Source organism: Microbulbifer mixtoriginis (SeqCode), from assembly GCF_052468275.1.
Genome location: NZ_CP174341.1, coordinates 2,187,197 through 2,302,539 on the forward strand (window position 1 = coordinate 2,187,197; position 115,343 = coordinate 2,302,539).

Here is a 115,343-nt window from a genome sequence, read left to right on the forward strand (position 1 = left end):
CAAGGATTTTAAAGCGCTGGATTGGTCCGATTCTATTATTTTCGACTCTAGGGCTAGTCATTTGTGCCTTCCTGATCGCAGCAATTACCTATTATGGAATTGGCCATCCGGCGGGATTTCCCTGGATAGCGGCATTGTTGACTGGTGCTATTCTGGCGGCTACCGATCCTGTAGCGGTAGTGAATAAGTTGCGACAAGAAAAAACTGGGGAAGATTTACTTTCTCTTATTGAAGGGGAAAGCTTATTTAATGATGCCGCAGCAGTAGTCCTTTATTCTCTGGTCCTAGGGCTGGCCACTTACTCAATTGTACAGGGGACAGGTGTAAGCGCTGAGGCTCCATCGCTGAGTGTTAGTTCAGTAACGCTGTATTTCTGCATGATATTCTTTGGTGGCGTTGCTGTAGGCTTGATCTTGGGGTTGCTGACAACACTGGTTATTTTGTTCCTACGAACACCAAGTGCAGCATTAATGACTCTAGTGATTGTGGCTTTTGGTAGCTTTTACCTTGCGGAAAGCATTTTGCATGTATCTGGTATTATTTCTGTTATGACCTGTGCCATAGTGGCTAGAGCCTGCTTGCGAAAACAAAGGAAAACCTATCTGGTAGATGCAGAAACCACTTGGGAGTGGTTGGGGCTTCTCTTTACTTCAATTATCTTTGTGATCATGGGGTTGGTCATTACTTTCGAAATGTTTACCCATCAATGGTTGGCGATGTTAATTGCCACGGCCGCAGCACTGGGCGCTCGGGCCCTGTCGGTGGTGCTGGTAGCACCATTAACGCGCTTCGTAGGTCCGCCAATTCCAAAGTCTTGGCGACTGCTGATGAGTTGGGGAGGGTTGCGTGGAGTGATTGCTGTAGCCCTGGTACTTTCTCTTCCCGTTGAATTGCCCTACTGGTGGACTATCCAATCTATGGTTTTTGGTGTAGTACTTTTTTCCTTGCTAGTGCAAGGAACTACCAGCGGGCGTTTAATCAGAAAGCTGGATATCTAAAGCTTAACTACTGGATGTTTTCTGTCCGATTTTCAGGCAGGAGTAATCTGGGAAAAAGTTTGAGAGATATTGATGATATTTCTGCTTAATTGTGTCGTGATTTGAGGTTTATCATTTGCTGTTGTGCTTTTCTATTTATGTTATGGCGGCTTTTAGTAAGAGTCTGCTTCAGGCAGGGATGATTTGAATGAGATAAACTGGTCGGCTGTAGTTTTCGGAGATTCAAGCATTGGTAAATGCCCAATGTCTTTGATCAGCTGTAGTTGGGAGTTAATAATTTCTCTTGATAGGATTGTGCCTGCGCTAGGATGAAGTATCCTATCCTTATCGCCCCAGGTAATTAAAGTAGGCTTGGAAAAGCCCTTTAATCTTCCCTCTAGTGGAGATGAAAATTTGATACTTCCATCTTTTATCTGATGAATGTCTTTAAATATCTTTTGGTACAGTGAAAAGTTATTTTCAGCTATTTTTGATAGCTCTGATATTGCAAAGCCTGGTATAAAAGGTCTTTTGTGGAAAACATTATCTAATAGCGATTCATACTCCTCTCTGTTCTTGGACAGAATAACAGGTAATTCATCGCGTAAAATTTGCTCAAACATTGGACTGCTGGGTGAACTTTCCACTCCAAGAGGGTTTAAAAGCCATAAGCTATTTATCTTTTCTGGAAACTCTACAGCATAGTTTCCAGCTATGTATCCACCCATTGAATTGCCCGCAAGGTGAAAGTGCTCTAAACCCATTGCATTCACAAAGCTGTTCAGGCGTTGAGTTTGGGGTAGGACATCATAGTTTAAATCTGGATCTTTAAAGCTCTCTCCAAATCCAGGTAAATCGGGAGCAATGATCTGAAAGTGTGGGGTTAAATATCTGGCTAAGCGAACCCAGTTATCTTTGTCAGCCCCGAAACCATGTAAGAGAACGAGCGGTGTGCCTGACCCACCCTGCAAGTAACTAATTTCCCCCTCTTCAATTTCAATTTTTTTGAGCTTTAGGCCCGATATTTTTCTTTCAGCAAAAGTTCCAAGCGTGAAAAGTGTATGGGTAATGGAAGTTAAATTCATTGTATTGGTTGTAGTGATTATAATTACTTAACTGAAAAATCGATGTTGCTCAGTAGGATATTGATCATTCATTGACCAGCCCATTTGATTGATATCCACATTGGTTAGAAATTTTGAGTCAACGATTTAGTTGTTTGAAGTTTGTATAATCCTTCAATACTAACAGGGCTGTAAAGGCTATCAAATTGGAATGTATGATATGGACCTATTTTGGCACATAATATTTCCTCAAGAGAAGATGTTGAATTTCTGCTAACTTGCAGAGAAAGGATGCCGGGTTCACTAGATATGTTATGAGCATATTGCTAGGTTGCCAATGCCAGCCAGTGTTGTTTTTCGTGTCTAAAGTATTTAATTGCCAATCACTATTTTTTAGATCAACATAATTGGATTGTCTAATGCTATCCATAACGCCACTGAGAGCAAGCTCAAAGAAAATAGCATTCCCTGTACTCTTTGGCTTCTATCATTAGTAGCGAATTTTGCGAGTGCACTTCCGAATACAATCCAGCAGAGGTGTGTTGATAGATTAAGGATAGTCATTAGTGCGATTAGTAATAGGATGGTTGTGGTGGGTTCGTGCTGAAGGTTGGGCGCAAAGATAGAAAACATGGTAAATGTTATAATCCAGCCTTTAACGTTTAGAATTTGAATCAACATTCCATTCCATATTGAAATCTTCGGCGCTTCACCCTGGCTCAGTGGTGACTTAGGTTTGGCGAAATGATAAGCGAGATAGATTAAATAGATAACACCGCCAGCCTGAAGTACTCTTAAGGCAACAGGGTAGTTGGTTAACCAAGTCATTAAGCCAAAGCCAACTAAGAACCCTTTCACAATAAAAATAAAATCTATTCCGGCCATTAGTGGCAATGACCTGCGGATACCCAAGCTTGCACCGGCTGCAGCGAAGGTGATATTGGCAGGACCAGGGCTAAAGATGAGCGGAAACATAACAGCCATCCACGCGAGAACAAATTTCATACTCATAAGACGTACCTATGCCAAACATTCAGAAGTTACCAGTTGAGGGTTGTGGAAACAGCTTTACTGGCGGTGAGGGATGAGTCTATAGAGAGAAGCTATTACTATCTTGTATAAAATTGCGCTATATCGATTTTAGATAACGCCCAGGAGTAATACCAAAAGTCTTTTTGAAGTTTCTACTCATATGGCTTTGATCAAAGAAACCACACTCGGATGCTACTGTGGCAGCATTTAGTCCTTGTTGTAGCAAAAGGCGGGCCTGATGAATTTTGTAAAGGACCAAAAATTGATGGGGAGCTATACCATAGTGCTTGCTAAAGCAGCGGATTAATTGGTATTGGCTCATTTCCGTGAGCTGACATAGTTGCTCAAGCGTTACGTTGTATTGCCAGTGATCACACAAATAGTTGCGGATTTTTATTGCGGCTGAGATATCTTTTGTATTTCGAGGGCTGAGGTTCTGGTCGCCATGATTGGCGAATAGCTTGGTAAGCGCCAACGTTAAAAGGCTATCTACGGCAAGCGGTAAGTGAGTACCATTCAGGCTACAGTGAAGTTGAAAGAGTAGCTTGAAAAGCTCAGGATCATGAATAATAGGGCCCTTAAGGAAAGGCATCGGAGTTTTACCAGGGCTACTATGTTGCCGCAATATTTGTGTAACCAGCTTTGTATCAAAATAAAACATCCGGTAATGCCAGCCTTGCTCGCTACCGCTGTAACCTGTATGTATTTCACCGGGGTTAATGGCGACAATGTTCCCCTGGGGGATGATATTACTTTGCCCGCGATAATCTAATTTCTCCGCGCCTGCCTGGATAATGCCAATGGCTAATTCATCGTGCCAATGTTTATTAAAGGCAAAACTGCGAAAGTGTGCATGAAATAGTTCTATGCCACTGTGTTTTGGGCTACGCCAAATCGCCGAAAATTCCTTTTGCATCTATAGGTCTAATTCATCAGTTCTTATTTATCAATACAGCTGTTTCAGCAGCGAGCATTACAAGATACAAAAAGAGGAAGAGCTGGGCAAAGAATCTTTTCAGTAGAGGGGAAAGTGGGAGGTAAGGCCGTGGAGTTATCCACGGCCAAGAGCAATAGTTATTGCCAGTTGAGGATCACTTTGCCGGACTCACCAGAGCCCATGGTGTCGAAGCCTTTCTGGAAATCGTCGATAGGGAACTGGTGGGTAATAATCGGGGTCAGGTCCAGACCGGATTGAATCAGGCTGGCCATCTTGTACCAGGTCTCGAACATTTCGCGGCCGTAGATCCCTTTTATGATCAAACCTTTGAAGATGACCTGGCTCCAGTCAATAGCCATTTCGCCGGCGGGAATACCGAGCATGGCGATCTTGCCACCGTGGTTCATTGCCTCGAGCATATCGCGGAAGGCAACGGGAACCCCGGACATTTCCAAGCCCACATCGAAGCCTTCGCTCATGCCCAATTCTGTCATCACATCTTTAAGGTTTTCCTTGGAGACATTCACGGCACGGGTGGCCCCCATCTTGCGGGCCAGATCCAGGCGATATTCGTTGATATCAGTGATGACCACATGGCGTGCGCCAACATGTTTGGCGACTGCTGCGGCCATAATGCCGATAGGACCGGCGCCGGTGATCAATACATCTTCGCCCACCAGATCGAAAGAGAGGGCGGTGTGTACGGCGTTACCGAGGGGGTCAAAAATGGAGGCCAGCTCATCAGAAATATTGTCTGGAATTTTAAAAGCGTTTAATGCCGGAATAACCAAGTATTCGGCAAAAGCGCCCTGGCGGTCTACACCAACACCGTAAGTGTTGCGGCAAAGGTGGCGGCGGCCTGCGCGGCAGTTGCGACAGTGGCCACAGGTGATATGCCCTTCGCCGGAAACGCGGTCGCCCACTTCAAAACCGGCAACTTCCTGACCCATACCAACGACTTCACCCACATATTCGTGTCCCACTACCATGGGCACTGGGATGGTCTTTTGCGACCACTCATCCCAGTTATAAATATGCATGTCGGTGCCGCAGATGGCGGTTTTGTGAATTTTGATCAGCAGGTCGTTATGGCCCGGCTCGGGGATTTCCACATCGGTAAGCCAAATACCCACTTCAGACTTCAGTTTAGAAAGTGCTTTCATTGTCATTAAAACTACAAAAAGAAAGGCGCAGCACCATCTGGCAATAGGATTGATCCGTTGTTAGACAGCGCGGCGATTATTTGGGAATTAAATAATTTTCAGCTCGCGGCCCACTTCAATGAAGGCATCAATGCACTGATCGAGCTGCTCGTGAGTGTGTGCCGCAGACATCTGGGTGCGAATACGGGCTTGGCCTTTAGGTACTACAGGGTAGAAGAAGCCCACTACATAAATGCCGCGCTCCAGCATCTTGTCTGCCATTTTCTGAGCCAGAGCGGCATCGCCGATCATGACCGGAATAATTGGATGGTCGGCACCGGCCAGGGTGAAGCCAGCTTCGGACATGCGCTTGCGGAAATACGCAGAGTTTTCGCGTAACTGCTCCCGCAGTTCGCCACCTTCCATTAGCATATCGAGCACTTTCAGGGAGGCAGTGACAATAGCTGGGGCTACTGAGTTGGAGAACAGGTAGGGGCGAGAGCGCTGGCGCAGCAGATCGATAATTTCCTTGCGGCCAGAGGTGAAACCGCCGGAAGCACCGCCCAGGGCCTTGCCCAGAGTGCCAGTAATAATATCGATACGATTGATGACATCACAGTATTCGTGGGTGCCGCGGCCGTGTTCACCGAGGAAGCCTACCGCGTGGGAGTCGTCGACCATCACCAGGGCATTGTAGCGGTCAGCCAGATCGCAAATCGCTTTTAGGTCGGCGATCACACCATCCATGGAGAAGACACCATCGGTGGCGATCAGCTTGGTTTTGGCGCCTTCGGCGTCAGCTGCCTGTAGCTGTTTCTCCAACTCCGCCATATTGTTGTTGGCGTAGCGGTAGCGCTTGGCCTTACACAGACGAACGCCGTCAATAATTGAAGCGTGGTTCAGGGCATCGGAGATTATTGCATCCTCTGGACCCAGCAGGGTTTCGAAAAGGCCACCATTGGCATCAAAACAGGAGGTGTAGAGGATGGTGTCTTCGGTGTGTAGGAATTCTGACAGGCGCGATTCCAGTGCCTTGTGGATGTCCTGGGTACCACAGATAAAGCGCACTGAGGCCATACCGAAACCGTACTGGTCCAGGCCTTCTTTGGCGGCTTTGATCAGGTCCGGGTGATCGGCCAGGCCCAGGTAGTTATTGGCACAGAAGTTCAGTACCTGGGTGTCGTTGTTCACCTGTATCTCGGCGGCCTGCTGGGAGGTAATGATCCGCTCCCGCTTATAGAGGCCGTCGGCTTCGATTTGTTTTAGCTCGTTGCGCAGGTGCTCAAAGAATTGTTCTGGCTTGGACATGATATTGTTTTTAGCTCCTGTCGGGTGCTCGTGGCACTAGGTATCTGGCGCGAATCAAAATGGCGCCACTGGATTCTCGTTTATCCCGCCAGCTCGCAGGCCTTGTGGGCAGTGATTGGCTGCTCGCTGGCACGGCAGCTGGTGGCGAATTTTAAAGCTTCTTCCGCGGTGTCGAACAGTAGTTGCCACAACAATTGCCGATCGGCCCGTCTCACGGCTCTTACCGCGGTGCGGCTGCGTTGGTTGGCAATTTGAATTTCTATAACGTCTTTACTGGATAACGGTGATTCGGACATGGTCCCTCCAAGGGTAAAACTTTGGAGGGCTGACGTGGAAGCGGCGAAAGGGTATTCGCTAATCCGGTTGGATTGCTCTTGTAGAGCCCCATCCTCCCCGCAGGCTTTGGTGTGCCAGCAGAGAGAGAACCACCTTGCCCCGGTCGGCAGGTTGGCGTTGGCGTCAGCCACTCTCGTGATGTGCGAGCAAAGATAGCGGGGAGGGGATTGGCAGTCAACTGCACCGCCCACGATTGCAGGCGGTGCAGAAGTTTATGCCGGCAGTTGCACAGATTTCAGTTCTATAAACTCGCCGAGGCCGGCCTCGCCAAATTCGCGCCCGTTGCCAGAGCGCTTGTAGCCGCCAAAGGGTGCGTCGTAATTAAACTCGCCGCCATTGACGAAACATAGGCCTGCCTCGATGCGGCGCACCAGAGGCATGGCGCTCTCTGCATCCTTTGCCCAAACACCGCTGGATAAGCCGTATTCGGTGTCATTGGCGATGGTAATTGCCTCATCCATATCCTTGTAAGGGATCAGGCAGGTCACAGGGCCAAAGATCTCTTCGCGGGCGATGCTCATATCGTTGTGTACATCGGCAAATACTGTGGGCTTCACATAAAAGCCCTTCTCCAGCCCAGAGGGCACCTCGGCGCCGCCAGTGACCAGGCGTGCACCCTCGTCGATACCCTTCTGGATATAGCCGCGCACTATCTCGCGCTGGCGCGCGGAAGAGAGTGGGCCCATAAAGGCATTTTCATTGGTGCCCATGGCGATGTCTTCGGCGACCTGGCGGGCGATTTCTACCGCTTCGTCATAGCGTTCGGCAGGTACCAGCATACGGGTGAGGGCGGTACAGGTTTGGCCACTGTTGATAAACACATCTTCGCAGCCCCAGCGTACGGCGGCTTCCAGATCTGCATCGGGGGTGATAATCAGAGGGGACTTACCACCTAATTCCTGGGTTACGCGCTTCACCGTGGGCGCAGCGGCCTTGGCCACTTCCACACCGGCGCGAGTGGAACCGGTGAAGGAGACCATATCGATACCGGGATGGGCAGAGAGCGCCGCACCCACTTCGGAGCCAGCACCGGGTACCAAGTTGAAGACGCCGGCGGGGACACCGGCCTCTTCAATAATTTCCGCCATCACAAAATCCTGCAGCGGCGTGATTTCAGCGGGTTTAGTGATCATGGTGCAGCCGGCGGCCAGGGCCGGAGCCACTTTGCCCACAAACTGGTGCAGAGGGTAGTTCCAGGGAGTGATAAAACCGCACACGCCCACGGGCTCGCGGAATAGAACGGAATGGCCGGCCTTCTCTGTTTTTTCCATTTCCGCGGTGCGCTCGGCGTAGTAGCGCATGGCATAGATAGGGCCATCCACATGCAACCAGCGGGTGATATGTTCGGGGCAGCCGAGTGTCTGGGACACGGCCTGAACCAGATCTTCCTTGCGTTTTTCCATACCGTCGGCAATGGCGTTGAGCAGTTCGCGGCGCATCTGTGCGGTGCTGTTGCGCCAGCTGTGGAAGGCTTGGCGCGCGGCTTCCACGGCGAGATCCACATCTTCGGCCGAGCCTTCGGCCACTTGGCAGATGAATTCTTCGGTGGCCGGGTTGATCACCGGGTGAGTCCCGGTACCCAGAGGCTCGCGCCATTCGCCGTTAATAAACAGCTTGCCCGTGGGCAGTTTGCTGAGATCTGTCATGTCACGCTTCCATTTGTTCTGCGCCTGAAGGCGCGCTGATTTCGATCAGGGTTGGGGTCTGGCGGCCCAGGGCATCGGCTACTGCTTGCGCCAATTGGCCGGGCTGGTCGATACGACAGCCCTCGGCACCAAAGGCCTTGGCCAGGGCAACAAAATCCGGGGTGCGCAGGTTTACACCTTCCTGCGGCACTTCCGCCGCATCCATAAAGTCGCGGATTTCTCCGTAGCCGGCGTTATTCCATACCAGGATAGGCAGAGGTAAACGTTGCTCAACAGCCACTGCCAATTCGCCCAGGGTAAACATCAGGCCGCCATCGCCGATCAGGGCGATTACATCCCGCTCGCTAGAGAGCTTGGCGCCAACTGCCGCAGGCAGGGCGAAGCCCAGGGTGCCATAACCGGTAGTACAGGTCACATGGCTACGCGGATGATATAGGGGCAGGGCGTGGTTAGTGTTATAGGCCAGCTGGGTGGAGTCTGTCACCAGGATACCGTTTTCCGGCAGGGCTTCGCGCAGGGCCTCAACCCAGGGGAAGCGTTGTTCTGAGCCATCCCACCATTCTTTGCGGCAGTCTTTCAGTAACTGGGAAACCTCTTTTTCAGAATGTTCGCCTGCTGTTGCATCGCGTTGGATCAGGGCGGCTTCCAATTGTTGCAGGCTCTCTTTGGCGTCAGCACAGATCGCCAGATCCGGTTGGGCGTTGCATACCAGCTGTGCAGCATCTATATCGATACGAATCAGTTTGCCGGAGAAGGCGTAATCGTCCCGCACCAGGTTGCGATCGGTTTCAGAGAGTTCGGTGCCCACGGCCAGAACCACATCCGCATTCTCCACGCGGTTGCGTACACAATCGAAACTCAGGTTGGCACCGCCACACAGTGGATGGCGTTCATCTACAACGCCCTTGGCTGCCAGAGACAGAAATACCGGGGCCGCAATTTTTTCAGCAATTTGGGTAGCCGCTTCGCCGGCGCTCTGGGCACCGCCGCCGAGGAGGATGACCGGGCGCTGGGCGGATTGCAGCCATTCGGCGGCCGTGGCGATAGCAGCGCTATTTGCCGCCGGGGCCATAGCGGCTGGTGCAGCTTTGTAGTCTTCCAGTTGGCCGGGCATGGGAGCCGGGAACAGGTCGATGGGGATTTCGATATGCACAGGCCCCGGGCGGCTGGACTGCAGCAGCTGGAATGCCCGTGCCATCACCTCTGGTAATTGCTCTGCCTGGCTGAGCGTGTGCTGCCAGATACAGAAGCCGCGGCTGGCATCACTCTGTTGCGGCAGTTCATGTAGGCGACCGCGGCCCATGCCCAGGTCTTCGCGGCGATTGATTGCGGAGATCACCAGCATGGGAATCGAATCGGAATAGGCTTGCGCCATGGCGGTGGCGGCGTTGGTGAGACCGGGGCCGGTGATCAGGAAGCAGACACCAATCTTGCCACTGGCACGGGCATAGCCATCCGCCATAAAGGCGGCACCCTGTTCGTGGCGCGGAGTGATATGCATCAGGTCACTGCCGGGCAGACCTCGGTACAGTTCGATGGTGTGGACACCGGGGATGCCGAAGACTTTTTCCACCTGGTAGTCGCGCAGCAGGCGCATGAGCACCTGGGCGCATGTGGGCGCAGAGGACATAGCCACCATTTTCCTTATTTGTGTAAAAATGCCGTGAGCCTAGCGGCCCACTAAAAAGCACGCAAGCGCCCGCAGAGTCTGCACCTGCGAGGGGAAATACGCAGGAAAATTGAGATTCGTCCCGTATCGCGACAGGAAACTTGGCCCCCGAGCCGTAAGATTCCTTGTGTAAAGGGAGTTGCGATACAAGAGGATTTGTCGCGTAGCTGGAATAAAAATCGCTTTGCTTCAGCTGGCTGGATATATTTTGAGCTTGAATAACTTAGGAAGTAGCACCATGGAAATCGATCAATGGCGTCGTGAATACCTGCTTGGCGGTTTGCGCCGTTCGGAGTTAAAAGCCACCCCGGTGGAGCAGTTTCGCGAATGGCTTGAGGAGGCTCTGGCGGCCAAACTTTCTGACCCTAGTGCCATGTGTCTGGCCACGGCCGATAGCAGCGGCCAGCCCTCCCAGCGCATTGTATTGCTAAAAGGTTTTGACGAGCGCGGCTTTGTTTTTTACACAAACCTGCAGAGTAAAAAAGCGCATGATATGGAGAAGAACCCGCAGGTATCCCTGCTGTTCCCCTGGCACAGCCTGGAGCGCCAGGTCATTGTTAGCGGCAATGTGGAGTCGGTGACGCGTGAGGATGCCGAGCAGTATTTCCAGTCCCGCCCACTGGAAAGCCAGCTGGCCTCCTGGGCCTCGCGCCAGAGCCAGCCACTGTCATCCCGTGAGGAACTGCAAAAACAGTTTGACCAAGAAAAGGCGCGCTTTGCAGATGGACAAGTGCCGCTGCCAGATTTTTGGGGCGGTTATCGGGTAGTGCCACACTCGGTGGAATTTTGGCAGGGTGGTGCCAATCGCCTGCACGACCGCTTTATTTATCGCGCCGATGATAGCGGTTTGTGGACGCTGGATCGTTTGTCTCCCTAATGGCTGCAGAATTTTAGCTAAAGTGTGGCGTGGAAAATTTGAGCGGGGTTATGACTCCGCTTTTTGCTTTGATTTTTATCATTTTACATTCAGGCAAAATAGAAAAGGGTAATGAATATTTGCCAAATTAAAAAAGCGTACCCATTAAAATGTCATTTTAAGGCTGCAGGTTAAATAGATGTTTTATTCTATAAATACTGCATTTATTAGTAGGGCGGGTCAGGCCTTTTTTTCGCCTTCGCGATTGAGAAAGTCCAAGCCTTTGATGAGGGCCTCAACCCGGCTTTCTACAAAACAATCCTCGTCCATCCAATCCCGGATATGTAATTTCTCCAACCTGTCCAGTGTTGGCTCATTGGGGCAGTACAGATAGACTTTGCAGCCTAAACTAATGGCATCACGCATGGTATTTTCCAGTGCCAATGCCGCTGTTGTATCAATCATGGGTACTGTACTTAAATCCATAATGATGACTTTAAATTTACCCACTGCGGCTTGCTGTCGGGTAATGGCCTTGGATACCCCAAACAACATTGGGCCCGATAAAAAGAAAAACAGGATCTGTCCTTTTGACTGCCGCAGCATCTCCCGTTCCCGCCGATTGAGAGGGTCGCCTTCCTCGATACCGGAAATCGCTTTAACACTTTTTTCCTGAATACGGCTGAGCCGCTCAATGGTGATGATATTAACAAGGAATACACCAATGGCCACGGCGTAAATCAGGCCCACAAACACGGTCATCAACAGAACGCTGTACATAATAAAGGTTGGGAATATTGCCACCTGGTGATGGTGAACGCGTCGGATATAACTCCAGTCGAGAATATTAATGCCGACGAACACCGCGATACCGGCTAATACCGCCATAGGAATCGGCTGCGTTAGGGGGGCAAACCAGAGCACCACCAGCAGTAGAATCAGCGCACGCACTATACCGGCCAGAGGAGAGCGCGCCCCTACCTGAATATTCACCACGGTCCCCATGGTGGAACCCGCGCCGGGCAGCCCGCCAAACAAACCGGATACGGTGTTGGCGATGCCCTGGCCGATCAATTCCCGGCTGGGGTTGTGCTCCCTGCGCGTCAGGCTGTCCGCTATCACCGCAGTTAACAGGGTATCGAGACAGCCCAGAGTGCCGAGCACCAACGCTTCAATCAGCATGGTGGACAACATATCAAAAGTGATGTCGGGTAAAACCAGGGAGGGCAAGCCACTGGGAATTTCGCCGATGCGCCGGATCTCTTCGTTGTCGAACAACACCATGGAAAGCAAGGTAATGGTGACTAGTGCCACCAGTTGGGGGGGAACCAGCTGTTTGAGTTTCTTTGGTAAAAAAAACAGCATTCCGAGGGTGAGCAAACCGAGGAAGAGTTCCCCATAGTGGGTATTTCTGACTAGCTCCGGCAATTCCTGTACGGTTTCCATCGGCCCGCCAGGGGGCGTGGGTTGGCCGAGTAACGGACCAATCTGCAAAATTACCAGAATAATACCCACCCCGGACATAAATCCTGAGACCACGCTGTAGGGCATCAAGACAATATATTTGCCAAGCTTTAACGCCCCCAAAGCAATTTGAAAAATGCCCGCCATGATGACCACGGTAAAGGCCATTGCCAGTCCCTGGTCTGGGTGCTCTGCCATCATGGTGGTGATCACCGCAGCCATTACTACTGTCATGGCACCGGTAGGCTCAGAGATTAAGGTTCGGGTACCCCCAAACAAGGAGGCAAATAGCCCGATCAGAATGGCCCCCCACAGCCCTGCACTGGCTCCTGCCCCGGAAGCAACCCCAAACGCCAGTGCCATGGGTAGCGAAACCACGGCTGTGGTAACTCCACCAAAGAGATCCCCTTTGAGGTTCACTCCTTCAAATCTACCCGTCAACAAGGCCGCGCCTCTTCGTGAGTTTCGAATGACTCTAAGGATATGGCAGTTATGTGGAACTGCCAGAAGGAGGGTTGTTCTACGGCCAGTCTATTTGTGTGGTTTTCAGCACTTGCCTTTCGTGTGCTTGCACTCTCTGGCTATTTTTGTGCAGGGACGCTTAGAATATCGCGCCAACCAGATTGCGGGAAATACCGTATAAAAACCCGTTGGTACGACTGTGCTTGATCAAGTTTTAAGAAAAATAGGTAGGGGGATTTATGGCCATTATTGGTATTGACCTGGGTACCACCAATAGCGCCTGTGGGGTTTTAACGGAAGATGGCGTGAAGCTGATTCCCAATCGCCTTGGAGAGGCCTTGACCCCATCGGTGGTCGGTCTGGATGACACTGGCAAGCTGGTAGTTGGAAAAACCGCAAAAGAGCGCCTCATCAATCACAGTGATACCACCGTTGCCGCCTTTAAGCGCCTGATGGGCACCGACCATAAAGTCAAACTGGGCCGCCAGCAATTTACCGCTACCGAACTCTCCGCCTTGGTACTGCGCTCTCTCAAAGAGGATGCAGAGGCTTTCCTGGGGGAAGAGGTCAGCGAGGCGGTAATCAGTGTGCCCGCCTACTTTAACGATAACCAGCGCCAGGCGACAAAATTGGCTGGAGAGCTGGCAGGCCTCAAGGTAGAGCGCCTGATCAACGAGCCTACCGCTGCGGCAATTGCCTACGGCCTGCACGATAAGCGGGAGGGGAATTTCCTGGTGCTAGACCTGGGCGGTGGTACCTTCGATGTCTCCATCCTGGAATTCTTCGATGGCATTATGGAAGTACATGCCAGTGCTGGGGATAACTACCTGGGCGGTGAGGATTTTGTTGAGGCAATGATCGACAGCGTTCTGGAAGAATTGCAGTTGAAAAAATCTTCCCTGAAACCGCGCGAACTGCAGAATCTATATATGCAGATGGAAACGGCCAAGCGCCGTATCAGCCAGCAGGCAGAGCAGTTACTTAAATTAAACCTCGGTGGACGTGAACTCGAATGGAAAGCGACTCCCGAGTGGTTTGAGAAACTCAGCACTCCGTTGCTGCTGCGAGCCAAGCGCCCGATTGAGCGCACCATGCGCGATGCCGATTTGCCACCCGCTAAAATTGACGAAGTGGTATTGGTGGGTGGCTCCACCCGCCTGGCCCTGTTCCGCTCTATGGTGGGGCGTATGTTTGGCCGCTTACCCTCCTGCCACCTGGACCCAGATACTGTTGTCGCCATGGGAGCGGCTATTCAAGCCGGTCTCAAGGAAAAAAACTCCGCGCTGGATGATATCGTCCTCACCGATGTATGCCCCTACACCCTGGGTACCGGCATAGTGAACGAAGACAGCCCGCAGCTGGGCAATTACTTCCTGCCGATTATTGAGCGCAACACCGTGGTACCTGTGAGTATCGTGCGCAGCGTCTGCACTGCCCGAGATGATCAGGAGGAGGTCTGTATCGATATTTACCAGGGGGAAAATCGCCTGGTAAAGAAAAATGTTTATCTGGGCGAACTCACGGTGCCGGTACCCAAGAAACCCCGGGGCGAGGAAGTGGTGGAAGTGCGCTATAGCTATGATATGAACGGTTTGCTGGAAGTGGATGTCACTGTCATTTCCACCGGTAAAACATTTAATAAGTTAGTGGAATTTACGCCGGGCGCCCTGAATGAACAGGATAAAGCCCAAGCGTTGGAAAAACTGGCCAAGCTCAAATTTCATCCCCGTGAAGATGAGGAAAACCGGGCGCTGCTCGCCCGTGGTGAACGCTTGTATGAAGCGAGCCTCGGCGAGCAGCGCGATTATATAGCTAAATTGCTCGCCAGCTTTGATCGGGTTTTGGATAAACAAAACCTGGTGGAGATTGGCAAGGCGCGTGCCGAACTCACTGAAATCTTCGATAAGCTCGACGGTGAGGACTGGATTTAATGAGTCCTTGGGAGATACTCGAGCTAGCGCCCTGTGATGATGCGCGAGCCATCAAGCGTGCCTATGCAAAAAAACTGAAGCTAACTCGCCCGGATGAAAAGCCCGAAGAGTTTCAGCAGTTACACAGCGCCTATAAATGGGCCCTGAAAGCCGCCGAGGAGCTTAAAGAAGAGAAAAAGGAAAGTGAGGAACCACAAAGTACTGAGGTGCTTGCGGAAGTTGCTAGTGCTGAGGGGGCTGCACTTTCCCCTGAGGCCGTGCAATTACAGGGACAGGCAGAGCCCCAGGTGCAACAAAATAGTGAGCCGAATCATCAAGACCACTCCCCAGTCTCATCAGAAGCTATTGAGCAAGCTCAATCAAAAGTCTCTCTTGACCTGAACCAAGTCCAGGACCAGGAAGCTGGGGGTGAGAGACAACAGGAGACCTCTACAGAGAAAAATGCTGAAGAGCAGCATTCTGAAGGTAAGAATGCACAAGAAGATAATGTGCAAGAAAATCCTATTGAAGAGGATGACACTGAACAAGACCCACAGCGAACATTGCGAATTGGCGAGTACCATCGGGTGTTGGAGCAAGTGGATAGGCTGCTGCAAGAACCCAGTAACTTCAATGTAAAAGAAAATTGGCGTTTTCTCACCGATACACCTTATATGCTCGATGAGGAATATAATTGGAATCTGGGCCTCTCAATCTTCGAACGTTTTGCCAGAATAAATTTGCAGGCCAGTGAAGCTACCTCAAAAGGTAAAAAACAAGCTCAGATTTCTAACAATATTCTTCAGTACTGCAATAGCTTGTTCGACTGGAATGGTAATGCCTCCTATTTATACGGCGCCTTGGAAGAGTCCCTTTGTGATTGCATTTTTAATTCGCTGCACAGCGAAGAAGTAACTGTAGACCCCGCCCAAGGGCTTAGAGGTGGGCGCAAGCTGATCCGGCAGAAAATCACCCAGCCGGAAGAAACCTATGATCAATACTACTTTGGCCACTTGCTGGCCCGGGGCGTTGCTGTCTTACTGGATTTATTGTTGTTGTACGTCGTGGTTGGCTTTATCGCCTCGATTGTGATGATGAAGGTATATGATATGCCAGAAGGCGCCGCCACAACCATGGCGCTGGGGATCTGTTGCCTGGCCTATCTACTGATGGCCTGGATTGCAGAGAGCTCCCGCTTTCAGGCGACGCCGGGTAAATATTTGATGGGCTACAAAGTCACCAACAAAAAATTTGAGCGAATAGGCTATGGCCACGGCCTTTGGCGCCTACTGAGCTTCACTCTCACCCTACCTCTGGGAAAGATCGGTTGGTTGATTAACTGCTTCTTAGGCGGAAACCTGATGCACGACCGCCTCAGCTCAAGCCATGTCATCAATATGCGTAAATCCCGCGAGGAGTATTTGCGTAGATTGCGGGGGGAGGAGTGATGCCAGTAGTCTCAAAAGAAAATGCTGCGCACTACTCCTGGGGAGAGGGCTGCGATGGCTGGCACTTGGTACGAACCGATTCTCTCAGTGTGATTCAGGAGAGAGTGCCTCCTGGTTGCTCAGAAGTTCGACACCTGCACCGGCAATCTGAGCAGTTTTTCTTTGTACTAAAGGGCACGGCCACGATTGAATGTGGTGGCGAAGAGCATACCCTCACTCCCGTCCAGGGTTTGCATATAGCCGCAGGAATTCCTCATCAGTTGTTCAATAAGGCTGATGTAGACTTGATTTTAACCGTTACCTCAACACCGCCTAGCCATGGGGATCGGGTGGAGTTGTAGAGCTAATGTATTAGTGCAATAAAAATTGGATTTGCTGCCTGTTTATTTTCAGATGGTTTTGTTTTTTTTAGAGGTGATATGACATTTAAAGCAGATGTTCTTGCGGCAGCCAAGATGAAGGCGGAAGAACTTGAAGATTGGAAGTTTGTATCTAAACGGTATCGATATCGCCCAACAAAATTTTGTGATCTATTAATAGCTCCTTTCTGGAATTTTAGTGGCTCTCCTGCTTGGGTAACAACCCAGCCTGATGCAGGTGTATACATCAAAGAGGTGGAAGATATTTTTTCTCAACTTTCAGGTCTTCCTCTGAGTCAAACTGCTACTTTTTCAAGAAGAATTAAAATATCTGACCTGAAGAAACCTTTTAGTCGAACAGTTTATGCCGATGATTTCGAAAGTCGGGAGGAGGCTGTGGCGCAAGTTATGCGTGATCTGGATAATATAATCGAGTTTGGGCGGGCGTACTTAAGAAAGCAATATTGTCTAGACAGTAAAGAATCGTTTTACCTAAGTGTCCCTGAAGAAACGTGTGGTATCTGGGCTACATACTATTGTATTGTGCGTGGATTGCTTGGAGATACGGATTATATAAAACGGGTGCTTCGCAAAGAAATTGATCCTGAGGGTTATCAAGAACTAGAGCTTATTGGCAAGGTTTTGGATTATTTTTCTTGAAAATTAGTTGTAAGGCTGGGGGAGTTCACTTTTGTGGTGGGTTGTTATTTTTTTGATATGTAATTTTTGGTGAGTTTTCTTTTCTAGGCTTTTTTTGTGCGGCTGTAGATAGCAGATTTTAGGTTTAATATGAATGTTTTGTTAATAATTGGGGCTGTTGCTATATTGGTTGCACTTTACCGTGCAGCAACCAGTAAGAATATACCACAAAGCCCGGCGGCATGTGGTATAGCATTCTTTACCATTACTGCCGGTTTGGCCTCTTGGTTGTATCTATTATCTGCTATTCCTTTCTATTCCCTGTACTTACAGGTGAGTATTATCTCATTACCCTTGATATTGTTATTGGGTGGTGTTTTGGCTGCGCGTACAAGTGAGGATACTGCCTCAATGAATGCCAAAATTGTATTGGCTGTTGCGGCGGCCCCCTATTTGCTGGTTACCTTTATTGCTTTTATGAATTCTTCTGGGTGGGCCATTGTTTATGCATTAATAGTATATATTCCCTGTATTATTGGTGGGCGATATATTGGCAGTAAATATTTGCAAGTAAAATGATGTAGAGATGGGTGGCCTTGTCGCTTCTATTGTGATGGCAGGCTGGTAAGCGTAGACACCTACGGTACTAGTAATCCGTTACCTGGCTTATCTATTGATGGCCTGGATCGCAGTGAACTCCCGTATTAAAGCTGCTCCCAAAAAATACCTGAAGGGTTATAAGGTGGCTAGCAAAAAATTGAGTGGATAAGCTGTGACCACGGCCTCAGGAAATTACTGAGCCTCACTCTCACCATACCTCTGGACAAAGCGGTTAGTTGGCTAAATTTTTAAGTGGAAGTTGTGATGTATAGCTGCTTAAGCTGAAGCAATACCATCAATTTACATAAATTCTTGAGGAGTGCTTGCTAGGATGGCGGGGGGAGGGAAAGATGTCTGTAGCCTTATAAGGAAATGCCGGACAATTCTGCTGGAGGAAGGGCTGCGATGGCTGGCATCTGGTAAAAATCGGTTCACTCTGTATGATTCAGGAGGGGGTGCCCCTTAGCTGTTCAGAAGTTCAACACCTGTACCGGTAATCTGAATAGTTTCTCTTTGTGATAGCTATTATAGAGTGTTCCCTCTTACACGGCCTGCGGCTGCACATAGCCAATAGGATTTATCATCAGTTACTCAATAAGGTTTCTATAGATTTGTCTTTCAATTTTATTTCGACGCCACCTAGCCATAAGGGTTGAGAAGCTTTTCAAAGCCAGTATCTCTTTGTGTAATGAAAATTCGAATTGACACCAACTATGTGATGAATAATTATAATTTTCATGTGGGTTTTTCATGGATCCTTTGGTTTATTTGTAAGTTTCCAGGTTTGGGAGTTCTAGTTGGTGAAATGAATTACGGTGCTACTTATGAAGTACCTGGTGGTAATCTCTAATTCATGTAAAATATACTTATCTTCTAATGATGTGTGTATCCTTGATTTTTCCATTACTCTGTCAGACTTTTTTAAATTTGGTTATCCCTAGTAAAAAATATGATCAACCGCGCCCTTCTTTGTTGTTGAGGAAGAGTTTATATTGGTGGTCCCTAATAGAGTGACGATGATTGATGTAGTTGCTCCTTTCTGCTGACAATGGTTGGTTGTTCATCAAGGTTTCTGGAGTTAGTACGCCTTGCATACTTTGCAGTTGTATGTGTAAGGTAATTATCAAAGGGTGAGAGAGTTTATGTCTTGTATGCGAAATTGTGTGGGTCAGCACTCTAGGTCTCTTGAGGGCAAGATGTTGACATTGACATTGACATTGACATTGACATTGACATTGCTATTGCCTGAGATCCTTTGATAACTTTGGTCGACAGTTTCAATTATCTATCTACTTTAGTGTTGGCCTTGTTGATGAAATCTTATCTTAAGGCTGCTCTCACTAAAAAGTTTAGGGGTCATGTGAGAACTTGAGAGAGAATTTTCTCAAAAATTTATAGGGGGTGGATAATTTTGTAGATTGAAGATCGCCATCTTTGGTATATTTTGATTTTAGTTTGTAGTTCTATTTTTATTGATTATATTTCTAGGGAGTTCTATTGTGATCGGGAAGTCATTGGGTGTGACCAGATATTTATTGATATTTTTTGTTTTTTTTAGTGGGAAATCTTTTTCTTATGGTGTGGATAATAGCCCTATAGAGTACCTTCGTACCTACAAGACATATGCTGTTGCTACGCTAACAAATGAGGGGCCCAATCCTAATGGGTGTACGGCGACTTATAAGGATTGGGGTGCTGGTAGATATATCGCTATAGAGTTCGGAACCGAAGAGGGTCGGGAGATGTATAGTGCCTTATTGGCGGCCTATTTGAGTGGGAATCAAGTCGCCTTTGGTGTTTACGGTGAAGGTCGCTGTAAAGTTTGGAATGGATCAAATACCATTCCTGTTGCTTACCGAATAGACATTCTTCGCAAATAATATATCGTGAATCCTGGCTTTAGCCATTTAATTCATCACGGAAAGCTTATGCCCCTCATCCAAAAAATTAAATTTTGTTGGTGTGAAGGTTATGTCTGGAGGTTTTCTTTTCTTTGTTAAGGTCATTGCGACTGCTAACTTGCATAAGTATTATGTTTTATTTGGGTGGAATGATGAGATATATTTTAGCCTTATTTTTTATTCTAGGTTCCGCTGGCTGATTGGCATCATGGTGAGCTGGAGTATGTTGGGGTGGCTTATGATGGGGAAACAGTAACCTTTTCCCAGGTTGGTATTTCGAGAAGTAATTGTACCTGTTACCCAGCATGGCCCACTAGGAATTGTCTAGATAGAACTCGTAAGACTTTTGAGCAGGAATATGCTTTTTTATTGTCTGCAAAAGCTCGGGGGGTAAGTGTTTCGGTAAATATTGATGAGACCTCCTGTAAAGTTATTGGTATGTATGAGAAGTAGATGGATAACAAGATAATTTCTTGATTATTATACATTGATAAATGTCAAGAGGGGCTGCGGGCTAATTGATAAACAGTTAGCCCGTTTTTTTTAAGAAGTTTGAAATATTTTGGGCCTGGAGTCGAGTTTTTATAGTTGAGTGGTGCTGCTTTAGGGTGGACTTATCCTTTACTATTGCTGTCCTGGGTCCCAGTTTTACTTTTATTCTATAAATTCGGATCTAGCTTAACATATCGAATTTTAATGTCGATATGGTCATCAGAGTGTTAGCCGCTAGCATCAAATTCAAGCTCTATTTTTTCCTACTATATAGGCCGCTAGTAGTATGGAGAATTTTTGATTATTCTCAATTGAATAGGTGTTTCCCTTAAAACCTATCATTGGAGTATTTTCGATGCCTGCCACCCTGAATCTGACGCTCTCGATTCTTATTCTTGTAATAAGTTTAGATTCTCACCCTTATATTAATGGAGGTTTTCTGTGAAAGCGATAGTGATTAGTAGTATATCTCCTAGAAACATTGTAAATCAGCTTTTTGTTTTCAAGCGAATCCATATTTTTTATAAAATATAACCCTTTCAGCTTAAAGGGAGGTATTTAAAGTTTTAATGTTATACATGTTCCTGTCAAACTTGGATTCCCGCAGTACTTTTTGGTGTATGTCAAGGAGGGGCGGTTGCGCTGATTGAGATTTTGCTTTTAGTGGACTCTGGATGCAAGTGTTGTAAGGCTTATTGCTTTTATGTGTTCTGTGTCACTGATAAGTTAAGGGGGTTTTTTGTGTTGGTTTTATTTCCGATCAAAGTTTATTTTGACGATGTGAATAAATTTTTAGCGTGTACCTTAAGGCTTGGTTGCTGCTGAGGGGTTTTATGTGGTCTTTTTTTATGGTGTGGGGTTGTAAAGGGTGGTAATGCTTTCCGTGAAATTAAAGTGCAACTTTAGGTTGTTTAATTTTGGTACTATTGTTTTGTTGTTTGTGTAAATTTAAGCTTATCTTTGAAGTGTGTTCATGTTTGTGTTGTTTTTTGCGGTTATATTAAAAATTGCCTTGTAAGTATGCAGTTGTAAATGTAGATTGCTGTCACCTTCCTTCTGGAAGTGTTGGAGTTGTTAAGTAAATAATTAATTTGGGGCTTGCCTTTCCTGGGATCTTTCTCTATGCGTCTCATTCTTGCTTTTCTGTGTTTGATTATTGGTGGGGTATTTCCTGTAGTTACAGTTGCCTCTACTGGCGTCATGGATAAGGGGTATAAAATCTATAGTGGTGACATTAATAAAGATGGTTTTAATGATCTTTATTTTGAGTACCACCGTCCCATTATTATGCTGCATGGTGAAGTGATTACCCCGGTAGCAATGCCTGAACTTCCAAGTTTTGTGATGTATGGAGCACTTATTGGGGGGGGGCATAATTACACCTCTCCAGTTGCCACCACATTGAGTGATTCTGCAGTTAACGCTTTAGAATTACTGGCCGGCAATATTTCCCTAACCGGCGATTTTAATGGTGATGGTGCATCTGACCTTTTGGTGCTCTCATCTACGCCGCTAATTTTGCATGCAAATGGCAATGGTCTTCCTAGCCTGGCTCAGTCTTTTCCCATTGGAAGCAACACTTCAGAGGTGGCTGTCATCCTATCTAGTGCCAATCCGAACTATGTCAGGATTGAAGATATTGATGGCGATGGACGTGATGATATTTTAGTTGAGGGTGCTATTGACGCTTCTTTACTAGCAAATAGCTCTGGTAAGTTTGATAGTTATGGTGCCCCCGTAGTAACCGGCAGCCCCAATATGGCTGGTGTGACAGGAGGGCAGTTCCGGGTTAATGAGTCTGGTGCAGTGACCTACTCAGTACCACTTGCTGTGGCAACTGGTACCGCCGGCGTTGCCCCGGAAATATCTCTCAATTATACAAGTAATGGTGGCAATGGTCTTTTAGGTAAGGGCTGGTCCATTGGTGGTTTATCAGGAATATCTCGCTGTCGTCAGACCCTGTCTATTGATGGAAGTATGGCCCCGATTAAATGGACAGAGTCTGACCGGTTTTGCTTGGATGGACAGCGACTATTAAAAACAAGTGGCTCACAGTATGGGGCGGTTGGCGCTACTTATAAGACTGAGATGGATTCCTTTGCCAAGGTTGTTTCCATTGGTGGTAGCCTTGGTAAACCAGATTATTTTAAGGTTGAGCGCAAGGATGGTTCGGTAAGTTATTATGGCAATAGAGGCGATGCAAAATTACTAGCCGGCGGTCATACATTAGTTTGGGCTCTGGGACGTTTTGAAGATAGTGTCGGTAACCCTATCGAGTTCCACTATGAAGGGGATGCGAGTTCAGGCCACCGTATCCAGGAAATTCGCTTTGCCTATGGTTCTGGCGGTTACGATGCTGAAATTGAATTTAAATATGATGGTCGTCCCGATTACTTGAAAAGTTATACGGCCGGCTACGAATTTAAGACAACGAAGCGTTTACAAAAAGTTGTTTCCAAATCCAATGGCTCTGTAATCCGCGAGTATACTCTTGGATACCAACCTGTCCTGCCTTTCGGCTCGGGTCAAAAGTATATGGACAGAACTTCACTTCTGTCCACCTTGCAAGAATGTGTTGGTTCCAGCTGTCTTCCTGCAATAAATTTCGAATGGCTGCAAGTTTCTTTGAAGCACAATGGTAGTGGCCATGAAACCATTGATTTTTCTCCGGCCTCTTCGCGATTCCTGGTTGACTATAAATATGCCGATATTAATGGTGACGGCAAACAAGATATCGTTTGGATTGAAGGGGATGCGGACGGGGATGACACCGATACACGGGTTAAATACGCTATTTCTAATGGTGTAAAATTCACCCTGCAAAAATTTGCGGGCACTCGATTTAACCACAAAAACAATCATGGTATTTACTTTACCGGCACTAATGTCGGTAAGGACTTTGCGATCCGAGTTCTCGATTATAATGCTGATGGTCGTCAGGATTTAGCAATTTTTAATGAGCGTGGAGCTTATAACTATACTGGTGGAAAATGGCATATATTTCCCAGCCGTTATATTAATGGCGCCTGGCGATTAGACTCAGAAGGGATTAGCACTGGGCTGGGTGATAAAGATGCGATCTTTGCCGATTTCAATGGTGATGGACTCGCGGATTATATTTCCGCTGCCACCGATGGCAAAGTCAAGGTTCGCCTATTGCAACCATATGGTGCCTCGGTATCTTCTGATCACTACTATAAATTTAGCAGTACAGAAAAAACCTATCCGCTTAATGTGAGCGGAGCTACTATTGGCGATCCGGATAAGCGAGTCCCGGATACTCTCGGCGACTTCAATGGCGATGGTTCTATTGACCTGCTGGTGGCAACCTACTCACAGAGGTATGGTTGTGTCACGACCGGTACTGGCGGTGGCAATGATCCCCCCAGGCACGAGCCATTCTTGCCAAGGCAATTGCTAGGCGGCCCAGACAGCTGTGGAGTAAATCAACAATGGCGCTTTTTGGGCACCTATTTCGATGGCTATCGAGTAGCTGTATTTGATAAGCAGACAGAATCTTTTAACTCTCTGGAGCTGTTATCCTCAAGTAACGATTCGAAAACGCCGATTGCAGTAGATATCAATAGTGATGGGCTTACTGATGTTGCTTATGTTACCGGCACTGATAGTCTGGTCATCAAGCTAAGTACCGGTAACGGCTTTACCAGCCTTGGTTTTTTTGCAGGCGGTGAAAAAGCAAATTTTGCCGATCTAAATAACGATGGTTATCCAGATCTGGTATGGCCGGACTTTAATACTGGCTATATCAAGGTGCGTTATTTCGATCAGAATAGTGGCACTTTTGTCAGCAACGCCATAAATTGGAAGTACATCGGCAAGGATAAAAAGGACTTCCCCTGGTTTGCCGATACCAATGGTGACGGTCAGGTTGATTATCATAAGTATGATCAGTCCAGCGGTAAGGTGTATACCTATATTGCCAATGACAATTATCCAGAGGAAAGAAATAAACCTCACAATGTTATTCATCGCATTGATAATGGCATTGGCAATATAACGGAAGTCACCTTTGAGAATATGGTGAATGACGGTGTTTACTCCCGTCTTGAAATGTCCACCAGCACCACGCAGAAATGTGTAACTCATATCGAGGATTTAGAGCGCCTGGATGCGCGATCCTCTGTGAATGTTAACCGCGAGACGATCTGCTACCCAGTGACGGTAGGCAATCCAGCCTCTCTTTACAGTGCCCTCAATGGCAGCTGGGTTTTGCCTTCAGGAAGCCACACATTAGGCAAAGACAAGCCAGTATTAGATATCCTCTCCCCCATGTTCCTGGTTTCCAAGGTGGAGAGTTCCGCGCCGGCTGCGGGTGTCAACCCGGGAGCGGTCAATCGATCTGCCACCAGCTCGGTGTCCTACCACTATCACCAGATGAAGTTACAGGCCGCCGGCCGCGGTATGTTAGGTTTCCAAAAGGTGAGCACCACCGATAACCAGACTGGCGTGGTGACAGAAACCACCTATCGCCAGGACTTCCCCTTTATCGGTATGCCGCTTTACACAGAAACCCGTACTTCCAAGGGGGCACTTCTGAATAGGGCATCCAACAGCTGGCGCCTGCAGGGGTGGGGTGGCAGTGGCACACCTTCTAGGCCGTACAAACCCTATATCTACAATGCGGTCGAAGAAACCTATGACTTAAAAGATAACGGCAATAGTGCTGGAGAGCTGCTGCAAACGGTTAGTACTACTAACAGCTATGATGGCTACGGTAACGCTCTCACTATTAACGTGGTGACAAAGGATGGAGCATCCGGCCAGCAGTTCGTCAAAAAAACCGAGAATGTGTATGGCAGTACTACCTGGGAAAAAGAGAAGGGCCGCCTGAGCCATACCAAGGTTACTAGCACCCGCCCAGGGATGCCCAGCCATGTGCGTGAATCGGCCTTTACCTACTACACCTCTGGAGCCCACAAAGGGCTGCTGAAAACCGAGATCATCGAACCGAATAAGTCGGAATTTAAGCAGGTCACCAGCTACGAGTACGACGGCTTCGGCAATGTCAGCAAGAAAGCACTCTCTGCCGCTGGCGAGACAAGCCGCAGCGCCAGAACGGTGTACGACCCCTCCGGTCGCTATGTCTCCGAGAGCTATAACGCCCTAGGGCACCTGACTGAGAAGGTCGTCTCCCGTAACCACTTTGGTTCCCCCCTGATAGTGGAGGGCCTGAATGGTCTGATCAGCTATGCCTCCTACGACGCCTTTGGCCGTGAAGGCTACAGCTGGAACAACGCCGGTGCGGATAAGAAGACTCTATATGAACGCTGTACCAGTGGCTGTCCCAGTGGCGCCAAGTACAGAGTGACCACCAGCAGCAGTACCGGCAGCTGGGGCAGGGAATACTTCGATGCCCTCGGCCGTTCCATGCGCACCGAAACCCAAGGGCTGCACAATAAAGTCTATGCAGATAAAGAGTACGATAACCTCGGCCGGGTGAAATTTGTCAGCGAGCCCTATTTCTCTGGGGACACTCGTATGTGGACCGAGACCCAGTACGATCTGCTCGGCCGTCCTATCCGGGTCATCGCCCCCGACAACTCGGACGCAACGATCACTTACGCCGGTCTGAAGACCATCACCACCAACGACAAGGGGCAGCCTAAGACCGAAGTCAAAAATGTCGCCGGTGAGTTGGTGGAAGTGATCGACGCAATGAATGGTCGCCTCACCTACGAGTATGATAGCCAGGGCAACCTGCACAAAGCGAAATCCTGGGGCAAGACCAATGCCTCCGGCAGCCATATTGATGAAGGCGACGGCCTCAGCTACCCCATCGTCGTCACCATCAACTACGACCATCTGGGTCGTAAGGAAAATATGGATGACCCCGATAAGGGCGCCTGGAGCTATGAATACACGGGCTATGGCGAGCTGAAAAAGCAGACCAATGCCAATGGTCACACCGTCGCCTTCACCTACGACAAGCTGGGTCGCAAGCTGACGCGTATGGAAAAAGCCGGAGGCAGCAGCCTCACCAGCAACGTAACCTGGCTCTACGATACCGCCCAAAATGGCCTCGGCCAGCTGGAAATGATCAGCGACAGCGTCACCGGCTACCAAGCCGTGTACCAGTACGACCAGCTGGGTCGCAACCATGCCCAAGCGGTAGACTTCGATGGAGCCGGCCCTCAGCCCGCCTACGTTACCACCACGCTATTTGATGATTACGGCCGGGTAGAGCGCAGTTACGACGCCCTCGACAGTCTGCTAAGCACCGGGCAATCAGGTGTGCGCAACTACTACAATGGCAATGGCTACCTGTACAAAGTGGTCGATCTTGCGACTGGAGACCTGATCCAGGAAGTCAAAGCCCAGACCGCCCGCGGCCAGCTGAAAGAGCAACTATTGGGGAACGGCGCCACCACCAGTTACAGCTACGAAGGGAGTACTGGTCGCCTGCTCAACCAGACCTCCAGCGTACTGGGCACCTTTGGTATCCAGAATATTACCTACCAATGGGATACCCTCGGCAACCTCAGTAGCCGCCACAACCAAAGTGGTAGCAAGAATCTGCGCGAGAGTTTCTGTTACGACAGCCTCAATCGCCTGATCAAAACCCATATCGGCAGCAGCAACTACAACTGCAGTAGTCTCAGTAGTGCCAACCAGGATGTGCGTTATAACGCCATCGGCAATATCACCTATAAAGCCGGGGTTGGATCCTATGTGTACGGCGAGAATGGAGCCGGTCCCCACGCAGTGACCACTGCCGGCGGCGTGCGCTACAACTACGACGCCAATGGCAATATGACCTCGGATGGCTTTAACGGTGGCCGCACTATTCGCTATACCACCTTCGATAAAGCCTCCTGGATCAAGAAAGGTAATCACACGACTGAATTCCTTTACGGGCCCAGCCACAGCCGCTATTACCGCAAGGACACCAACAGCAGCAATGGCGAAGTCACGGAAACCTGGTATATCGGCGGCATTGAGCGTATCCAGAAATCCAGCGCCCCCAACGAAATCGAATGGAAGCGTCAACTGGGCACCGCCGTATATACGGTCAAGACCGACCTGGCCTATGCCGTACAGTCCACCGACAAACTGTTCCTGTATAAGGACCACCTGGGCTCTATGGACCTGATTACCGACAAAGCCGGTAATGTCAAACAGGAAATGTCCTTTGACGCCTGGGGTCAGCGCAGAAATACGGCCAACTGGAATGCGCTCTCTCTCAGCGCGCTGTCCAACTTCGATCACAGCCGCACCACCCGTGGTTACACCGGCCACGAAATGCTGGATGAAGTGGGCCTGATCCATATGAATGGCCGCATCTACGACCCGCGCCTGGGGCGCTTTATGCAGGCGGATCCCTTTATCCAGGCTGCAGCGGATACGCAGATGTATAACCGCTACAGCTATGTGCGAAATAATCCGCTGAATGCAACGGATCCCAGTGGGTATTTCAGTCTCAAAGACGCCTTGAAAATAGTGGCCGTTGTTGCTTTATCCATCGTTACTTATGGAGCGGCAACAGCTTGGGCGGCTGGCGCATTAGTTGGCACTTCGATTGGGTGTTCTATAACAGCCTCCTCGTTTGTTATAGGTGCAGTTGGTGGCGCTGCTGCCGGATTTGCAGCTGGGGTCTCGGCAGCCGCGTTTAGTGGGGCGAGCCCCGCAGAGGCATTAAAAGCTGGGGTTAGTGGAGCATTTTATGGAGCTATTTCAGGTGGTATGTTCCGGGTTATTGGAGGCTCATCTTTAGGAGCAAGTGGAAAATTCCTTGCTCATGGAGTAATGGGTGGCGTAATGAGTGATTTACAGGGTGGAAAATTTGGGCATGGTTTTTTGAGTGCAGGTTTATCAAAGCTTGCGAATATAAATCGAATTATGCCTACGGATGGAAGTAATTTTGCAGATTCTGTAAGAGCTATAAGTGCAGCGGTTGTTGGTGGAACCATCTCTGCTGTGACTGGAGGGAAGTTTGCAAATGGGGCAATTACCGCTGGATTTGCTCAAATGTTTAACGGTAATACTACAATTAAGAGTGTAGATTTAGTTGCGGAAGATAAGATTCCTGCTAAATCGTTCGCTGCTCAATGTGAAGTTATCGATACAAAAGCTTGTAGTTATGAGCAATATAATCTTGAAGGTAAACCCGCAGGGGCCAAAATGGGAAGGAAGCATTGTTACTATCAATGCTCAGTTACCTATCAAAAAAATGATGGTTCTTGGACTGACCCTGTGGATATAGAAGTTTATGCCCCAGGAAAAAAAGGATATGGCACTTCGTATTCCTGGGATAACGAACAAGGCCCTTATGGGGCGACTCAAAAGCAGGATCCTAGGTTTCAAAATTACAGTATTCCCGTTTTGGTGCCAAACCCCTTCCCTGTTACTTCAGCTTTGAAGAATATGTATGAAGGTCTTCATAAACCAATTTTGGAAAAATACCGTGATGCCCAATAAGCTGATTTTTTCTTTCATGTTTCTTGCTATTTTGTGCTTTAGTCAAATCTCAGCAGCGGGTGGAGATGAAGGTGAGATCGCAAAATTTCTTTTTCGAAGTGGCGATTATTCAAGAGTTAATGATATTTTTTTGGCTTCAAAGAAAGGTGATCACGAAGCACAATATTTATTAGGGCAAGCTTTCTTTTGGGGTAGGGGGGTAGAGAGAGATTATATTCAATCTAAAAAATGGTATATAAGAAGTGCTGATGGTGGGTATTCAGAGGCGCAATATATAGTGGCTAATTACATGTTGGAGGGAGCATTTAGCTATGAGCAATCCCCTTCCTTATCTATTCAATATTTGGAAAAAGCAGCAATTAATAAGCACGCTAAGGCAATTTGTGCATTAGTAGACCTCCAGAAGGGAGGATACTCAAAATACATGACTTTAAACTGGATAGATATGGCTGAAAGTGTAGGGCTGTGTAATTAGCTAAGTAGTTTTTATGAGGGTGATTGATGGGTGGGGTTTTGGTGAGGCTGGGCGCCAGGGTTGGGTTTAAGGTTTCCTCAAGGGAAGCTTATTTGACTCAGAAGTTTGGCTTGAGAGGATCTAAAAAATAAAAAGGAGTTTGGGGTTGAGGGAGTTGTTTAAAATTTTGTGTTCGCATGTCAATATTTTACAGTATTTTCTCCAAGAAATAATCCTGGAGTTCTTATGAAATATTTCTCTTTTGTCTTTATTTTTATAGCTGCCCTCTTTTGCTTCTGCTACAACGACAATAGGTTATTTGGAAGTTGAAAAAATAGATTGCCATCTAAATGATACTAACTGTTACGTTTATGTAAATGAAAGTGTTGGCCCTGCAGAGTGTGATAAGGCTACTCTTCGCTGGAACAAGAATGATAATGTCAGCGGGAAGGAAGTGCTGTACCTGTTAACAGCCGCGCATTTTGCAGGTAAGAAAGTTCAGTTCAACCTTTTAGATAGCTGCTATGGCAGCTACCCCACTTTTGCTTGGCGCAATATTGGTAAGTAGCTGTTCTCAGGGGGAGAGCTTAGATGCTTTGCGGTGTAGGCATCTTGGAAGCCTCTGAATAATTCCCTTAATTACTCTGAAAATCCGTTGAGGGCCTCATCTGCTGCGTTGCAGCTCTTGTAAAGAGCTGGGTCGCGGTAAGCTGGGCCTAACATCTGTAGTCCTCAAGATCCGCAGAGATATTGCAGAGTTATTCATAGGCTCCTTAGACTTATGTCTCCTTGGATATTTTTATTAAAATTCAAAGCTACTTGATGCAAGGCGCACTTTTTACTGTCTACGTATATGGCAAAGGAGCCCGTGAGATTTAGTTACTATGATTGCACTGGCAGTGGCTCCAAAGTGTTGTTGTCTTCAGTTGTGCTTCCTGAATAGAATAAAAGTAATGATGCTATCGGGTTCTCTAATATATTTGTTAGGCTCAAGATATAATGGGACCTAATAATTCTGAGTTTGTTAACGGCTACGGTTTAGAGTTGGTAGAGTGGGGTGATTTATCTTTTGTGAGTTTCGCCCCCCCCTTTGCATATATAAACCAGCATTCAAAATAGAGGGTGATCGAATAGAATGCCGGTTTATTGCGCAGAAAGAATATATTGCTTTAAGTTCGGTCGGCTTTAATAAGAATTAAGGTAAATCGATAGCTATATATTTTCTATGGCATAACAGACAGGTTTCTTAAGTCTGCAACATTTTGATAGGTTGTACAGTTATCGCTACTCTTCAAAGTAACAGTTTGCTGAGTGGTGAGAGCACTTAAAAGTAAACTGAGGTATATTTTGCTTTCTTCTTCTTTCCCATCAAACGCAAAGCTATAGCTTGTGTTGGTTGAGCAGGAAACCTCCCCTGAAGGTATTCCCTGAACTTTAACAAAAATTTTACCTTGATACTGTGGGCCAGTATGAATTTGACTTAACTTTCCTGTAAAGACAAATTCGGCTAGGCATGAAGTGGGTAAGGCAATAAGCAGTATTGCTAATAGTTTTTTCATCTTGAAGGCTCGTGATCGTTGTCTGAGAGTGATTTTCTTCGCAATATAATCTTTAGGATTATACTACACTTACTACCTCAGTAAAATATTTATTTTTTATATGAATGTCTTCTAGGGCTGGATATCTCTTATTTTTTCCAGTCTTTACGTAATTTTTTAATTTAAAGGATAAGGTTAGGTAAGGGGCTGTGTTAAAGGGGCGGCTTTTGCGCGAGACATTGTTTTAATTTTAGCAACTTACTAGCCGCATTCAGAGCAAGGTGGTTAATAATTGACCTGGAAGCTCAGAGATAACAGCGTTGATTGCCCACGTGTACGATATTTGATAGGAATATTAAATTAGCAGGTTGCTGGCCAGCTGTTATGAATTACTAATTTTTCGAGGTGATAATGAACCTTTTAAAAGCTTAGGCTTTTTTATGATGCTCTTATCGGGTGATGTGCTGGCTCTAGGGGAGGCTAACGAATCCACAGTTCGCTATATAGAGGTGTTTTCGAGTGCCTCCTCAAGAGATGGCGAAGTGGTCGTGAAGTTGGACGCTGAAACTGAGAGTTGTCATCAGTATTGGATAAAGTCGAAAGAGAGTGTAGGCCAAAAAAACTCAGAGTCTTCCACCCTGGCGCCACTCCATGCCAAATCTACAGTGCGGATTGTTGGGGATGCTGACAGCCTTTGGAGTGGAAGCCGCGCCTTTAAGACCTGTGAGATTATTTCATTGCGTGTTCTGTAAAGGTTTTTGTAGTTTGAAAACTGGTGATGTCCTCTAGCTAGAGCAGCCCCACTTTTGCTTGGTACAACATTGGTAAGTAGCTGCTCTTAGGGGCGCGTTTGCCCGCTTTGCGATGTAAGTAGCTTGTATTAGGTGGCTGTATTTATTATGCGGCCTTTTAAAATGATTGTGTGATAGGTAGAGTAACTTCTAGTTTCTTGGCTCAAAACACTTTTTCAGTTCTCTTATCCCCCCTTATATTGGATTATCCCTACTCCACAAATAGTCCTTTTGCTGGTGCCCAATTGTGTAAATTCTTCCTCTGCCTTCAGTTGAGTCGTAATATCCTGACTTCGTGAGTACTTCTCATGAGGTGTCGCGATACAGTGAGAAGGTTAAGATTGGTAAAGAGAAATGGCGCTCTTCTTATATGTGAAACGAAGAATTCCTATTCGAATGTTACTTTGCCCTGTCTTACCCCATCTTGTCTCAAGGTTTGTACTTTTTGGTGTGTTTGTAATATAAGCTCCTTTAAGTTTGAATTCCGTTGGCTTTCTATGAATTTTATTGGACCTTTGTGTTTGATAAAAAAGAGGCATCTTATTAACATTTTATATCTTAAATCGGTGAGTATATGTTAAATCCATTATGGTTAAGATTTTTCCTTGCCAGTTTTATTTTTTTTCTGGTGGGGTGTTTGCTAATCAAGTAAATTTTAAAGGGGAGGTGCTAAGTGGTAGTGCAAAATTGCACCTTGAGGTATCTGGTCTAAACTTATCTAAACCTTTAATCCTTTTTCTGCATGGCGGTCGGGGGATGTAGAGCTTGGGTTAGTCCCATTTCAGGTAACTGTTGGGCGGGCGCTCGAAGAAAGGTATTTAGTGGCTTATCTTCATCAAAGAGAGGCCGGCAAGTCTCTTGAGGTGAGCGAAGACACATTAACGATAAAGAACAATATTCAAGATGTGCACAATGTGATTTCTTTTTTAAAAATGCACCATAAGAAAGATAAGGTTACCTTAGTTGGTCACTCTTGGGGCGGGGGGCTTGCAGCTCTCTATGCGAGTGAGCATCCTGAGACATTGGAGAGGTTGGTGTTTATCTCTTCCTTCCAGGATGCGCAGAAGCAGGCAGAAACCAGCTTAGAAGCAACTCTGAAATGGGTGGAAAGGGAAGGCAACCAATTAGCCATACAGGAGTTGAAGAAATATCAAGACTCTCCCTCTGAGCATTATTTGCTGCTATCCATGTGGGCGAGTCGAGCGAATGGTGGTATCGCAAAAGGGGTTGATATTCGAGGTTTTCTAGCAGCCGAAAAGATTAGTGAGAGATTTCCTGGGTGGCGGGAGCGGCGTGGAAGCTTAGCCGACAAGATGAACGATGAGCTTCAAGCGATGAGCGTTAATGGAGCTATCGATCATTTATAGATACCAGCGGTATTCGTTGTCGGTGAGAATGATTCCATTACCACGCCTTTACAGGTAAAGGCAGATTATAAAAGGTATAAAGGGAGTAAATGTTTCTCGGTACTAAAAGATAGCCATCACTTGCCTTTTATGGATGCAGCAGAAAGTCTGGAGAAGACTATGTTGGTCTTTTGGGAGGCCGAGGAGTGTATTAGTGACGCGTATGAGTAATGGATAGCAAGCCTGAGGAGTAGTTAGGGCCCTATAGCGTTTCTCTGCTAGAGGGCCGGCAGGTTCGGTTAAAACGAATACTTTCGTGGTAGCACTTTGCTTTTAAAAACCTGTTCTATCCCTTTATCGTAACCTGGATTAACTACGGTATCGTGGTTTTCACCCTTGATGACTCGCTTGCGTAGAGTCAAATTTTCATAATCTCGGGACTTGAGTCGCTGGGCTAGGTCCCTAAAATCTTGAACGCCGCAAACTTCCCCTTCTTCTAAGCAGATTTCCTCCCCACCAATAAACATATACACGCTTTTCGGTAAGTCAGTCTGGCGTTCGGCGTAAGCGAGTTCACTTTCTAGAATTTGCTTATCGGCCCACCAGATGCTGGGGCTGCCGATCACATAGCGGTCGAAGTTATCGGTGTGATTGAAGAGGGCGTGCAGGGCTAAGAGCCCGCCGAGGGAGTGGCCAGCCAGTGTTTCGTCACTTTCATCTCCCTTGAAAGAATTATTGATAAAAGGCTTGAGCTCGTTCTCCAAAAACGCCAGAAATTGGTTGGCGCCACCACCCAGAGTATTCCCCCTAATCTCTCCAGGTACTGGAGTAAAATCCGTTAACCGCAAGGTGAAGTTGGAACTGTCCAGGGGGTGTGAGATGCCCACCAAAATCACTGGTGGTAGCTTGGTATTGCCTTGCTCATCGGGTACCTGTTCGTGGATCAGGTTCGGTGCCACCATAGGGAAATTCATATACCCGTCGGTCATATAAATGACCGGATACCGGGTATTGTCTTCCGGGTTAAAGGAGAGCGGCAGTAGCACATCAATTACAAATCCACGCCCCAGTAAGTCGGAATGAAAGTTGTAAGAGAGAATGCCCTGGCGGGTAAATGTTGTGGGTTCGGCGGTGCCGGCTTGCACAAACTGAGTGGCCAGAACCATTAAGCCTGTAAACAATATTTTAATTATTTTCATCTTTATCCCTTAATGAGCCACGCTTTAGTGTGCTCAGCCGCGTCCTAAGGCGGTCAAGACTGACAAGCCTATCAGATCGGATACGAGACTAGCTACCTTGCGCTGTGCCAACAGTCGCAAAGATGAGTATATAAGTTGGAAAGGGAGTTGTGGGGCGCAGTTTGGCGGGTGGAGTGGCGCCAGGAATATTCCCCTGGCGCTTCCACATCCTGTGAGGGAGGATTTGGTTATCTAATAGCTGGAGCAAAGTGCCTGGGCCATACGCAGAGAACCCACCTCTCCGGAGCGGCCGGCGAGTTTTGGTGGGACTATAAAAGAGCGGATGTTGCCTTGGGATACCTGGGGGAAATAACCACCTGCCAGGTCGAGAAACTTGTGGCGAATGCGTGGGAACAGGTGTGTTTGTTCCATAACGCCGCCACCGAGAATAATTCGTTCCGGTGAGTAGCAGCTGGTCAGGTTTATACACATGGTGGCTAGGTATTCCGCCTGTAGATCCCAGGCTGGATGGTCACTGTCCATACTCTGGCCGCGCAGGCCCCAGCGGTCTTCAATAGCGGGGCCGCAGGCAAGGCCTTCCAGACAATTGCCATGGAATGGGCAGTGGCCTGGGTAGGGGTCTCTTCGTCGATCCTGCGGCATCAACATATGGCCGATTTCCGGGTGCATGGCGCCGTTTACCAGTTTGCTATCTACCATTACCCCGGCGCCGATACCGGTGCCGATGGTGACGTAGACAAAATTCTTTACACCTACAGCGGCGCCGCACAGGTGTTCTCCTAGCGCTGCGCCATTGACATCAGTGTCGAAAGCTACAGGAATAGAGAGTGCCCCCTGTAACTGACCGGCCAGGTTGGTATTGGACCATCCATTTTTAGGGGTGTTAGTGATAAACCCGTACTGGCTCGATTGCGGGTTCAAATCTACCGGACCGAAACTTGCGACACCCAGTGTGGAAATAGGGCCATGGCGTTGGGCGCCGGCCTGGAAAAATTCAATGACCTGACCGAGGGTTTCTTCCGGTGTGGTGGTTGGGAAGCTAGCCCTCTCCCAGACATCATCGGGATTTGCGGCAATTGCACAATTAAATTTTGTGCCGCCGGCTTCTATGCCTCCAAGCAAGGTATTTACTGCGTTGCCTTGCACTTCCATCCTAATTTGCTCCACTGGCTGGGTATTCTATTTAAAGAAATATTTGGTCGGTTAATTTTAACAGGCTACTCCACTGGAGGAGTGACTGCAGTAAGTTTCTCGTCAAAGAAAAAGGCCGGGTGCCAACGGGGAGGCTGGACACCCGGTGTTTGCAAGCGGCCCTAAGCGGGCTGCAAACGACTTACTGGAGTAGGGAGGACAACGATCAAAAAGCGTAATTGAAGCTGACACTGGTGGAGCGGCCGCTGATGGTCCTGCCGCGAACAATATCTCCAGCTTCTGCGTAAGACTCTTCAACCTCAGTTACAACAAACTCATCAGTAAGGTTGTTTACATTAAAGGAGACGGTGAGATCCTCAGTGACATAATAAGAGCCGAACAGATTTACCAACACATAACCATCTTGTTTCAGCTTGTTGGAATCTGAAACGTAGTACTCAGTGGAGCCCTGCAGGCTGGCGCCGAAGGTTAGGCTGTCACCAAAATTATACTGAGGGGTAATGGTGTAAATAATATCTGCCTGACGGCGGGGAGTATTGCCCACTACCGATGGGTTATTCGCATCTTTGCTGATTTCGGCATCCGTCCAGGTCAGGTTGCCGTTAACCGAGAAATCGCCATAAATATAGGAGCCTTCCAGCTCTATACCTTGTGCTTCATACTCGCGTACGAAAGTTAGGCCGCTGGTGATTTCCGCATTGGTCTCTTCGGTGATGGTATTGAAATAGGTGGCAAAAATATCAAAGTCACCAGCGCTAAACTTGTAACCGATCTCCAGCTGGTCAACAGAATCAAAGCCATCGGTGGTGTTGCTGAGGCTGCCATCACTATTTAAAGCGCCGCTAATTTGCAGTAGGCGATCGGCAATTGCGCGGCCCCCTTCACTGTAACGAGCAAAAACAGCCATGCTGTCATTGATTGCATAGTTGCCGCCAAGGGAGAAGGAGGTGTTATCTGCATCATAGTCGACTAGCTGAGTATTACCGCTAGCCAGAGTGATAATGCCACCGGTAAAACCAAAGGCATCTGATGCGCTCGCATCTTCCACATCGCTGATAATGCCATCTCCGTTGATATCGTAATCGGTATCGCCACCACAGCAACTGGAAACCAGAGAGCCCTTTGCATTGACTATATCGTGGCGTGCACTGACGTCGAAGGTGAAGTCCCCAACATCGAAAGACACGTTCATATAAGGAGCGTAGGTCTCGTATTCCAGATCCCAGGCATAGGACAGGAAGCTTGCCGACCAGAGGCCATCATCGACTAGTAGGTCCCCGTTGGCATTCGCTGTGATAGTTAGATTCTGGGAGTCACTGCCATCCACGCTTTGGATTAGGGCATTCCAACTATTCCAGCTGGTTTTAATATTTTGCTTGGAATAGTAAAAGCCTGCGGAAACAACAATATTGTCATTAATGAGCTTGTCGACTTTGAAATCGTTGACGATCAAGCCCAGGTCATGGATTTCTGTATCGAACAATAAGTTCAGATAGGCTAATTCATCGACTTCTTCGCCATTGGCGTAGGTCACAGTGGTTCCTGCACTACAGTCCACTGCAGAATCCTCTCCGCTAACGGCATTGGCACAGATCAGGTCTGCCATACCTTGTGCGGATTGTGGGCCGTAATTGCCAAAGGTGTCAGTAAATGGAGAGATAAAGCTACCGCTTATATCAGAAATTCTGAACTTGTCAGTAATGGTCCAGCCATTCTCAAATTCAAATTGACTCTCAAATCCATAGGCTTCTACCAGGGATTCAATACCGTCGCTGAGATCCCGATTTACCGGGTTGCCATAGGCATCGAAAGTGGAGATATTGCGGTAATTTTCGGAGTGCAGGGTCTGGCTGCTGGCATCGAAGTTGGCTACAGTGCCGAACTCTCCATTGCCTTTATAAGTTACCGGGCCGGGTAGGTAAGTAGTCACCCGATCGTCCAGGTGTTTGTAGTAAAGGCGCACATAACCGTTGTCAAAATCTTTGGTGAGATTGGCCTTTAATTGGCCACCGGAATCGCCATCAAAGCCGGTTTCACGAACACCTTCCCCCTCGCGCAGGAAGCCGCCTACATAAAACCGCAGGGTATCGCTGAGGTGGTGCCCGTAGCCGAAGTTCAGGCGGGTTTCATCGTAATCTGCACCAAAAGAGAGGCCTATATTCCCGCCTTCTTCTTCTCCAGTCTTGCTGATCATATTGATCACACCGCCGGGGGAGTTGCTGGCAAAGGTGGAAGCGGAGCCGCCGCGTACACTTTCAATGCGGGATAGGGAAGAATCGGTTCGAATAAAGTTGTCGGTATTGCCGAAATTGATATCGCCGTATTCGAGTACTGGCAGCCCATCCTCGTGGATCTGCATGTACTTGGAGCCACCAGTGGCAAGCGGAATTCCCCTTACAGTGATATTGGCATTGCCACCGCCACCAGAAGATTCCGCGCGTATACCTGGCAGGCTGCGAAAAACTTCTGCGGTTGAGCGGGGGGCGTAGTGAGACAATTCTTCGGTATCTAGGGCGCTGACGGAAATGCTGGATTCCATTTTCGTTACGGGGCGTGCCGTAGCGGTAATGATGACTTCCTCAATCTCCAGCTGCTCTTGGGCGGTTACCGCAGTGCTAACACTGGATGCCACCGCTATCGCCAGGGCGATTGAACTTGGTTTAAAACCTCTGACCCATTTGCAATCGGCTTGAAAGTCTTCTGCCTTCACGACGCTCTCCTCAATCATCACTTATGGTTATTAGTTTTTGCTGGCGGCCCACTTAGGTTGGGCTCTTCTTTTTTCTTGATTCGCATGGTGGGATGGCCATTCTTTATTTATTAAACCACTGTGATTTAATGTGGGCAATAGAATTATGTTATAAATTTGGAGTTTTATTTTAAATATGTAACTAAATCAATCAGTGAGATTTATTTTTCAGTGGAGGGAGCCCGGGTACTGCTTGGGTGCTGAAGAAAATTTGCTTGGATTGTGGGGGGGGCAAAGGGAAGGGTTTTTACTGGGATCTTGGGGATAAATATCTAAAGAAACTGCAATCAGTGGGAAGTTTTCAGCTATTGATTGCTTACAGGTTAGGTGAAGTCTTCGGCCCTGGTGGATATTTGGCATGCGGCACGGCACCGGTACTTTCGCAAGTGCCGTTGGCCATCTATCGTTACTCTGCCAATGTGAGTTGCCCATCCGCAAGGAGTTTGATCTTCTTGGGATCGCAAATCCCGCCGATAAAATTGCCTTGTGCATCGTTGCGGTTAAAGGCGAGCAGATACCAGTGTTGGTCTGGCCCCTGTATCACCCGACCGGAATATAGGCTGCCCTGCTCGTCAGCACTGAGGAATCCATCACCAATAACGGTGTATGGCCCATTTAGGGCATCGGAGACCAAATACTTGGTGCCGGTAAGTGGTTTTCCGCTCATAGAATGGCGGTGGGCTTGGCTGTGAAACTGAGTGGAGACAGAGCAGAAGAGATAGTAGCGGCCCTGGATTTTTTCAATCTGCGGGACTTCCATTTCTCCATACCAGCCCGGTGCCAGTATGGGTTCTCCAACTTTCCAGTGCAGGAGATCGGTGGAGCTGGCATAACCCACTGCGCCGCGCCCGTCGGGACTGCCTTGATTACAACGGGCAGTGACATACATATGATAAAGGGCTTGATCGGGATCTTTGACAATCCAAGGGTCGCGCCAGGAGGCATCATGCCAGTATTCCAGGTTTAGACCGTCATAAAACTTGGGGTCTAACTCCACCAGAGGATTTTCCGGACATTTTTGCCAGTTTAAAAGATCTTTGGAGGTAGCCAGGCAGACCCGCTGAATAAGCCCTTTTTCTGTGTGTTTGGTACCCGTGTAAAACATGTACCAGGTGTCGCCCTCTTTATGTACGCAGCCGGTCCAGGTTGTGTAGGAGTCTGCAGCCTCATCGATGTCACCCTCTTGATATTGGGAGGGTTTTATCGCGTCTTGCGTTGGGGTCCAATGAATCAGGTCGGTGGAAATGGCGTGACCGATCGAGACATGCCAATGACGTAGCTCTGGATCGCCGAGGGATTTATCCGCTTGTAGATAAAACATATGGTATTGATCGCCATCAACGGCGAACCAAAAATCCCAAACCCATTTGTCTTTTAGGTTAAATGCCATCTCGCTGGTCACCTCACTGTTATGATTATGTAAAACGAACCAATACGGTTTTAATGTCTAATTAGTTGAGCCTTGATTTTCCGCTATATTTCAGGTTAAACCGGAACCCGCTCAGGAACTCCACCCTTCAATAGCACGGTCTTATCTGGTGCAAAATTGGAGTAAAAGGGCAGGATGGCACCGCCAATCGCGATGGCATCAATACCGATCTTACCGCTCATTATCTGGGGCTTGAAAACTCCGGACGGGGCGGCTTGCTGCATTCGCCTGGAGATGATTTCCACCAGCTCCTCCAGCAGGAATCGCGGGAGGTGCGCATCGATAATAACGGCCTCAAGGTCCAGTACGCTGACTGCGGAGAGAATGGCGTAAACCAGGGCATCAGCGCAGTCGTCCAGCCATTCCTGTATGAGTGGGCGGGCCTGATCCATCACCGACAATAAATCAGCAGAGTCATTGATATTAATTTGGTTGGCGCGCAGGTGTCGGCGCAAGCCAAATAGTGAGGCTCGATTAAGTAAGGTCTCGAAGACCCCTTCGGGTTCTGGGGTGCTACTGAGCTTGGAGGCAGGGACTGGCATGGTGGCCAGGTTGCCTGAGTTGCCATGTACACCAGTCTCCAGGCTGCTATTAAGCACCAGGCCGCCGCCGATAAAAGTGCCAACGAAGATATAAAGAAAATCGGAAACTTCAGTGCCTTTACCGAATTGCAGCTCGGCGACTGCTGCAGCAGAGCAGTCATTTTCAAAGAAGACGGGTAGGTGGGTGCCTTTGGAAACCTCTTCTGCGAAGTTAATTTCTCGCCATTCGTTCGCCAGGGTATCGCTCATTTCCAATTCTTTTGTCCAGGCACCGATAAACCAGGGCATGGCGATACCAACGCCGACGAGCTTGGATTGGTCTTTTTTGACTAATTCTGCACTTAAATTTTCGATACCCGATTCTATATTTCTGAGAAGAAAGTCGGGCTCAGGGCATTCAAATTCCTGGCATATTTTCTTCAAAATATTGCCGCCAAAATCCATTAACAATAATTCAACATTACGCCGCCCGACTTTAATGCCTATGGAGTAAGCACCGGTGGGGTTGATGGTGTACATGATGGAGGGCTGGCCTTTGCCGCCAAGCCTGCGCCCCTCACGCATAACCATGCCAGTACTCTCCAATTCATCCACGATGCGTGTAACGGCCTGGGGGGTAAGGTTGGTGAGGCGCGCCAGGTCGGACTTGGACGCGGTACCTGTTTTCCTTAGCGCGGTTAGCAAAACCCGTTCGTTATAGCGACGCAGGCCGCTGGAATTACTTCCCTTACCCATCTCTGTGCCCCTTTTGTAGAAAACGCGTATCCGAGAGTTTGATCTGAGACTATTTGTGACAAATAGGTCCATATAGGATTTTATTGCGTTTACCTAGCGTAAGCAATGAAAGTGAGATAAACGGTTGTTTTCATAATTTATTGATTTTAAAGGATTTATTTATATTTTGGTGGTTTGCTTTACTTAATTAAACCACTGTGATTTAATTTTTTGCAAGTTCCGCAAACCATAAAAAATACGCAACTAGCGGTGAACGAGGAAGTTATGTCGGTCGATTTTGGTCTCCACCCCATCGATGCGATCATTTTGGTCGTCTATTTCGTTTTCACAATTGGCCTGGGGCTCTATCTCAGTCGTCGCCACGACACCGCTGAAGACTACTTCCTTGCTGGGCGAAAGATGGTTTGGCCGCTGATAGGGCTTTCCCTGTTCGCTTCCAATATCTCCAGCACCACTCTGATTGGTTTGGCAGGCGATGCCTATAGCACTGGCATAGCAGTCTTCAACTATGAGTGGATGGCTGCTGTCATCCTGGTTTTTTTCGCGATTTTTTATCTGCCGACAATACTTCGCTCCCGCATCTACACCATGCCCGAGATGCTGGAGCGGCGCTTTAATCGCACCGCCAGGACTTACTTTTCCGGTCTGACAATTTTCCTGAATATCGTGGTGGATACCGCCGGCAGCCTTTATGCCGGAGGCTTAGTGATGAAGCTGATTTTTCCTGAAATGCCGATGTCAGTGACCATTTCGATTTTGGCGGTGATCGCAGGTATTTACACGATTGCCGGCGGTTTGGCTGCGGTAATTTACACCGATACTATCCAGGCTCTATTGCTAATTTTTGGTTCAATTCTGATCAGTATCTTCGCTCTGGATCGCGCTGGTGGCTGGGAGAATGTGGTTTCCCAGGTATCCGCCCATCAATTGAGTTTGATCCGTCCAATCGGAGATTCCAGTGTGCCTTGGCTGGGGCTGGTCACTGGAGTGGCCCTACTGGGTTTCTATTTCTGGTGTACCAACCAATTCATGGTACAGCGGGTGCTGAGCGCCAAAGATATTAACCATGGGCGCTGGGGAGCGTTGTTTGCCGGCCTTCTGAAATTGCCGGTGCTGTTTATTATGGTCCTGCCCGGCACTATGGCGATTGTCCTATTCCCCGAGCTAGAACGGGCAGACATGGTTTATCCAACCTTGCTGTTTGAATTGTTACCTGTGGGCATTTTGGGATTGGTCTTGGCTGGTTTTGTTGCAGCCCTTATGTCTCAGATTGACTCCACGCTGAACTCTGCATCTACATTGGTGACGATGGATTTCGTGCGACAGCGTTTTCCCTCTTTGAACCAGCATCAGCTGATGCGCGTGGGGCAACTGGTCACCTTCATCTTTATGGTTCTGGCTGTGCTGTGGGCGCCGCAGATAGAGAATTTTGGTTCTCTGTTCCAATATCTGCAAAAAGTACTTTCCTATGCCGTACCCCCTGTTTTGGCTCTATTCCTAATTGGCTTTTTTTGGCAGGGAGCGACCTCCAAGGGCGCAATGACCACTTTGGTTTTGGGCACTGCCGGAGGAGTAACTCTATTCCTCGCTAATGAGGTGCTGGGTTGGACTAATTTACATTTCCTTTATATAGCGCCAATCCTCTTTGTTTTCTGCTCCATGGTGTTGGTGGCTTCCAGCTTGATAAGCCCGGCAAAGATTAGTGAGGAAGCCAGGCAGTTTGTTTGGTCTCGCAAAGACTTTGATACGGAAACCGAGGCGCTGCGCAGTGAGCCCCTTTGGCGCAATTATCGTGTACTTTCAGTATTACTGCTGATTACTACTGCCCTGGTGGTGGGCAGTTTCTGGTGATTGTTGAGTTTGTGTTCCAATGAATATAACCGATAAAAGCTATTCACTGATTTAAAAGAATCTCACACAGGATGGAGCCCCTAATAAGCAATTAAAGGAGGTGCGAAAAGAGAAAATACTCAGGTGGTAGAGGTAATGAGGTAACTAACAATGACGGACTGATAGCACAATTAATAAAAGGGTAATGCCATGAGGTATATCTTTACAGTGGTGATCGGGTTTTTTCTTTCTGCCCCAGTTTTAGCAACTACCAATATATTGGATCTCTATTTTAATACCGCAGATAAAGGCGGAACCTTACGATATGATGAAATATTCTCCTATGGTAAGAGTGGTAATGGCAGTGACTTTGACATGTGTGATAGCTATTCCACCAAGCGTGTGCCGGGAGATAAAATAGCTGCTATTACCAGTTATAGCGGAGATGAGCGTATCAAAGGCTTGAAGCTTGAATATCTATACGCTGATGATGACGAGGTGGGTAAAACGACTGGTTCAGGATTCCGCAAACTCCTTGGAGATATGGAATATATCCAGGGTTGGCGTTTTTATAAGAAACGCGATGGCAATATTTCTCGTATCCGTGTTTACTTAAAAGATATGTCAAATAACTCTACTAGAGAGATAACTTTTGGCAGTAGTAATGGTTGGCATAAGTGGCAAGAGTATCAGCTAAGTATTGGTACCCGTTCAGTTGTGGGTTTTGCTGGTACCGCAGGAGATAGCAAGATTTGGAGTATTTACCCTTGTGTGGCTGACCGTTTTGATCTGGTTGAGAGCGGGGTTGAAATACACTGGGATCAAATTGTAGAAACCCCTGAAAATACAAAAACCTTCTTTGGTGAGAGGCTGTTAGAGAATTTTTCTAGCGTAACTCAGAGTGATAGTACTGAAGTTTGGTATACGGATGGCAAGAGCGAAACTGATACCTGGACCAATACACTCGGCATCTCGGTGACTGCCGGCGTGAGCTTGACTGAGGCTTACAAGGTTGGAGTTCCGGGTACCGTTGAAAATAGTGGCTCGATCACGTTCAATTTTTCTGAAACTTTTTCAGCCTCAACTACGGTTGGAGAAACTTCGACGGTTAGTAATCAGAGAACCGTTAAGGAAGCGATGCCCGCGAGTGTACCCGCTTATAGCCTACTGGTGGCACGTATGATGGTAGAAAATAGCGAGGTTGAAATCCCTTATACCACTACTGTGACTAATCCCCATAACGGTGACGAATTCAATTTCACTGGTGTGATCAAAGGATCAAGTTATTCTAAATCTCGTAAACGCTGGGATGTGGTGGGTAAAGCTTTCCCAGACCGCTATGAAGTGTATGAAAGTTATTCTTGGGTTGTAGAGTATTATGGCCTGGAAAATGTCACGATAATCTCTGATCCCGTGATTTAAGCGCCGTAGGTTTATAATGAAGGTCAGAGTGGCCTGTATAAGATCCGCTTAAATATTATGCGGGTCTTATACATTGAATTTGGTGAAATACTTCTTTAAGAGTTGAGTGGATACATCCATGTATCCTTCCAGATAAAATATTGTTATTCCAAACATCGCTTGATGGCGCTTCAGTCCCTGATTATGACGGAATACAAGCGGATTCTATCTTCATAGCATCCATAGTAACTCAGATTTACTGGGGTCTTTGACATAAAAGCAGACAATAAAAAAGAGACTTTGGTGTCATAGATTTGAGATTCATCATTCACTAGTACAAATGTCCTAGTGTCAGAGCATGCCACTTCAGCACTGGTATTTTCAAATCCTTTTAATCGAACGTCTACTCCTTGGCTGTGAACTTTGAGATAGTCAATGCGCGCCTGTTCAGTCCAGGCGGCACTTGCTGAAAGTGATTGAAATAGAGCGATACCCAGAACGATTGATACAACTATTTTCATCCGTTACTCCCTGGCATGTGTATCGCCAACAAAAGGGGTTGGCAAATTCCTAGACATAACCAGTGAAATAATAGCAAAAACAGGGCGGCTTATTGCGTTGTGCTATCCGGTAGGTTTTTACGTCGCCAGGGCTATCTTGATGAAGTATATGCCCTGGCGTAGATTTATGAGCAGCTGGATATTACGTGCTTATTCTTCGTAAATGATTCTCTCGGTTTCCTTGATATGAAGCCGACGACGCTCTTGTTTTTCTCCTCGTATTCTGACTCGTTCACCAGATCTCATGCCCTTTTTTTTGATCTCCTTGGCATCTATAAAATAATACTGCCCTGTGTTTTCATCTTTGATGGAAAAGCGATGATCAATTTTTCCTGTTTTAAAATTTTCTGAAACCTCTTCTTCCAGTACTCCCGTTATAGTTTCCTGACCAGAGGCGGTGGGAATTAACAGTAAGGTCGAAATTATTGTGAGTAAGTATCTCATTGCTATTTCTCTCTTTAATTTGTATAGCTTACTGAAATGGTGGCGGTATTCATTTCATCACTTCTGGATTTAAACTCTATGGTGACTCCAGCAGCCGAATCCGTGAAGCTGCTGCCGGGCTCTTCAAGAGTGGCCACTTGGTTGGCGGTGTCATCTTTCAGATAATGTACAGTTACGGCCTTATCTTGCTGTGAACGAGGGTTTAGGATGGGGTGGGAAATATGATATTCCACGAAATAGTGATTTTCTCGATTGCTGCTACCGTTACTCTCCACCTTTATAATCTGTGGCATTGTTTTATTTAATTCGCCGGCGGTAAGTTCGATAGCCTGAATTTGAACCTCTGAAGCATTCCCCATACTTTTAGAAACAGATTTGGAATAGCCAGGGAAGCTGTTGTACCAACCCATAAAGTCCCTATGAGCGCTGCCAAATAAGCGTGACTGCCAGCTATTGCCCATGAAGGCTGCGGCAGCGCCATATTCACTTTCCCCTCGGTCGCTGGTATCCCCATCGTTGTTGTTATCATTGCCTGCATGGCCTAAACCAATGTTATGACCCAGTTCATGCCCCATAATTAGTTGATCGCTATCTGCAGTAACGATACTCCAGCGGCCATTGACCGCCGCGACCCCTGTACCAACTAACCCGGCATTGTAAGCGGCGGTTGGGAATATAAATACTCGATGGCGCCATGCGTTGAGGTCTACTGGGCGATTATTGGCATCGACAAAATTGCTTTCTACCCAGCGGCTTGCGTTATCTCTCCAAGTATAACCTCCATCGGAATATTGCCCATCCTGAGAGCTTGTGGCACGGTTCTGAGCATTTTGAACACTTAAAATCCCTCCGTTTTGATTGTCGGGGATGCTGTATATAAAGCAGTCAATAGAGCTTTCTTCTTTATTGTCCTCACCATAGCAATATTGTGCTAGAGAATTATTGCTGCTGAGATGGCGCTGGAACTTTAGCTGGCCCAGTGAGTTTTCTTTGTAAGTGTTATCGAGGGAGTCGGTAGCGTTGAATGTCATATCCGCAAGCTGGGAGATGCTGACATCATCCGTTACGGCGGCATCGGAAAAATTAACCAATATAAAAACGATACTATTTTGGGTGGCTTCAATCGTTTGGATCGCAAAAGTTATGTTTAGCTGATCTCCGTTACTGAGAGAAAAAACGATAGTATCTTCTACCGAGGCGCCGCTGTTTAAATCGTTGGCATTGTTGTTCAGTTGGTATTCCCAATTGCCGCTGTCATATAGTTTGAAGTCACCATACTTTCCGACATAAGTCCCAGACTGAAAGGTGGGGCTGGTACTATCGGTATCCTCTAATTGCAGTGTACCCTGGGCATATTCACTAGTTCCTATCACTAATGTACTTAGCGGAGTGCTAGGATTGAATCTGTAGTCGCCAGTATCGGTGTTGCCCGCATCATTATCATTGTTGTTATCGGCATCTGTGCCGGTGTTAGATCCGCCATTTGTTTCATTATTAGGCTGATTATTATCAGAATTATTACTGCCTCCAGAGCCTCCGCTACAAGCGGCCAGAATTACGGTTAATGTGAGAGCGCTAAACGTTTTAAGTGGACCAGGCATTGTTCCCCCAATTTATCTCTATAAGGTCATAGCCGGTGTTTAATGAGTTAAAAGATGGACTCCTATCAACTGGTACGGTTCCACCAATTGTGATTTAAAGAGTATTTTTTATTGATTTCGTCGCGGGAAGCTAAAAATTTTCACTTCTTATGTGCCTGTTTTGTGGTTTGGTGAGCACAGGAGGGTTCCAAGAGGAACACTTCTGATAGCCTGAAGTGAGAGACCTTTTGCACTGGGTGACAGAGCGTTTAGATATAGAGCGTTATGGCCCACCGATCACTTTGGTTGCTGTTCAGAATTGATGATGGTGGCCTCACTACTGATCTGTGAATTGGCCAGCTTTATTCGTCACTCGCTGGCCTGCACTAGCCGCTATCCACCATTTATCCCAACCATCTACGGCCTGTCCATCATGGAGACCACTCATCACTTGGGCTGGAGACAACAACTCGTGTTGCTAAATTGCTTCTATCAAGTTGGAGGTGATGATGAAAAGGAATACTTTTTGGCTGCTGTTGATGATGTCTCTGGTGGGTGAGCTCAATGCTCAGTCACTCTCTCAGCAGTGGGAGTTGGCAATGGCTGTTAGCGCTAAGAATCAATCGAAAAGTGCCCTCTTCGATTCTGGGTCAGGTTATGAGCGCCAAGTTAAATTACAAGGTGCGCTGCAGGTATCGGACTGGGAAGGACAGGTTTCCATGCTGCATGAGGCAGGTAGTGGCGCTGGTGAGGAATCAGAACTTGTTGTGGAGGAGTTATTTTGGCAGGGGGATAGGTTCGGGTGGGACCTGCTTGCAGGTAAGCGTCGCCTGGATTTTGGTGTTAGCTACGCTCACAGACCTTTGGATCTATTCCTGCCTATGGAGCGCAACCCGGTATCTCTGCGGGCTGATGAGGGCGTTGCCGTCGTATCAGCCAGCCGCTTCACAGCAAGTGGAGAGCTGAGCCTGATGTTGGTTGATGCTAATGCTAGTCAACTGATTAATGAAGAGCTTCCGAGAGGTTTGGCTGCACGTTGGTACCAGCTGAAAGGTGTGAGTGAATGGCAACTGCTCGGTTACCTGGATGATCAGCGTGGTTTGAATATCGGCGCCAGCTGGGTTACGACCTATGGGGAGTCTTGGGAGTTACATAGCGAAGGCCGTTACCAGCAGCGTTATCGTCAATGGCTAAAGCCTGGTTCTCCAAGAACTGGCACTTTACCCCGAGAGGGAGAACAGAGCGATGGCTGGCAGGCTCTGTTGGGCATGACCTGGACCCATAACGCAGGGCATACAATCATCGCTGAATACTGGTTTGATAGCAGGGCGTGGCATACTCGCGATTGGCAAAGGCTTGCAGACAATGCCAGCTGGTACAGTGAACAGGGGGAAGGATGGGATGCTAACAGATATGCTTCTGCTGCAGCTTTTTTAAGCGAAGCACGCAATCGCCATAGCCTGATGATGCACTGGAGCTTATCTAATCACAATTACAATCCCAAATTGGATATTTTATATTCCCCTGGCGATAGAGGCATGGTTTTGACTGCTGGTATTAACCATGAAATGAAGGGCGATTGGACTCTTGGCGCATCAATAAGGTATTTTGGCGGCGCTAAAAAATCATATTTTACACAATTGCCTAATGAAACCCTTGTTACTTTGACTGCGAACATGAAGATATAAAAGGAATCATGGTGAAGTTACTCAGTGAATATTTACGTATATTGATTCTTTGTATTGTTGTGGCTCTTATCACTAAACAAGTGTGGGGAGGGAGTTACTCTCTCAATTTTGGTATTTCTCTAACCTATGGCTTTGTTGCTTTTTCTACGCGCAAGCTTATGCTCCATCTAAAACCCAATTGGCCACATGTGCTCAAGTATGCAGTAACCATTTCGGCAACGACGGTGCTGGGTTCTATTAATGTTTGGTGGTGGGTCTCTGGCTTTGGAGTTTTTCCTGCGGTTAATGCCCTGATTTACTCACTAATTCTGGCTATCTTTTTGACGACTTTACTCTACCAGTTTTATCTTAATCGTGAGCAGTCCCACAAACTGGAGACTGAGCGCAAGGAAGCAGAGTTACTACAGGCCCAGCAACAAAAAACTCTGGTGCAAAGCCAGCTGAAAGTATTACAAAGTCAAATAGAACCTCACTTTCTGTTTAATACACTGGCCAATCTTAAGATGCTGATTAGGCACGATCCACAGAAGGCAGAGCTATTACTGGACAATTTTAGCGATCTCTTGCGCTTTAGTTTGAATAAATCGCGTTCTGACTATGTGTCCCTGAAAGATGAACTTCGCAGTCTTGAAAGCTATCTGGCTATTCAGCAAATCCGACTGGGTGAGCGCTTGCAGTATAGGGTCGAACTGGCAGAAACCGTTAACCCTTCAACGGAAGTTCCGCCCCTATTAATACAGCCATTGGTGGAAAATGCCATTTTCCATGGTATTGAACCTTCACAGAAAGGAGGGCTGGTCTGTCTCAGGGTGGCTACGAAAGCTAGTCAGTGGATCATAGAAGTGGAGGACAGTGGAATTGGGTTGCAGGCTGCAACCAATAAGTCAGCGTCAAACAAGCACAATGGTTTGGCTTTAAATAATATCAAAGAGCGTCTTGCCACTCTATACCAGGAAAAAGGCAAGCTGCAGATAAGTAGTAATCAACTGGGCGGGGTTACCGCTAGATTGGAGTTTCCATGCGCGCAATAATTGCCGATGATGAACCCTTGTTGCGTCATCATCTGGATAAAATGTTGGCTGATGTTTTTCCGGAACTGGTGGTAGTTGGTAAAGCAGCTGATGGTCAGGAGGCATTAACCCTTTGCCAGCAAGAACAGCCTGATGTCATTTTTCTCGATATCCGTATGCCGGGTTTGGACGGTATTGCGGTTGCTTCCGCGCTTAACAAGCTGGAAATCAAACCCGTAGTGGTCTTTATTACTGCCTATGATGAATATGCAGTAAATGCTTTTGAGCAGGAAGCCGTAGATTATTTGTTGAAGCCCATTGATGATGAGCGACTTCAGCTAGCTTGTGAACGTATCAAGAAGCGTCTGGAAAGTAGAGCGGAAGAGCAGGCGCAAGTGAGTTCGAATATTGCGGCTTTATTGCAGCAACTCAATGTCGGTAAGCCGGAATATCTACGCTGGATCAGGGCTAGTAAGGGAGAGGATGTACACCTAATCTCCTGTGATGAAATTTCGGCTTTTGTCGCTGAGGACAAGTACATCACTGTTTACTCAGACCAGGGCCAGCATATTATACGCACACCGCTTAAGGAATTGATGACGCAGTTGGAGCCTGATCTTTTTTGGCAGATACACCGATCAACGATTGTTTGTATTAAGCGAATCGATAAGATTAACCGAGGGCTGACGGGCTCAGCTACGGTAATTATGGATGATGGGCAAAAGTTTTCTGTGAGCCGTAGGGCCGCAGCAATGTTTAAATCTATGTGAATGTATTTTTTGTTTGTTACATAGAGAGAATAAATTTAAGGTGGTAAGGCGGATTAATTATAACCGGTTCACAGTAAGCGCCGGTTCTTTATTGTCCTTACTAAGAATGACATGGAGTCAGGATGCAAGATTATTACTCTTCCACAGAATTAAGAGATTTTGCCAGTGCTTTATTCCAGCGTGTGGGGCTCGCTAAGGACAGGGCCGACATAATCGCTAATGTATTCTTGCAGGCAGACTTGCTCGGTTTTACCACCCATGGCTTGCACCGGGTTGTGAGCAATTTAGAGTGGTTACAAAGTGGTGAGTCCAAGCTTAGTGGTGAACCCAAAGTGTTGTCCGATAGGAGAAACTGCTTTAACTGGGATGCACAATTTTTACCTGGTCCCTGGGTGCTTAGCAAAGCCATAGAACAGGCATTGTCACGAGTATCTGAACAGGGTGTCGTTACCGCTACTATTCGCCGCAGCCAGCATATTGCCTGCCTAGCTGCCTATTTACCTCAGGTAATCGAAGCGGGTTATGTGGCGATCCTAACCTGTTCAACTCCGGGAGAAAATACTGTATCGCCTCAAGGGGGAATTGATCCATTGTTCTCTGCGAATCCCCTGGCATTTGCGGCTCCGGCCGGAGATTACCCTCTGTTGTTTGATGTGAGTATGTCTATCACAGCAGGTGCCTATGTGTCACGTGCAAAGCGAGAGGGTAGGAAAATGCCTTCAGCTTGCCTTAAAGATCATAATGGCAAGATTTCCGATGATCCCTCGGCGTTCAAAAATGGTGGCAGTATTTTACCGATTGGTGGTGCTGATCACGGTTACAAGGGGGCGGCACTAAGTGCGATGTTGGAGGTGTTGTCGATGGCACTTGGAGGCTATGGCCGTGGTGATGATTCAGCCAAGCGCGATAAAGAGGCCAACTCGGTTTTCTTACAGATAATTGATCCCCAGGCTTTTGGGGCAAAAGCAGACTTTCTTCGTCAAACCATTGCTTTAAGTAACCTCTGGGAGCAAAACCGCAGTGATAGCGATGAGCCTGTAAGAGTCCCTGGCCAGCGTGCTTGGGCGAATCGAACACGGCAATTGCGTGATGGGGTAGAGTTATATCCCTCTATTATCAAGGATCTTCAGCCCTGGGCTGAAAAATTACAGGTTCCCCTTCCCTCTGTATTAACTAAGAGCTAATTTTTAATGACAAATTCATTCTCTTAGAGTGATCACCTTAGTTACAACAAAAGCATCAGCTCAACACTACATTAAAGACGAAACCCTTGGTGCGCCTGATAGTGTGTCGGTGGGGGCGTTAAGAGGATGTAATAAAAAAGAATGGCTCAAGGGCTGATATTTGTAAGGATGTTATGAGTGAGGATGGAAAGTTGAAGGTAAACATCTTGCATAACCACCCTAGTAAGCCTTATAGATAAAATACTGAACCACCTAAGTTGGTACATATTGCGGACCTCTCATTTGCTTTCTAGCTGTTGAGCTGCTAAGAGGTTATTTGCCTGATTCTTTGAGTTTTAGGGGCTTTGCATGAGGAATGTGTTGATTTTGGCTGTAGTTCTGTTGATTTTTCAAAAGTGGGATAAGATAGAGCTGTATTTCAATCCGCTTCCGGATTACGCCTCTCTGCGGCCGGGTAAGGTTATTCTTTACGCTACCGAATGGTGCGGCTACTGCCAGAAGTCACGTGAATTGCTGGGAGAGTACAATATACCATTTTATGAGTATGATATTGAGAAGTCCCAGGAGGGCAGGTCTCAGTATGATCGCCTAGGTGGTAAAGGTGTTCCTGTCTTGCTTATCAATGGAGAGGTAATTCACGGATATAATGCTAAAAAAATATTAAGTGCTTATTCAAACGCTCAGAGTACAAGCTTTTTGTGATTAAGGTTGAGAATGATAATAAAAAAATCGTTTCGTACAATAGCCCTTGCAATTACTATGGCTGTGGTATGTAGCTGTTTAGGATTCAGCTCTATAGCAGTTGCAAATACTATTAGCACCAAGCTGGAAAAGAAGGGAAATGGCAACTGGTTTGTTACCTTTGTGTCAGAAAAGCCAATAAAGAAGCTCGCCTTTAAAAGCTCTCCGGATAACTCAAGAAGCAAGCGTTGGGCTCCTACTTCTAACGGGTATCAGTTTGAGTTTGTTGATGAGGTAGAGAGTTTAGTGCGTGAGGACGGTAGTGCCTTTACAGAAGCTACTTTTCATCTTACCCCTACTTATACGGCCCTCCCCAAGGAATATGCCCCTTTCTCCCCGTTTTCGGATGGAAGTTATTTATTGCATACGGGGAGATTTTTTGCCTGCGCAGATTCTTGCGAACCTAGCCTAAAGAAGTGGTATTTGACGATTGTTGCTCCCGAGTCTGACAATATTATCCTGCATGGCAGGATCTATCAGGGAAGTATTGAGTGGGCGGCTTTCGATGAAGGCAGCAAGGTCTATATTGGTCATGGAGAACCGATACAGAGTGATCACTTTGTAAGTGTGATCGATGAACTTCTACCAGAGAAGCTGCAACATCAGATGAGCACTCAGTTGCCTGAGTTGATGGATTTCTTTGCTGATAAAATGGGCACACTTGGCTATAGGCCCGCGTTGTTTGCTTCTTTTAGTTCTACAGACGATGGTCGACATGGTCATCAAGGTGGAACTCTGCCAGGCCAGATATTTATGCATTGGTATGGTAAGAAGTCTGTTGTTGAGGCAATTGATGTCGATGAATTGTTTTGGCTTTTTTCCCATGAAGTTGCCCATTTATATCAGAGAGAGGGCGCAGATGTTATAGATACAGCTGACTCCTGGCTTCATGAGGGAGCGGCTGATTATTTTGCCGGTTTGGCGTTCGAGAGTATCCTTTCTAAGGGTTATCTGTCACAGAAGATAAAGCAAGCAGAGCAGAAATGCCTTGCCAGCCTGGGGGAAAATCCGGTTTATCTGGATGCGTCACGTAAGAATCCACGCATTCACTATAATTGCGGTCTTCTGATTATAAATGCGATAGATACATACCTGAAAGAGCAGGGCTCTATTTCCATTTATGAATTATGGAATCTCTATTCTTCTAAGATTTCAACTGAATCACCGGCCGGGGCGGCTCAATTTCTGTTTGCAGCCAAGCCTTATCTACCGTCAGCAATGGTTAAAAATTTAGAAAAATTAAACACCCCTGGCTTCTCTGCTTTAAAATTTATTAGCAAGTTGGTAGCTGACAGTACCTAATAATCAATTTTTCAATACTAAGGTTTTCTTACAGATGGGTGAGTTTGGGCTTACCCTCTAAATATGTTGGACCTAATTTTTATATATGTGTTCGAGCTGATTTGAGAGGTCGCTTAGGGACAATATCAATTAACTGGTTCTGCTGTACCACCTACTAGGAAGTAACTTGCCAAAATAGTTTACGCCTCGCCATTTACCACTTATCTGTGGCTTCTAACTCCATTCAGCCCAAAGATTCCCCGTTTATCCCTCTCCTTCCCCTTTTGTCGCACGATCAAGACCCCCTCCATAACCAGCGCTAATCTGCTCCCAACCTAAACGCAAGGAGAGAAATCATGAAGAAGATTATTGCAGCGGCACTGATTCAACTGGGTATGTCTACTTCCGCTTTTGCCGCAGTGGATGCGCAGTTAGAAGGGCTATATAACAAGGCGGCGCAGCAGGGTGGGGATGCCATTGAAGTTTCTTACGAGGCTTTCAAAGTTGCCCAGCAGCAAGATCCCACAGACCCTGCAGCCCTATTCTACCTGGGTGCCAGTGAGACTCTGATGGCCAAGGAGAGTTGGTTGCCTTGGAAGAAGGTGAGCTATGCAGAAAATGGGATCGCCCGTATGGACAAAGCCCTATTGATGTTGGAGGAGCTTGAAAATCCTGGCCGCTCGGCTAGGGGGGTGCCCCGGGATTTACTTTTTAAGGGGATTGCAGCCACCACTTTTACCAAGGTACCCGCTTTCTTCAATGCTTTTGATCGAGGATTTGAGCTCTATGGGGAGCTGATGAATGATCCGCGTCTGTCGCACATGCCGGTACAGGCAGTGAGTTGGATCTACTGTGGTGCCCTGGAGGCTGCGGATTTGGGTGAAAAGTCAGATCAGAAAAGTGAGTGGCAGGCAAAGGTCAATACAAGAGGGGCTCAGGCACTTTGTAAGCTGGATACTGAGTAGTAATTGGGATTGGAGAAAGACCGATGTTGCAGCTGACACATATAGAAAAGACCTATACGACAGGTGAAATAAAGCACCAGGCTTTGCGAGATGTCAACCTGGCCATTCGCCCCGGTACTATGGTGGCCCTCTGTGGGCCTTCAGGCTCCGGTAAAAGTACCATGCTAAATATCTGTGGCTTATTGGACCAAGATTATTCCGGTGTGGTGCATTTTGCCGGTGAATTAATGACCAGGGACTACCAGCAGGCAATGAAGATACGTCGCACTCAGATGGGGTTTATTTTTCAGAAATTTAATTTGGTTCCGGTGATGAGTGCCTTTGAAAATGTCGCCTACCCATTACAGCTCAATGGTGTGGATTCTGCAGAGGTAAAACAGCGGGTAATGCAGATGTTGGATTATGTGGGTTTGGCCGAGTTTGCCCGATATCGCCCCGACCGCCTCTCCGGCGGCCAACAACAACGGGTGGCGATAGCTCGAGCACTGGTGCACAAGCCCAAATTGGTGATAGCTGATGAGCCCACCGCTAGCTTGGATAGTGTAACGGCTCAGCAGATTATTGAATTAATGAAACACCTTGGCAGGGAACAGAAAACAGCCTTTATTGTGGCCAGCCACGATGATCGTATGACTCAGCACTGTGACAGAGTGATCAATTTACAAGACGGTGTGATTTTGCAGGAGGAAGCCCCATGCGTCGCTTAAAACTGGCAGTTTTGAATTTATTACGCAACCGCCGCCGCAGCCTTTTGACCGTCGCAATTGTCGCTATTGTAGTGATGGCTCTGATGACTTCCGGGGGTTTTGGTCTATACACTTATAAATCCCTGAAAGAAGGCGCGGCGCGCAGTCAGGGGCATCTGGTGTTTACCCAGCCGGGATATTTCAATAGCGATGAAGAGTATCCATTACAAAATGGCTTGGAAAATGCCGATGAATTGAGAAAGCGCTTATTGACCGATAGCGAGGTTAAGGCGGTACAACCACGTATCTATTTGAATGGCTTGATCTCCAATGGCGATAAGTCGACCATATTTTTGGGGCAGGGGATTTTGCCGAGCGAGTTTCGGGTAAAAGGGCCTTTCTTAAATATGACCGAAGGTGGCATTCTGAGTAAGAATGAAGATCCTACCGATCCGCAGATTATGCTGGCCAAGGATCTGGCAAGAAATCTGAATGTAAAAACAGGGGACTATATCACCCTGATGTCGACTACTGTAGATGGGGCTCTTAACGCACTGGATTTTAAAGTGCAGGGAATTTTTGGAACTGGTGTTCCTGATATGGATAAGCGTCAGGTGTATCTCTCGATAAATTCTGCCCAGTTTATTCTCGATAGTGAAAAAGTCAGCACCATGCACCTGTACGGCTATGAGCTGGAAGACACCGAAGTATTAAAGGCGCGTCTGGCTGAGCAGGCTCCCGAGTTGGAAATTACCACCTGGGAGGATCGCGCCTTCTTTTACCAAGGGGTGAAAAGTCTTTACGACCGAATTTTTGGTCTGATGGGCGTGATCATGGCGATGGTGATTTTTGTTTCTCTCTTCAACACCTTGGCGATGTCGGTTACAGAAAGAACCCGTGAGATCGGCACTCTTTCCGCATTGGGTACGTCCCGCGCCGAATTATTGCTGGGCTTTGTGTTGGAGGCATTGGTGTTGTCCCTGGTAGGAGCGATCGTGGGCATCTTGCTATCAGCTGCGGTGAGTATGGGTTTGATGGTGTTTGAAGTCACCATGCCGCCCCCTCCCGGTAAAACCGAGAGCTATCCCCTGGTGGTGTATTTCTCAATGAATCTTGCTTGGATGATCTCGTTAGCAGTAGCGGCAATCTGTGTTCTGTCTTCCTTTATAGCAGCGCGCAAAGGTGTAAACAAACCGATAACAGAGGCATTGGTACATGTATAAGTTAGCGAAATTAAAAACTGCTTGGAAAGTTTTGGGCAGCGCTCTGGTAATAGCAATGGCTCCAATGGCATTGGCCAATTCACTCAATACCAATAGTGGGGCCAGCAACGAGATTATCTACACCACGCAGCAAGTGGAGGGCATGCTTGCCAAAGCCGATTTTTACCGTCTGCAAGAAAATTCCGCGCGAGTAGTCACTGAGGTGCAGGTCTACAAAAATGGCGAGCTGGACAGTATGGATAATTACCATGTGTACACCCGCCCACAGCGCAAATCTCTAGTGGTATTCAAAGGCAAGGGAGAGGAGGGCACCAAAATGTTAATGCTGCAGGATAACTATTGGATGCTAATGCCGCGTAGCCGCCGCCCTATACGGATTACACCCATGCAAAAATTGTTGGGGGGGGCATCGGTGGGGGATGTGGCCACACTTACCTGGAGTGAGGATTATCAGGGCGTTTATGCCGGGCAGGAGACATTACAGGATCAGCTGGTAAACCGTTTGAGCCTTACCGCTAAAACCAAAGGGGCCAGTTATCAGCGTATTAACTTGTGGGTGGATAGCAAAAGTAATTTTCCGGTAAAAGCCGAGCTTTACCTGAAATCCGGCAAGTTGGCTAAGGTTGCGCACTTTATCTCTGGGCAAAGAGAGGGGCGGCAGGTAGTGGCGGAAATGCGGCTGCAGGATACGATCAATACTGGCACAGAGACACGGGTTATTTATGAGAGTGTCCAGGCCCATGATTTGCCGGAAAAGTATTACAACCCGGCTTACCTAAGTCGCCAGTCAACCGCTGAGCTTTAACGAACTTTGCAGCCGCTATTAAGCGGCTGCAATAGCTTTCTGGTTAATGATTTCCTGGGGTGACTCCAATTCCTGGGAAAAAATGGCCTCAATAGCCTCAGCCTCGCGCAGGCGTTTAAGTTTCTCAAAAAATACCTGGGCCTCTGGAAACGCGAGCTTGAGATAGGCGAGCCACTGCTTGATCCGGTTACCCAGATACTTGGCCGGGTAGACTTCCCGGGTAATTTGATAGTAACCCCAGAGTAACTCGACAATCTGCGGCCATGCCATCGGCTGATATTCTACTCCGGCGCAGAAGGCCTTGATCTGCAGCCCCAAATCAGGCCTTGCCAACAGGCTGCGGCCAAACATAAAGGCTTGGCAACCGGTTTGCTCGTGGCAGCGCTGAAATTCCGCCAGTGTCCAGATATCGCCATTGGCGACTACTGGAATCTGCAGTTTTTCCCGAATCTCACCGATATATTCCCAGTAGGCCGGGGGCTTGTAGCCATCGACTTTAGAGCGAGCGTGAACCGCCAACTCATTGGCTCCACCGACGGCTGCGGCCAGGGCATTATCCATATAGGTAGAGCGGTCGTTGAACCCCAGGCGGATTTTCGCGGTGACAGGGATGTGATCCGGTACGGCCCGGCGCACAGCGCCGACAATCGCCTCTACCCGATGTGGGCTTTGCAGTAGGCAGGCGCCCCCATCGCTGTTATTGACCGACTTGGCTGGGCAACCAAAATTCAGATCGATCGCCTTTGCCCCCACGGCAACCGCTTTGGCGGCATTGATGCCCATGGCCTCAGGATTGCCGCCCAGTAGTTGCAAGCGTACCGGGACATCATTGGCCGTTTTGGCGCCCTCCAAGAGCTCCGGACACAGACGAGTAAAAACCCTGCGGGGTAGGCGGGTATCTGTAACACGCACAAATTCGGTTACACAGATATCGACTCCGCCAATCGTTGAAAGCAGTCTGCGCACATGGTGGTCGATAACACCTTCCATGGGGGCCTGGTAAATCTTCGGCTGCAGGGAAATTGTCTTATCGGTCATAAAGTTGGAAATAGGAAAAATTGGTGTGATGGTTGGCGCATATTCTATCAGCAAGTGATCGCTATTCCGTAACAATGATCATTCGGCTGGTAGTTTTAATAGGAGATTTGAACTCAAATTCGAGTGTGTTTGCACCAATAAAGGGCGCAATGAACCATGTGCCACCGTTGCCACTGAAACCATTAAGTGTTTGATTTTAAAAGCAACTTGTATTGATAATAGAAAATTGACTGCACTTCCATGCTGCAGAAGAACCCTCTGGCAGTAGATAGTATGGTTACTTGTCGGGGTGGAGCCGCCAACGAGGTTGTATTTGCCCTACTTGAAGACTAGATTGCCGGGCGTAAATGGGTTGCCAGTCAGGCAGGTTACCAATTAGATCACTGCGCTCAGTCGCAGAATTTTGGGGATTGCAGTTGGGGTGGCTTGGTGTTGGTCAAGCTGGGAATTGTGCGGAAGTTAAGCGGAGCTGTTTGGCAGTTTTTATAGGCGCCCAAGCAAAGTGGCTGCTTAACATTAAACGGCCATAGGCCGAAGAATAAACGCCCGGATATTAACCTTTTATTATCCGAAGGCTTAGGGGGATACAGAGTGCAAGATACGCTACTTCAACAGGGGTTGGACATTACCCTGTTCGGTATGGGAATTGTTTTTACCTTCCTGCTGTTACTGGTGATAGGCACCGGTATCATGTCCCGAATTATTACTCGCCACTTTCCCGAAGCGGAGCCAGTCGCCACTCCGCCTGCTAGCGGTAACGATGACAATGCCCGCTTGCACGCCATTATCAAGGCGGCCATCGAACAACATCGAAAAAAACGTTAATCGCCAAATTTCGCTTCATTACAACATCCAATAATTTCTGCCGAGAGAGATAACCCATGACTGAGGTTAAAAAGCCATTGGGGATTACCGATGTAGTCCTGCGTGACGCCCACCAGTCACTATTCGCCACCCGCCTGCGACTGGACGATATGCTGCCGATTGCAGAAAAGCTCGATCAAGTCGGCTTTTGGTCGCTGGAATCCTGGGGGGGCGCCACCTTCGATGCCTGTATTCGCTATCTCGGCGAAGACCCTTGGGAGCGGATTCGCGAATTAAAAAAAGCCATGCCCAACACCCCGCAGCAAATGTTGTTCCGTGGGCAAAATATTCTGGGATATCGCCACTACGCCGATGATGTCGTAGAAAAATTTGTTGAGCGCGCCGCAGTCAACGGGGTGGATGTCTTCCGTGTATTCGATGCCATGAACGATATGCGCAACCTGAAGACGGCCCTGGCAGCGGTAAAAAAACAAGATAAGCACGCTCAGGGCACTATCTCCTATACCGTGAGCCCGGTACACACCATGGACTTGTGGGTAGAGCTGGGGCGCCAGATTGAGGATATGGGGGCGGACTCCATTGCCATTAAGGATATGGCCGGCCTATTGCGCCCCTACGAAGGCTACGAGTTGGTAAAGCGCCTTAAAACGGCGGTGGATATTCCCATCCATCTGCATTGCCATGCGACCACGGGTCTTTCTATTGCCACCGCGCTCAAATGTATCGAGGCGGGCGTCGACAATGTGGACGCAGCCATCAGCTCCATGTCCATGACCTATGGCCACAGCCCCACGGAAACACTGGTTGCCATGCTTGAAGGCACTGAGCGGGATACCGGTCTGGATATTAATCTGCTCGAAGAAATTGCCGCATATTTCCGCGAGGTGCGTAAAAAGTACGCGAAATTTGAAGGTTCCCTTAAAGGCGTGGACTCGCGTATTTTGGTGGCCCAAGTGCCCGGTGGCATGTTGACCAATATGGAAAACCAACTGCGCGAGCAGGGTGCCGGTGAGCGACTGGATGAGGTACTCGAAGAGATTCCCCGCGTACGCCAGGATCTTGGTTATATCCCCCTGGTAACGCCCACCTCACAAATTGTAGGCACCCAGGCAGTATTAAATGTGCTGACCGGTGAGCGCTATAAATCTGTTTCTAAAGAAACGGCAGCCGTTTTGAAAGGGGAATATGGCGCGACCCCTGCCGAAGTGAATCAGGAGCTGCAGGTGAAGGTATTGGAAGGCGCAGCGCCAGTGACCTGTCGCCCTGCGGATTTGATCGCTGCAGAGTTGGACAGGCTCACCTTGGAGTTACAGGAAAAAGCCGGGGCAGAGGACATTGCCCTGACCAATGGCGAAGGTGAGATTGACGATGTGCTCACTTATTCACTCTTCCCACAAATCGGCCTCAAGTTCCTGAAAAATCGCGGCAACGCCGATGCCTTTGAGCCAGTGCCTACTGGCAATGAAAACGCCGCAGTGAAAAATGACAAAGGGGAAGAGGTGTATACGGTCACTGTGGAAGGCCAGAGCTACACCGTGACAGTGGCCGATGGTGGCGATCTGACCAATATTGCCCCGGTAGGTGCGGCCGCCCCTGCAGCCAGTTCAGCCAGTTCGGTTCCAGCCACTGGAGGTGAGCCGGTCAATGCGCCCCTAGCGGGCAATATCTTTAAGGTGATGGTGATGCCTGGTGACAAGGTCAGCGAGGGCCAGGCCATTATTGTGCTCGAAGCCATGAAGATGGAAACCGTAGTGAGTGCGCCGCGCAGTGGCAATGTTGCCAGCGTAGCGGTAAAAGAGGGCGATTCCGTGGCGGTGGGTGATGCCCTGCTGTCTATCGCATAGATTGGGGTAGGAGTCGCAAGTGGATAATTTACTCACGCTTTGGCAGTCCTCCGGCATCGCACAAATGATGCCGGGGCAGCTGGTCATGATCTTTGTTGGATTGGGGCTGCTGTTTCTGGCTATTCGCAAAAACTTTGAGCCACTGTTGCTGGTGCCAATTGGCTTCGGCGGTATCCTGGCCAATATTCCCGGAGCAGATCTGGCACTCTCTGCAGCAGAGACCGCATTGGCCCAGGGAAATGCAGCAGTTCTTGCCCAAATGGCCCAGATCTTGGGGTTGGATACTGTTGCCAGTCTCGAGGATTTAAAAGCTGCCCTGGGTGCTGCCCCGGCTGCGGTGCAGCTACAGGCCGCAGAGTTTGCCAGCGATGCCGGTTTCAGCAACGGCATGCTGTATAACTTTTATTCTGTGGCTATTGCTTCGGGTGTCGCGCCGTTGGTGATTTTTATGGGGGTGGGGGCCATGACCGATTTTGGCCCGCTGCTCGCTAATCCGCGTACCCTGTTCCTGGGGGCGGCGGCACAGTTCGGTATCTTTGCCACTGTACTGGGTGCTGTCGGACTCTCAGTTGCGGGGATTATGGACTTCTCCATCGCCGATGCCGCGGCTATCGGTATTATTGGCGGTGCAGATGGCCCCACAGCAATCTACGTTTCCAGCATTTTGGCCCCTGATTTGCTGGGTGCGATTGCGGTAGCAGCCTATTCCTATATGGCATTGGTGCCCATGATTCAGCCACCGATTATGCGCGCACTCACTACAGAGCAGGAGCGCAAAATTGAGATGGTGCAGCTGCGTCATGTAAGCAAGCGCGAGAAAATTACCTTTCCGCTGTTGCTGTTGATTCTGGTTGCCCTGTTTCTCCCCGCTGCAGCCCCTCTGTTGGGTATGTTCTGCTTCGGTAATCTGATGCGTGAGTGTGGTGTGGTGTCTCGCCTTTCGGATACTGCTCAGAATGCGTTGATCAATATCACCACGATTTTCCTAGGTCTCTCGGTCGGCTCGAAACTGGCCGCAGATAAATTCCTTGACCCAAAAACTCTGGGAATCCTCGCCCTGGGTATCGTGGCCTTTGCGATCGGTACTGCCGCAGGGGTATTGATGGCCAAGCTGCTCAATGTATTCAGTAAGCACAAGGTAAACCCACTGATCGGTTCTGCCGGTGTATCTGCCGTGCCCATGGCTGCACGGGTATCCAATAAAGTGGGGCTCGAATCCAATCCGCACAACTTCCTGCTGATGCACGCTATGGGCCCGAATGTGGCTGGGGTTATTGGCTCTGCGGTTGCTGCGGGAGTCATGATCAGCATGGTACGCAGTTTAACCGGCAGCTGACTTATCCCACAAAAGCGATTCCTGACAAGGCGAACTTCGGTTCGCCTTTTTCTTTGATAAAATTTAAAGTGGAATATGGCTGTATTTGCAAGGTATTTGTCAGGAATATCTATTTACCTGTTTGATTTTCGATGGATAGGCAAACAAAATACGGCTCCCTAGATCCCTGAATACTTTTAAATGGCTTCTTACTACATATTCTCTCAAGAGCTGCGTAGGTAGTATTAATGGGTGCTCGATACGATTCATTTTGAGTTAAGGTTTTTTGCGCTATATTCCTTCCCGATTTTGGCTTGTAATAAGAAATTTTACTGGAAGTAAGACCATGCGTAGTTTGCCGCTTTTAATTTCCCTTGCTCTGTTTTCCTCTCCTGTACTGGCCCACGACAATCATCGCACCGCTGAAGATCTGCACGAGATTAAAAGAGAGATGGTAAAACTTCGCAAAGAAGTACATGCCCTGAAGGATGAAAATCAAGAGGCGGATGAAATGCGCAAACTCAAGAAAGAGGTTGTCAGGTTGCGCAAAGATATTCGCTCCATGCAGGATCTGATTGTGGACCTACAGGCCCTGGTAGAAGGTCAATCTAACAATGCCCAACCAGATGTTGTTCTCCATCCAGTAAAGGAACGCCCCAGATGGGCCTGCTATATGAAAGATATGCGGGCTGGCGGTATGCACTCCAAAGGGTTTTCTGAGGTAGAGGCCAAAGGCAAACTACTGGAAACCTGTTCTACACGGGGCGGTGTTTGTTTTGAAAATAGAATTACCTGTTCAGCTGAGTAGTATTGGATTAACTTCAGTTTAAGGGGGCGGAAAGGGGGTTGTGCGCAATGGAGTTCCACAATACCGCCTCTTCAATCTTATTGGAAAAAGATCACTGGCTCACTACCTTATGAGTTGGCTTTAGGCGACCTATCATATCCCCTGCTTAATAGCGTCGCTAATAAAATCAGCAATACTGGTAATACCAGAGAGGGAAATCCCCATAACTGATAGCCGATAGTGCCGAGAGTGACACCGGAGATAAAGCTGAATATCACCCCGGAATAATATTTGGCTTTGGTGAATGCCTGAGGATAGGGTGTATCCTCCGACTGTCTTTTTGTTCGGTAGTTATCCAGTATTTCAAAAGCCGCAGCGAAGAAATTAGTGGCGTTCCCTGTCATAAAGTGCGTGGGTGCCTTCTTGTTGAGGACCCTGAAAAATATAGTGCTGTGAAGAGACATAGCGGCAATTGCAAAAAAAGAAACAAGGAAAGTGTTTGCGGCGTATGGCGAGGTAAGTCTTCCTGCATAGCTGCCAATAACAAAGAAGAGAAATATCAGGCCGCTCTCTATAAAGAGCATAATAGTTGCTGTGTTCTTTTTTTGGAAATTTAATCTCTTAATCAGATAGATCCAGAAAATTTGCAGTACAATAAAAGCTGAAAGAATAAAGAGTTTAATAATGTAATTGGGGTTGTTGATGGCAAAGTCGGTAATCGATAGCACAATTGTGCCAGTAATAAAGGTAGTAAAGCTGGTAAATAGACCCAAAACGCAGATTGCTTCCGCAAAGCCTGCAACAAATGCGAGGATATGTTCGATATTTATTGTGACCTGAGGCGCTTCATCCATGCTGTAGTGATCTCCAGTTGCGTGATAAGTTTCGGCTGATGTTGCCTGTTTCTGGGGGCCTTTAGGTGCAAGCGCCAGGAAAATCTTACCGCCGGTTTTAATGTTAATTCCTTTTTACGTACTTTAACCACATTTTGTTCATTGGCTACGGCGTACTTACTAAAGGACGATTGCCCAAGGGAGCGGTCGTTTGGCGTCCTTCCCCGCTGGTCGGAAAACGCATAGCAACCACCGGTCCGATGTCTATAAAAGTTCCGATCGAGAAAATTATATAGCAGGCCGGATGACCAGAAATACACTCCCTGCAACTACTGTATAAAAGAAAAATAAGGACGGCATGATCCTCCGGAGTCACTTTGATTATCCAGTCTTCAACCGCTTCTACAATTCCCGCCAACTCATACCCCAATACAGTAGGATGTGCTACCAAATAGTCTTGATCGCGGGCAATTGCGTCGGTGTGGTAGATGCCAGTGGCGATAATTCTCACCAACACTTTCTTTTCAAGCAGTTCTTTCTGTCTTACCTATTTTAAAACAAAAGGGCTGCCAGGCGATCTTGCCGCGGCCGCCGTAAATGCATTTCCCACTTGATCAATCCCTGCCACTTTTCCCTCGTTTATTAAAGTGTCGCAATGCTTAAAAAGATTGTGTTAAAACGTGTCAGATTAATTGCCTGGTTTAAGGCTAGATTGGGGAGGCGAGGTGGCCAAGGCAATAGTTGGCTAGTCATTACTTGTGGTAAGTCATTAAATAGAGGAAAGCTTTCGGTAGGCCATTTGAAGGGTTTTAATGCCTGATTTTTTGGGCGGAATCTATGTAGCAAAAATTTCTTGCCCGCTATTTGAAAATGATGCGGCCCTTACTGATTGCCTAAGATTTAATGAACGCTAAATCCTAGCCAACGGTAGAGGGCCGCTCAATAGGCATATATTTTTATGCTGAAAAATTTATTCAGCCATAACTGTAATTAGCAGCGCGCCCATAAATGGGCCCTCAGCTGCTCTACCCTCCCACTGGGCGGGAGGGATGGTAATATCAAACCTTGCATTATCATCTGCACAATTGTTTGCTTGGAGGATGTTTCCTGACACGGTTTGTCCGGCCTGAACCATTTGGCTCTGCCCTTGAGTGCTATTTACAAATCCGACCTCATATGACATTGGGTTTGCACCGGCAACGCTGGATTGGAGCAAAAAGTTTGGATCACTACCAGGTTGTTCAAACCTGATGCCGAACATATTAAAACCGCCAGTTCCAGCAACACAAAATGTATCCGAGCCAAACGCATTATCTCCTGATCCTGCAGGTGGCGCTTGGATAGGCACATTATCTACGTTGTCTATTTGAATGGCGTTCATATAAGACAGTGTGATCATGCTTTGCGCACTGGCTGTGGTTTGAGATAGTGCAGATGTCGCTGAACAGAGCGTCAGGCTAAATAAAGCGGTCGATAAAAATGTCTTGGAGGTGAAGAGGTTCATCAGATACTTCCTTGCGTAAAAAACAGCAACACTTCTGTTGAGGAAAACCAAAACACATGACAAGCCTAGAAGCTTGGTGAGGAGGTCTTGGTTTAAAAATAATAGCTGCTAATCCTGGCGTGTGAATTGGAAAGGGGCGGTTTTAAAAGGTGAGGATGATGATTGTTAGTCGTTAGAGGCCGTTGTTTTTTTTGGTGATTTTTCAAGGTGATACTGCACCAGGGGTGGTGCAGTATTATTTTGTATTCATGTTTGGAATAATTTATAGGTTGAGTTTGAGATTGGTTTCTTTCTGCTTGAAAAACGTTTGTTTAGGTTTATATCCTACTTCGCTGTGCCAAATAACTATCGGATTTATTCCGATTCCACAGTGATCAATAATCTGCCCCTAAATGGAGCCATGCCTGCCACAGGTTCCCACTCCGAAGCAGGTACTAAAACGTTGAAAAGCGCATTGTTATTCATGCAGTTGTTTGCTTGGAGCGTATTGTTGGTGATAGGTACGCCAGGTGTTGCTTCAATTGGAGCGCCTCCCGAGGTGGCATTTAGAAAGGATACTTGGTAGTTTAGTTCTGCTCCTTGCCTACCTCGCAGGGTAAATGGTGTTCCAGGGCCTGTGCCTAAACCTGTAAATATAATACTGAAGGCTGGGAATCCATCGCCGGCAACACAGAATAAATCTGTGCCCTGGGCGGGGGCTCCAGGAGTTGGGTTGAGGTTTATATTGTCTACATCTTCTATTGTAATGAATTCATTGATTGTGAAAGAGATTATACTTTGTCCGCTACCCTGTGCCTGTGATAGTGAATATGGGGATGAGGTGGCTGTGAAAAAAAATAAAATTGCTAGCATGGATTTTTTTAGGGTATAGAAGCTCATTGAGAATTCCCTTTAGTAAGAGCAGTGGCGTCTCTGTTATATTGACGGTTAATGATGAATAAGCACAGGGTTCGGCCAATAATGTGTATCTAAAGCTTTTGGTGGTTACTTTTAGAGAGTTTTGAGTGGGGTGTTTTTAAATGGTGCTTTTGAGTTTTTTGATAAATGTAGGTGGTGTTATTAATATTTTTCATGCGGGTCTAATCCAATCTTTCCTTATGGTCAATGGCTGCACCAGAAATGAGTCCTGGCGCAACCAACAGCAAAAAACGAAAATTATTCTGCAGTTACCGTTAACTGCAGCATGCCAGTAAATGGACCGTCTCCCTGTCTTAAATCCCATTCAAAAAAGGGAATTTCAATATCAAATTTCGCATTGTCATCCACGCCTGGGTTTGCGCAGACACTTGCTTGTAGCATGTTCCCTGGGATGGGCATATTGGGTGTGACGGGTATTCCAAAGCCAGGGCTCAGATCATTTTTAAAAAACACGTTGTAAAAAATTGGCCCAGTTGCATTGGCGCTTTCCAGTCTAAAGTCTGGGCCAGTGGTGGATGGGTTGAAAAACTCAATAGTAAAGTTGTTAAATCCAGTGCCGGCAACACAGAAGAAATCTACACCTACTGCTGGGTTCGGGGCTACGGGGTCTGCAATGGTGACAGGGTCAACAAAAGCAATATCAATTGTTTCCATAAAGGTCAGCGTGATCATGCTGATTTCGAAGTCTGTGGCTTGGGATAATGCCGTTGAGGAGGAGCCAAGCGCTATCCCAGCGGCGGCTATAGAGGCCAATAGTTTGGGGGTGAAAATCTTCATTTGTAACTTCCTTGTAAAAAACAATAACACTTATATCAAAGTGCCAAAGCAGTTTGCGAAAGAGATATAGTCAGGGTGCTTTGGCTAGAAAATGATAGCCATAAAAAATAAAAAGGTGGTGTTTTGGTTGTGCTTTTAGAAATAAATAGGGAAGTATTTACTAGTGGTTGAGAGTGTTTTCCTACTTTTTAAATATGGTTGTTAGCCATTTTAATAACGTTGGTCTTGGTTTGGTTGTGGTGGCAATCAGGTGGGAAGGGTTAACTAGTTTATAGGAAAAATTTCTTATTCTAAGAAATCGCCAGATATAATTTAGGCTGTAATCTATTTAAGAGTCATTTATTTGACAGTTCTTTAATAAAGTGCTGGTTTAGTAGCTTAAAGAGCGCCTTGCGACTGGCGCTGTGATTGTTCACGCTGGAACCGTGTTTCTGGAAGTGCTCTGGGAAAAGCCGTACGACCTGTTGTTGTGACCACTCCAAGTGGAATTGTAAACCGAGTACGTTTTCTCCATATAGAAATGCCTGATTCGGGCAGAGCGCAGAACTGGCCAAGTGTTTGGCGCTTTTAGGGATGTCAAAAAAATAGCTGTGTGCTTGGAATACTTTGTTTAAGGTTAGGGCTTCAAGTGTTGTCCAGTGGATTGGGTGCCAACCTAGTTCTTCCTGCTTCATTGGTTTGATATCGGCACCCAGTGCATGAGCAAGAATTTGTGCGCCAAGACAAATGCCCACAATGGGGACTTGCCGATTAATAATACTTTTTACCCAGTGTATTCCATCGGCAAGCCAAGGTAGAGAGATGTGATCTTTTACGTTCATCATACCTCCTAAAATAATCACTCCTCTAAAGCCCGTATTGGGTAATGTTGAGATCTGTGGGTTGATAAGAATTGTCGGAATCTGGCGTTGACTCGCCCAATCTGCAATATATCCAGGCCCTTCATGTTCTTCATGCTGGATAATAAGAATTGGCTCTTGCATTTTATTGGAAGTCCCGTGTTTCCAAATAAACTTGTCGACGAAAAGCAATACCTGCTTCTTTGAGAGCTTCAGGCCAATTTTTTTCTGATATAGGAAGTTTGCTGCCGGTATCTATGGATTTGGATACAGTTGCTTTTGCTGTAACTTCGACGATTTGGTCAAAACTTGGCGGGGAGGCTATTTCATGAATAAGTAGACTCGTGTCGCCCAGATGCACCAGGCGGTAATGACCATTCTTTTTACGGGAAAGGGGTAGGTCTAATAGCTTGTCGGTTACCGTGAATTCTATCGAGCTAAGCAGAATTTTGCCTTTTCGCTCAAAGTGGCCATTAAATACTTCGCCGCTAAAGAGGCCTAACTTACCGTTGCGCAAATGGTTTAAAGAGAAAACTTCAGGCTTGAGAGAGATAAGCGGCGTGTTCTGGGTCAGATTCATCATTTCTTTCTTATTTTTAGATTCCAAAGCAAGAATAAGCTGATGGCCGTGGCGTTTACCGTGAAGAGGCATATGCGATGCAATAAGTTGCCCGTTAACTGAAAATAACGCCATTCCGTGAGTGCCAATGGAATCGTCTGCATAACTGATTGTGGAGATCATGGCTAAGACAGCTGTGATGGTAATACTCCAGAGCCTATTAAGCGTGATCATAAATTATTCAGCTCCTGATCTTTACGGGTTAGCGGCAGGGTTTGCTATTAAACCTCTGCGTACTTGGCAGCAAGCGATTCTAGACGTACATTAGTTACGAATCGATTCATTTTGGGTGGCTTTTGATTCCAATATGGAAATAGAAGATCTTGAAAAATTCCTTGTTATTGCCGCGACAGAAAACCTGCAGCGCTCGGCAGACCGTTTAGATACAACGCCAGGGGCCTTAAGTAAGGTTTTACGTCGCCTGGAGACGGCGCTGAATACTCGTGTGTTCGATCGGGTAGGTAAGCAAATCCGACTCAATGATGCTGGTCGCCGGCTGCAAGATAAAGCGGCTGAAATCACTTCCATTGCACGCCAGGTGCACTTTGAACTGGGTGAGCTAGGAAAGTTTTCGGAGTGTCGGATAGCAGCTCCAGCAGTCTTGCAATTGACTTGGGCTGCTTTTATTCAAAGCAAGCTGGCAGAGGTCCACCCAAAAGCCTGCCTTTCATTAACTTCCGCCTATGAATCCTTGGCCCTGAGAATGTTGGTTAGGGGAGAGGTGGATTTGGCCATGATTACCGGTGCGCTGTTGGGGCAGGTCCCCGCCCAGATAGCAACGCGTAAGCTGGGTACAGAAAGCTTGTGTGTTGTCGCGGGCCCCGGCCACCGATTGGTTTCTGGGGAGTGGGCAAATGCGGAAGTGCCAATCGAAGTTGTCCAGCAGTATCCCTTTGCGGCCCCTAGAATCTCTCCTTTCTGTGGCGAGGAAAGGGGTATTGGCAGTGATGGGTGGGGGGATAACCTACCTGTACGTAAGGTCCAGGTTGTGGTAAATGATTACGGTGTATTGTGCGGCCTGGTAAAAACAGGACAGTTTCTTGCCTTATTGCCAGAGGGGCTGGCAGAGGATATCGGTGGGGCAAAAATCGATGTTGCTGGCAACTTTACTGAGCCCAGAGAAGAGATTTTTATTGCTTGGCGAGGGGTAAGTGATGGCTGGTTAGAGGATTTGGCTCAGGCCCTCTCAGGAATTGAGGGGCTCAATTAGCGCCCCTCTTATTTGGCTTTACCAGGGGTTAACTTTTAGGGGTTAACTAGAAGGTGCCTGGGGTGGGCAGGGCGTTCCCGCGGCTATCCAGCCTTTCAATGCCTCAACTAGCTTGCCGTGGGGGATATTGACGGGTTCTCGTTTACCCCCAGGGTTCCATCCCCATAAAGCTAGGGGGTTCTCACTCATAAACAGCATCAATTGCTCTGGGGAGCGACCGCCATTGTCCTGGGGAGTGGTTAACAGCGCACAGATTTGGGCCGAGGACATACGAGACCAATTAAGGGTTATTGGAGCCATGGCCCAACCGGGTGCACCGGGTGCGCCTGTCACGGGATTGTTCTGGTCAGAGTGACAGTTACTGCAGCGCATTGTCCCCATCCCCATATTTTCGGGTCCTCGCTCAACCCGGGGTACATGGGGGGAGCCCTGATTGATAAGTGGCAATTCCAGCTGGTGACAGTTTAAGCAGCGGGGGTGCAGGAGAACTTCGACAATCGTCTCCCAGTCTTGATGGCCAGTATTATCAACCTGGGAAGTTTGTGACTGGCTATCCTGACCGGTAGTGTCCTGTCGGTTTCCACATCCTGTAAATACCAGTAATAAAAGAAGACTTATTGTTATGTGGCGCAATAAGTCTACCTCTTGCCGCAGTTTCATTTAGCTGTTCCTCATTTCCTATGAGAATGCCCTGTACATCATTGTGGCAGATAGCGGGGGACTGTTAGGCAACTAAATGTACCTGGCAGTGATCGAAGTGACGGCTTAATGTGAGGCTCATTTGACCTTCTGGTCACGCCTATCCGTTGACGCTCTCTTACACGTGGTAAGATAGGCCGGATATAAATGTTTGATTTAGATGACAGTGGAGCGCTATTCGGCGCTCAGAGGAGAGAATATGTCCTGGTTAGGGGCGGGTATCGGTGCCGGATTTGGTTTTATGTTTGGGGGCCCTATTGGTGCGGCCTTGGGTGCCTGGATAGGTAGCTCCTTTGGTTCTGGCCTCAAACGCCTGGGTAATGCCGCAGCGGTTCTAAATAGGGAAGGGGCCCAGAAAGTTTTTATCGTTACCCTGTTTTCCATGCTGGCGAAGATGGCTAAGGCGGATGGCCAAGTATCCAAAGCAGAAGTTCAGCTGATTGAGGATTTTATTCAGAATAATCTTCGTCTGGGCGCTGAGGATCGCAAGCATGCCATCAAGATTTTTGAGAATGCGAAAACGGATAAGTACAGCATTTACGATTACGCCAAACAGTATCGGATGTTGGTGCAGAATCAGGCGATGCGGGAAATGGTTTATCGCCTTCTATTTGCAGTGGCGTATGCCGATGGTGAATTACATGCTTCTGAAGAGGTAATTCTCAGGAAAATTACCGCGGATCTTGGTTTACATGAATCGCTTTTTGATGCCATGCAAAATCAATTTGGGCATGGGAGGGGAGGCAGTGCTTCCGATCTTCAGCAGCATTACGCAGTGCTTGGTTGCACTGAGGAAACTAGCGATAAGGATTTAAAGCTGGCCTATCGCCGCAAGGCTGCTGAGTATCACCCTGATAAGATCGCTTCCAAGGGGCTTCCAGAGGAGTTTATGCGTCACGCTGAAGATCAGATGAAGAGTATCACCGTTGCGTATGAGGCGATTGTTGATGCACGAAAGAGTAAGGCAAAAGTTGTCAGTTAATCTTGACGTGACATTAGCGTATTAGAGCTTGCCAAGCAGCTGGATAATCTGTTGGTAATTTAGCGGTTTGCTCTGGCTAGATATTACATAGGTTGATTGTTTAAGCTCAATTTTTGAATCTAAAACCCTGCATTATTATCTGGAACACTGCGAAGAGAGTTTATGAGTCTTGCAAAGCAAATTGAAGAAAAGTTAACTGCCAATTTCCATCCCCAATTTATTGAGGTTCAATGCGAAAGTCATTTACATAATGTCCCGGCAGGATCTGAAATGCACTTTCGCGTGGTGCTTGTGAGTGAGGTTTTTGATTCCGTTCGAAAAGTCCAGCGTCATCAAAAGGTTTATGCGACGCTTGCGAGTGAAATGGCTGGCCCGATCCACGCCCTTGCTCTTCATACTTATGCGCCGGATGAGTGGGATGGTGATGCTCCACAAAGCCCTGAATGCCAGGGTGGCAGCAAGAAAGGGTAAGTAGCAGCAGAGTTTAGCTAGCAAACTATAGAGTTTTTTTGCGAATTTAACCTGCTATTTCTTGCAGGTTTTAGTGACGCTCCTTCCTCAGAAGTACACTATGGGTTGGGGCGTTTGAGATCAAAAAGTTGGCTGGAGTTCCACTGGATTGAATAGCCTGAATCACTTTCACCAGTAAAGTCACAATTTCCCTGTGTATCTGTTTGTTGTTTCTTATTTACCTTTTACCGGCTAATTAACCTCTGTGTGCGTCCAGTTGGATTTTACTTCTCCCGAAATATCATAACTTACGCTTTCCGGCGTCTTTGTCTTTTTCTTTGAGTGAGAATATTTCAGCTCCTGTTCAAAATAGGTTGTGGAATTTGAAGCAGTGGATGTTGTCCAAATTTGCAGTGCAGTAATAATGGGTGTCGTTGGTTTTCTTTTGGAAGCAATACCAATATGTAAATTTCAACGACAAAAGATATTTTGTGTGCCATAAAAACGTAGAATTATATTTGAGCGCCAACATTTGTTTGTTTTTTCTACATCTGTGATTTCGTGCGACTAGACTGACCATTGATTGGGCTGATTGCTGTTTGATCTGCTGAATATCAATGGAGTTACCACAAATGAAGATGACGCGTATTCTGATCCCCGTTATGACGCCCCTCGCCTTAGCAATCTCTAGTGTCGCTTCGGCAGGACCTGCTGGCTATGCCCCACCACCCCCTCCTCCTACCCAGGAGTTTAAGATACGGATTGGCGGTTCATACTGGTCACCAAACTCAGACAATGTAACCTTTGCTGATCGGTGGCTTGATTTTTATGATGATGATGACGATGACTATCATCGTTTCCGTGATTGGGGTGCCTTCCGAACCAATCTTGATCCAGATGGCGAGTGGGGTTGGTTTATTAATGCTGAATGGAAGCCTACCGATCACTGGAGTGTTTCACTGAGTTTCCAGCAAGGCGATCGCCATACTGGTGGTAGTCGTGACCCCTGGCTTTATCGTTTTTGGCATGATGACTGGGATGACGATATATTATTTGATCGTCGTCGTCGCGGTGATTTTGCTCGTTGGAAGCCCCAAACGACTGCTGCATATCTGAATTGGTATCCACTGGATCCCAGCTGTTTGGTGCAACCTTATATGGGCATCGGTATTAACTATACCGACTTTAGTGATGAGCGCCTAAGACACTGGGGCTTCTGGCATCGTGATGATGACAATAATCTGGTTTTCCGTGACTGGGATGGCCGTGTGAATTTTGGCGATAGCTGGGGTTATACATGGCAAATTGGTGTTGATTTCACCTTTGGTCACGATAGTAGCTGGCTGATCAATCTGGCGGCTATTTACTATGATGTGACTACCGATGTTGAAGTTGATACCTTCTATCGCAACTTCCGTGATGATGATGATGACTTCGGTCGCTTTTGGGAGCACAGATTCGGTGGCGACTACGAGTTTGATCCCTGGGTGTTCCAAATCGGTGTAGGCTATAAGTTTGATTTCAACTGGTAATCACTCTTATCCTTTGAAAAGGGGCGCGTTGCGCCCTTTTTTAATGGTTTTATAAATATTTGGAGGGTGAAGTTGAGGTTATTCTGAGTTGTGTTTAGCGACTTTAACCTAACCTTCTTCCGTACCTGCTGCATTTATTTTTTCTAAATTTGTCTCGGTATTTTCGAATTTTTCCTTTCCATTCATCCATTTTTTTACCTGATCCGCCCTTTTTCCTTTTTTCCTGGTAGTGCTCAATTTTATTGCTCCAGCTTTGGCACTGTTTCAGCGTCGCACTCTGGGCTAGAGTTATAGAAGATGTAGAGAGCGTAAGCAAGAAAAAAGGTAAGGCTGAAAATACTTTTATTTTTGTTTTTTTATGGGTTCTTTGAAACATATCTATCTCCTAAGATTGCTGGGCTTATGTTATTGCCGATACATCAAGGGAGGCTTGATTGTTTAGGTGGGGAAGGAGTGCTTAAACGGTTAAAGGGCGGGTATCCGCCCTTAACTTTAATAATTAGCCATTGCTAGGGAAACTGTATTGTGCACCCTCTCTCACCCCACTTGCCGGCCAGCGCTGGGTGATGGTCTTACGCTTGGTATAGAACCTTACAGAATCAGGTCCATAAGCGTGAAGGTCTCCAAATAAGGAGCGCTTCCAGCCGCCGAAGCTGTGGTGTGCAACAGGTACTGGTAAAGGCACATTGATGCCGACCATGCCTACTTTAATGTTGTCACTAAAGTAACGGGCTGCTTCCCCATCCCGAGTAAATAAACAAGTACCGTTACCGTACTCGTGAGCATCAATAATATTCATCGCTTCCTGCATGGTATCTACACGCATTACGCAGAGGACGGGACCAAAAATTTCACTGTGGTGTATCGCCATCTCCTCGGTAACACGATCAAATAGGCAGGCTCCCAGATAATTGCCACTTTCGTAGCCTGGAACCTTCATATTGCGGCCATCTACTACCAGCTCCGCGCCTTCTTCGATACCGGCACTGATTAAGCCTTCCACCTTGTTTAGGTGTGCTTGGGTAACCAAAGGTCCCATATCGTTTTGGTTGTTCATGCCATCGCCAATCTTTAGTTGGGCAATTTGCTCTTTAAGCTTTGCTACTAAAGTATTGGCTGTATCGTCGCCTACTGCGACGGCTACGGAAATTGCCATACAGCGCTCGCCACAGGAGCCATAGGCTGCGCCCATTAACGCAGCTACCGCATTGTCCAGGTCAGCATCCGGCATTATGATGGCGTGATTTTTTGCGCCACCGAAGGCCTGAACTCTTTTGCCGTGGGCAGTCCCCGTGGTGTAGACATATTCCGCAATAGGGGTTGAGCCAACAAAACTGACCGCTTGAATACGCTTGTCTGTCAGCAGTGTATCTACTGCCTCTTTGTCGCCGTTGACGATATTTAAAACCCCAGCTGGGATGCCAGCTTCGATACCCAGCTCGGCAATAAATAAGGCGCAAGAGGGGGTGCGTTCAGAAGGCTTTAAGATAAAGGTATTGCCGCAGGCAATCGCCATTGGCCACATCCATAGAGGCACCATGGCGGGAAAGTTAAATGGGGTGATTCCCGCACAGACGCCCAGAGGCTGGAATTCACTCCAGGAGTCAATAGCCGGGCCTACATTCTTACTATGCTCCCCTTTGAGCATCTCTGGGGCAGAGCAGACATATTCAATGTTCTCGATGCCCCGCTGCAGTTCACCCATGGCATCATTAAGTACTTTGCCGTGCTCCAGAGTGATCAGCTCGCAGATCTTCTCCGCATTTTCTTCCAGCAGGTCGCGCAAGCGGTACATGATGCGTACGCGCTTTGCTGTGGGTAGGTTGCGCCAGGCGGGGTAGGCAGCTTCTGCGGCAGAGATAGCCTCTTCAACGGTAGCTTTGCTGGCCAGCGCTACCTTGCCGATTATTTCATTAGTTGAGGGATTGGTTAGGTCTTGTAGGCGAGGGTGCTGGGCTGAATCGTCGCTGGCAGATGGCTTGCCATTAATCAGGTGACCAATAACTTTCATGGTTTCCTCTCGTTGGGGATTTATACGTTATTTTTTACCTCTTTGTGCCTTTGTAACACAGGTAACCCCAGGTAGGAAAATTCATCAGTTGTTGCAGCCCGAAATAGAATGGACCTCTTGTACCACTTTAATTTCTTACTAATTTAATGAGTTTTTGGTCCTTAATCATGTTTGGGGAAGCCCCTAAGTACGGCGAGAAAAGCATCGCCGAAACGTTCCAATTTGCTATCGCCAACACCGGAGACGGCCAGGAGTTCACTGTGGGTTTGCGGGTGTGCTTTAACCATTCCGCGCAAGGTGGCATCGTGAAAGACGACATAAGGCGGCACCCCGCGCTCTTCGGCCAGTTGTTTACGGCAGCTGCGAAGTGCTAGCCAGAGGGGCTCCTCTTCTGGCTCTAGATCTTCCAGAACTGCCGTATTTCGGGTTTGCGCGCGAGGGACTTTCTTGGGGAGTTTGCGCAGTTGCAGTTTTTCCTCTCCGCGTAGTAATGGGCGGCAGTTTTCTGTGAGTTTGAGCCCCTGGAATTCACCTTCAACTTCCAAATAGCCTCTTACAATCAATTGGCGCACCACAGCCTTCCACTCACTGCCGCTGAAATCCTTGCCAATACCGTGGGTAGTGAGCTGGTCGTGGTTGAACTTGCGAACCTTTTCATTATCTGAGCCCCGCAGTACGTCAATGACATGACTGGCACCAAAGCGTTGTCCTGTGCGGTAAACGCAGGAAATCAACTTGATAGCGGCTTCGCTGCCATCCCAGGTAGCGGGTGGTTCCAGGCAGATATCACAGTTGCCACAGGGTTGCTCGAGAGTTTCAGCAAAATAATGCAATAGTGCCTGACGTCTGCAGCTGGTCATTTCGCATAGCCCTAGCATGGCATTGAGGCGTGTGCGTTCATGGCGTTTGTGCTCTTCACTACCTTCGGAAGATTCCACCATTTGTCCGAGTTTGACTACATCTTCCAGGCCATAGAGCAGTAATGCTATAGAGGCTTCTCCATCGCGTCCCGCTCGCCCGGTTTCCTGATAGTAGGCCTCGACGCTTTTGGGCAGGTCTAGATGCACAACGAAGCGCACATCCGGCTTGTCGATACCCATACCGAAAGCAATGGTTGCGACTACGATTACCCCTTCCTCGCGTAAAAAGCGACGCTGATGTTCTGCGCGGGTTTCCGCCGGCAGGCCCGCATGATAAGGCAGGGCGGTATAGCCCTGCTGGCTGAGCCATTCGGCAGTATTTTCCACTTTGGCGCGGGACAAGCAGTACACGACGCCTGCTTGGCCTTCCTGTCTATTTTTTAGAAATTGCAGGAGCTGCCGTCGCTGGTTGTCCTTGGGCTCGATCCGGTATTGGATATTCGGCCGGTCGAAACTGCTCACAAAGTGCCGGGCGCTTTCCAAATCGAGGCGCAGGGCAATCTCCGCGCGGGTGCGTTTGTCCGCCGTAGCAGTCAGCGCTATGCGCGGTACTCTGGGAAACTGCTCGTGTAAACAGCTGAGTTGCAGGTAATCAGCGCGGAAGTCATGGCCCCATTGGGAGACACAGTGAGCCTCATCAATGGCAAACAATGAGAGTTCTACTCTCTGGAGAAGAGCCAAGGTTCTGGGTTGTAGCAGGCGCTCCGGGGCTAAATAGAGCAAGTCGAGTTCGCCGTAGAGCAACTGGCTCTCAATGGCCTGGGCCTCGTCATAGGAGATGGAGGAGTTGAGGTAGGCGGCTCGAATACCGGCTTCCTGCAGGGCTTCCACCTGATCCTGCATCAGGGCGATTAATGGAGAGATCACCACGCCGCAGCCGGGCCTGGCCAAGGCAGGAATCTGGTAGCACAGAGATTTGCCGCCTCCGGTGGGCATAAGTACCAGGGCGTCATCGCCGGCCATTAGTGTATTGATTACCGTTTCCTGAGGATCGCGGAAGTGGGTATAGCCGAAGACGTGTTCGAGAATATTTTGTGGGGAATTCATGGCGGCGGAGTATACCCCGCGTAGCGACTTTGTGCGGTGGGTTTTAGGATGGGGTTGCCTTGAAATACCGTGCAATGGCAGCTTAGGAGTTGTGACTGAATTCACGGGTTATAATCACATCTCACCCCGCATCTCATCACAGCGATCGCCTAAGGATAGGTCTATGCGCACATTGATCGTGCTTTTTGTGTTGTGGTTGACAGTTCTGGCCGGGCTTTCTGGCTGTTCCTCTAGTGCTCCGCGTAGTTTTGCGCAATCTGTTGTAGCGGATACTCATCTGGGCTGGCGGCCAGCACCGGAGAATCAGTTAGTTTTCTCCCTGGCGACAGTTTCCGGTGTCGCGCAGGTCGAGCTGCAGCCGTTACCGGAGCAATTTACTCTGGTAACTTTGGAGCTCCCCGGGATGCGCAATGTGGAGGGGATTCAATGGCAGGGTGAAGAGGGGGAATCCACCATGCTTTACGATGGGCAAGCCGGGCTTGATGGCGTCAGCTTGCAGAGTCGCGATCATGGCTTTCGGCTGCAGTTGCAGCTCTCCTCTATGGACTACTTGCGCAATGGTGGTGTGCTGACGGTGATAGACCGCAGGCGCTAACTTTATTGGACTGTGCTTTTTCTAAACCCCAGCCCTTCAGGCCGGATTAGGTAGAGTTGTTTCCAAAATTTTCCTGTTACCCAGAGCCCATTTCGCTTCTTATCCCAGGCGATCCCATTGGCAACCGTGTCAGGGTGTTTACGGACATCGGGATTTAACCGATTCAGGTCAACAGCACCGCGCACTTCTCCGCTTATGGGGTCTATGGCGATGATGCGGCTGTCTTGCCAGATATTGGCCCAGATCAGGCCCTCGGCGAATTCCAGCTCATTCAGATTCGACCAGACCTCCCCGGCGCCATGCACTTTGACCTGGCGCTTGACTTCAAAAGTATCTGGATCGCGGTAGGTCAGTTTATTACTACCGTTACTCATAATCAGGGACTCACCGTCACTGGTAAGGCCCCAACCCTCTCCGCTGTATTGCTTAACCTCCAAATGTTGTAGGTTGCTGGCATTGTAAATATGCAGCTCACCGGCTTTATAAGTCAGTAGGTAGAGCTTTTCGCCCAGAACAGTAAGACCTTCGGCAAATAGTCTGCCCGGCAACCACTTTCGCCTTACAGGTTTTTCACTGGGGTCGGTATACTCGGCAAGCCAGGAACGACGGTAAAGGCCACTGCTTTCCCACCAGCGCTGGCCATCGAAATAAAGCCCCTGGGTGAAATGATTCCCACCACGTTGACGCTCCTCCAGAATGGAGAAGGGGGTTGCCTTTAATTGTGCTTGTGCTGCTATTGGCAGCAGGCAGGACAAGAGCAGCAGTATGAAGCTGCGGATAGTAAGTCGGTACATCAATTATCTATGACCAGAGTAAAAACCTTTGTCACCTTGACCCTTTTGGGGGGGTTGGCGGTAGTGCTGCCCATCGCAATCTTAGTACTTTTATTCCAGTGGCTGTTTGGCCAGGTCAGTGAAATTGTCGCCCCCGCCGTTACTTGGCTGGAAGCCCATACGGAGTTTAAGGATACCCTCGCCAGACTTGTGGTGATAGCACTGATTCTTGGGGGCTGTTTCTTGATTGGTCTATTGGTAAAGACCAGCATTGGTAACTGGCTACATCGCCATGTTGACCACTGGCTCGGTCGCCTGGCACCTGGGTATAGCACTATTAAAGACTTGGTTGTGCAATTTATTGGCGGTGGTGGTGAGGGGGTACTTTCCGGGCCTGTGGCTCGGGTGCGCATCCACGGTGCAGATAATCCGCTTGCGGTAACGGCGATTGTGACTTCTCAGCATGCCAATGGTGAGATGACGGTTTACGTGCCAACGGCTCCAGTACCCACTTCGGGTTTTGTTTTCCATGTGCCGGCGGAGTGTGTGGAAATACTGCCCGGTGTTAGCGTTGAGGCTGCCATGAAAACCATCGTGGCCTGTGGCGCCGGTAGTGCTAGTCTGTTGGCCCCACCGGGGAGGCCTCAGGCAGAGAAAGCTTAGGGAGGGGGCGTTTAAAAGCTTTGCGATAAGAGGAGCCTAAGCCCCACTCGACTAGCGATTTTTACCCAGGTTGCGGATGGCAAAGCGCGCTGGATGCAGGGCTTTCGCCAGATCTGCGCTAACAGGTAGAGGCCCGCCCATAATCCAGCTGGAGAGTACTTCGGCGGTTAGCGGTGCGTAGGTAAAACCGCGGGAGCCCAGGCCGCCCATTACATAGAGTCCCGCCTGATAATCTGAGTGCTCGGGGATGAATAATTTTCGGTTTTTACGCAAACTTGCGTAGGTGTTGTCCATGGATTCCCAGTCGGGAATTGGTCCGGCAACTGGTAAATAATCCGGTGTAGCGGCGCGCAGTGCGGCGCGGCCATTGAAATCCTGGCTGGAGAATTCCTCGGCAAAGTGTGGCAGCAGTTCTGCCAGTGTTTGAAGGTTCTCCTTGTGTTCACTTTCCCGTAACTCTGTGGCGGTTTCCTTGAGCTTGAAGGTGGCCCCGAAACTCTGGCGCCCCTCGTGGGCCGGAGTGATATAGCCTTCACCACAGAGGGCAATTTTTAACTTTGCGGAGACCTCAGTGGCGTGCACGCGCGATACCTGACCGCGTATTGGTCGCAGGGGTAGAGCTGCAGTCGGTGCAAAGCTGCGGATATCATTGGCCCCACAGAGAATGACCGCTTCAGTTTCTATTTCTTTGTCTTCGATACGCAGGAACCACTTGCCATATTGGCGAGTCAGTGTTTCCACTTCTGTGCCCTGGTATCGGGAGATATTTTGGTGCTCCAGTAGCGCAGCACATACCTTTTGGGGTTCCAGCCAGCCTGCATTGGGGAAGTAGAGCCCGTCAAAAGGAAGATCTACGCCGGCGAGCTGACAGGCCTCCTCACGAGTAACTATTCTGGCCAGGTTTTGCCCTTGTTGTTCTGCCAGGCTAGCGGCGATCTGTTCCTGTAGCAGCTTTTCCCTATCACTCTGAGCCAGTTGCAAGAGGCCGTTAAAATGTGCGAGCCGTGGGCAGTGCTGTTTGTAAAAGCGCTGGGCGAACATCAGGGCATGCAGGTTGAAGTCTCCATTGGGGCCCGGTTTGGGGGAGAGCTTGCCGTAGAGTATGCCCTGGTCGTTGCCGGAGCCGCCGCTGCCGGGGGCAGGTCCGCGCTCAATAATTTGTACCTGCACGCCGCGCTCTGCTAGTGTCCTGGCAATGGTGGCGCCGGAAATACCGCCGCCGATCACTGTGGCAGATTGTGGATGCTGTGCTTCGGTGCTGGGTAGGTGCCAGGGGGTGCTTTGCTGCTGGCAGCCGTGTAACTGCTCCAGGGTGCCGCACAGCATTTCCCGCTTGCTGCCAAATCCCGCTACTTTGCGCAGGGCGAAGCCCGCCTCTCGCAGTCCACGCTTAACCAGCCCTGCGCAGGTAAAGGTGGCGAAGGTAGCACCGGGGCAGCTCAGGTGGGACATATTGGTGAACAGCTCTTCTGTCCACATGTCCGGGTTTTTGGCCGGCGCAAAACCATCCAGAAACCAGGCATCGACGTACCGATCGCGGTTCTCTTTTCCTAAGCGCAGGCTTTCTAAAGCCTGGCTGGCCTCCCCAATAATCAGGGTCAGTTTTACTGGACCGAACTGCAGGCGGTGAACACCTTCGGCCAATAATGGCGGGTAGGCTTCAATCAGTAGCTGGGAGTAGGCCTGCAGTTGTGGCCACAGTGCCAGGGCACGCTGCAAATCCTGGGGGTGCAGGGGGAATTTCTCCACACTAACAAAGTGCAGCTGTGCACTTTTTGGAGCGGTTTTCTGCCATAGCTCCCAGGCGGCGAGAAAGTTTAAGCCGGTGCCAAAGCCGGTTTCGCCGATAGTAAAAGTGGCATTCTCGGGCAGGGTCGCCCAGCGTTTCGCCAGGGCATTTTGTTGCAGGAAGACGTAGCGAGTTTCCTCCAGACCGGAAGCTGTGGAGAAATAGATATCGTCATAGGCGAGGGACAGGGGTTGACCGTCTTCGCGCCATTGGATGTCCGCGTGTTTGCCGGATTTGCTCACTTCACTACTATCCTCAGGCTCCGTCCTTAAGGCCGAATTCATGCATTACCTGGTCACACCAGCGGCCAATACGCTCTTCACTGAGATCAAATTCATTCTCTTCATCGAGGGCGAGGCCAACAAATTGGCTGCCATCTTCGGTCAGTCCTTTGGATTCCTCAAATTCATAGCCCTCGGCAGGCCAGTAACCTACGGCGCGGGCGCCGCAGGCGAGCAGTTGGGAATGCAAATAGCCCAGGGCATCCTGGAACCACTGTGGATAGCCTTCCTGGTCCCCGAGCCCAAACAGAGCAAAAGTCTTACCGCTCAGATGGAGCTCGGCCAGGTCGTCCCAGATATTCTCCCAGTCTTCCTGCAGTTCACCGTAATCCCAGGTGGGAATGCCAAATAGTAGGAAATCGTAGCTTTCGGCCAGGGCAATATCCGCTTCGGCTACGTTGTGTAGGTCGATCCACTGGGGGCCAATGTATTGGCGGATTTTTTCTGCAGCCATTTCGGTGTAGCAGGTGCTGGAACCGTAAAACAGGCCTATTGGAGCTTGGGAGCTTGGCATAACAAAAAATTCTTACTGCTGGTCTATGGCGCCGTTGAAGTCGAGCTGTCGCCAGGCTTCATAGATCACAATGGCGGCGGCGTTGGACAGGTTGATACTGCGGCTCTCTGCGCGCATAGGAATGCGCAGGGTGTTCTCTGGACCCACCATTTGTAGAAACTCCGCCGGCAGGCCGCGAGTTTCGGGGCCAAACACAATCGCATCGCCGTCTTGGTATTCCACCGAGGTATGGCTGTGGCTGCCTTTAGTGGAAAGGGCCAACACCCGCGAAGGTTTCTCACTATCGACAAAAGCCTGCCAGTCTGGGTGTCGAACCACGCGGCTGTATTCACTGTAATCAAGCCCGGCGCGGCGCAGGCGTTTGTCGTCCATATCGAAGCCAAGGGGTTCGATTAGGTGTAGCTCGGCGCCAGTATTGGCGCAAAGTCGAATAATATTGCCTGTGTTCGGGGCAATTTCCGGTTGGAATAGAACAATTTTGAACATTACTTGGCGGATGCCCTGGAGCGGTACTATCTAGCTTGAATGATTTGAGCCGGGCGGTGGGCCCGGCTCCGCATGGCAGCGGATTATTCCACAATTAGAGGGGAGTGGCGATCTCCTCGCAGTCGATCTCCACCCCCAGCTCATTGGCGATCTGGTCGAGTTCGTCGCGCAGGCCATCGAGATCCATATCTTCATCCACATTGATCTTGCACTCGGCAGTAAACAGAGGCTCGCCACTCCACGGAGTACTACTGTAAGTAGTTTCCAACTGATCCATATTGATATGGTGGGCGCTGAGTGCGCGGGATATTTCCCGCACAATACCGGGGCGGTCGTTGCCTACCAGCTTCAATGTCAGTGTCTGTTGAGGCTTAGTGGAAACGGCGATCGCGTCTTCAACGATCAGGTTATAGCCATCCTGGGCGAGGCTAGTGAGAGCGACTTTTAAGCTTTGGGTTTTGTCACCGGGAACAGCAACGCGCAATATACCGGCAAATTTTCCGGCAAAATGGGCCATATGGCTGTCTTCCCAGTTGCCACCGTTATCCGCAATGACTGCAGAAAGCTTTTCCACAACACCGGGCTTATCGTTGCAGATCATGGAGATAACGAGATGCTGTTGCATATAGTGTTCCTTTGCTTCAGTGGAGACGTATCAATTGCATTGTAATAGGATCTCGTCGGATAACTCTATCGTCCAATCTCAAAGCCATTTTTCTTTTCCCGGCAACAGGTAACTTAGCGAGGGACTGTCAATGAAGGTCATTGCCGATTTGTGCGTGATACCCATGGGTGTGGGGGTGTCTGTCAGTAGGTATGTTGCGGAGTGTGAAAAAGTACTGGTGGAAGCCGGACTGACACACCATCTACATGCCTATGGCACCAACATAGAAGGGGACTGGGATACGGTGATGTCTGCGGTAAAAACCTGCCATGAGCGAGTACACGCAATGGGCGCCGATCGGATCACTACCAGTCTGAAATTGGGAACCCGTATAGACCGGGAACAGTCATTACAGGATAAGATCGACAGTGTGCGATCGAAGCTGGATTAACGATAACAACACAGGAACGATTATGACGATCAATATCAAGAAATCTCTGCTCGCTATGGCTGGCGCTCTGGCCCTGGCTGGTGGCGCCCAGGCTGCCGACTTGAATTCTGTCATTCAGGGGGATCACCGCAGCAAAGAGTACGTTGCGCGAGACCAGTACCGTAACCCGGCAGAAACCCTGGAATTTTTGGGCATTAAGCCAGATATGACGGTAGTGGAGGTTACTCCTGGCGGCGGCTGGTACACCGAAATCCTAGGGCCCTACCTGGGCAAGAAGGGCAAGCTCTATGCAGCGCACTTCCCCGAGGATAGCGAGTCTTCTTACTATCAACGTTCTTTGAAAAGCTTTAAAGACAAGCTAGCTGCCGACAAGAAGGCCTATAAGAATGTCGTAGTGACCGAGTTTTCACCGCAAACCGGCCGTGAGATAGCGCCAGCAGGCAGTGCCGATGCGGTGGTGACTTTCCGCAACGTACACAACTGGATGTACCGCGGTTATGAAGATAAGGCTTTTGCCAGCTTTTACAGCGCTCTGAAACCCGGCGGTGTACTCGGTGTGGTTGAGCATCGCGCCAAGCCTGGTACCAGTAAAGAGGATATGGTCAAGAGCGGTTATGTGACTCAGGAGTATGTTATCGAAGCAGCCAAGAAGGCTGGTTTTGAGTTGGAAGAGAGCAGTGAGGTCAACGCCAACCCGAAAGATAGCGCCAAGCACCCGAAAGGTGTCTGGACTTTGCCACCCTCTCTCCGCTTGGGCGATGAGGACAAAGACAAGTACCTGGCCATCGGCGAGAGTGACCGCATGACTCTACGTTTCCGCAAGCCAAAATCCTAAGTTTTAACAACCATTTACCAATACAGGTAAACACCGGGAGCGGCGTTCGTCGCTCCCATCTCACCCGGATATGAAAGTTGTATGATCATTCCCTTTGCGCAGTTGGATCCCAACACTTTGCAGAACCTATTGGAAGAGTATGCTACCCGTGAGGGCACCGAGTATGGTGAGCGCGAGGTGGAACTACCGGAGAAGGTGGCTAGCCTGCGCCGTCAGTTGCAGTCCGGTGACGTGGTAATTTGGTTCGATCCCGGAGAGGAGACAGTCAATCTGGTGCTGGCCGAGGATCTGCCTACCGATGTCTGAATACCTCATTGATGTGCCCCAAGCACCTCAAGCGCGCTTTCTGTTTGCCCATGGTGCCGGTGCGCCCATGGACAGTGAATTTATGCAGACGTTGGCCACTGGGTTGTGTGAGCAGGGTATCGAAGTGGTGCGTTTCGAGTTTCCCTATATGGCCCAGCGCCGCAGCGGAGGTGGCAAGCGGCCGCCTAACACTATGTCGCAGTTACAGGAGAACTTTAACGCCCAGATTGAGCAGTTTGCCGGTGATTTACCCCTGTTTATTGGGGGCAAGTCGATGGGAGGGCGGGTAGCGAGCCTCCTGGCCAATGACAGCTATGCGCAGGGGGTGGTTGCCGGACTTATCTGCCTGGGGTATCCATTTCACCCCCAGGGCAAGCCGGAGAAGCTCCGCACTGAGCACCTGCTAGATTTTGCCTGCCCCACTTTGATTGTGCAGGGAGATCGCGATCCACTTGGCAGCCTTGCAGAGGTGAATACTTATGGATTGGCAGAGGCTATTGAGATTGAGTGGCTGGCCGATGGTGACCACGATTTTAAGCCCCGTCGCGCGAGTGGATTTACCCAAGCCCAACACTGGCAGATTGCGGTGGATAAAGTGGCGGGGTTTATGCAGCGGTTTCCAGGATCGTGACGCGTTCTTCCCCCACTAGCAGTGGGGCCAGCTGGGCCATTTGGGCGCGTCGCTCCTCGCTGGTGTACCAGTGTTGCCAATGCAGTTCTGACTGCCATTTAGACAGGGTAAAGCGGCGCAATGGATTGCCCTTTTCGATATAGGTTTGTCCCTCGATAAAACCGACGGTGCGGTAGGCACAGGTAAGGACTCTTCGTGCGGCCTCCTCGTAGCTGCTCTGCATCTCGGCGGCAATTTCCCGCTCAATCAATACATAGATCATCATCTCCCCACAATGCGATAGGGCCTAAATGGATTTTAGCGCGGCTGTCAGCGGAAGAGTCGGCAGCCAGTTTCTAGATGACGAAGTGCGCTAAATTGCGCACAATAAATACTATGAAGTTTGATCACACCCTCGATGCCCGCGGCCTGTTGTGCCCGGAACCCGTAATGATGCTGCACTCAGCGGTGAGAAATGTTGCCGATGGGGAAGTATTGAAAATGATGGCCACCGATCCCTCGACGCAGCGGGATGTGCCCAAGTTCTGCCAGTTTCTCGGCTATGAGCTGGTGCAGCACGCAGAGGAGAACGACGAGTTCGTGTATTGGATCAAGAAAGCGGAATAGTTGGTCAGATAGCGCCCCGGTCCCGCTTCGACGGCACCGGGGGCACACTCCCGAATAAGTTTTGTACTGACTCTATGGCCTGTTAACTCTTATGGCGCCGTTACTAGAGCGGCGATCGCGGCTAGTGCCTCAGGGTCCTCAGATTTGATCTTGTTGGCGATATGATGTTGGAAGAAGTAGCGAAAGCCTTCACTCTCCTGTGCTGGGTATAGACAGTGATCTCCCGGTAGTACCGGAGTGGTCTCAACGACATCGTGATCGATCAGCATACCGTGAATAACGCCGTCGGCGTGCAGCCTCCAGCTGATGACCTCGATCAGTGTCAGGTTCTCCCTGTCCTTATCCATAAACACCGCATGGGTGCCGATGGTATCGGGAATCTCCTGCAGAACTTCCTCGGGTTTGCTGCTCTCAAACTCAAAGTATTCCGCCGCAGTCTCCAACTCGACGACTTTGTGGATTGGGGGATGGTGGAAGATGTCTTCAATACCGGGATCGTAGTAGCCTTCGAAGCGTCCGTCCAAAGGGTCCTTGATATCTGGACAGGCCACTATGGTGTTTAACCAGGGAACGAGGCCAACGACCTCGCCATTCGCTTTAAGCCCCCAGCAGAGTATTTTTAAGCTGTATAGGTCTGTACCGCTGGAGTTGTTGGAGTAGAGCATTTCCAAGCCGTCTAGCTCCGGCGAAAGGCGAATAAAGCGCCTGTCCGCAGAAGTTTCGATCGGCTCGCCGGTGAAGAGGTCAACCACATTGTTGATGCTGTGGTCTGTCATGGAACACCTCCTGGCAGGGCCGGTTATATACCGTCTCCGATCAGATCAAGGTGCGACTGCCAAGGCCCTATCTCTGAAAGAAGACCGGGGCAGGAGGGTATTTGACTGCATTAGACCCCTCCTCGGGGAATACGCTGAAAAGGCAGGTGTTCAGCGGCCTCCCTGTGAGTAAAGGTATATGTTGATTTCCGGAAATACAACCGGCCCGCTAACGCCTGCAGAAACGGCGCGGCTTTGATCGAGGCGCTCCCGTTGATATAGTCCCCGCCTTTGCGGTATCCCGGAGAATATCTTGCCCGTCACTCACTTAGAAATGGCTCCAGTTTCTAATACTCCCCTAGCAGCCAGATCCACTGCCGAGCGTATTGTGGCGGTCTTCAATCGCTGTTTTTCCAGTCCAAAAGGGCTAAATACCCGACTTTGCGGCGGTTTTTCCGAACCTTACTATCGGCCCGCCGGGGGCCAGCAGGGCCATCATCAGGTCGAGTTCACTCTCGACTATGCGGCCAGCGCACTGCACGAGGTGGCCCATTGGTGTGTGGCCGGTGAGGCCCGCCGGCAGTTGCCCGACTATGGCTATTGGTATGCTCCAGATGGGCGCAGTGCCGAGCAACAAGCAGAATTCGAGTTGGTGGAGGTCAAACCCCAGGCGCTGGAATGGATTTTCGCCCGTGCCTGTGGCCTCCGTTTCCGTGTCAGTGCGGACAACTTGGAGAGTGGCCTTGGTCCCAGCACCAGTTTCAAAGAGGCTATTTGGCGCCAGGTTCAGCGCTATTGTGCGGAGGGGCCCAATGAGCGGGCGCGCACTTTCGCTCTTGCGCTCGCAGGGGCGTTTACTCAGCCAGATCCATTGAGCGGCGATGACTATCAGCTGCGGGAGCTGTCGTGAGCAGTTTTCTGGTCGACTCTTCTGTCTATATCTTTCGCTATTACTTCGCTTTGCCACCCAACTGGCAGAGTCGCAGTGGTTACGACACAGAAGCGGTCTACGGCTTCACCAACTTCCTGCTGGATCTTTTGGCGAGAAATCCACGTCATATCGCCTGCGCTTTCGATGAATCTCTCGGCAGTTGCTTCCGCAACACGCTTTACCCGGACTATAAATGCAGTCGCGCATTGCCAGATGAAGCCCTGGCCTTTCAGTTGGCGGCCTGCCGGGAGATGGCGGAAGCCCTGGGTATCGCCAGTTTCTCCAGTGAGCGTTATGAGGCGGACGATATTCTCGCCAGCTTGACGCGAAAACTGCGCAATCATGCCCCAATCATTGTGAGTCGGGATAAAGATTTGGGGCAGTTACTGGCTCGTGGAGCCTCCAGTCTTTGGGATTTTGCCGCAAACCAGCATATGGACAGCGTGGCCATTGAGCAGAAGTTTGGGGTAAAACCCGCGCAGATTGCCGACTACCTGGCGCTGGTGGGGGATAGCAGTGACGATATTCCCGGAGTACCCGGCATTGGTGCCAAGACTGCGGCGCGATTACTGGGCGAGTTTGATGATGTCGAAGCGCTGTTGGCACAGCAAGAGAGAGTGACAACACTGCCCATTCGGGGTGCGAAAGGGCTCGCCCAGCGGCTGGAGGAATACTCCGACCAGCTGCGCTTGGCAAAACGCCTGGCAAGCCTGGTGGAGGATATCCCCCTTGGCATTAAGGTGAGTGATTTGCGTCCGCAACCTGTGGATGTTGAATTGGCCACGGCTCTGGCCAAGGAGTTCGGGATCGGCGGGCTGGCAGGAAAAATAGAGCGCACACTGGTGAGCGCTGAAGGAGAATCTACATGAGTGAAAGCCACGCACAGGGCGTTGGCCTCAAGATTGTTGCCGATGAGAATATACCGGCACTGGAGCAATATTTTGGCGATCTGGGTAAGCTGGTACGCTATCCGGGCCGCACACTGACGCGCGAGCAATTGATTGATGCCGATATCCTACTGGTGCGCTCCGTCACACGAGTGAATCAGAGCCTGCTGGAAGGCACGCCGGTACGTTTCGTGGGTAGCTGTACCATCGGCACCGATCATCTGGATACCGATTGGATGGAGCGCAATGGTATTTACTGGAGCGCCGCGCCGGGCTGCAATGCCAACTCCGTGGTTGAATATGTATTTTGTACTTTGGCCGCCCTAGACGTGGACTGGCGCGGGCGCAGCTTTGGCATTGTCGGTTGTGGCAATGTGGGAGGGCTGCTGCAGAAGCGCTTGCATGCCCTGGGTGCGAGCTGTGCTGTCTACGACCCCTGGCTGCCAGATAACCCCGACTTTGCCCCCCTTGAGCAAGTACTGAGTCAGGACATTGTGTGCCTGCACGCCCCCCTGGTTAAAGATGGGCCCTTCCCCAGTTTGCATATGATCGGTGCTGAGCATTTGGCACAGATTCGCGACGGCGCTGTTTTGATTAGTGCCGGTCGCGGTGCGGTGGTGGACAATCGCGCGTTATTACAGGTGTTACAGCGGGCAAAGCGTTTTAAGACGGTACTGGATGTCTGGGAGGGGGAGCCGGGAATCAACACTGAGCTGTTGGAGTTGGTGGACCTGGGTAGCCCGCATATTGCCGGCTATAGCCTGGATGGCAAGCTCACAGGCACCCGCATAATTCGTGAGGCGCTCTCCAATGCGCTGGATCTGGCCCAGCCAGAAAACACTGGCGTCACCTGCGATACGCAAGCTGAAGTCTCTAGAAGGCAACTTGAGCCGGTGATTAGTGGGGCGGCGCCAATAGCGAATTTGTTATTGCAAATGTATGACCCACGCGAAGATGATGCGCGCCTGCGCGAAGCTGCTCGAGGGATAGAACCTATGGCCAAGGCTTTCGACCGCCTGCGCCGTGAATATCCCGAGCGTTTGGAGTTTTCCCATTACCGCGCCGCAGCGCAGGCCCTGGGTAAAAAAGAGAGAGAAGAGTTGGCAGTACTGGGGCTCATGTGCGATTAGAAAAACAAGTTAAGAAACTGGGTTTGATTATCAATCCTTGGGCCGGTGTTGGCGGCCCAGCGGGGCTTAAGGGCAGCGATGGAGCTGAGACAGTGGCGCAGGCCCTGACGGCTGGTATTGAGCCGCAATCCCACAAGCGTGCCGCGATTGCCCTGGAGGCCTTGCTACCGTTTCGGCAGCAGCTGGAGTTTTTGTGTTTTGCCGGTGATATGGGGGCGGATACGGCTAGTGCACTGGGCTTTGCCGTGCGTGAGGTGGGTGCAGCCGAGTCCACCCCGTCAACCCCCGAGGACACCGAGAGAGCGGCAATGGCGATCCGCGACGCCGGTGCCGACCTGATCGTCTTTATTGGCGGTGACGGCACTGCGCGCAATATGACCAACGTCCTGGGTGATCACTTTCCAGTACTGGGTATTCCCGCCGGTGTCAAAATGCACTCCGCTTGTTTCGCGATTTCCCCCAAGGCCGGTGGAGAAGTTTTGCGTAAATTACTGGCCGGTGAGCTGGTGGATTTGTGTGAGCGCGAGGTGCGTGATATCGATGAAAATAGCTTCCGCCAGGGGCGGGTGAGCACTCGCCACTACGGCGAGCTGCTGGTGCCCCAGGAGGGCCACTTCCTGCAGGCAGTAAAGAACGCCGGGCGCGAGGTGGAAGAGCTGGCTGTGGCGGATATCGCCGCGGAGATTGTCGAGGAACTAGAGCCGGATACCTTGTATATCGTCGGTCCCGGTTCAACTACCTTAGCTGTCTTGAGTGAATTGGGGTGTGACGGCACCCTGCTGGGGGTGGATCTGCTCTGTGATGGCGCCCTCTTGCAAAAAGATGTGAGCGCGCCGCAGATTGAGGCAGCGATTGCCGCACACAAGAGTGTGAAAAAAAATGGTCAGGTAAAAATTATTCTCACTGCCATCGGAGGCCAGGGCCATCTGATCGGCCGCGGTAACCAGCAATTCTCCCCCAGAGTCCTAAGCCAAGTGGGTCGTGAAAACCTGGTGGTTGTCGCCACCAAAACCAAAATAACCGAACTCGGCGGGCGCCCCCTGTTAGTGGATAGTGGTGACCCCGAACTGGATCGGCAGTGGAGCGGCTTTATCCGTGTGGTAACCGGCTACCGCGATGCGATCCTCTACCCCCTAAGCAATGGAGAAGTCTGAGTGTCTACCGATTGGCAAGTGTTGCTGCAGCAAGTAGAGCCCAAGTTAGTTCAGGGCGGCGGTGACAGCCGGCGTTTGTTTCACGGGCGTGGTCGCTGTTTTACAGGCCTGGAGCAGGTTTGTGTCGATAGTTTTTCCCCTGCATTACTGGTTACTTTTTTTGAGGAGTACGAGGGGGAAGGGGAGTTGTGCGAGAAGCTCTGGCAGATGGCCGAATCATACGGTTATCAGGGGGTGGCCGCGCAGCGTCGCTATCTCCCCGGTGCACCATTGGAGTGGTTGTGTGGCGAATCGGTTGCCGCACCAGTGGCGCAGCGCAACGGTCTGCAGTTTCCACTGACCTTTGATCGCCAGAATGTTGGCTTCTTTCTGGATATCGAACCCGGTCGTGCCTGGCTTGAAGCGCAGGTGCGGGAGCGCTCGGAGCGCGCATCGGTGAAGATGCTGAATTTGTTCGCGTTTACCTGTGCTTTTTCTGCTGTGGCTCGAGCCGCTGGGGATATTGAGATCGTCAATGTGGATGTGAACCGGGGCGTTTTGAATCGCGGCCGAGAAAACCACGAGGTGAATGGCCTGTCCCTGCGGGGCATTCAATTTTTACAATTCGATGCGCTGCGCCAGTTCAAGCGCTTCGATCGCCGGGGGCCCTTTGATCTCGCTATCGTAGACCCACCCACACGCCAGAAAGGCCGCTTCGATGTGAGTCACAACTACGAAAAACTGCTGCAACAACTGCCTGCCTGCCTCGCGGATGAGGCAGACCTGCTGATGGTGATCAACTCCCCGCGCCACAGCGAAGCGCACTTTCGCGAGTTGATACTCGGTGCCGATAGCGGCTATGAAGTGGTAGAGCGGCTAGCGCAAAACCCGGATTTCCCCGATCGGGACCCGGATGCCGCCCTAAAAATGCTGCACGTTAAATATCGTCGTCAGAGTTAGCGATACTAAATAGCGGTGATGCCCAAACCACTCTATTTACAGTGCGGCAAACTCCCGCATTAGGCGCTCCACCAGCGCCTGTAACTTTGCAGAGGAACCATCGCGCACGGCGCTGTTGAGCAGCTGTGCGTTACTCTGGCCAGAATTTTCTTCCTTGTTGATCAACAGCAGAAATCCCCGGTGGCTCAGTACCACTTCCTCCGCAGCTTCCTGGCGCACCAGCTGGGAGAAGTGAATGTAACCGCTCTGTTTTAACCAGCTGAGGGCACCCAGACAGGCCAGGTGCCGTGGTGAGTGCAGGCCGAATTCGTCGGGGGTGTCTGCCCCGGCAATGTCCTCTATGTAAATGGTGGAGGGCAGGGGGAACTGGCCAAACAGTGCCAGCAGAATTCTGCCGGCATCACGATAAAAGTCGTGGATATGTAAATCGTCCAACATCAGCGGGTATATCGCTCCAAAAAGTAACCCAACCGCTCAATTGCGTGGGAAAGGTCGTCGGCGCGGGGCAGAAAGACAATACGCAGGTGATCGGGCGCGTCCCAATGGAAAGCGCTGCCCTGTACCAACAGGATTTTTTCCTGGCGCAGGAATTCCAATACCAGCTGTTCATCACTATCGATTTTGTGGTGGTCCAGGTGCAGCCTGGGGAACAGGTAGATGGCACCACTAGGTTTGACACAGCTGACACCGGGAATGTCGTTGAGCATGCGGTAGGCCAGATCGCGTTGCTGGCGCAAGCGGCCGCCGGGCAGTATCAAGTCGTTAATACTCTGATAGCCCCCCAGTGCGGTTTGCACGGCATACATGGCCGGTACATTGCCGCACAGGCGCATAGAGGCGAGTATTTCCATCCCTTCAATAAAGCCTCTGGCGCGATGCTTGATTCCACTGATGATCATCCACCCGGAGCGGAAGCCGGCCAAGCGGTACGATTTGGACAAGCCATTGAAGCTCAGGCAGAGCACATCCGGGGCCAGTTTGGCCATGGGGGTGAACTCGGCGTCGTCATAGAGGATCTTGCTATAGATTTCATCGGCAAAAATCACCAGATTGTGGCTGCGCGCCACCTCTACAATCTCTTCCAGCAAAGCCTTGGGATAAATAGCCCCGGTGGGGTTGTTGGGGTTGATCACGACAATGCCGCGGGTGCGAGGCGTGATTTTTTCTTTTATGTCCTCAATATCGGGCAGCCAGCCGGATTCCTCGTCACAGCGGTAGAGTACCGGGTTGGCACCAGCGAGATTGGTAGCGGCCATCCACAGGGGGTAGTTGGGCATGGGCAGCAGCAGCTCATCGCCATTGTTGAGCAGTGCCTGGGTGGCCATGGAGATTAACTCGGAGACACCGTTGCCCAGATAGATGTCATCAATTTCAACTCCCTGGATACCCAGGGTCTGGCACTCCTGCATAATAGCTTTGCGCGCGGCGAATAGTCCCTTGGACTCCACATAGCCCTGGGCCTGGGAGAGATTGTGGATGACGTCCTGGATGATTTCATCGGGGGCGTTAAAGCCGAAGGGGGCGGGGTTGCCGATATTCAGCTTGAGGATACGGTGGCCTTCCTCCTCCATGCGATGGGCTTGCTCCATCACCGGGCCGCGAATCTCATAGCAGACGCCGTGCAGTTTTTCAGATTTATGGATGTCCTTCATGTTGGTGCGGCAGCCCTGTAGCTTGGCAGGAGCAGCCTCAGCCGCGAGCGAGCTGCGCGATAGGCGGGATGTCCACTGGCGGCGGTTACCGCTCCTGCGAGAACGATTAAAACGGAACGAGACAGTATGGCAAAAGCAAAAGACGATAACTACTGGCGAGATCAGCTGACAGATGAGGAGTTTGAGGTCTGTCGCAAAGGGGGGACAGAAGCGCCATTTAGCGGGGAATATTGGGATGTTTTTGACAAAGGTCTCTACCGCTGCCGCTGTTGTGGCGAGGTTTTGTTTGATGCGGGAGCAAAATTCCAGAGCTACTGTGGCTGGCCCAGCTTCGATGAGGAATTTAGCGTGGGGATTATTCGAGAGCTAGCCGATAATAGTTTTGGTATGGAACGTATCGAGATTCGCTGCAGTCAATGCGACAGTCATCTAGGGCATGTGTTCGATGATGGGCCTACTGAAACCGGCCTGCGCTATTGCGTTAATTCCTTGTCGGTGAGGCTGGATCAGGAGTTCAACGAAGAAGACGGCGAAGAGGAGGGCAAGTGAGGAGAGTACACTGGAGTCGCTGGCTACTCAGGGTGCAGTGGGGGCTACTCGGGATTATTGTGCTCGCAGGCTTGGCACTGCGGTTCGGATTGCTGCGCTTCGAATTGGTCTTCATGATATTTACCTACGCGGGTGGGGCGGCACTGACTGTCGCACTGGTGAGTTTATTGGTGTTTGTCTGGGGGTCGCGCAATCACAGGCCCCAGGCGCGCAGCAATGCCCTCTGGGCTGCGTTGCTGGGACTGCTGCCAGTAGCTGTGCCCCTCATTACGGTGGGCAAAGATAATTTCAATGCGCCAAAAATCCACGATATCACTACCGATACCCGCAACCCCCCGGCATACCAAGCAGTCCTCGACTTGCGTAAGCCTTGGGACAATAGTGCCGCATACGGCGGCGAGCCTGTGGCGAGCCAGCAGCGTGAAACCGATATCTATTCCGACATCTATCCACTGCATGTCCATATGTCTGTAGCCCGCACCACTGAGCTGGCGGCGGAGGTTGCCAAGAAGCTGGGCTGGAAGATTGTGTCTTACGAACCGGAGAAGGGGCATTTCGAGGCAACCGACCGAACCCTGTTGTTAGGCTTTACCGACGACATAGTGGTGCGAGTACGGCCGGAAGATGATGGTGGCTCGCGGGTGGACGTGCGTTCCAGTTCCCGTGTGGGAGTCAGTGACCTAGGGGCCAACGCAAAGCGTATCCGTGAGTTTATTGAGGAGCTGCACCTGCGTGTACTCAGCGAGCAGTACGGAGAGCCCTCTGACGCCTAAATTATCTTCCCGCAACCGGCAGTGTTAGGTAAGTATCTGACAATAAAAGAAAAAAAATTCAATTCGGGTGTTGACAGTATCCCGAACGGTACATAGAATGCGCCCCACTTCTGACGCAGAGCTACACTTTAAAACGCAGCGAAACGACAGAAGGTTTCTGGGTCCCCATCGTCTAGAGGCCTAGGACACCGCCCTTTCACGGCGGTAACAGGGGTTCGACTCCCCTTGGGGATGCCACGCGGGAATAGCTCAGTTGGTAGAGCGCAACCTTGCCAAGGTTGAGGTCGCCGGTTCGAACCCGGTTTCCCGCTCCAAGTTTCCGCTTTGCGAGATGATCTCTAGTCAGCTCACAAAGCACGCCACCGAGAAATCAGTGGCATTGCCATGGGCAGCATGGCAGCACCGGACCATAAGGTCGAAGTGCAAGTTTCTGTCCCCATCGTCTAGAGGCCTAGGACACCGCCCTTTCACGGCGGTAACAGGGGTTCGACTCCCCTTGGGGATGCCAATACGACCCGGTAGCAATGCTACCGGGTCAAATTGCGGGAATAGCTCAGTTGGTAGAGCGCAACCTTGCCAAGGTTGAGGTCGCCGGTTCGAACCCGGTTTCCCGCTCCAATTTTATTTTTGGATGGATCTTTGGCCCCATTCAAAAGTAAAGTCACCGCGAGGTGGCAAAGCCATGGACAGCGTGGCAGCACGGGACCGAAGAGGTTGTAGTGCAAAGTTTCTGTCCCCATCGTCTAGAGGCCTAGGACACCGCCCTTTCACGGCGGTAACAGGGGTTCGACTCCCCTTGGGGATGCCAATACGGCCCGGCAGCAATGCTGCCGGGCCAACACAAAACGCGGGAATAGCTCAGTTGGTAGAGCGCAACCTTGCCAAGGTTGAGGTCGCCGGTTCGAACCCGGTTTCCCGCTCCAAAATAAAAAAGCCGCTCAATCGAGCGGCTTTTTTATTTTCCGATATATTGCTTCTAAGTTTATTACTTGCACTGGTATTGCCGGAGTGCGACTGTGCGCCTGGAATTCCGCCTCCGCGGCTTTGGGCTTCCCTGTGTTTCCGCCGGTTGAAATTATTCGGGCAAGCACGTTGAATGGCGCCTTCAGCATAGGAATTCACAATGACCGCCGCGTTATCTATCCATAACCTGCAAAAAACCTACGAAGGCGGCTTCCAGGCCCTGAAAGGGATCAGCTTCGAAGTGCAGCCGGGGGACTTCTTTGCTCTGCTGGGCCCCAATGGTGCAGGTAAGTCCACTACTATTGGCATTATCTGCTCATTGGTGCGCAAGACTGCCGGTAGCGTGTCGATTTTTGGTGTCGATATCGACAGTGATTTTGCCGCTGCCAAGCGTCTTTTAGGCGTGGTGCCGCAGGAGTTCAATTTCAGTCAGTTTGAAAAAGTCTTCGATATTGTGGCTACTCAGGGGGGATTCTATGGAATGCCGCGCAAGTTGGCAGAGGAGCGCACAGAGCAATATCTGAAGCAGTTGGGACTTTGGGATAAGCGACACACCCAGGCGCGTATGCTGTCTGGGGGGATGAAGCGCCGCCTGATGATTGCACGGGCACTGATTCACGAGCCAAAACTACTGATTCTGGATGAGCCTACTGCTGGGGTGGATATCGAGCTGCGTCGCTCCATGTGGAGCTTCCTGGAGGAAATTAACGCTCGGGGTACCACCATTATCCTCACTACCCATTACCTGGAGGAGGCGGAGAGCCTGTGCCGCAATATCGCCATTATCGATAAGGGCGTTATCGTTGAGAATACCTCTATCAAGTCCCTGCTGAAGACTCTCAACCGCGAGACATTTATTCTCGACTGCAGCGAATACCTAAGTAAGGCTCCGGAGCTTACGGGGTTTAAATGCTGCCTGTTGGATAATCATTCCCTGGAAATCACTGTAGAAAAAGGGCAGTCACTGACAGAGGTCTTTGTCGAGCTCAAGGCCCAGGGCGTTACCGTGACCAGTATGCGCAACCGTGCCAACCGCCTGGAAGAATTGTTTATTTCCATGTTGTCCGAGGAAAAAGAAGAGGGGTTGGATTCGTGAGCGGTAAGTTGACCTGGATATCCTTCAGCACCATTTTCCGCCGGGAGGTGCGCCGCTTTATGCGCATCTGGCCACAGACCCTGGTGCCGCCGGTGATCACCATGACGTTGTACTTTGTGATCTTCGGCTCTCTTATTGGCAGCCGTATCGGGGAAATGGGTGGATACCCTTATATGGAGTTTGTGGTACCTGGGCTGATTATGATGTCAGTGATCACCAACTCCTATGGCAATGTCGTGTCCTCTTTTTACAGTGCTAAGTTTCAGCGCAGTGTTGAGGAGCTGCTGGTATCGCCCACGCCAAATTGGGCGGTGATGGCTGGCTATGTACTGGGCGGTGTTGCGCGTGGCTTGGTTGTAGGCCTGATTGTCACTCTAGTAGCGATGTTTTTTACTTCTCTCAGAGTCGAACACCTGGGAGTCACCATCGCTATTGTGTTTCTCGCATCGGCGCTATTCTCCCTGGCGGGTTTTATCAATGCGATTTATGCCAACAGCTTTGACGCCATATCGATTATTCCCACTTTTGTTTTGACCCCGCTTACCTATCTGGGTGGTGTTTTCTACTCCATCGATCTGTTGTCACCCTTTTGGCAAGGATTGTCGAAATTGAACCCGATTCTCTATATGGTGAACTCCTTTCGCTATGGAATCCTGGGCGTTTCCGACATTAATGTGGCCTGGGCATTTGTTGGGGTCTTGGTTTTTATTGCGCTTCTCGCCAGCTGGGGACTTTACCTGATGAGTCACGGCAAGCGATTGAGGCACTGAGGTTGAGTATGAGCAGAGAAGATTGGCAGAACCTCCCGCTGGGTCGGGAAACCGTTTACGAATCCAGCTATAACCCAGAGCTACTGCACCCGATTCAGCGATCCATTTCCCGAGCCCAACTGGGGCTGTCCGTTGGCGCCCTGCCATTTTTTGGGGAAGATGAGTGGTGGGGATTTGAGCTCTCCTGGCTCAATACCAGGGGCAAACCCCAAGTGGCGGTGGCGCGCTTCAGCTTTCCCGCGGAAAGCCCCTGTATGGTGGAGTCCAAGTCCTTCAAATTGTACTTAAACTCCTTTAACCAAAGCCGCTTTGATTCCTGGCAGCTGGTTCAGGATACCCTGGTGCGAGATCTAAGCGCTGCGGTGGGTATGGCTGTGGAAGTGACCCTGCTGGAGGTGGAAGATATCTCCCTGGATGTGCAGAGGCCGCAAGGGTTCTGTCTCGACCAGCTGGATATTGCCGTAGAGCAATACCAGCCGGACTCGACACTGCTGGCGCTGGAAGAGAGTGGTGTGGAGGTTACTGAAACTCTCTACAGCCACTTGCTGCGCAGTAATTGCCCGGTTACCGGCCAGCCGGATTGGGCGACGGTAATGGTGGAATACAAGGGGCCGATGCTGCAGCGCGAAGCGCTATTGGCCTATATTATTTCCTTCCGTGAGCATCAGGATTTTCATGAACACTGCGTGGAGCGGATTTTTTGCGATCTGCAAAACCTTGCGGACTTTTCCGAGTTAACAGTTTGTGCCCGCTATACCCGCAGGGGAGGGCTGGATATCAACCCGCTGCGCTCCACCCGTATTGAGAAGCCTCTACCGCCGCGCTTCGCCCGTCAGTAAATTATTGCTAATACAGGTGATATTGGTCTCAGGTATTTCTGTGGCCAATATCGTCAAATCCCACAGCATTAAAACACTCCGGCCTTAAATCTTGTGTCACACGTGGCGTTGTTCCCTCTTGGGCTAAGCTTTCCTGGATAGCTTTTTGGGTGCAGGTGTATTGGATGTAGCCTATCAATGGGCCTGTACAGTTACATTAGTGGCTATTCACTTTTCTTGGCTCGATAAAAAGTAAATAAGCTGCAATTGGTGTATCGCCAATGATTTACACAGATCCATAGGCCCCCTAGATATGGAAATCCAAACACAGTCTCCAGCGCTACCCGCTGTGCTTGTGGTTTTCATCCAAATTATTTCCTCCACTCCCGCCAATGCCCAGGTTTATGTTGAAGCCGATCAATTGATGAAGGTGATCGAAGCGCAGCAGCGCCAACTCGAGGCACAGGAAGCGCAAATCCGACAGCAAAAGGCTGATCTAGAGGCTTTGCGGCAACAGGTGGAGGAGCTGCGCAGGGCGAGGCCCCCAGAAAATTCCCCGGCTGTGCCAGTTCCGGCAGTACCAATGCCGTCAGTTCCTCCATCGAGAGAATACAGTGAGCCTGTGGATAGCGTTGCGCTCGATGATTTGCGCGATCAATTAGAGCTCATACGCAAAGATATCCCGCCTGGCTCCCTACCGCCCCCTCGGGCCAGGGGAGACCCAAAGCATCCGGAACAGACAGATATCGAAGAAATCATTTCCAGTGTACCGACCGACTGGCCGGGGTCTATCCCTGTGCTCGGCAGTCGCACTCGAATAAAAATTAATGGCTTCGCCGAGCTGGATGCTAACTATGACACCGGCGCCATTGTCAGCCCGGCTGAGTTCACGACCAGTGCTATTGTCACCAGCAATAGAACCGCAGCGGAGGGTGAGGATGGTCAGACCAATGTTTCCGTTCAGGTATCGAGACTAGTGCTCAAGTCAAGAACGCCCTGGGGCGGTCGTTTAATCGAAAATGAATTTTCTATGGATTTCCTTCGCGATCCGACAGTCAGTGAGCCTTTGCTGCGTCTGCGCAAAGCATACGGCCAGGTCAGTGATATTTTGCTGGGCGGAGATTTACGGCTGGGCCTCGACTGGTCCACGTTCAGTAATTTAACCGCCTCACCAAACACCCTGGATTACGAAGGCCCCAACTCTCTGTTAGCGCTCATGCGTCCGGTTGCACGTTGGAGCCGTAAATATGATCCAACTCTCACCCTGCAGGTCTCCCTGGATGCGCCAACCGATCGGGTTTTTCAGAATGCACTGGAAGTGTCTCGCTGGCCGGACTTTGTGGTAGCGGTTATTTCCCAAACAGACCGCATTAACTTTCAGGGCAGTTTTATCCTGCGGGACCTGCGTGGCAGTGGGGAACCACAGTCTGCCGTTTCGGATACCGGATGGGGTATCAATATAAGTGGCGTGATTGATATGCCCGGTAGGCTTGCGCCGGATTTTGCCTCCTACTCCTTTAGCTATGGCTATGGCTATGGAAGCCTTCTGGATGATGAGCCCCCCGACGCGAGCTATGACTTCGTCAATAATCGGCTGGAGGCAATTCCAACTCTGGGTTGGTATCTGGCTTATCAACACTGGTGGAGCCCGTGCCTCTATACCGTGGCAACCTATGGGCTGGTACATCAGGACAACCTGGATTTCCAGCCGGGCTCCTCATTTTATCAAACCCAATACAGCAGTATTAATCTGACCTGGACCCCGACGCCGCATTGGCTGTTTGGCGTTGAGGCCCTTTATGGAACCAGGGAGGACAAAGATGGAGCCTATGGTTCAGTCTGGCGGACCCAGTTCACCAGCCGCATCTCGTTCTAGTGGTTTCAAATGTGCGATATCAATAATGTTGCGCTTTATTTTGCTATGCGGTTTTTTAACCTCCTGTAATTCACCGAGAACAGTGGTGACTGACACTTGGCATTCGCCGCTGGTTGCAGAGCGCTCGCTGGGAAAAACTTTGGTCCTGGCCTTTACCTTGGTTCCTCGCCCAATAGTTGGTATCTATGTGGAGAGTATTTGGGTGGAGCAGTTGGGCCGCTATGGCGTGAATGCCCTCTCATGGAGTGATTTTGCGGCCGATGGCAAGGTTCCCACGATGGGGGAGCTGGCTGATGTCCTGGCTGAATATCAATTTGACACGCTATTGGTGACACAGTTGATCAGCTTTAAACAACTGAACAGGAATGTTTCAAACTCTCAAGTGGCCATTGTCGAAACCCGTTTATATTTTGCGCCATCGGAAGAGGTGTATTGGTCCCTGGAATCTGAAAGTTTCCTGGCGAACTATATGATGGGGGAAATTCGCCGTCCTAGGGAGGGAGATGCCCTGGAATATGTGGAAACAGTGATTCAACAAATGATGAAGGATGGTGTTTTCTAGGCGCTGATGCCATCGTTTCATGGAGTTGGTCACCACAAACCATTTCCTACTGCGGGGTAGGTGAAGTTAAAACATAATTTGTTCAGCTATTCTGGTGAGAAGAGCCGTACGGAAGAGTGTGCTGAGCACCTGATGTGGTTTATGTGTACGGTGAATTTTTTGTGGCGGGTAATCTGATAGGAATGCCTGCTGAATCCTAAGGTCGGTAGGCATTGCAATGGATTGGAATACCGTGGCCCCTGTCAGGTTTGTGCAATACTGGGTTCGCTACTGGGGATGTATTGAGCACCGATCCTTCTGGTTAGTATTCCTTCTTTTCGCATTTCTTTTTCTTTTTTTGATTCCCTCTTCAAGCTCTGCCACTGAAAGTTTTCTGATGCCTTTGGGGCCCGTTGCCCATGAACAGAAAACCCATTTTTTCTGGGCGACAGCACTTACCATGGTAGCGGTGCTGCCCGTGTTTATTCTGGTGCCAGTTATTCTCTTTAAATATCGCCGTAAGAAGGGAAAAGGTATTTATGCGCCCAAGTGGGAATCTTACGGCCCTTTGGAAGTCGTCATGTGGGGTGTTCCCTTTATGGTGATTTTTGTTCTCTCTTTTATGCTTTGGCGCGCAACCATTGCTCTGGACCCCTATGAGGAAATAGAAGGCGTATTTCCTCCTGTCCAAGTGCAAGTGGTGGGACTGGACTGGAAGTGGTTGTTTATCTACCCAGACTTAAAAATTGCCACAGTAGGTGAACTGGTTGTTCCTGTACACACTCCGGTCTCCATGGTTTTAACCAGCGATACCGTGATGCAGTCTTTTTGGATTGCGGCGTTAGCGGGGCAGATCTATGTGATGCCGGGCATGACCACACGACTCAATTTTATTGCGACTAAGAATGGTAAAACCCAGGGTGAAAACACCCAATATACCGGCAAGGGATTTACCGAGCAGAAATTTGATGTATTGATTAAAAGTGAAGAGGATTTTCAGGCCTGGGTGGCGCAGGTCCGCGCCAGGGGGATTGAGCTGGATGCTCAGACCTATAATCGCCTGGCTGAAAGAAGTACCCGCAAAGAGATGCAGAAGCAGTTGGCCACGCCTCAAATGCCCAGCAATGCCCTCTATTTTACCATTGCCGATCCCGAGCTATTTCAAGGCATTGTTATGCGATATCACTCGGGCAAGCCCCTTAGTATGGAAGAGCAGCCCGGCACGGTGAAGTTTGGTCAGGGTGAGGATAAAACAGAGGGTGCGCAGCCATGAATATTACCGACTATGGCTGGCTGGGAAAGCTGGGCTGGGATTCTATCGTTTTCAGTAAGCTGTTTACCGATTTTTCGGTGAGTGAAGTGGTGGCCAGTACAGCTGGTGCCATTGTTGTTTTTGCCACCATCGCCATCCTCGCTCTACTGACCTGGTTTCGCGTATGGGGCACTTTGTGGTCTGAATGGCTGACCAGCACAGACCATAAAAGAATTGGCATCATGTACATAGTCTTTGCCCTGGTGATGATGACCAGAGGACTGCTGGAAGGCATGGTGATGCGGGCACAGCAGGCTGCTGCCCCAGATGGTTTCCTCTACGCAGATCACTTCGCTCAGCTATTTAGCACCCACGGCACTATTATGATTTTCTTTGTTGCCGTGCCTTTTGTTGTGGGTCTGGTCAACTTTGTAATGCCATTACAGATTGGTGCTCGCGATGTTGCTTTCCCAGTACTTAACCAGATTAGCCTGGCGGTCACCGTGTCTTCTGGGATTCTGTTGATGGTCTCGCTGGTGGTGGGGGAATTCTCTACTGGGGGCTGGTCTGCTTACCCGCCTTATACGGGGGCGGACTTTAATCCCGGCGTGGGACCAGACTACTGGGTGTGGGCGATTGTATTTTCCGGGGCCGGTACCACTCTTACGGGGATTAACTTTACCGTCACCATTTTAAAATGCCGTGCTGCGGGCATGAAATTTTTCCGTATGCCCATGTTTTGCTGGACGGTATTGTGTTCCTCCATCTTGATGATTTTTGCTATGCCGCCACTCAGTGTTGCGGCGTTAATGCTTGGTTTCGACCGCTATTTGGATTTTCACTTTTTCACCAATGATCTCGGTGGCAATATGATGAACTATGCCAATTTATTTTGGCTGTTCGGACACCCGGAGGTCTATTTGTTGGTACTGCCGGCATACGGTATTTTTTCTGAGGTGTTCTCCACTTACTCCGCCAAGCGCCTATATGGCTACAAGTCATTGGTAATTGCCACCATGTCTATTGCCGTATTGAGCTTTACCGTGTGGCTTCATCACTTCTTTACCATGGGGCAGAGTCCCACCATCAATATTGTATTTGGTATCGCCACCATGCTGATCGCGGTGCCAACCGGGGTCAAAGTCTACGATTGGATGGCGACGATGTATCGCGGGCGAATTCGTTTTACCACTCCAATGATTTACGCCATCGGATTTTTGATTTTATTCGTGATCGGTGGATTGTCTGGAGTGATTCTGGCGAACCCCACGGTAGATTTCCAAGTACACAATACCCTGTTTTTGGTGGCGCACTTCCATAATGTGCTAATTCCAGGAGTGCTATTTGGTTTGCTGGCCGGATATAACTACTGGTTCCCCAAGGCGTTTGGTTTTCGCCTGGATGAGCGCTTGGGTAAGTGGTCGGCATATCTTTGGGTAGCCGGGTTTATGCTCACTTTCTTTCCCCTTTATGGTGCAGGATTACTGGGGATGCCAAGGCGCTCATTCAGCTATATGGATCTGACTTTCAAGCCCTACATGGTGGTGGCTTTTATCGGGGCCATGGTGGTGTTATGCGCATTGATCAGCCTGGTATTGCAGTTGCTGGTCAGTTTACGGGATCGCAAGAAAAATCGTGTTCCTGTGGGGGACCCTTGGGATGGGCGCTCTCTGGAATGGTCGATCCCAGCCCCTGCACCTTCCTACAATTTTGCGGAACTGCCGAGGGTAACGGACCGGGATGAATTTAATGAGGCTAAGGAGCAGGGGCGTGCTTATTTACCGCCAAAAGTCTATCGGGATATAGAGATGCCCAAGAATAACCCTTTGGGATTTATTCTATGCGCTCTGAGCGGCATCCTGATGTTTGCATTGGTCTGGTACATGTGGTGGTTGGCCCTGATTTCTGTTCTGGCCATTATCATTGTGGTGATCGCCTCTACCTTCCGCTGGGACAGTGAGCAAATTATTCCGGCGAGCCAGGTACAGCAGGATACGGAGAAATGGCTGACGCTAGTGAAAAATACCGAACCGGTGGGCAGGGATCTGGAAAATACTCCGCAAAACCATGGCTACGCTAAGTTGGAGCATTAGTTACCGATGAACGGGAATTCATCAGCGCTAAATAAGGGGATGAGAGAGAGCCCTGGAGCCATTCATAAAGACCCGGATATGGTGATCTTTGGATTCTGGGTTTTTATGATGAGCGACCTGATTTTTTTCGGGGTCGTTTTCGCTATCTATATCACCATGATTGGTGCGACCGCAGGCGGCCCTGGTCCCAGAGAGCTATTTGATTTCGGCAGTCTTTTTGCGCAGACCATGTTGCTACTCACCAGCAGTCTCACTGTGGGGATAGCCACTATCACCATGAAGCACCAGCGCAGCCAGGGCAGTTTCCTGTTTTGGGTGGTGGTGACTTTACTGTTGGGGCTGGGCTTCTTAACTCTTGAGTTGCTCGATTTCTCTGAAATGGCAGCCAAGGGAGGGACGCCCCAGCGCAGCGGATATCTATCAGCCTTCTTTGGTTTGGTGCCCCTACATGGTTTACATGTCAGCTTTGGCTGCCTGTGGATGCTGGTCATGATCGCACAGGTACTTACAGTGGGCATGACTGATTTGGTGAAGTTGCGCTTTTTACGGTTGGCGCTGTTCTGGCATTTCCTGGATTTGATTTGGATTGGGATTTTCTCAGTAGTTTATTTTGGTGGCTGGGTCTATGGCTGAAAAATCCGGTTTTTCCGCACATTTGCGCACCTATCTTACCGGGTATGTGCTGTCGGTTGTGTTTACGTTGGCTGCATTCTGGGCGGTACTGGCTCTGGGTAAGGAATACAAGAGTGTACTTATATTGGTAGGTTTGCTTGGGGTAGCCCAATTGGCGGTACAGCTCAAATGCTTCTTGAATGTTACAACGCAAAAGGAAGGGCGGGATAACCTGGCTCTGATCCTTTTTTCAACGCTGATTTTACTGATTATTGTCTTGGGGACTGCCTGGATCATGGGGAACCTGGCAATGAGAATGCATACCACAATGTGACGGGTCCCTAAGCTCAGATAATCACTTTGCTTTTAAGGCTGGTTGTGGCTTTTTCCAGGGATTGCAGTACCTTGACCTTGTCGTAGTTGCGAATCTTATCCAGGTCTAGGTGCATAGAAAAGCCTGGGGCGTGCTCCTCCAGGTAACTCTGCTGTCCGCCGAGATTCTTGCGCAAGTCGGTGACTTGGTAGACTTTAACCGGGGTGCTGATGCCCTTCACCGTAATATGCCCTTTGTCTCGGCACATAACAGTGTGCTTGATCATTGCCCAGGTCTCATGGCTAATCAGGATTTCCCCCGGCTGTGCTGCGCCTTCCAGGCGGGAAGCCAGGTTCACGTGGGTGCCCATTACGGTGTAAGACTGGTAGTTGGCTGTGCCGAAGATACCCACGGTGCAATAGCCAGTGTTAATGCCCATGCGCACCTGCAAAGGGCGTGAGATCCCTTTGTTGTACCACTCCTGCTTCATTTCCCGCACCCGCTTGCGCATCGCCAAAGCCATAGCCACACAGCGTAGGGCGTCGGATTTGGGGCCCTTACTTTCATCATCCCCAAAGACCACCATCACCGCATCGCCGATAAATTTGTCGATGGTGCCCCCATACTGGCCTGCGATTCGGGCCATCTCCGAGAGGTAGTTGTTGAGTAGGAGGGTAAAGGTTTCCGCTTCGAGCTCTTCGGTCAACTGGCTGAAATCTTTGATATCGGAAAAGAACACCGTAAGCAGCTTGCGCTGGGTAGTCAGTGCTTCTTCATCGCCGGTGGTTACGGAGCGCCACAGGCGTTGTGGCAAATACTTGGAGAGTTTGTAAGAGCGCACCTTGCTTACGCGCTGCTCTGTTGCCAGGGCGTGGTTGGCTTCCTTGAGCTTGCCAATCTGGCGGTGAGTAAAAAAGGCATAGGCACAGAGGTAGACCAGGATACCAATCAGGCTCATGGTGCTTATGGTGAGGTCGGCGTTAATCAATAATGCCGGCCTGTGCATCAGGTAACCCAGTACCACGCCGACTAAAAGGCCGGTGTTGTGCTCAAACCACTGGCGCCCCCCTCCCAGGGAAAGCGCATTGAGTTGAACCATCGTAATGAATAACAGAGATGGCAGCATGCTGAAATTAGCCAGGGCAACGGTAATGCCTACCAATACGGTATCGGAAAATCTCAGGATGCGACGGGTTTTATAAGCCTTCTTATCGCGGGATCTGTAGAGTATGAATTGAGCAAAAGTGCAATAAGCCAGCATAAAAGCCGCTGCACCAACATTGAGCAGTTTGTCCGGTTGCCAAGAAGATGACCACTCGATTGCAGTTACCAGGGTTCCCGCAGCCGCAAAAAGAATTAGGCAGCGAAAATAAGTCGAGTAATGAGGGCTGATATTTCGCCCTTTGTTCCCCTCAAGCTGGTCCTGCATTTGTGGTTATCTTTTTGTCCGTTAAGCAGTAATAAACAAACCGCAGGCAGGCCACAGATTGGTCCCGGAAAGTTCTGGGAGCAAGTGGTTGCGCAGTGATTTACTGGGCGAAGTGTACTCCTACAAAAGCCAGATTGCTAAAAAACCGATGCCTGTACAGGGTTTTTATGTAGGGCGTACGTATGCGCTGCGCAGATGGGTTAGGGTACACTCAGCGCTCAGTCAGTAAATGGAGAGAACGATGGATGCCCTGACCGCCCTGCATAATAGAGTTTCAACGGGCAAGCTGGTCGAGCCTGCACCCAATGAGCAGCAGCGGCAAAATATCTTTCGCGCAGCACTGCGAGCAGCGGATCACGCCTGCCTACGCCCCTGGCGGTTTCTAATGGTAGAGGGCCAAGAGCGCGAGCGCCTTGGGGAAATATTTCTAAAAGCGGCTGAGCAGTCTGAAGGTGATCCCCTAACTGAAGCTCAGCGTCAACGTACCTTGGCGATGCCCCTGCGCGCCCCCTTGATTATTGTGGCAATTACACGGTTACAGGAACACCCCAAGGTTCCCCACCTGGAGCAACATATGTCCACAGCAGGGGCGGTGCAGGCAATGCTCACAGCCGCCTATGCCGAAGGGGTGGGTGTTTACTGGCGCACCGGACCATTAGCCCATAATCCCCAGGTTGCCCAAGGTTTGGGTTTGGCTGAAAATGAGCGAATTGATGGGTTTATCTACTGTGGAACCCCCGATAAAGCGGCACGCCAGGCACCGGATTTACAAGTGGATGATTTTTTTTCACAGTGGAAAGCAAATTAGTACTTGCACAACCGGAAACATTTGGGTAAAGTGCGCGCTCTCTCGATGAGACAGCAGCTATCTTCCTGATTTCCTTGAAGATTTTGCTAAAGAGGGAGCTCCTCTGAAAAGAGGATTGCCCTCGCAGAGGGTGACAATTTGGTGAGGTGTCCGAGTGGCCGAAGGAGCACGCCTGGAAAGTGTGTATGTCGAAAGGCATCGAGGGTTCGAATCCCTCCCTCACCGCCATATTTTAAAGCCCGGCTGATGCCGGGCTTTTTCGTTTCAAGAATCTTCAGTCTCCTGTCAGGCCTCCGCTTTGCTCTTTAACAGGCAATTATTCAATGATGGCCGTAGATAGAGAGCAGCTCGGCTTCGACCTAGCATTATGTTCTGCTATTAAATCTTGATTTCCTGGCTTTTGCAGCCCACGGCTTCTGGGTCTATTTGTCGCTGATGAGGATAGCTGCCCTCTTTAATCATTCGGTAAATGCTGTTGCGCTTATAACCTGTAGGTCCTTCGACTTTATGTCTGCGAGGTATGCTGCGAGATTTTCTAGATATTAAGGTTGATGCCATTACATATCCCTCACCATAGTAATTTTTATTGCTCATGCCACAAATAAATGTAATTCCCTCTGTATATTGCGCATTGGGGCAGCAAGCGAAGGTGCCAAGTATTTGGGCAATTGTTGTTCTCGTGGCATACCAATCGCTGACATGCTAGGCAATGTAGGTTGTCAAGCAATAAAGGTAGAGCACATGGAAAAGTAATAGAAACCGCTCTACGAGTTACGCCGGAAGATAGCACTGAACATTCATATAGAGGCTGAAAGGGTTTATTTGGTAGAGATCCACAAATCAAAGAAGGTCCCGCTTATACAGTCCGCCTAAGAGCTTAAGCGAGTTCTCTTAGTGGCAGGCCAGGAGCAAGAAGTCGGTGCCCATCCTGAATACTTCCACGCTGGAAGGCCTGTGAAATGCAACTGATATAGCGTTCAAAATCTACACCCGCACTGCAGTGATAATCCAGAAGCAGCAGTTTTTTGTTATCACCCTGGCGATTAAAGAATAGCTGGGGAATCACCAAGTTCGTATAGAGGTATTGTCGGACTTAAAGGTGGCAGTTGTGAGGATTCAGCTGCTTTCCCTGAAGTTGGGAGGTAAGGTCAAAGGGCTAAAACTTATATTTGGGGTACAATGGATTGTCTATTATTAGAGTCTGGTTCGCCCTTCTCTGGCTTGGTTCTTGAATCAATAGTATGCATTATCATTCCTGCTGGCATTTCAGAGAACCAGTTGGCGATCCTATATGATTTGGATTTGTATAAGTTTTCGGATTTATGCCAGTTATTCTCTTCCATTTTCCAAGCTATAGCGGCAATAAGTAGTTTTCCTTCAATACCAAGTTTTGAGCCATAACCAGACACTACATACTCGGAGTTTTCGAGATCTAACTCTATATTGTAGTTCGCGCTAGCAACCCTGATGGTTATGTTAAGAAAGTCTGGGTTACTCTGAGATTTTTCTGTAATAAATCTTACTGATTGACCATCAACAGATAAATCTGCCTGTATGGATGCGTTAGATTCTTCTACTTGAAACTGCGCTCTATTTGTGAGTTGAACTAAGTCTGAGCGAGAAATATCTTTATTGGCTATTGAACGTTCGGATACGGATTTTAGCGAATTATAATTCGAATCCTCTAATATGTTATCCATGCTTTTATTGGCGAATGTATTACTTGAAGAAAATAAGTTAATTATTAATGTAAAAATTATCGGGTAGGTCCTCATTGGTCCTCTCCATTTTTTGATTAGGCGGCGATGTAAAATTTAATGTGAGGCGAAGTTAATATGTCAAGCGGTAAACCTATGCTGGCAGTTTAATAAGCAATAAAAGTTAATGTGGTGCCATATTGGCAAGTAGAAAACCTTTGGCTTTCTCTTTGTCAGAACTATATAGAAGCCCCATGCTGGGATAAGTACGAAATTCCTTTGCTAAATGTCCATAAATTCCCTGAATGCGGGATTTTTTGTGCCAGTTTGGCGAGTTGAAATTTAAGTCAGTGTATATGGTTGTATAAATATACAGTTGTATATATTGACAGTGTGTGAGGGCGGGGGTTACTATACCCATAGCTGCTCTGGTTTTCATGCAGCGACCGTTCATCCTTTCTTAAGCCGGCCCCCCAGCCGGTTTTTTTATGTCTAAAATTTGAGACTGCCAATGTCCCAAAAAGACTACTTCACAGAGCCGGAGTTCGCCTGTTGTTGTGGCAAAAACCATTTCAAAGATGAAACGCTCAATCGCCTGATTAAAGTCAGGGAGTGCCATGGCAAGCCAATAGTCATTAATTCCGGTTTCTGCTGCCCAGCACATAATGCCCGTGTTAATGCCACCATGACTCATGCTACCGGGCAGGTTGTCGATGTGCAGGTGGCTTTAGGAAGAGCCTACCGGTTAATCCAAATAACCCAACAGGAAGACTTCACCGGTATAGGGTTAAAGTAGAAGGGAGCATTTAAAAGGACGATTCCTTCACCTGGATGACCTTGAATCTATGCCAGGCGAGCGCACCTGCCTCACAGAGTGGAGTTACGATCCGCTAACAGCAATTTTTGATGCAGGCACAATGGCTATTGAGCGCAGTTGGCCTGACCCGGTTAAATGTGCTGGGGAAGTACAGAAGCTGAAGGAGCTCAAGCAAAGGGACAGCTTGGTAGAGCTAAATATTCAAATTCAATTGCTTCTCGGACAGCTGGAGGTCAACAAAGCCGAGGCCCAGCATAAAAGCATATTTGTCGCTGGCTGGCGTCCCTGGATTGGATGGGTTGGGGGCTTGGCCTTCGCTTATCAGTTTGTTTTATATCCATTGCTGTGTTGGGTCTGGGCCCTCTACAGTGCTAAGGGTTCAATACTTACAGGGGTGACTCCACCGCTAGTGCTAGAAACTGGTGCGCTGTTCTCGATGATAGCGGCCATGCTCGGAATGGGTGCCATGCGTTCATATGATAAAACGCATGGTACTCAGACGGACAAACTATAAATAGTGATTTTTAAGGGTTGTCAGTTAATCAAGCTTCACTTTTGGGTTTATAGTTTTCCCAGATTTCAGGGTATCTTTCCCAAGGAGGAGCTTCAGGACTGAACGCGCTATCAGAGTTAGCGGCATCTTGATACCAAAACTGTATTCGTTTCATGAAATCTGCGTCATTCCTGTTTCTATAGATAAATCTAATTTCTGCATATGTAATTACACGGTTTTTTAAACCATTACCGAAGTCATACTGATACATTGTTTTTCTTTCAAATGGAAATTTTGCTTCTACTAAACCTTCACCTTGTCCTGGTTTGGTAATTACGGCATTCCAATCCATATCATAGTCTATTGCAAAATGTATGAAGTGATGGTGTTTTACTAAGAACTCGATTCCAGCTTTACTCTTTCTTCTGAACCTTTTGTTGTCTTCAGATTCCTCCCCTGTTTGGGGTGGCTCTGTACTGGAATCATCTGATACAACACATTTATATTTTTCTTTACTACGACAGAAATTATTAAAGTCTTCATTTAAGTAATTACAATCGTGTACAGCAGTGCCGGTTAGTAATTGATCAAGCCATGCGACCGTGTTTTTGCTGGCAAAATCCTGCATGGTTCTTTGCGTTAGCTGTTGAATTAGCCTCGCTCTACTTCCCGAAAACCCATAAAAAAAGTCTCCAGAACAGTATCTTCTCCATGGTTCAGCGAATGGCATAGTGACTCTCCTTGTAAAAGCACCACTAGGTGGCATGAGTAGACTTTTATACTAACTAAATAACCTTGCTCTAACATGAACAATCTACTTGGATATCGCTTGGCTGGTTTTAAGTTTTGGACATAAATTTTTAGATTTTGGACCTTTTTTAAAGCGAGGGATGTCGAAATATGGGCACTTAAAGGACTATAATCGAAGTCCCTTTTGCCCTCAAAGCAAACCTTCTATCAATCAAATTTCGTAGAAAATTAATTCTGCTTGGTAAATCCTATGACCCAAGCAGCAGAATGTTGGCATCTTAGCAAAAGCATAATTATTACCCAAATTGCCAGCATTATCTTATTGGTGGCTGGTTTTTTCATGTAGGGTTCTTATGTTGAGAAAGGGATAACCGCCAACACCCAGGCAATTCAGCATGAATCAGCTATGCACGTTCTGGGGCAAAAACACATGGTTGAGTTTAAGGGCGACATTCAAACCAGGCTCCAGCGCATTGATAGCAAGTTGGAGCGGTTGATTGAGCAGGCCACAAAGCTCATTGAATTGGTTCTGGCTGACAAAGAGCTAGGCCAATTCTTTGAGGCAACACAGCAAACAATCAACAATTGGAAGAATAAGCATCCCGAACTTTTTGAGTCAAAAAAAGGGTAAGAATTTAGCTGATGCCAACTAGCGGAGAGCCTCTTTCGAATTATAGCTATGAGACCGTAAAGAACATGCAGTACAACAGCAATTCTATCATTCAGGAATATACAGAGTGCTACCCTCCAGACGCTACAGCTTGTTTAGTCTGGCCTCACAATCATTCATTGGGTGGCTCAGTTCCAGAATGAGCAGGCTGGTAAATAGTACAAGCCGATTCCCTGTGAGTGTGAAACTCCCAATAGATGTTTGAGGCTACAGCAGGTTTGTTACCTCACCTGCTTACATCAGCAGAGGTATTTGTCTTGGTTGGTAGCTTGAGGGGTTAAAGAAATAAGTCTTGGCGTGGCATTGAGGGTCAGCGAATATTTTACTGTCACTCTTACTTACCACAATACTCTTCAAAATCATCTGAGGTGTTTGGAAAATCAGCCTTCTCTGCCAGCTCCCATGGGCGTTCACACGCGTTTGTTTTTGCGCACCAAAGGTAGCCAGCTGAAGCTATACATCCATGTTTATCCTTATCTGAGCCTACACCAGGGCTAGGATCTCCAGAATTTTCTGAAGAACATCCCATTAAAAGTAGCATCAGAGTAAAGCTAGTAAGCTGCAAATATTTCAATATAAAAATCCTCGTTAAGTTAAAAATTGAGACACTGGTTAAATGTGTGTGGAAATCTAGGGTGAAGAAGTTTCTTATGATCATAAAATGATAGTTTTGTACTATTCCAGCCAATAGTAGCAGAAGTGTATCCAGATACCATTTAGTGGCTGGATGAACGGCAATCTACTTCTGTTAGAGGAATGTCTTGTGTATGACTAAGTATGCAATAGTGGTTGTATGTTCGATGAGCATGTAGGGGTTGCACTTGACTCTTGATTTGGGTGCTGAGATTGTGTTGGATTCTTTCTTTTTGCCCTTTACTGGCTGTCTGGTCAGCCTATCTAAAGTTTTTTTTATGATATTGATTTTCAGGCTCTTGCCAACTGATTATTGGCCAGCAGTTGAACGCTTGTTCTTCTTGGGGTTTGGTTCTTTATAAGCCTTCTTCTTAAGGTTAAATAGAATAATGATCTTTTTCTTAAGTTAGGAAGTGGAGGTTTGTTGAGACTTTTTTTATAAATTTATGGCTTTAAATATTTAAGGACGGTATTGCTAAGGTTTTCTATTTCTGATTTCGTTGATGAATGCTGATTATTTTAATTGGGTGAAGCTGCACATTGGTTTTTTGTGCTTGTAATGCCCATTTATTGGATTTTGGTTCTAGGTAATAGCTGCTGAATAGGTTGTTATATTTGTGATTTTAATTTAAGAAATTTCACATGGCTTATCTTTTAAATATCATTAGAGGTTCGCCTTTTACTTAATTTTCTCCAAAACTGCTAATTTCTATTCAAGCAGATTAATATCTAATTAAAGCGCTTTTGTTATTTCCAATTAGTCTTCTCGAAAGCGGGTGGTGGTTTGAGCAGGTTAAATCTTGCTGAAAAGTTGATTGAGAGTCATTTGATTAGTGGGAAAATGGTTCCAGGGGAGGTTTTGCAGCTCAAAATTGATCAGGTTCTCAGTGAAGATGCCACGGGTACATTGGTCATGCTAGAGCTTGAGGCTCTGGGGGCTAGATCTGTAAAAGCTGAGCTTTGTGCGCAGTATGTAGATCATAACCTTCTGAAGGCAGACCACAGAAATGGGGATGATCATGTTTTCCTGGAGAGCGCCTGTCGAAAATTTGGACTTTGGTATTCGCGCCCCGGAAACGGAATTAGTCACCCTGTACATATGTCTTGTTTTGGAATTCCTGGCAAAACAATGCTTGGAGCTGATAGTCATACCTGTGCTGCAGGTTCACTTTCCATGCTGGCAATGGGCGCAGGGGGAATTGAGATTGCTTTGGCGATGATAGGGTGTCCACTCACCTTGGTCATGCCGAAAGTTTTAGGGGTGTATTTGGAGGGTAATCTGCAGTCATGGGTAAGTGCAAAAGATATTATTTTGGAGCTTTTACGTAGATACACCGCTAGTGGCTGTTGGAATAAGATTGTTGAATATCACGGACCCGGATTAAAAAACCTAACCGCTATGGATCGGCATGTTATTGCCAATATGGGGCATGAGATGGGGGCTATAACCAGTGTTTTCCCGGCTGATGATCAAGTTAGGTTTTTTCTTCGCCAGCAGTCTAGAGAGGAAGATTTTACGGAGCTGAGCGCTGATGAAGGTGCTACTTATGATGAAGAGGCCTTTATTGATCTGTCCGAGCTCGAGCCAATGATTGCTTGCCCTTCGCGACCAGATAAGGTGGTGAAAGTTAAAGAAGTTAGCGGCAGACCAGTCTCCCAGAGCTATATTGGGTCTTCTGCAAATCCCGGATTACGTGACTTCTCTATACCGGCATTAATAGTGAGTGGTCGTCATGTGCCAGATAATATGTCTTTCGATATAAACCCCTCCTCACGCCAAGTGCTACATGGTCTGATCCAGAGCGGTGATCTCGAGAGGTTAATAGGGGCGGGTGCTAGCTTACATGATACCGGTTGCGGCGGTTGTATTGGGATGGGGCAGGCCCCAGCGAGTGGTCATAATAGCCTCAGAACGGTACCGCGCAACTTCCCTGGCCGCTCAGGGACCAAAGAGGACCAGGTTTATTTGTGCAGCCCAGAAACCGCTACTGTGAGTGCGCTCACTGGGAAAATTACAGACCCAAGAGAAATGGATATGGAATATCCCGTTTATGAAGAGCCGGAAACCTTGTTGGATATGCGACCGCTGATGGGGGCCCCGCAAGAAATTCCTGTAAAAGTGGAGTTAAAAAAAGGGCCCAATATTAAAAAGCTGCCAGTTATGGAGAAGATGCTTAGCGTGATTGATGGGCCGGTTATTTTGAAAGTAGAGGATAATGTCACTACGGATGACATTATTCCCGCTGGTGCAGAGGTATTGCCAATGTGGTCAAATATCCCAGAATTGAGTCGCCACACCTTTTCCAGAATTGATAACTCCTTTTATGAGCGAGCGAGAGAAATTGAAGAGGATCTATTTCTTGTAGCGGGGCACAATTTGGGGTATGGATCTGGACGAGAACATGCGGCAATTACTTTGCGCTATTTAGGTATTCGTTGCGTCATCGCTAAAAGTGTTACTTTGCCCTATAGGAAAAACCTTATTGATCACGGAGTATTGATATTGACTATGGGGAATGAGAGTGATTATCAGTTTTTTGGTGAGGGAGATAGGCTTCAGTTTTTTGATCTTGCGAGTCTCACTGGTGATAATACGTATTTGGAGCTTAAGAATCTTAGCCGCAATAAAACGATATGGTTAAGGAATGACTTATCTGATAGGGAAGTTGAGGTAATTAAGTTTGGCGGAAGGATTAACTACATCAAGGGTGTTTCTGGTGGATTATTAGAAGGTGGTGGAATATTTTAATTACAATTGTAGGTTTTGTTGGTAGGTTGGCTTATCAGAAAATTGTATACTTATCAGGATAAGCGTTTAGAAGTGTTGTTACTTTTTCGGGTTGTTTTTTGATGTTCCTACGTATTATATGCATGGTGTTGATATTTGTAATTGTTGGTTGCAATGAGGGTACATTGCAATCGCCATCCGGTTTGGCGGGGCCTATAGAAGGGGAGGCTTCAGAGGGTTGTGAAAGCAATCGGTATAAGTTGTTAGTCCGCCTTTCCCTGGCTCCAGTCACACTGGGCGGAGAAGATGGCTGCAAGGTAGTCTCAGGTTTGTGGATGGACCCCTATAGCGGTAAGTTTATTCAACAGGCTTCCGATCTGGATGTTGAGCCAGTTGTTCCTGAGTCGTGGGCTCTTCGTCATGGCGGGAGGGGCTGGAGTAGCAAGCAACGTAGGGTCTTTGCTGAAGACCCGGCCAATACCTGGTTGATTGGCAAGGGGCATGGCCTGAGCCGGAATGGCCGAGGGCCTGATAAGTGGTTACCTCCTTATCAGCCCGCTCGTACTATTTATATACAGCAGTTTAGAGCTATTGCCAGAAAGTACAGGCTCGCTCAGTAAAAAATTGAGAAGTACACCCCATAGCAAGCCACTTATTACTGGCTTGCTATAAAGTGATCTCTTACATTGCGTGTAATCATTTGCAATCAAATTATATTGTTTCAAGGCTACTAATTCTGTTATCGATCC

107 protein-coding genes, 7 tRNA genes, 1 pseudogene and 1 riboswitch (1 of these 116 cut by a window edge) are annotated in these 115,343 nt (G+C 48.9%); of the genes and pseudogenes, 71 read left to right on the forward strand and 44 right to left on the reverse strand.

The features are described from left to right. Positions 1-998 carry the 3' portion of a cation:proton antiporter gene (locus tag ACJJIC_RS09600; RefSeq protein WP_444910119.1) on the forward strand. It extends 247 nt beyond the left edge of the window, so the window shows 998 of its 1,245 coding nt (coding positions 248-1,245); its start codon lies off the left edge, out of view; the stop codon is at positions 996-998. Between the two features lie 152 nt (positions 999-1,150). Here ACJJIC_RS09600 and ACJJIC_RS09605 read toward each other — a convergent pair whose 3' ends face one another. From ACJJIC_RS09605 to ACJJIC_RS09640, 8 genes are all read right to left on the reverse strand, one after another. Then, entirely contained in the window at positions 1,151-2,062 is a 912-nt protein-coding gene (locus ACJJIC_RS09605; RefSeq protein ID WP_252085211.1) for an alpha/beta fold hydrolase, read from the reverse strand. A 372-nt stretch (positions 2,063-2,434) separates the two neighbouring features. After that, positions 2,435-3,052, reverse strand: a complete 618-nt coding sequence (locus tag ACJJIC_RS09610) for a LysE family translocator (RefSeq protein ID WP_444910118.1) — start codon at positions 3,050-3,052, stop codon at positions 2,435-2,437. Positions 3,053-3,170: 118 nt separating this feature from the next. Then, positions 3,171-3,989: an AraC family transcriptional regulator gene (locus ACJJIC_RS09615; protein ID WP_444910117.1), complete on the reverse strand. Its 819-nt coding sequence runs from the start codon at positions 3,987-3,989 to the stop codon at positions 3,171-3,173. Positions 3,990-4,147: 158 nt separating this feature from the next. Beyond that, positions 4,148-5,173, reverse strand: a complete 1,026-nt coding sequence (gene tdh, locus ACJJIC_RS09620; RefSeq protein ID WP_444885566.1) for an L-threonine 3-dehydrogenase, zinc-binding type — start codon at positions 5,171-5,173, stop codon at positions 4,148-4,150. An 87-nt stretch (positions 5,174-5,260) separates the two neighbouring features. Continuing rightward, a complete protein-coding gene (locus ACJJIC_RS09625; protein ID WP_444910116.1) occupies positions 5,261-6,460 on the reverse strand; it encodes a glycine C-acetyltransferase in 1,200 nt (399 codons plus the stop codon). 80 nt (positions 6,461-6,540) lie between these two features. After that, positions 6,541-6,756 (reverse strand): hypothetical protein, encoded by a 216-nt coding sequence (locus tag ACJJIC_RS09630; RefSeq protein ID WP_152454298.1) that lies wholly within the window; start codon positions 6,754-6,756, stop codon positions 6,541-6,543. 58 nt (positions 6,757-6,814) lie between these two features. Continuing rightward, a riboswitch (SAM-I-IV-variant riboswitch) is annotated at positions 6,815-6,943 on the reverse strand. 65 nt (positions 6,944-7,008) lie between these two features. Further along, on the reverse strand, positions 7,009-8,442 hold the full coding sequence (locus ACJJIC_RS09635; RefSeq protein ID WP_444904296.1) for an aldehyde dehydrogenase family protein: 1,434 nt from the start codon (positions 8,440-8,442) through the stop codon (positions 7,009-7,011). A 1-nt stretch (position 8,443) separates the two neighbouring features. Then, complete coding sequence (locus ACJJIC_RS09640; RefSeq protein ID WP_445356819.1) at positions 8,444-10,072, reverse strand: 5-guanidino-2-oxopentanoate decarboxylase; 1,629 nt, start codon at positions 10,070-10,072, stop codon at positions 8,444-8,446. Positions 10,073-10,349: 277 nt separating this feature from the next. Here ACJJIC_RS09640 and pdxH point away from each other — a divergent pair, with 277 nt between their 5' ends. Continuing rightward, entirely contained in the window at positions 10,350-10,988 is a 639-nt protein-coding gene (pdxH, locus tag ACJJIC_RS09645) for a pyridoxamine 5'-phosphate oxidase (protein ID WP_444888478.1), read from the forward strand. A 219-nt stretch (positions 10,989-11,207) separates the two neighbouring features. Here pdxH and ACJJIC_RS09650 read toward each other — a convergent pair whose 3' ends face one another. After that, positions 11,208-12,872, reverse strand: a complete 1,665-nt coding sequence (locus tag ACJJIC_RS09650) for a SulP family inorganic anion transporter (RefSeq protein ID WP_444910114.1) — start codon at positions 12,870-12,872, stop codon at positions 11,208-11,210. A gap of 260 nt (positions 12,873-13,132) precedes the next feature. On the opposite strand from ACJJIC_RS09650, the gene ACJJIC_RS09655 reads away from it, so the two are divergent. From ACJJIC_RS09655 to ACJJIC_RS09695, 9 genes are all read left to right on the forward strand, one after another. Further along, entirely contained in the window at positions 13,133-14,824 is a 1,692-nt protein-coding gene (locus tag ACJJIC_RS09655) for an Hsp70 family protein (protein WP_444910113.1), read from the forward strand. After that, the gene (locus ACJJIC_RS09660) at positions 14,824-16,251 is read left to right on the forward strand and encodes an RDD family protein (RefSeq protein WP_444910112.1); all 1,428 of its coding nucleotides are present in this window, start codon (positions 14,824-14,826) and stop codon (positions 16,249-16,251) included. The genes ACJJIC_RS09655 and ACJJIC_RS09660 overlap by 1 nt, the downstream gene beginning before the upstream one ends. Then, positions 16,251-16,592, forward strand: a complete 342-nt coding sequence (locus tag ACJJIC_RS09665; RefSeq protein WP_444910111.1) for a cupin domain-containing protein — start codon at positions 16,251-16,253, stop codon at positions 16,590-16,592. Before ACJJIC_RS09660 ends, ACJJIC_RS09665 begins: the two co-directional genes overlap by 1 nt. A 78-nt stretch (positions 16,593-16,670) precedes the next feature. After that, entirely contained in the window at positions 16,671-17,270 is a 600-nt protein-coding gene (locus ACJJIC_RS09670) for a hypothetical protein (protein ID WP_444910110.1), read from the forward strand. 129 nt (positions 17,271-17,399) lie between these two features. After that, a complete protein-coding gene (locus ACJJIC_RS09675; protein ID WP_444910109.1) occupies positions 17,400-17,828 on the forward strand; it encodes a hypothetical protein in 429 nt (142 codons plus the stop codon). A gap of 1,520 nt (positions 17,829-19,348) precedes the next feature. Beyond that, positions 19,349-19,729 (forward strand): hypothetical protein, encoded by a 381-nt coding sequence (locus tag ACJJIC_RS09680; protein WP_444910108.1) that lies wholly within the window; start codon positions 19,349-19,351, stop codon positions 19,727-19,729. Between the two features lie 1,635 nt (positions 19,730-21,364). Continuing rightward, positions 21,365-28,678 carry an FG-GAP-like repeat-containing protein gene (locus tag ACJJIC_RS09685; RefSeq protein ID WP_445356820.1) on the forward strand — a complete coding sequence of 2,438 codons (7,314 nt, stop codon included), beginning with the start codon at positions 21,365-21,367 and terminating at the stop codon, positions 28,676-28,678. After that, positions 28,668-29,153: a tetratricopeptide repeat protein gene (locus tag ACJJIC_RS09690; protein WP_445357881.1), complete on the forward strand. Its 486-nt coding sequence runs from the start codon at positions 28,668-28,670 to the stop codon at positions 29,151-29,153. Before ACJJIC_RS09685 ends, ACJJIC_RS09690 begins: the two co-directional genes overlap by 11 nt. 298 nt (positions 29,154-29,451) lie before the next feature. Further along, a complete protein-coding gene (locus tag ACJJIC_RS09695) occupies positions 29,452-29,700 on the forward strand; it encodes a hypothetical protein (RefSeq protein WP_445356821.1) in 249 nt (82 codons plus the stop codon). A gap of 655 nt (positions 29,701-30,355) precedes the next feature. Here ACJJIC_RS09695 and ACJJIC_RS09700 read toward each other — a convergent pair. Next, positions 30,356-30,691 (reverse strand): hypothetical protein, encoded by a 336-nt coding sequence (locus ACJJIC_RS09700; RefSeq protein WP_444910105.1) that lies wholly within the window; start codon positions 30,689-30,691, stop codon positions 30,356-30,358. A gap of 419 nt (positions 30,692-31,110) precedes the next feature. Between ACJJIC_RS09700 and ACJJIC_RS09705 the strand changes: the two genes are divergently transcribed. Both ACJJIC_RS09705 and ACJJIC_RS09710 read left to right on the forward strand, forming a co-directional pair. Then, positions 31,111-31,422, forward strand: a complete 312-nt coding sequence (locus ACJJIC_RS09705; RefSeq protein WP_445356822.1) for a hypothetical protein — start codon at positions 31,111-31,113, stop codon at positions 31,420-31,422. Positions 31,423-32,264: 842 nt separating this feature from the next. Then, positions 32,265-32,828, forward strand: a pseudogene (locus tag ACJJIC_RS09710) (alpha/beta fold hydrolase); the annotation flags it as partial. A gap of 278 nt (positions 32,829-33,106) precedes the next feature. Here ACJJIC_RS09710 and ACJJIC_RS09715 read toward each other — a convergent pair. From ACJJIC_RS09715 to ACJJIC_RS09735, 5 genes are all read right to left on the reverse strand, one after another. After that, positions 33,107-34,006 carry an alpha/beta hydrolase gene (locus tag ACJJIC_RS09715; RefSeq protein ID WP_445356823.1) on the reverse strand — a complete coding sequence of 300 codons (900 nt, stop codon included), beginning with the start codon at positions 34,004-34,006 and terminating at the stop codon, positions 33,107-33,109. A 231-nt stretch (positions 34,007-34,237) separates the two neighbouring features. After that, positions 34,238-35,158, reverse strand: a complete 921-nt coding sequence (locus tag ACJJIC_RS09720) for an ROK family protein (protein WP_444904310.1) — start codon at positions 35,156-35,158, stop codon at positions 34,238-34,240. A 205-nt stretch (positions 35,159-35,363) separates the two neighbouring features. Continuing rightward, positions 35,364-37,868, reverse strand: a complete 2,505-nt coding sequence (locus tag ACJJIC_RS09725; RefSeq protein ID WP_445356824.1) for a TonB-dependent siderophore receptor — start codon at positions 37,866-37,868, stop codon at positions 35,364-35,366. 445 nt (positions 37,869-38,313) lie between these two features. Continuing rightward, complete coding sequence (locus ACJJIC_RS09730; RefSeq protein WP_445356825.1) at positions 38,314-39,297, reverse strand: glycoside hydrolase family protein; 984 nt, start codon at positions 39,295-39,297, stop codon at positions 38,314-38,316. A gap of 95 nt (positions 39,298-39,392) precedes the next feature. Beyond that, positions 39,393-40,613: an ROK family protein gene (locus ACJJIC_RS09735; RefSeq protein WP_445356826.1), complete on the reverse strand. Its 1,221-nt coding sequence runs from the start codon at positions 40,611-40,613 to the stop codon at positions 39,393-39,395. Positions 40,614-40,877: 264 nt separating this feature from the next. On the opposite strand from ACJJIC_RS09735, the gene ACJJIC_RS09740 reads away from it, so the two are divergent. Together ACJJIC_RS09740 and ACJJIC_RS09745 are read left to right on the forward strand one after the other, a co-directional pair. Further along, positions 40,878-42,464, forward strand: a complete 1,587-nt coding sequence (locus tag ACJJIC_RS09740) for a sodium:solute symporter (protein WP_444904314.1) — start codon at positions 40,878-40,880, stop codon at positions 42,462-42,464. Positions 42,465-42,653: 189 nt separating this feature from the next. Further along, positions 42,654-43,865 carry a hypothetical protein gene (locus tag ACJJIC_RS09745; protein WP_445356827.1) on the forward strand — a complete coding sequence of 404 codons (1,212 nt, stop codon included), beginning with the start codon at positions 42,654-42,656 and terminating at the stop codon, positions 43,863-43,865. A 170-nt stretch (positions 43,866-44,035) separates the two neighbouring features. On the opposite strand, the gene ACJJIC_RS09750 is transcribed toward ACJJIC_RS09745, so the two are convergent. The 3 genes from ACJJIC_RS09750 to ACJJIC_RS09760 all read right to left on the reverse strand — a co-directional run bounded on the left by ACJJIC_RS09750 (position 44,036) and on the right by ACJJIC_RS09760 (position 46,449). Next, complete coding sequence (locus tag ACJJIC_RS09750) at positions 44,036-44,365, reverse strand: hypothetical protein (RefSeq protein WP_445356828.1); 330 nt, start codon at positions 44,363-44,365, stop codon at positions 44,036-44,038. A gap of 189 nt (positions 44,366-44,554) precedes the next feature. Next, complete coding sequence (locus tag ACJJIC_RS09755) at positions 44,555-44,848, reverse strand: hypothetical protein (RefSeq protein ID WP_444885542.1); 294 nt, start codon at positions 44,846-44,848, stop codon at positions 44,555-44,557. Between the two features lie 14 nt (positions 44,849-44,862). After that, a complete protein-coding gene (locus tag ACJJIC_RS09760) occupies positions 44,863-46,449 on the reverse strand; it encodes a VCBS domain-containing protein (protein ID WP_445356829.1) in 1,587 nt (528 codons plus the stop codon). 304 nt (positions 46,450-46,753) lie between these two features. Between ACJJIC_RS09760 and ACJJIC_RS09765 the strand changes: the two genes are divergently transcribed. From ACJJIC_RS09765 to ACJJIC_RS09815, 11 genes are all read left to right on the forward strand, one after another. Then, positions 46,754-46,987 (forward strand): hypothetical protein, encoded by a 234-nt coding sequence (locus ACJJIC_RS09765; protein ID WP_444910094.1) that lies wholly within the window; start codon positions 46,754-46,756, stop codon positions 46,985-46,987. Continuing rightward, the gene (locus ACJJIC_RS09770) at positions 46,938-48,116 is read left to right on the forward strand and encodes a TonB-dependent receptor (RefSeq protein ID WP_444910093.1); all 1,179 of its coding nucleotides are present in this window, start codon (positions 46,938-46,940) and stop codon (positions 48,114-48,116) included. The genes ACJJIC_RS09765 and ACJJIC_RS09770 overlap by 50 nt, the downstream gene beginning before the upstream one ends. An 11-nt stretch (positions 48,117-48,127) precedes the next feature. Beyond that, on the forward strand, positions 48,128-49,147 hold the full coding sequence (locus tag ACJJIC_RS09775) for a sensor histidine kinase (protein WP_445356830.1): 1,020 nt from the start codon (positions 48,128-48,130) through the stop codon (positions 49,145-49,147). Next, positions 49,135-49,896 carry a LytR/AlgR family response regulator transcription factor gene (locus tag ACJJIC_RS09780; RefSeq protein ID WP_444910092.1) on the forward strand — a complete coding sequence of 254 codons (762 nt, stop codon included), beginning with the start codon at positions 49,135-49,137 and terminating at the stop codon, positions 49,894-49,896. The genes ACJJIC_RS09775 and ACJJIC_RS09780 overlap by 13 nt, the downstream gene beginning before the upstream one ends. 122 nt (positions 49,897-50,018) lie before the next feature. Further along, on the forward strand, positions 50,019-51,080 hold the full coding sequence (locus ACJJIC_RS09785) for an Ldh family oxidoreductase (RefSeq protein WP_444910091.1): 1,062 nt from the start codon (positions 50,019-50,021) through the stop codon (positions 51,078-51,080). Positions 51,081-51,428: 348 nt separating this feature from the next. After that, positions 51,429-51,782, forward strand: a complete 354-nt coding sequence (locus ACJJIC_RS09790; protein ID WP_444885536.1) for a glutaredoxin family protein — start codon at positions 51,429-51,431, stop codon at positions 51,780-51,782. A gap of 12 nt (positions 51,783-51,794) precedes the next feature. Next, complete coding sequence (locus ACJJIC_RS09795) at positions 51,795-53,123, forward strand: gluzincin family metallopeptidase (RefSeq protein WP_445356831.1); 1,329 nt, start codon at positions 51,795-51,797, stop codon at positions 53,121-53,123. Between the two features lie 335 nt (positions 53,124-53,458). After that, entirely contained in the window at positions 53,459-54,067 is a 609-nt protein-coding gene (locus ACJJIC_RS09800) for a hypothetical protein (protein ID WP_444888508.1), read from the forward strand. 23 nt (positions 54,068-54,090) lie between these two features. Continuing rightward, positions 54,091-54,774, forward strand: a complete 684-nt coding sequence (locus ACJJIC_RS09805; protein ID WP_444910089.1) for an ABC transporter ATP-binding protein — start codon at positions 54,091-54,093, stop codon at positions 54,772-54,774. Continuing rightward, entirely contained in the window at positions 54,762-55,976 is a 1,215-nt protein-coding gene (locus ACJJIC_RS09810) for an ABC transporter permease (RefSeq protein WP_445356832.1), read from the forward strand. The genes ACJJIC_RS09805 and ACJJIC_RS09810 overlap by 13 nt, the downstream gene beginning before the upstream one ends. Further along, entirely contained in the window at positions 55,969-56,781 is an 813-nt protein-coding gene (locus tag ACJJIC_RS09815) for an outer membrane lipoprotein-sorting protein (protein WP_444924612.1), read from the forward strand. The genes ACJJIC_RS09810 and ACJJIC_RS09815 overlap by 8 nt, the downstream gene beginning before the upstream one ends. A gap of 18 nt (positions 56,782-56,799) precedes the next feature. Here the strand turns inward: ACJJIC_RS09815 and ACJJIC_RS09820 are convergent, their stop codons facing one another. Next, entirely contained in the window at positions 56,800-57,819 is a 1,020-nt protein-coding gene (locus ACJJIC_RS09820) for a tRNA dihydrouridine synthase (protein ID WP_445357882.1), read from the reverse strand. Between the two features lie 591 nt (positions 57,820-58,410). On the opposite strand from ACJJIC_RS09820, the gene ACJJIC_RS09825 reads away from it, so the two are divergent. From ACJJIC_RS09825 to ACJJIC_RS09840, 4 genes are all read left to right on the forward strand, one after another. Beyond that, on the forward strand, positions 58,411-58,644 hold the full coding sequence (locus tag ACJJIC_RS09825) for an OadG family protein (protein WP_252085251.1): 234 nt from the start codon (positions 58,411-58,413) through the stop codon (positions 58,642-58,644). 56 nt (positions 58,645-58,700) lie between these two features. Beyond that, positions 58,701-60,488 carry a sodium-extruding oxaloacetate decarboxylase subunit alpha gene (gene oadA / locus ACJJIC_RS09830; RefSeq protein ID WP_444910086.1) on the forward strand — a complete coding sequence of 596 codons (1,788 nt, stop codon included), beginning with the start codon at positions 58,701-58,703 and terminating at the stop codon, positions 60,486-60,488. A gap of 19 nt (positions 60,489-60,507) precedes the next feature. Next, positions 60,508-61,824, forward strand: coding sequence for a sodium ion-translocating decarboxylase subunit beta (locus ACJJIC_RS09835; protein WP_444898650.1), 1,317 nt, complete (start codon positions 60,508-60,510; stop codon positions 61,822-61,824). 325 nt (positions 61,825-62,149) lie between these two features. After that, positions 62,150-62,611 carry a THO complex subunit 7 family protein gene (locus ACJJIC_RS09840; protein ID WP_444888514.1) on the forward strand — a complete coding sequence of 154 codons (462 nt, stop codon included), beginning with the start codon at positions 62,150-62,152 and terminating at the stop codon, positions 62,609-62,611. A gap of 107 nt (positions 62,612-62,718) precedes the next feature. On the opposite strand, the gene ACJJIC_RS09845 is transcribed toward ACJJIC_RS09840, so the two are convergent. The 7 genes from ACJJIC_RS09845 to ACJJIC_RS09875 form a co-directional block, all read right to left on the reverse strand. Beyond that, positions 62,719-63,444 carry a YoaK family protein gene (locus tag ACJJIC_RS09845; protein WP_445356833.1) on the reverse strand — a complete coding sequence of 242 codons (726 nt, stop codon included), beginning with the start codon at positions 63,442-63,444 and terminating at the stop codon, positions 62,719-62,721. Positions 63,445-63,589: 145 nt separating this feature from the next. After that, positions 63,590-63,934 carry an alcohol dehydrogenase catalytic domain-containing protein gene (locus tag ACJJIC_RS09850; RefSeq protein WP_445356834.1) on the reverse strand — a complete coding sequence of 115 codons (345 nt, stop codon included), beginning with the start codon at positions 63,932-63,934 and terminating at the stop codon, positions 63,590-63,592. Between the two features lie 459 nt (positions 63,935-64,393). Beyond that, positions 64,394-64,927, reverse strand: a complete 534-nt coding sequence (locus ACJJIC_RS09855; RefSeq protein ID WP_444885524.1) for a hypothetical protein — start codon at positions 64,925-64,927, stop codon at positions 64,394-64,396. Between the two features lie 354 nt (positions 64,928-65,281). Then, a complete protein-coding gene (locus ACJJIC_RS09860; RefSeq protein ID WP_445356835.1) occupies positions 65,282-65,806 on the reverse strand; it encodes a hypothetical protein in 525 nt (174 codons plus the stop codon). Positions 65,807-66,082: 276 nt separating this feature from the next. After that, complete coding sequence (locus ACJJIC_RS09865; RefSeq protein ID WP_445356836.1) at positions 66,083-66,622, reverse strand: hypothetical protein; 540 nt, start codon at positions 66,620-66,622, stop codon at positions 66,083-66,085. A 335-nt stretch (positions 66,623-66,957) separates the two neighbouring features. Further along, a complete protein-coding gene (locus ACJJIC_RS09870; protein ID WP_445356837.1) occupies positions 66,958-67,605 on the reverse strand; it encodes a type 1 glutamine amidotransferase in 648 nt (215 codons plus the stop codon). 1 nt (position 67,606) lies between these two features. Continuing rightward, positions 67,607-68,254: a hypothetical protein gene (locus ACJJIC_RS09875; RefSeq protein WP_444885520.1), complete on the reverse strand. Its 648-nt coding sequence runs from the start codon at positions 68,252-68,254 to the stop codon at positions 67,607-67,609. Between the two features lie 133 nt (positions 68,255-68,387). Here ACJJIC_RS09875 and ACJJIC_RS09880 point away from each other — a divergent pair, with 133 nt between their 5' ends. After that, positions 68,388-69,290: a LysR family transcriptional regulator gene (locus ACJJIC_RS09880; RefSeq protein ID WP_444910079.1), complete on the forward strand. Its 903-nt coding sequence runs from the start codon at positions 68,388-68,390 to the stop codon at positions 69,288-69,290. 42 nt (positions 69,291-69,332) lie between these two features. Here ACJJIC_RS09880 and ACJJIC_RS09885 read toward each other — a convergent pair whose 3' ends face one another. After that, a complete protein-coding gene (locus tag ACJJIC_RS09885) occupies positions 69,333-69,950 on the reverse strand; it encodes a hypothetical protein (RefSeq protein WP_444898639.1) in 618 nt (205 codons plus the stop codon). A gap of 238 nt (positions 69,951-70,188) precedes the next feature. On the opposite strand from ACJJIC_RS09885, the gene djlA reads away from it, so the two are divergent. The 3 genes from djlA (at position 70,189) to ACJJIC_RS09900 (ending at position 72,953) form a co-directional block, all read left to right on the forward strand. Further along, entirely contained in the window at positions 70,189-70,971 is a 783-nt protein-coding gene (gene djlA / locus ACJJIC_RS09890) for a co-chaperone DjlA (protein ID WP_252085261.1), read from the forward strand. A 162-nt stretch (positions 70,972-71,133) separates the two neighbouring features. Next, positions 71,134-71,442, forward strand: a complete 309-nt coding sequence (locus ACJJIC_RS09895) for a BolA family protein (RefSeq protein ID WP_444910078.1) — start codon at positions 71,134-71,136, stop codon at positions 71,440-71,442. Between the two features lie 611 nt (positions 71,443-72,053). Continuing rightward, positions 72,054-72,953, forward strand: coding sequence for an OmpW/AlkL family protein (locus ACJJIC_RS09900; protein WP_444910077.1), 900 nt, complete (start codon positions 72,054-72,056; stop codon positions 72,951-72,953). 103 nt (positions 72,954-73,056) lie between these two features. Here ACJJIC_RS09900 and ACJJIC_RS09905 read toward each other — a convergent pair whose 3' ends face one another. From ACJJIC_RS09905 to recQ, 3 genes are all read right to left on the reverse strand, one after another. After that, the gene (locus ACJJIC_RS09905; protein ID WP_445356838.1) at positions 73,057-73,329 is read right to left on the reverse strand and encodes a hypothetical protein; all 273 of its coding nucleotides are present in this window, start codon (positions 73,327-73,329) and stop codon (positions 73,057-73,059) included. Between the two features lie 123 nt (positions 73,330-73,452). Then, positions 73,453-74,964 carry a CoA-acylating methylmalonate-semialdehyde dehydrogenase gene (locus ACJJIC_RS09910; RefSeq protein WP_444910075.1) on the reverse strand — a complete coding sequence of 504 codons (1,512 nt, stop codon included), beginning with the start codon at positions 74,962-74,964 and terminating at the stop codon, positions 73,453-73,455. 161 nt (positions 74,965-75,125) lie between these two features. Next, complete coding sequence (gene recQ / locus ACJJIC_RS09915) at positions 75,126-76,931, reverse strand: DNA helicase RecQ (RefSeq protein WP_445356839.1); 1,806 nt, start codon at positions 76,929-76,931, stop codon at positions 75,126-75,128. Positions 76,932-77,094: 163 nt separating this feature from the next. Between recQ and ACJJIC_RS09920 the strand changes: the two genes are divergently transcribed. Continuing rightward, a complete protein-coding gene (locus tag ACJJIC_RS09920) occupies positions 77,095-77,526 on the forward strand; it encodes a hypothetical protein (RefSeq protein ID WP_444885514.1) in 432 nt (143 codons plus the stop codon). 2 nt (positions 77,527-77,528) lie between these two features. Here the strand turns inward: ACJJIC_RS09920 and ACJJIC_RS09925 are convergent, their stop codons facing one another. Next, positions 77,529-78,320, reverse strand: coding sequence for a glutaminyl-peptide cyclotransferase (locus tag ACJJIC_RS09925; RefSeq protein WP_445356840.1), 792 nt, complete (start codon positions 78,318-78,320; stop codon positions 77,529-77,531). A 9-nt stretch (positions 78,321-78,329) separates the two neighbouring features. Here ACJJIC_RS09925 and ACJJIC_RS09930 point away from each other — a divergent pair, with 9 nt between their 5' ends. Then, on the forward strand, positions 78,330-78,962 hold the full coding sequence (locus ACJJIC_RS09930) for a DUF502 domain-containing protein (protein WP_444885512.1): 633 nt from the start codon (positions 78,330-78,332) through the stop codon (positions 78,960-78,962). Positions 78,963-79,013: 51 nt separating this feature from the next. Here the strand turns inward: ACJJIC_RS09930 and mnmC are convergent, their stop codons facing one another. The 4 genes from mnmC to ACJJIC_RS09950 all read right to left on the reverse strand — a co-directional run bounded on the left by mnmC (position 79,014) and on the right by ACJJIC_RS09950 (position 82,657). Continuing rightward, the gene (mnmC, locus tag ACJJIC_RS09935) at positions 79,014-80,993 is read right to left on the reverse strand and encodes a bifunctional tRNA (5-methylaminomethyl-2-thiouridine)(34)-methyltransferase MnmC2/FAD-dependent 5-carboxymethylaminomethyl-2-thiouridine(34) oxidoreductase MnmC1 (protein WP_445356841.1); all 1,980 of its coding nucleotides are present in this window, start codon (positions 80,991-80,993) and stop codon (positions 79,014-79,016) included. A 13-nt stretch (positions 80,994-81,006) separates the two neighbouring features. Continuing rightward, positions 81,007-81,546, reverse strand: a complete 540-nt coding sequence (gene fldB, locus ACJJIC_RS09940; protein WP_445356842.1) for a flavodoxin FldB — start codon at positions 81,544-81,546, stop codon at positions 81,007-81,009. Positions 81,547-81,558: 12 nt separating this feature from the next. Further along, positions 81,559-82,032, reverse strand: a complete 474-nt coding sequence (trmL, locus tag ACJJIC_RS09945; protein ID WP_252085272.1) for a tRNA (uridine(34)/cytosine(34)/5-carboxymethylaminomethyluridine(34)-2'-O)-methyltransferase TrmL — start codon at positions 82,030-82,032, stop codon at positions 81,559-81,561. 94 nt (positions 82,033-82,126) lie between these two features. After that, positions 82,127-82,657 carry a glycine cleavage system transcriptional repressor gene (locus tag ACJJIC_RS09950; protein ID WP_445356843.1) on the reverse strand — a complete coding sequence of 177 codons (531 nt, stop codon included), beginning with the start codon at positions 82,655-82,657 and terminating at the stop codon, positions 82,127-82,129. Positions 82,658-82,787: 130 nt separating this feature from the next. Between ACJJIC_RS09950 and ACJJIC_RS09955 the strand changes: the two genes are divergently transcribed. The 4 genes from ACJJIC_RS09955 (at position 82,788) to ACJJIC_RS09970 (ending at position 84,859) form a co-directional block, all read left to right on the forward strand. Then, on the forward strand, positions 82,788-83,087 hold the full coding sequence (locus ACJJIC_RS09955) for an MTH1187 family thiamine-binding protein (protein WP_445356844.1): 300 nt from the start codon (positions 82,788-82,790) through the stop codon (positions 83,085-83,087). Between the two features lie 22 nt (positions 83,088-83,109). Continuing rightward, a complete protein-coding gene (locus tag ACJJIC_RS09960; protein ID WP_252085275.1) occupies positions 83,110-83,922 on the forward strand; it encodes a class I SAM-dependent methyltransferase in 813 nt (270 codons plus the stop codon). 81 nt (positions 83,923-84,003) lie between these two features. Beyond that, a complete protein-coding gene (locus ACJJIC_RS09965; RefSeq protein WP_252085276.1) occupies positions 84,004-84,228 on the forward strand; it encodes a YheU family protein in 225 nt (74 codons plus the stop codon). Further along, positions 84,221-84,859 (forward strand): alpha/beta family hydrolase, encoded by a 639-nt coding sequence (locus ACJJIC_RS09970; RefSeq protein WP_444888535.1) that lies wholly within the window; start codon positions 84,221-84,223, stop codon positions 84,857-84,859. The genes ACJJIC_RS09965 and ACJJIC_RS09970 overlap by 8 nt, the downstream gene beginning before the upstream one ends. Here ACJJIC_RS09970 and ACJJIC_RS09975 read toward each other — a convergent pair. Beyond that, entirely contained in the window at positions 84,834-85,121 is a 288-nt protein-coding gene (locus ACJJIC_RS09975; protein WP_252085278.1) for an antibiotic biosynthesis monooxygenase family protein, read from the reverse strand. The two genes, ACJJIC_RS09970 and ACJJIC_RS09975, sit on opposite strands and share 26 nt — an antisense overlap. 77 nt (positions 85,122-85,198) lie before the next feature. Here ACJJIC_RS09975 and tusA point away from each other — a divergent pair, with 77 nt between their 5' ends. Continuing rightward, positions 85,199-85,465 (forward strand): sulfurtransferase TusA, encoded by a 267-nt coding sequence (gene tusA / locus ACJJIC_RS09980; protein ID WP_252085279.1) that lies wholly within the window; start codon positions 85,199-85,201, stop codon positions 85,463-85,465. Between the two features lie 89 nt (positions 85,466-85,554). On the opposite strand, the gene ACJJIC_RS09985 is transcribed toward tusA, so the two are convergent. Next, positions 85,555-86,241: a hypothetical protein gene (locus ACJJIC_RS09985; protein ID WP_252085280.1), complete on the reverse strand. Its 687-nt coding sequence runs from the start codon at positions 86,239-86,241 to the stop codon at positions 85,555-85,557. Between the two features lie 292 nt (positions 86,242-86,533). On the opposite strand from ACJJIC_RS09985, the gene ACJJIC_RS09990 reads away from it, so the two are divergent. Genes ACJJIC_RS09990 through ACJJIC_RS10010 form a run of 5 tightly spaced genes read left to right on the forward strand, consistent with a single transcriptional unit; the run spans position 86,534 to position 91,261 of the window. After that, complete coding sequence (locus tag ACJJIC_RS09990) at positions 86,534-87,130, forward strand: elongation factor P hydroxylase (protein WP_444924627.1); 597 nt, start codon at positions 86,534-86,536, stop codon at positions 87,128-87,130. Then, positions 87,127-88,020: a 5'-3' exonuclease gene (locus ACJJIC_RS09995; protein ID WP_445356845.1), complete on the forward strand. Its 894-nt coding sequence runs from the start codon at positions 87,127-87,129 to the stop codon at positions 88,018-88,020. The genes ACJJIC_RS09990 and ACJJIC_RS09995 overlap by 4 nt, the downstream gene beginning before the upstream one ends. Continuing rightward, entirely contained in the window at positions 88,017-89,168 is a 1,152-nt protein-coding gene (locus ACJJIC_RS10000; protein WP_444898627.1) for a 4-phosphoerythronate dehydrogenase, read from the forward strand. Before ACJJIC_RS09995 ends, ACJJIC_RS10000 begins: the two co-directional genes overlap by 4 nt. After that, positions 89,159-90,322: an ATP-NAD kinase family protein gene (locus ACJJIC_RS10005; RefSeq protein WP_444898626.1), complete on the forward strand. Its 1,164-nt coding sequence runs from the start codon at positions 89,159-89,161 to the stop codon at positions 90,320-90,322. The genes ACJJIC_RS10000 and ACJJIC_RS10005 overlap by 10 nt, the downstream gene beginning before the upstream one ends. Then, positions 90,323-91,261 (forward strand): class I SAM-dependent methyltransferase, encoded by a 939-nt coding sequence (locus ACJJIC_RS10010; protein WP_444904344.1) that lies wholly within the window; start codon positions 90,323-90,325, stop codon positions 91,259-91,261. A 36-nt stretch (positions 91,262-91,297) separates the two neighbouring features. Here ACJJIC_RS10010 and ACJJIC_RS10015 read toward each other — a convergent pair whose 3' ends face one another. Both ACJJIC_RS10015 and ACJJIC_RS10020 read right to left on the reverse strand, forming a co-directional pair. Further along, positions 91,298-91,699, reverse strand: a complete 402-nt coding sequence (locus ACJJIC_RS10015) for a hypothetical protein (protein ID WP_444904345.1) — start codon at positions 91,697-91,699, stop codon at positions 91,298-91,300. Continuing rightward, positions 91,699-92,913, reverse strand: a complete 1,215-nt coding sequence (locus ACJJIC_RS10020; RefSeq protein ID WP_445356846.1) for a pyridoxal phosphate-dependent aminotransferase — start codon at positions 92,911-92,913, stop codon at positions 91,699-91,701. Before ACJJIC_RS10020 ends, ACJJIC_RS10015 begins: the two co-directional genes overlap by 1 nt. Before the next feature lie 126 nt (positions 92,914-93,039). On the opposite strand from ACJJIC_RS10020, the gene msrB reads away from it, so the two are divergent. From msrB to cyoD, 17 genes are all read left to right on the forward strand, one after another. Beyond that, positions 93,040-93,462: a peptide-methionine (R)-S-oxide reductase MsrB gene (gene msrB / locus ACJJIC_RS10025; protein WP_444885496.1), complete on the forward strand. Its 423-nt coding sequence runs from the start codon at positions 93,040-93,042 to the stop codon at positions 93,460-93,462. Further along, positions 93,459-94,235, forward strand: coding sequence for a DUF1499 domain-containing protein (locus ACJJIC_RS10030; protein ID WP_444898622.1), 777 nt, complete (start codon positions 93,459-93,461; stop codon positions 94,233-94,235). Before msrB ends, ACJJIC_RS10030 begins: the two co-directional genes overlap by 4 nt. Before the next feature lie 161 nt (positions 94,236-94,396). Continuing rightward, positions 94,397-94,472, forward strand: a tRNA-Glu gene (locus tag ACJJIC_RS10035). 1 nt (position 94,473) lies between these two features. Further along, a tRNA-Gly gene (locus ACJJIC_RS10040) sits at positions 94,474-94,549 on the forward strand. A 118-nt stretch (positions 94,550-94,667) separates the two neighbouring features. Then, positions 94,668-94,743: transfer RNA gene (locus tag ACJJIC_RS10045), tRNA-Glu, on the forward strand. Positions 94,744-94,777: 34 nt separating this feature from the next. Then, positions 94,778-94,853 (forward strand) — tRNA-Gly (locus ACJJIC_RS10050). 114 nt (positions 94,854-94,967) lie between these two features. After that, a tRNA-Glu gene (locus ACJJIC_RS10055) sits at positions 94,968-95,043 on the forward strand. Between the two features lie 39 nt (positions 95,044-95,082). Next, positions 95,083-95,158: transfer RNA gene (locus ACJJIC_RS10060), tRNA-Gly, on the forward strand. Positions 95,159-95,358: 200 nt separating this feature from the next. Then, complete coding sequence (locus ACJJIC_RS10065) at positions 95,359-96,294, forward strand: ABC transporter ATP-binding protein (RefSeq protein ID WP_252085290.1); 936 nt, start codon at positions 95,359-95,361, stop codon at positions 96,292-96,294. Beyond that, complete coding sequence (locus ACJJIC_RS10070) at positions 96,291-97,064, forward strand: ABC transporter permease (protein WP_444898621.1); 774 nt, start codon at positions 96,291-96,293, stop codon at positions 97,062-97,064. Before ACJJIC_RS10065 ends, ACJJIC_RS10070 begins: the two co-directional genes overlap by 4 nt. 8 nt (positions 97,065-97,072) lie before the next feature. Next, positions 97,073-97,903 carry an NADPH-dependent 7-cyano-7-deazaguanine reductase QueF gene (gene queF / locus ACJJIC_RS10075; protein WP_444898620.1) on the forward strand — a complete coding sequence of 277 codons (831 nt, stop codon included), beginning with the start codon at positions 97,073-97,075 and terminating at the stop codon, positions 97,901-97,903. Positions 97,904-98,195: 292 nt separating this feature from the next. Beyond that, positions 98,196-99,758, forward strand: coding sequence for a hypothetical protein (locus ACJJIC_RS10080; RefSeq protein ID WP_445356847.1), 1,563 nt, complete (start codon positions 98,196-98,198; stop codon positions 99,756-99,758). Positions 99,759-99,843: 85 nt separating this feature from the next. Then, positions 99,844-100,320: a hypothetical protein gene (locus ACJJIC_RS10085; RefSeq protein ID WP_444885492.1), complete on the forward strand. Its 477-nt coding sequence runs from the start codon at positions 99,844-99,846 to the stop codon at positions 100,318-100,320. A gap of 217 nt (positions 100,321-100,537) precedes the next feature. Continuing rightward, on the forward strand, positions 100,538-101,572 hold the full coding sequence (locus ACJJIC_RS10090; RefSeq protein WP_444910060.1) for a ubiquinol oxidase subunit II: 1,035 nt from the start codon (positions 100,538-100,540) through the stop codon (positions 101,570-101,572). Then, positions 101,569-103,644, forward strand: coding sequence for a cbb3-type cytochrome c oxidase subunit I (locus ACJJIC_RS10095; RefSeq protein WP_444888549.1), 2,076 nt, complete (start codon positions 101,569-101,571; stop codon positions 103,642-103,644). Before ACJJIC_RS10090 ends, ACJJIC_RS10095 begins: the two co-directional genes overlap by 4 nt. 6 nt (positions 103,645-103,650) lie before the next feature. Continuing rightward, complete coding sequence (locus tag ACJJIC_RS10100; protein WP_252085297.1) at positions 103,651-104,277, forward strand: cytochrome c oxidase subunit 3; 627 nt, start codon at positions 103,651-103,653, stop codon at positions 104,275-104,277. After that, positions 104,270-104,590, forward strand: a complete 321-nt coding sequence (gene cyoD, locus ACJJIC_RS10105; protein ID WP_252085298.1) for a cytochrome o ubiquinol oxidase subunit IV — start codon at positions 104,270-104,272, stop codon at positions 104,588-104,590. The genes ACJJIC_RS10100 and cyoD overlap by 8 nt, the downstream gene beginning before the upstream one ends. Positions 104,591-104,603: 13 nt before the next feature. Here cyoD and ACJJIC_RS10110 read toward each other — a convergent pair whose 3' ends face one another. Then, on the reverse strand, positions 104,604-105,998 hold the full coding sequence (locus ACJJIC_RS10110; RefSeq protein ID WP_445356848.1) for an adenylate/guanylate cyclase domain-containing protein: 1,395 nt from the start codon (positions 105,996-105,998) through the stop codon (positions 104,604-104,606). A 241-nt stretch (positions 105,999-106,239) separates the two neighbouring features. On the opposite strand from ACJJIC_RS10110, the gene ACJJIC_RS10115 reads away from it, so the two are divergent. Continuing rightward, positions 106,240-106,806: a nitroreductase family protein gene (locus ACJJIC_RS10115; RefSeq protein WP_444910059.1), complete on the forward strand. Its 567-nt coding sequence runs from the start codon at positions 106,240-106,242 to the stop codon at positions 106,804-106,806. Between the two features lie 140 nt (positions 106,807-106,946). After that, positions 106,947-107,034: transfer RNA gene (locus ACJJIC_RS10120), tRNA-Ser, on the forward strand. Positions 107,035-107,184: 150 nt separating this feature from the next. Here the strand turns inward: ACJJIC_RS10120 and ACJJIC_RS10125 are convergent. Both ACJJIC_RS10125 and ACJJIC_RS10130 read right to left on the reverse strand, forming a co-directional pair. Then, on the reverse strand, positions 107,185-107,400 hold the full coding sequence (locus ACJJIC_RS10125) for an AlpA family phage regulatory protein (protein WP_444924635.1): 216 nt from the start codon (positions 107,398-107,400) through the stop codon (positions 107,185-107,187). 569 nt (positions 107,401-107,969) lie between these two features. Beyond that, the gene (locus tag ACJJIC_RS10130) at positions 107,970-108,581 is read right to left on the reverse strand and encodes a hypothetical protein (protein WP_444910058.1); all 612 of its coding nucleotides are present in this window, start codon (positions 108,579-108,581) and stop codon (positions 107,970-107,972) included. A gap of 433 nt (positions 108,582-109,014) precedes the next feature. Between ACJJIC_RS10130 and ACJJIC_RS10135 the strand changes: the two genes are divergently transcribed. Beyond that, positions 109,015-109,299 (forward strand): D-Ala-D-Ala carboxypeptidase family metallohydrolase, encoded by a 285-nt coding sequence (locus ACJJIC_RS10135; RefSeq protein WP_444910057.1) that lies wholly within the window; start codon positions 109,015-109,017, stop codon positions 109,297-109,299. Between the two features lie 49 nt (positions 109,300-109,348). Further along, positions 109,349-109,834, forward strand: coding sequence for a 3TM-type holin (locus ACJJIC_RS10140; protein WP_445356849.1), 486 nt, complete (start codon positions 109,349-109,351; stop codon positions 109,832-109,834). Positions 109,835-109,862: 28 nt separating this feature from the next. On the opposite strand, the gene ACJJIC_RS10145 is transcribed toward ACJJIC_RS10140, so the two are convergent. After that, a complete protein-coding gene (locus ACJJIC_RS10145; RefSeq protein ID WP_444938707.1) occupies positions 109,863-110,543 on the reverse strand; it encodes a hypothetical protein in 681 nt (226 codons plus the stop codon). Between the two features lie 426 nt (positions 110,544-110,969). On the opposite strand from ACJJIC_RS10145, the gene ACJJIC_RS10150 reads away from it, so the two are divergent. Next, complete coding sequence (locus ACJJIC_RS10150) at positions 110,970-111,194, forward strand: hypothetical protein (protein WP_445356850.1); 225 nt, start codon at positions 110,970-110,972, stop codon at positions 111,192-111,194. A 373-nt stretch (positions 111,195-111,567) separates the two neighbouring features. Here ACJJIC_RS10150 and ACJJIC_RS10155 read toward each other — a convergent pair whose 3' ends face one another. Then, a complete protein-coding gene (locus ACJJIC_RS10155; RefSeq protein ID WP_444910053.1) occupies positions 111,568-111,807 on the reverse strand; it encodes a hypothetical protein in 240 nt (79 codons plus the stop codon). A gap of 247 nt (positions 111,808-112,054) precedes the next feature. Here ACJJIC_RS10155 and ACJJIC_RS10160 point away from each other — a divergent pair, with 247 nt between their 5' ends. The 3 genes from ACJJIC_RS10160 (at position 112,055) to ACJJIC_RS10170 (ending at position 115,214) form a co-directional block, all read left to right on the forward strand. Further along, positions 112,055-112,228: a hypothetical protein gene (locus tag ACJJIC_RS10160; RefSeq protein ID WP_444910052.1), complete on the forward strand. Its 174-nt coding sequence runs from the start codon at positions 112,055-112,057 to the stop codon at positions 112,226-112,228. Between the two features lie 422 nt (positions 112,229-112,650). Then, positions 112,651-114,615 carry an aconitate hydratase gene (locus ACJJIC_RS10165; RefSeq protein WP_444910051.1) on the forward strand — a complete coding sequence of 655 codons (1,965 nt, stop codon included), beginning with the start codon at positions 112,651-112,653 and terminating at the stop codon, positions 114,613-114,615. A gap of 164 nt (positions 114,616-114,779) precedes the next feature. Further along, a complete protein-coding gene (locus tag ACJJIC_RS10170; protein ID WP_444910050.1) occupies positions 114,780-115,214 on the forward strand; it encodes an HNH endonuclease in 435 nt (144 codons plus the stop codon). The last annotated feature ends 129 nt before the right edge of the window (positions 115,215-115,343 follow it).

Excerpts from the sequence above, each read along its gene's own strand:
- ACJJIC_RS10090 (WP_444910060.1), top strand. The coding sequence starts at position 100,538 with ATGGATTGGAATACCGTGGCCCCTGTCAGGTTTGTGCAATACTGGGTT.
- ACJJIC_RS09675 (WP_444910109.1), top strand. The coding sequence starts at position 17,400 with ATGAATGTTTTGTTAATAATTGGGGCTGTTGCTATATTGGTTGCACTT.
- ACJJIC_RS09885 (WP_444898639.1), bottom strand. The coding sequence starts at position 69,950 with ATGAAACTGCGGCAAGAGGTAGACTTATTGCGCCACATAACAATAAGT.
- ACJJIC_RS09785 (WP_444910091.1), top strand. The coding sequence starts at position 50,019 with ATGCAAGATTATTACTCTTCCACAGAATTAAGAGATTTTGCCAGTGCT.
- ACJJIC_RS09855 (WP_444885524.1), bottom strand. The coding sequence starts at position 64,927 with ATGAACCTCTTCACCTCCAAGACATTTTTATCGACCGCTTTATTTAGC.
- ACJJIC_RS09610 (WP_444910118.1), bottom strand. The coding sequence starts at position 3,052 with ATGAGTATGAAATTTGTTCTCGCGTGGATGGCTGTTATGTTTCCGCTC.
- ACJJIC_RS09870 (WP_445356837.1), bottom strand. The coding sequence starts at position 67,605 with ATGCAAGAGCCAATTCTTATTATCCAGCATGAAGAACATGAAGGGCCT.
- ACJJIC_RS09690 (WP_445357881.1), top strand. The coding sequence starts at position 28,668 with ATGCCCAATAAGCTGATTTTTTCTTTCATGTTTCTTGCTATTTTGTGC.
- ACJJIC_RS09920 (WP_444885514.1), top strand. The coding sequence starts at position 77,095 with ATGCGCACATTGATCGTGCTTTTTGTGTTGTGGTTGACAGTTCTGGCC.
- ACJJIC_RS09685 (WP_445356820.1), top strand. The coding sequence starts at position 21,365 with ATGCGTCTCATTCTTGCTTTTCTGTGTTTGATTATTGGTGGGGTATTT.
- ACJJIC_RS09760 (WP_445356829.1), bottom strand. The coding sequence starts at position 46,449 with ATGCCTGGTCCACTTAAAACGTTTAGCGCTCTCACATTAACCGTAATT.
- ACJJIC_RS10140 (WP_445356849.1), top strand. The coding sequence starts at position 109,349 with ATGCCAGGCGAGCGCACCTGCCTCACAGAGTGGAGTTACGATCCGCTA.
- ACJJIC_RS09655 (WP_444910113.1), top strand. The coding sequence starts at position 13,133 with ATGGCCATTATTGGTATTGACCTGGGTACCACCAATAGCGCCTGTGGG.
- ACJJIC_RS09880 (WP_444910079.1), top strand. The coding sequence starts at position 68,388 with ATGGAAATAGAAGATCTTGAAAAATTCCTTGTTATTGCCGCGACAGAA.
- tusA (WP_252085279.1), top strand. The coding sequence starts at position 85,199 with ATGACGAAGTGCGCTAAATTGCGCACAATAAATACTATGAAGTTTGAT.
- ACJJIC_RS09930 (WP_444885512.1), top strand. The coding sequence starts at position 78,330 with ATGACCAGAGTAAAAACCTTTGTCACCTTGACCCTTTTGGGGGGGTTG.
- ACJJIC_RS09700 (WP_444910105.1), bottom strand. The coding sequence starts at position 30,691 with ATGAAAAAACTATTAGCAATACTGCTTATTGCCTTACCCACTTCATGC.
- ACJJIC_RS09985 (WP_252085280.1), bottom strand. The coding sequence starts at position 86,241 with ATGACAGACCACAGCATCAACAATGTGGTTGACCTCTTCACCGGCGAG.
- ACJJIC_RS09955 (WP_445356844.1), top strand. The coding sequence starts at position 82,788 with ATGAAGGTCATTGCCGATTTGTGCGTGATACCCATGGGTGTGGGGGTG.
- ACJJIC_RS10100 (WP_252085297.1), top strand. The coding sequence starts at position 103,651 with ATGAACGGGAATTCATCAGCGCTAAATAAGGGGATGAGAGAGAGCCCT.
- ACJJIC_RS10000 (WP_444898627.1), top strand. The coding sequence starts at position 88,017 with ATGAGTGAAAGCCACGCACAGGGCGTTGGCCTCAAGATTGTTGCCGAT.
- recQ (WP_445356839.1), bottom strand. The coding sequence starts at position 76,931 with ATGAATTCCCCACAAAATATTCTCGAACACGTCTTCGGCTATACCCAC.
- ACJJIC_RS09820 (WP_445357882.1), bottom strand. The coding sequence starts at position 57,819 with ATGACCGATAAGACAATTTCCCTGCAGCCGAAGATTTACCAGGCCCCC.
- ACJJIC_RS09605 (WP_252085211.1), bottom strand. The coding sequence starts at position 2,062 with ATGAATTTAACTTCCATTACCCATACACTTTTCACGCTTGGAACTTTT.
- ACJJIC_RS10145 (WP_444938707.1), bottom strand. The coding sequence starts at position 110,543 with ATGCCATTCGCTGAACCATGGAGAAGATACTGTTCTGGAGACTTTTTT.
- oadA (WP_444910086.1), top strand. The coding sequence starts at position 58,701 with ATGACTGAGGTTAAAAAGCCATTGGGGATTACCGATGTAGTCCTGCGT.
- ACJJIC_RS09630 (WP_152454298.1), bottom strand. The coding sequence starts at position 6,756 with ATGTCCGAATCACCGTTATCCAGTAAAGACGTTATAGAAATTCAAATT.
- ACJJIC_RS10095 (WP_444888549.1), top strand. The coding sequence starts at position 101,569 with ATGAATATTACCGACTATGGCTGGCTGGGAAAGCTGGGCTGGGATTCT.
- ACJJIC_RS09790 (WP_444885536.1), top strand. The coding sequence starts at position 51,429 with ATGAGGAATGTGTTGATTTTGGCTGTAGTTCTGTTGATTTTTCAAAAG.
- ACJJIC_RS10125 (WP_444924635.1), bottom strand. The coding sequence starts at position 107,400 with ATGAGCAATAAAAATTACTATGGTGAGGGATATGTAATGGCATCAACC.
- ACJJIC_RS09720 (WP_444904310.1), bottom strand. The coding sequence starts at position 35,158 with ATGGAAGTGCAAGGCAACGCAGTAAATACCTTGCTTGGAGGCATAGAA.
- trmL (WP_252085272.1), bottom strand. The coding sequence starts at position 82,032 with ATGTTCAAAATTGTTCTATTCCAACCGGAAATTGCCCCGAACACAGGC.
- ACJJIC_RS09670 (WP_444910110.1), top strand. The coding sequence starts at position 16,671 with ATGACATTTAAAGCAGATGTTCTTGCGGCAGCCAAGATGAAGGCGGAA.
- ACJJIC_RS10150 (WP_445356850.1), top strand. The coding sequence starts at position 110,970 with ATGCACGTTCTGGGGCAAAAACACATGGTTGAGTTTAAGGGCGACATT.
- msrB (WP_444885496.1), top strand. The coding sequence starts at position 93,040 with ATGGCAAAAGCAAAAGACGATAACTACTGGCGAGATCAGCTGACAGAT.
- ACJJIC_RS09905 (WP_445356838.1), bottom strand. The coding sequence starts at position 73,329 with ATGTTTCAAAGAACCCATAAAAAAACAAAAATAAAAGTATTTTCAGCC.
- ACJJIC_RS10080 (WP_445356847.1), top strand. The coding sequence starts at position 98,196 with ATGGAAATCCAAACACAGTCTCCAGCGCTACCCGCTGTGCTTGTGGTT.
- ACJJIC_RS09965 (WP_252085276.1), top strand. The coding sequence starts at position 84,004 with ATGATCATTCCCTTTGCGCAGTTGGATCCCAACACTTTGCAGAACCTA.
- ACJJIC_RS09815 (WP_444924612.1), top strand. The coding sequence starts at position 55,969 with ATGTATAAGTTAGCGAAATTAAAAACTGCTTGGAAAGTTTTGGGCAGC.
- ACJJIC_RS09950 (WP_445356843.1), bottom strand. The coding sequence starts at position 82,657 with ATGCAACAGCATCTCGTTATCTCCATGATCTGCAACGATAAGCCCGGT.
- ACJJIC_RS09975 (WP_252085278.1), bottom strand. The coding sequence starts at position 85,121 with ATGATCTATGTATTGATTGAGCGGGAAATTGCCGCCGAGATGCAGAGC.
- fldB (WP_445356842.1), bottom strand. The coding sequence starts at position 81,546 with ATGCCAAGCTCCCAAGCTCCAATAGGCCTGTTTTACGGTTCCAGCACC.
- ACJJIC_RS09745 (WP_445356827.1), top strand. The coding sequence starts at position 42,654 with ATGAGGTATATCTTTACAGTGGTGATCGGGTTTTTTCTTTCTGCCCCA.
- ACJJIC_RS09765 (WP_444910094.1), top strand. The coding sequence starts at position 46,754 with ATGGTGGCCTCACTACTGATCTGTGAATTGGCCAGCTTTATTCGTCAC.
- ACJJIC_RS10015 (WP_444904345.1), bottom strand. The coding sequence starts at position 91,699 with ATGTTGGACGATTTACATATCCACGACTTTTATCGTGATGCCGGCAGA.
- ACJJIC_RS09795 (WP_445356831.1), top strand. The coding sequence starts at position 51,795 with ATGATAATAAAAAAATCGTTTCGTACAATAGCCCTTGCAATTACTATG.
- ACJJIC_RS09615 (WP_444910117.1), bottom strand. The coding sequence starts at position 3,989 with ATGCAAAAGGAATTTTCGGCGATTTGGCGTAGCCCAAAACACAGTGGC.
- ACJJIC_RS10115 (WP_444910059.1), top strand. The coding sequence starts at position 106,240 with ATGGATGCCCTGACCGCCCTGCATAATAGAGTTTCAACGGGCAAGCTG.
- ACJJIC_RS09840 (WP_444888514.1), top strand. The coding sequence starts at position 62,150 with ATGCGTAGTTTGCCGCTTTTAATTTCCCTTGCTCTGTTTTCCTCTCCT.
- ACJJIC_RS09735 (WP_445356826.1), bottom strand. The coding sequence starts at position 40,613 with ATGGGTAAGGGAAGTAATTCCAGCGGCCTGCGTCGCTATAACGAACGG.
- ACJJIC_RS09730 (WP_445356825.1), bottom strand. The coding sequence starts at position 39,297 with ATGGCATTTAACCTAAAAGACAAATGGGTTTGGGATTTTTGGTTCGCC.
- ACJJIC_RS09770 (WP_444910093.1), top strand. The coding sequence starts at position 46,938 with ATGAAAAGGAATACTTTTTGGCTGCTGTTGATGATGTCTCTGGTGGGT.
- ACJJIC_RS09865 (WP_445356836.1), bottom strand. The coding sequence starts at position 66,622 with ATGAAGATTTTCACCCCCAAACTATTGGCCTCTATAGCCGCCGCTGGG.
- ACJJIC_RS10130 (WP_444910058.1), bottom strand. The coding sequence starts at position 108,581 with ATGAGGACCTACCCGATAATTTTTACATTAATAATTAACTTATTTTCT.
- ACJJIC_RS09750 (WP_445356828.1), bottom strand. The coding sequence starts at position 44,365 with ATGAAAATAGTTGTATCAATCGTTCTGGGTATCGCTCTATTTCAATCA.
- ACJJIC_RS09860 (WP_445356835.1), bottom strand. The coding sequence starts at position 65,806 with ATGAGCTTCTATACCCTAAAAAAATCCATGCTAGCAATTTTATTTTTT.
- ACJJIC_RS10020 (WP_445356846.1), bottom strand. The coding sequence starts at position 92,913 with ATGAAGGACATCCATAAATCTGAAAAACTGCACGGCGTCTGCTATGAG.
- ACJJIC_RS10065 (WP_252085290.1), top strand. The coding sequence starts at position 95,359 with ATGACCGCCGCGTTATCTATCCATAACCTGCAAAAAACCTACGAAGGC.
- ACJJIC_RS09625 (WP_444910116.1), bottom strand. The coding sequence starts at position 6,460 with ATGTCCAAGCCAGAACAATTCTTTGAGCACCTGCGCAACGAGCTAAAA.
- ACJJIC_RS09740 (WP_444904314.1), top strand. The coding sequence starts at position 40,878 with ATGTCGGTCGATTTTGGTCTCCACCCCATCGATGCGATCATTTTGGTC.
- djlA (WP_252085261.1), top strand. The coding sequence starts at position 70,189 with ATGTCCTGGTTAGGGGCGGGTATCGGTGCCGGATTTGGTTTTATGTTT.
- ACJJIC_RS09805 (WP_444910089.1), top strand. The coding sequence starts at position 54,091 with ATGTTGCAGCTGACACATATAGAAAAGACCTATACGACAGGTGAAATA.
- ACJJIC_RS09665 (WP_444910111.1), top strand. The coding sequence starts at position 16,251 with ATGCCAGTAGTCTCAAAAGAAAATGCTGCGCACTACTCCTGGGGAGAG.
- pdxH (WP_444888478.1), top strand. The coding sequence starts at position 10,350 with ATGGAAATCGATCAATGGCGTCGTGAATACCTGCTTGGCGGTTTGCGC.
- ACJJIC_RS09660 (WP_444910112.1), top strand. The coding sequence starts at position 14,824 with ATGAGTCCTTGGGAGATACTCGAGCTAGCGCCCTGTGATGATGCGCGA.
- ACJJIC_RS09705 (WP_445356822.1), top strand. The coding sequence starts at position 31,111 with ATGATGCTCTTATCGGGTGATGTGCTGGCTCTAGGGGAGGCTAACGAA.
- ACJJIC_RS09780 (WP_444910092.1), top strand. The coding sequence starts at position 49,135 with ATGCGCGCAATAATTGCCGATGATGAACCCTTGTTGCGTCATCATCTG.
- ACJJIC_RS09970 (WP_444888535.1), top strand. The coding sequence starts at position 84,221 with ATGTCTGAATACCTCATTGATGTGCCCCAAGCACCTCAAGCGCGCTTT.
- ACJJIC_RS09810 (WP_445356832.1), top strand. The coding sequence starts at position 54,762 with ATGCGTCGCTTAAAACTGGCAGTTTTGAATTTATTACGCAACCGCCGC.
- ACJJIC_RS09910 (WP_444910075.1), bottom strand. The coding sequence starts at position 74,964 with ATGAAAGTTATTGGTCACCTGATTAATGGCAAGCCATCTGCCAGCGAC.
- ACJJIC_RS09755 (WP_444885542.1), bottom strand. The coding sequence starts at position 44,848 with ATGAGATACTTACTCACAATAATTTCGACCTTACTGTTAATTCCCACC.
- tdh (WP_444885566.1), bottom strand. The coding sequence starts at position 5,173 with ATGAAAGCACTTTCTAAACTGAAGTCTGAAGTGGGTATTTGGCTTACC.
- ACJJIC_RS09875 (WP_444885520.1), bottom strand. The coding sequence starts at position 68,254 with ATGATCACGCTTAATAGGCTCTGGAGTATTACCATCACAGCTGTCTTA.
- ACJJIC_RS10110 (WP_445356848.1), bottom strand. The coding sequence starts at position 105,998 with ATGCAGGACCAGCTTGAGGGGAACAAAGGGCGAAATATCAGCCCTCAT.
- ACJJIC_RS09900 (WP_444910077.1), top strand. The coding sequence starts at position 72,054 with ATGAAGATGACGCGTATTCTGATCCCCGTTATGACGCCCCTCGCCTTA.
- ACJJIC_RS09925 (WP_445356840.1), bottom strand. The coding sequence starts at position 78,320 with ATGTACCGACTTACTATCCGCAGCTTCATACTGCTGCTCTTGTCCTGC.
- ACJJIC_RS09640 (WP_445356819.1), bottom strand. The coding sequence starts at position 10,072 with ATGTCCTCTGCGCCCACATGCGCCCAGGTGCTCATGCGCCTGCTGCGC.
- queF (WP_444898620.1), top strand. The coding sequence starts at position 97,073 with ATGAGCAGAGAAGATTGGCAGAACCTCCCGCTGGGTCGGGAAACCGTT.
- ACJJIC_RS09715 (WP_445356823.1), bottom strand. The coding sequence starts at position 34,006 with ATGAAAATAATTAAAATATTGTTTACAGGCTTAATGGTTCTGGCCACT.
- ACJJIC_RS09960 (WP_252085275.1), top strand. The coding sequence starts at position 83,110 with ATGACGATCAATATCAAGAAATCTCTGCTCGCTATGGCTGGCGCTCTG.
- cyoD (WP_252085298.1), top strand. The coding sequence starts at position 104,270 with ATGGCTGAAAAATCCGGTTTTTCCGCACATTTGCGCACCTATCTTACC.
- ACJJIC_RS09895 (WP_444910078.1), top strand. The coding sequence starts at position 71,134 with ATGAGTCTTGCAAAGCAAATTGAAGAAAAGTTAACTGCCAATTTCCAT.
- ACJJIC_RS10135 (WP_444910057.1), top strand. The coding sequence starts at position 109,015 with ATGTCCCAAAAAGACTACTTCACAGAGCCGGAGTTCGCCTGTTGTTGT.
- ACJJIC_RS09635 (WP_444904296.1), bottom strand. The coding sequence starts at position 8,442 with ATGACAGATCTCAGCAAACTGCCCACGGGCAAGCTGTTTATTAACGGC.
- ACJJIC_RS09800 (WP_444888508.1), top strand. The coding sequence starts at position 53,459 with ATGAAGAAGATTATTGCAGCGGCACTGATTCAACTGGGTATGTCTACT.
- ACJJIC_RS09845 (WP_445356833.1), bottom strand. The coding sequence starts at position 63,444 with ATGGATGAAGCGCCTCAGGTCACAATAAATATCGAACATATCCTCGCA.